Consider the following 114,880-nt stretch of genomic DNA (forward strand, 5'->3'; position numbering starts at 1 on the left):
CAGGTAAAAAGGGTGCTATGCGTGATAATGGGATTGACAGAAGACCTATTTTCCGAGTTCTTTGGCGCGCCTTGTACATTGCCGCATCCCGTCAATGACCGCCTGCTCGAATCCATGCGCATAAAGCGCATCAAGTGCCGCAATGGTGGTGCCGCCTTTGGAAGAAACCATCCGGATCAGTTCATCCGGTTCTATGCCGGAATCCGTCAGCATTTTCGCGGAACCAATCAGCGTCTGGGCAATCAGCGCTTTTGCCACCGCGACGTCTATCCCTTGTTCCACGGCTCCAGCGATCACAGCTTTTGCAAATAGATAGACATATGCAGGGCTGCTGCCGCTGACCGATATAACGGCCGCCATCTGCTCCTCCGGCAGATCCTGTACCACACCGCCCGCCGCGAAAACGGCCTTGACCTTCGCGTATTCCACATCTGTAAGCGGCGAACATTGGCACAGCGCCGTAGCGCCTTCTCCCAGAAGCAGAGGCGTGTTCGGCATGGCCAGCGCGATTTTGGCTGCGTCACCCAGGCGTTCCTTGATGTAGGCCGAGGAAATACCGGCCGCAATGCTCACGATGATTTTGCCCTCCGCGAAGGGACAGATGTTTTGGAGCACTTCGTCATAATTTTGCGGTTTTACAGATAAAAAAATGATATCTGCAAATTTCACGAGTTGCCGGACCGTTTCCACGCCGCACACCCCACGCTCTTCAAACCGTGCATAATGTGTGCTGTGGTGATCGTATACCGCCAAATGGTCGGCTGGACAGACCCCTTGCCGCAGTAGACCGTTGATGATGGCACCGGCCATATTGCCGGCTCCAATGAAGCCTATTTTTTCTGTCATGCCGTTTCCTCTTATTCTTCTATTACTTGATCTAAAAAATAGCAAAATGAATCCATGGTTGATGTACCGACAATCATATACCATTTTTTACATAAATGCAAGACGCTGGATACCTATTGACATAATTTTCACTTTCTGCACAAAGCAGACACTTGCATTTCCACAAACCTGCGGGGTGGGGCCGTTTTACCAGTGCAGAGTGCCGGAAGCAGAAAAAAGCCGACAGGATATTTCCTGGCGGCTTTTTTCTCCTGGCCGGGATCGGGATAAACGTTTGCCTCCAGCATCATTCGGCAAGCGCGGCTTTGATCATCAGCGCACACTCCACACGCTTGCGTTCCAGCGCGCACGAAATGTCTAGCGGTGTCAGGATATTGCCCGCATAGGCACTGTTGTTCGCATTGCAGCCACCACTGCAATAAAATTTTGCCCAACAATCCGCGCAGTCTTTTTTGGTAAAAATGTTGGCTTTGGAAAATGTGTTTTTCATCGCCTGGTCAAATTGTCCGTTGCAAACATTTCCCATACGGAACGCCCTGTCCCCCACAAACTGGTGACAGGGATAAATATCCCCTTCCGGCGTAACAGCGACGTATTCATTGCCGCAACCGCAGCCGCGCAGCAGCTTGATGGCGCACGGACCGTGTTCCATGTCGATCATAAAATGGAAAAAGTTAAAACCGTTGCCCGCTTTGGCACGCCGAATCATTTCAAGAGCAAGCCGGTCGTATTCCGCAAAAATATGGGGCAGATCGTCTTTGCGCAGCGCCAACGGATGGCCTTCCGGCAGGATGACCGGTTCCACCGATATTTCCTTGAACCCTTCGTCCGCCAGAGCCAGCACATCCTCTGCAAAATCCAGATTTTCATGGGTGAAGGTGCCGCGCACATAGTAGTTGCGATGTTCGCGGCGCTCTACCAATCGCTTGATGTTTGCCAAAATAGTTTGATAGCTGCCGCTACCGTCGATCCGCCTGCGCATCCGGTCATGGACGGATTGCCGCCCGTCGATCGAGAGCACGACATTGTACATTTCCCGGTTGATGAAATCGATCTTTTCATCATCCAGCACAAGGGCGTTGGTGGTTGTGGTGAAACGGATGTGCTTGCCGGCTTTCTGTTCGGCTTCCCGCCCATAAGCGACAACCTCTTTGACCACATCGAAGTTCATCATCGGCTCGCCGCCGAAAAAATCCAACTCCAGATTGCGCCGGTTGCCGGCGTGCTCCAGCAGAAAATCAACGGCCTGTTTGCCAACCGAAAACGGCATGAGCTTGCGCCCGCCTCCAAAATCACCGGTGGAGGCAAAACAATAAGAACAACGCAGATTGCAGTCATGTGCGACATTCAGGCACATGGATTTGACCGGAGCCATGTCACCCGCATTGCGGTAAGCGGCATAAACGTCCGGCGAAAAAAGCCTGCCGTCTTCTTTCAAAGCAAAAAGTTCCTCCCATGCCTCCCGCAATGCATTCACCCCATAACGGGCTGCAAGCCGCTCTCCGGCTTTCTGCGGAAGTACACGGGTCATATCTTCACCGGCAAACTCCAGAAGCGCGTAGCTGATTTCATCCAGCTCGCTGATTGAACCGCTGTTGACATCCACCACCAAACGGTGGCCATTTGATGCGAATGTATGTATCATGTAGACCTCTCTGCGCCGAATAACCGGCTATCTGGCATCGCTATAAAAAACGACAAAAATTCAGGGACGTAAAACGCCCCTGAACCATCACTGACTTCCAAAGCGAAATTATTTCTGTTCGCAGGACTGGTTGGCAACCGTGCAGGAAGTTTTGCAAGCCGACTGGCAGGATGCCTGGCACTCCCCGCAGCCGCCCTTTGCCGCAGTTTCCTGCAATTTACGATCGTTCAACGTTTTGATATGTTTCATGGTTTTCCTCCGTGATTTTAAAAAATAAGACTGAGGGCCTTGCCTGTATACGGTAAAGCATACCACACCATGCAATTTTTTTCAACACAAACTTCCAGGCCGGTCTGTTCTCAGGCATGCAGGCGCCGCTGCCGGGTGTTGACACCTACGATACCGCCCACGGCGCCCGTGAGCACCGAGACCACCATCTTGAGTAGGACCGCTCCGCCCAAAGCCGCCTGCCCCAGCAACGCGCCGCTGAGAAGAAGCAGCAACAGGTAAAAAAAGCCCGCCGCCCCCCCGAGCGCCAGTCCTTTGTGACCGAACAAACGGCCAGCAAACAATCCACCGCCGAATCCGCCGCCCGCGATAGCCGTAAAGGCGAACGGCTGCACCGCTCCGGCCGGCATATCCTGCAGCACCATCAAAATGGAAAACAGGATCAGCAGCAGAATGCTGAATAATACGCCGCACAATATGCCGATCAATACGGAAAGCACCGCGTCCCGCCACCCGGACTGCACCTGCGCAACACTTTTCATGGAAATCCCCTCAGCCTTTCAGATTCCGCACATCTGTCCGGCTTTGCCCGCGGCTTTATTGAGAAAACGGCACTTGAATGCCCTCGTTATGACCGCGATGCATAAAAAACCGGCGCGGAAAGGTATTTACCAAAAAATATGCGCCTGCTACCCGTTTTATGCTGCGAAAGGCTGTGAACCATTATTCCTTGTCGTCATGCATCGTTTCAACGCTCTGGATCGCCCATTTTCTGATGCGGATCTTCTCGCGGTCGGCGCCGGTCTCGATCACGATGGTATCATCCTTGATGCTCACGACACGCCCGACAATGCCGCCGATGGTGGTGATCTCGTCGCCCACCACCAGATTTTCCCGCATCGCTTTGGCTTCCTTTTCCTTTTTTCGCTGCGGCCGGATCATGAAAAAGTACATGACCACGAACATCAAGATGATGACCACAAAAATGGATATGCTGGAAAATGCATCCCCGGTCGAGGATGTTGCTGCCAAAAGCTGCATAAAAACACCTCCGAAATTTTTGGAACGACCGTTCCCGGATGTCTGCGGCGTCCGATGGTTTCTGCCGCAAACCATACGATTTGATTATACCTGCAACCCGCATAGTTGGCAAGCAATATTTCCTGCAAAGGCGCAGAAAGTTGAAAAATCCTTGAAAAATGTGCGTATAGACGCCCGCTTTTTAAATACGGCGGTCGATTGTCCGACTCAGCTCACGCTTGAATGCGGCAAAACGCCCTTCCTCAATCGCGGCGCGGATATCTTCCATCAGACGATTATAGAAATACAGATTGTGCATCACGCTCAGCCGCATGGCCAATAGTTCTTCCGCTTTGAACAGGTGGTGCAGGTAGGCGCGCGAGTGCTTTTTGCAAACCGGGCAGTCACAGGTCTCGTCGATGGGTGCGGAATCGCGCGTGTATTTGGCGTTCATCAGATTGCGCTTGCCCGCGCGGGTGAAGACATGCGCATGCCGGGCGTTCCGGCTGGGCATCACGCAGTCAAACAGATCGATGCCGCGCTCTACCGCTTCCAGGAGATTCAGCGGCGTTCCCACCCCCATCAGGTAACGTGGCTTACCCACCGGCATATGCGGTTCGACACAGGAGATGATCCGGTACATATCCTCGGCAGGCTCGCCCACCGCCAGTCCGCCGATGGCATAGCCGTCCAGATCCATTTCCGCGATCTGCCGCATATGCGCCACACGCAGGTCATCAAACGTCGCGCCCTGGTTGATGCCAAACAGCATTTGGTGTGGATTGATGGTGCCGGGCGCGGCGTTCAGACACGCCATCTCCTTCTTGCAGCGCTCCAGCCAGCGCGTGGTACGCGCACAGGACTGCACGGCATACTCGTATTCAGCCGGATTGGCAACGCATTCGTCAAAGGCCATGGCGATGGTGGAGCCGAGATTGGACTGGATACGCATGCTTTCCTCCGGTCCCATAAAAATGTGGCTGCCATCTATATGAGAAGAGAAATAGACGCCGTCCTCGGTGATACGCCGCAGCGGAGCCAGTGAAAAGACCTGAAACCCGCCGCTATCGGTCAGAACCGGTCCCTGCCATCCCATGAACGCCCGCAGACCGCCCATATCGCTCACCACATCATCGCCCGGGCGCAGGTGCAGATGGTAGGTGTTGCAAAGCTCGACCTGACAGTGCAGATCGACCAGATCATAAGAGGAGATGCCGCCTTTAATGGCGGCGCTGGTCGCCACGTTCATAAACGCCGGCGTTTCCACCTTGCCGTGCACGGTGGTAAATCGGCCGCGGCGCGCTTTTCCTTCGGTCTGGAGCAGTTCAAACATGATATCCCTCAATCGCTTTGATTTTTGAAAATTGCGGCAACAAACGTTCGCTGGCCCGCATATGAATGCGGTTTCATTAATGTAAAGCTTATAAACTTTACATTAATGAAACGCGGCTTAATACAGAAGCATCGCGTCCCCGAAGCTGTAAAAGCGGTATTGTTCGGCAATGGCTTCCTGATATGCGTGCAGCACATGCTCCCTGCCCGCAAATGCCGATACCAGCATGATGAGCGTCGATTCCGGCAGATGGAAATTGGTGATGAGCGCATCCAGCACTTGAAACTGGAAACCCGGATAAATGAAAATATCCGTCCATCCTTCCGCCGCACGGATTTCTCCGTACCGCTGCGCCACGCTTTCCAGTGTACGGCAACTGGTAGTGCCCACGCCCACCACGCGCCCACCGGACGCTTTGGTTTCCCGGATAAGGGCGGCCGTTTCCTCCGGCAGTTCGTAATGCTCGCTGTGCATCACATGTTTCTCAATGGTGTCTGCCTTCACCGGACGGAACGTACCAAGCCCCACATGCAGCGTGACATAGCCGATGCGCACACCTTTCTGCCGCAGGTGCTCCAGCAGCTCCGGCGTAAAATGCAGCCCCGCCGTAGGTGCCGCCGCCGAACCGGACTCTTTGGCATAAACGGTCTGGTAACGTTCCTTGTCTTTCAATCTGTGCGTGATATAATGCGGAAGCGGCATCTCTCCGATTTGCTCGATCAGCCGATAGAAATCCCCCTCGTGCTCAAAGCGTACGATGCGATTGCCGTCTTCAATGATCTCCAGCACTTCCGCCTTGAGCAGCCCGCCGCCGAACACATACCGTGCACCCACGCGGGCGGTGCGTCCCGGACGGAGGATCACTTCCCATTCATCGCGTTTCTTTTCATTGAGAAGCACAAATTCCACCCGGCCGCCTGTTTTTTCGCGGTTGCCGTACAGCCTGGCGGGCAGCACGCGGGAGTTGTTCAGAATCAGGCAGTCGCCCGGCAGCAGCAAGTCAGGCAAATCATAAAAATGTCGGTGTCCCACCGCGCCGGTGGCGCGGTCGAGCGTCATCAGGCGCGACTGATCCCGCTGCGCCAGCGGTTCTTGTGCAATCCGTTCCGGGGGAAGATCATAGTAAAAATCCGATTTTTTCATACGATAAGGTCATACCCGATTTCCATTTGATTTTTTCCATAAAAACGATGTCTGGTTTGTCCGGCAAAGCGATTGACATCCGATATGGAAAATGGTAAGATAGCGTTAATTGAATATACTGTGATAGAGGCGCGTTTTTGATGAGTAGCCCGCCGGAGGTTGTTCGGAACCGAAGATGGCCGGCAAAAGGCAAAAACGCCGAAGGGAGCAGCGCCGGGCGGCTGCTCGCCTGGTTGCTTTGCAAACAGCGCAGCGACTGTCATCATGCGATTGATGGAGAGCTATCCACTTTGTTTCGGGCACAGAGCCCGTCCGCAAAGCGTCAGTGCTTCTATTATATTGCATGGACAGCCGGTTTTCAACCGGTTTTTTTCTTGCGCGGATTTTGAATGCAGGCAGTCTGCTACGCAGCACGCCGACGTCTGTGCGGCAAAAACGCGGGAGGTGCACAATGAAACAGTACAAAGTCGGGATCATCGGCGCCACGGGCATGGTGGGGCAGCGTTTCATCACGCTGCTGGAGGGCCATCCGTGGTTTACGGTAGAGGTGCTGGCCGCAAGCGCCAGATCCAAAGGCAAAGCATACGAGGAGGCGGTGGCGGGGCGCTGGTTCATGAAGAAGCCGATCCCCGAAACACTGAAAGCCAAAACGCTCTACGACGCGGAAGCGGATCTGGACACCATCGTTTCGCAGGTGGATTTTGTTTTTTGCGCCGTTAATATGAAAAAAGAGGAAATTCGCGCACTGGAAGAAAAATACGCCAAAGTCGAGTGCCCGGTCATCTCCAACAACAGCGCCAACCGGTTCACACCGGACATTCCCATGATCGTACCGGAAATCAACGCCGATCATGCCGCCGTCATCCCGTTTCAGCGCAAACGGTTGGGTACAAAACGCGGCTTCATCGCCGTTAAATCCAACTGCTCGCTGCAAAGCTATGTTCCCGCGCTGCATCCGCTGCGTGCATTTGGCATGACCCGTGTGCTTGCCTGCACCTATCAGGCCATTTCGGGCGCGGGCAAGACATTCGAGAGCTGGCCGGAGATTTTGGACAATGTGGTGCCCTACATCGGCGGCGAAGAAGAAAAATCGGAACAGGAACCGCTGAAGATCTGGGGCAAACTGCAAAATGGCGCGATCGTACCGGAAAGTGATGGTCCGTCCATCACCACACAGTGCCTGCGCGTGCCGGTATCCGACGGGCATATGGCCGCCGTGTTCGCCAGTTTTGCACAAAAACCCGAGCTTAAGCAGATCCTGCAAATCTGGAAGGATTTCAAGGGCAGAGCACAGGAATTGCAGTTGCCGAGCGCACCGAAACAATTCCTGCATTATTTCACCGAAAACGACCGCCCGCAGACAAGGCTGGACCGCGAGATCGAAAACGGAATGGCCGTGTCCATCGGTCGCCTGCGCCCGGACAGCCAGTATGATATCAAATTTGTCTGTCTTTCTCACAACACCATCCGCGGCGCGGCGGGCGGCGGCATTCTGATGGCCGAACTGCTTTGCGCCGAAGGATATCTGGATTGACCGGAGGGATACTCTTGAAGAATACGATTTTTACCGGTGCCGCTGTCGCAATCGTCACCCCCATGCATGCCGACGGCACCGTTGATCTGGATAAGCTGGGCCGCTTCATTGATTTTCAGATTCAGGGTGGCACGGATGCCATCGTCATCTGTGCAACGACCGGGGAATCGTCCACCCTTACACATGAAGAACATATTGAAGCCATCCGTTATGCCGTGCAAAAAACGGCCGGGCGCGTACCCGTGATTGCGGGCACCGGCAGCAACGACACGGCTTACGCAGTCAAATTATCTTTGGAAGCACAGAAAGCGGGCGTGGACGCGTTGCTCTGCGTGACACCGTATTACAATAAGACCTCGCAGGCAGGTCTTGTGGCACATTTCACCTACATCGCCGACCGGGTCGATCTGCCGATCATTCTGTATAATGTGCCCAGCCGTACCGGTGTGAACATCAAACCGGAAACGTATCTGACACTTTCCAAGCATCCGAACATCGTCGCCACGAAAGAGGCGAATGGTGATATCACTTCGGTGGCCCGCACGGCCGCGCTCTGCGGGGACGATTTGGCTATCTATTCCGGGAACGACGACCAGATCGTCCCCTTGCTCTCCCTGGGTGCAAAAGGCGTAATCTCGGTGCTTTCCAACGTCATGCCGCAGAAAGCGCACGACATCTGCGCGCGGTATTTTGCAGGAGATGTCGAGGGTTCCCGCCGTCTCCAGTTGGAGCTGATTTCGCTCATCGACGCGTTGTTTATCACGGTCAATCCCATCCCGGTCAAGGCAGCGCTGAATCTCATGGGATTTGACATGGGGCCCTGCCGCCTGCCGCTGACCGACCTTTCCGAACAGGAAGAATCCATCTTGAAGGCGGAACTGGAAAAGCACCACCTCTTACAAAAAGTTTTCTCCTGACATGACGGTCCGGAATCAGAACGCCTGCACAGATACAAAAGAAACAGGAGTACAAAAAGCATGAAGCGCATCATACTGAGTGGTTGCAACGGAAAAATGGGGCGCGTGGTTTCGCAGGCTGCGGCGGAACGCGAGGACTGTACGATCGTGGCCGGTTTTGACATCAACGCAGACCGGAACGAGTCCTACCCGGTTTACGCCGAGCCGGAATCGTTTGACGGAGAAGCCGACGCAATCATCGATTTCTCCCACCCGGCCTATTTTCCCAAAGTGCTGGAGTTTGCAGCCGCAAGACGCCTGCCGGTCGTGGTGGCGACCACCGGTCTTTCCGCCGAGCAGCGGGAGCAACTGCAGCAGCTTGCCCAAACCGTGCCGGTCTTTTTCTCAGCCAATATGTCGCTGGGTGTCAATCTGATTCTGGACCTGTGTAAAAAAGCAGCAGCCGTACTTTCCGATTCATTTGATATCGAAATCGTGGAGATGCACCACAATCAGAAAATCGATGCACCGAGTGGAACAGCCCTCATGCTTGCAGACGGGATCTCATCCGTACTGCCGAAGACGCCTCAATATGTCTACGATCGGCATTCCCGCCGCCAGAAACGCGAGAAAAACGAGATCGGCATCCACTCCGTGCGCGGTGGCACGATCGTGGGCGAGCATGAGGTGCTGTTTGCCGGCACCGACGAAGTCATCACCATCCGCCACTCCGCGTCGTCCAAACGCATTTTTGCCACAGGTGCCATCAACGCCGCCTTGTTCCTCACCCTGCAAAATCCGGGATTGTACGATATGAGCCATCTGGTATCCGCGATTGGAGGCTGAACAGGAATGGAAGATATCACAACAATCACTGTTACAGAAGATGTCGCACTGGTCACGTTACGCAGTTCCCCGGCCGATATCCGTTTCATTTCCCATGTGTTCTTGGAAATCGCCAAAAAAGGTGTCAATGTGGACATGATCTCCCAGACCACGCCGGTCGGCAGCATCACCAGCCTGTCGTTCACGGTTTCTGATGAGCAGATCGGTGAGATTCTGGAAGTCTGCGCACTGCTGCGCCGGGAAACGCCTCAAATCAAAACGGATATCCATTCCGGCAACTGCAAGATTTCTTTCAGCGGCGAAGTCATGCGCACCAAGCCCGGCGTGGCCGCCCATGTGTTCGACGCACTCGCCGAAATCGGGACGGATATCCGCATGATTACCACATCGGAAGTGGATATTTCCATCTTGATCCCGCAGACGGAATATCCAGATGTACGCGAACGGTTGGAAAAGCTGTTCGCCGCCAAGCCGCAGGTTACCAAAACCATTTGACACAAGCTACATCCTTTTATCAATTTCCTGCCCGCCGGTTCTATTGGCCGGCGGGCTTTTTGCGCCCTTCCCACGATGCCTTTTCTCCACGCGACCGCACGATTTGTAATTTCCTGGGAAATGTTCGAATACGCATATATGGATACGGGCTTTTTTGCGGGGAGGCGGCAGCGTGGCAAAAGAAAAAAGCAACAGCATTGTAAAAGGCACGTTGGTGCTGATTGCCGGCAACCTGGTCGTCAAAATCATAGGAGCGCTGTTCAAGCTGCCGCTGGCCAATATCATCGGTGCAGACGGCATGGGGTTATACAACGCCTCTTTTATCGTATACGACATTTTTTTGGTGCTTTCCACCGCAGGTTTTCCGCTTGCCGTTTCCAAAATGGTGTCGGCAAGCTGCGCGCACGGCAACGACGAGGATGCCCTAAAAATCTTCCGTGTGTCCCGCGCCTGCTTTTTGGTCATCGGGCTGATTTTCACCGCTCTGATGTTTTTCGGCGCGGAGATGTATTCCGGATGGATCGGCAACAACCGCGCCTATCTGGCCATCCTCACTCTTTCCCCCGCTATTTTGTTTGTATCGCTGATGTCGGCCTATCGCGGCTATTATCAGGGCATCAACGATATGATCCCCACCACAATCTCGCAGATCACCGAAGCGGTCTGCCGGCTGGTGGTGGGGCTTTCCCTGTCCTGGTATCTAAACGCGGCCGGATACGACCCGCAGGTGGTAGCTGCGGGCGCGATTCTGGGCATCACCGCAGGCGAATTTGTTTCCACCTTTTCTCTCGCCATGATCCATTGCCGCAAAATGCGACAGCGCACACACAGACCAAAACGGCGAACACAGCCGTCCCTATCTGTGGCGAATATCATCGGAACGATGTTTGCCACATCCGTTCCCATCGGAATCGGTACGATCATCATCAGCGCCATTAACGCGCTGGACAATGTGGTGGTCATGCGGCGTCTGGAATCCATCGGATACAGCGAACAGCAGGCCAACACGCTGTATGGTACATATAATATGGCGTTTACGGTCTTTTCCCTGCCCATTACCATCGCCTCGGCGTTGATCGTGAGTGTCTTCCCTGTCCTCTCTTATGCACACGCGTGCCGGAATTTCGCGCGCGTCAACCGCACGGCCTCCGCGTCCTTGCGCATCACCGTCATCGTGGGCATGGCTTCCGCCGCACTGTTCCTGTCCCTGTCTTATCCCATCGTCATGCTGCTCTTTTTCCGCCAGCCGCAGGCGGCACGGGTGGCGGCCATGATCTTGACGATTCTGGCACCCACGGCTGTCCCCATCACAATGTTTATGCTGACCTCTGCCATTCTGCAGGCGGTCGATAAACTGTTTGCCCCCACCGGTTCTTCCATCGTGGGCGGGATCATCTGCCTGCTGTGCAACTGGGTGCTGATCGGCCAGAAATCCATCGGCATCTTTGGCGCGCCGGTCGGGTTGTTTACCTGCTTCACGGTGGCTTCCATCCTCAATATGGCCGCCATCGGCAGATGCAAAAACATTCGCCTGAAAGTCCGTCATCTGTTCAGCAAAGCATTAACACCGGCAGCCGTCATGGGCGTGACGGGATTTGCCGCATTCCGCTTGACCCTGTCCCCACTGGGTCTGTTCAAATCCGCCGCGTTCAGCATCCTGATCGCACTGGTCAATTACCTGCTGGTCCTGTTCCTGAACCACACACTGGAACGGGAAGATATTCTGCTGCTGCCCAAAGGGCATGTGATCGTGCGTATTCTGGAGCGCCTGCACCTGCTGGATTCCCGTTTTGCACCGGCGGACAGAATCTGACCTCCGCCCCCAAACGCGGCAAGGCCGCCCGGATGTTCCGGGCGGCCTTGCCGCATGAAGCCTGCCGCTCAGCTGTTGAACTGCGGCAGATAGAATGTAACGTTCTTGTCGGTAAAAATATCGGAATACTGTGCCATGATTTTGGCGATGCTGAACGCCCAGTCTTCGTCTGTGGCATATTCGCTCGATCCGCGCGCATTGTGCAGGGCAGTCCCTTCGGGGTCCCATTTCATCTCATATAAGGTGGGCTGGTCATAATATCCACTGAAAGAGACTGTGTTCAGCTGTGAATTGTTGATATAGTTTCGGGAAATCCACTGTGCACCGCCCGCAATGGCCGCCGCCACCGTGTTCCAATTCTGGCTGGCCGCATACTCCGAACCATCGGTCACCGGGCTGGCGTCATCCGCATGAATACCCAACAAATTGTAATAGGTGCCGCTTGCCGCCACGGTTACGGTTCTACCGTAAGAATCCGTATAGGTTCCAGCCGTGACCTGCACGCCCTTTGCCAGCGTGGATGTCCCGTTTCCGGTTTCCACACGCATGTGTGCGGCCAGATAGACCGGGTTGATGTTGTAGCGCGCCGCCGCATCCACAACCGCCTGCCCCTGCCCCGTCAGCACGCCGCAGTTGGTCAACATTTCATTGATATCGTCAGCCGTCACGCCCTGCATTCCATACAGCGACATAAACTCGTATTTGCTCACAGCATCAGCAAACAGCAGGTTCGGATCGATTGAGGAAGGTGTCACGCCGTTATAACCGGCAAGCAGATTCAGCGTGGTATCAAACGGTTTTTCGACCACCGTAACAAGACCTGGAACGGTAACCGTAACAGAAACACTCATGGTAGTCCCATTGTCCGAGGTGAACTGGACTTTCACCTGATGGGTGCCGCCGGCTACGTTCTGCAGCACGTAGGAAAAACCGGAATAGGCCGCATAGGTGTAAGTCGGAAAAACATTGCCAACGTCGGCACGCGGGTTGTTTGCCGTCACGGTTGCCATTTTATTGCCGTCCAGATAGATGTCTACATTAGGCTGTCCTGCATAAGAAAGTGCCCAGCCGCTTACCTGCACCGTATTACTTGTCAGGTTTGCACCGTTCGCAGGCGCATCCAGCGTAAGGTAGGGCGACGGTTTAATAAACGTCACCGTGCTCTGTGCGCCTGCACTACCGTTGTTCAGCGTGGTGCTGACGGTTAGCTTATGTTCACCGAACGACAGGCTGGAAATGTCCACCGCTGCGGCATAGCCCGACGTCGCGCCACCCGTATATCCGGGAAACGCGTTGTTCACATCGGGACGCGCGCCGTTCACCGGGATATTAGTCTGCACGACGGCGCCATCGATGGAAAAAGTTACCGATTGGACGCCTCCGTCCCCCAGCGCCCAGCCGCTTACCTGCATCTGACTACTGTTCGCGCATGCATTGGCTCCGGGCGCGTCAATCGTCACCAAAGACGGCTTCGCGGAAACATTGACGGTTGCGGAGCGAGTCTCCGTCTGTCCATCCGAGGTGACCTGCACGGAAACCGTATGGGAACCCGCCGAAGTGATGTCCAACGTATAATCGAACCCCGATGCCGATGCCGAAGGATAACTGGGAAACGCATTCCCTACATCCGCACGCGGTCTGTTCGCCGTTACGCTTCCCACTTTCTTGTTATCCAAGTAAATACTCACCGTAGGCTGACCCGTATAGGTCAGTGCCCAACCGCTCACCTGCACGCTGCCCGTCTGCATGCTTGCGCCGCTGGCCGGCCAATCCAGCGTAAGGAGCGGAGATTGTTTGACAAACGTCACCGTGCTCTGTGCGCCCGCACTGCCGTTGTTCAGCGTGGCGCTGACGGTCAGCTTATGCGAGCCAAACGAAAGACCGGAAATATCCACCGCTGCGGCATAACCCGACGCCGCGCCGCCCGTATATCCGGGAAACGCGTTGTTCACATCGGGACGCGCGCCGTTCACCGGGATATTGGTCTGCACGACGGCGCCATCGACGGAAATGGTCACCGATTGGACGCCGCCGTCCCCCAGTGTCCAACCGCTCACCTGCATCTGACTGCTGTTCACACACGCATTGGCTCCGGGCGCGTCAATCGTCATCAAAGATGGCCTTGCGGAAACATTGATGGTGGCGGAGCGGGTCTCTGTCTGCCCATCCGAGGTGATCCGCACGGCAACCGTATGAGAACCAGCCGCAGCGATATTCAACGTATAGCCGAATCCAGACGCCGATGCCGAAGGATATCCGGGATACGCATTGCCGACGTCTGGCCGCGAACCGTTCGCCGTTACGGTTGCTACGTGATTGTTATCAAGATAGATGTCCACATTGGGCTGACCCGCATAGGTCAACGCCCAACCGCTCACCTGCACACTGCCGGTCTGCAGGTTTGTGCCGCTGACCGGCCAATCCAGCGTAAGGAGCGGGGATTGTTTGACAAACGTCACCGTACTCTGTGCGCCTGCACTACCGCTGTTCAGCGTGGCGCTGACGGTCAGTTTATGCTCACCAAACGACAGACCTGAAATGTCCACCGCCGTAGCATAGCCCGACGTCGCACCATCCGTATATCCGGGAAACGCGTTGTTCACATCGGGACGCGCGCCGTCTACGGGGATATTGTCGGCGGCAACGGTTCCATCAATCGAGACGGTCACTTTGCTGACCCCCCCGCTCCCAAGTGCCCACCCGCTTATCTGCAGTTTGCCGCCGGCGGTATTTGCCGAATCAGGGGTGGGCGTATCAATGGTAAGGCGCGGGATCGTACCGACTGCTGTGTCCTGATGCAGAGATGGACTGCTCGCCGTCGCTGATACGCCGGACGACGAAATGGAGGATGATACGCTGCCGGACGCGGTGCTCCCGGTTGAACCGACAGACGATGCGCCCGACGTGCTCGTCACTGCAGATGTGGTGGAACAGGACGTCGGAGGTTCCGCCGCACATACGGCATATGTAACAGTAAAGGCACAGAGAATCGTCACAGCACACACCACGCGCCGGAACGGATTTGCGTTTCTTCTTTTCATGCAGATCCTCCTTATGAGACCTTATGTACGTCAGGATTCTGTTTGTAATACGTTTTCAACAACTTGCACAATCTCGTCCACATCGGCCATCGCGCCTTTCCCGGTGTCCCCACAGGCCAGGCGCGATTCTTTCGGCTCGATGATCTGATAACCCACGCGGCGCAGTCTCTGAATGTTTTTCTGCACGATCGGGTTCTCATACATTTTCGTATTCATGGCCGGGGCAAAAAAGACCGGCACACCGCTGACGGCGCACAGCACAGTGGAAAGCATATCATCGGCAATGCCGCCGGCAGCCTTGCCGATGATGTCGGCCGAAGCGGGCGCAACCAGCACCAGATTGGTCTTCTGTGCCAGAGAAATATGCTGGATCTCGTGCGGATATTTTTCTTCAAATACATCTGTATAAACGCGGTTTTTGGTCAAAGATTGCAGAGTGAGCGGTGTGATAAATGCGCATCCGCCTTTTGTCATGATCGTTTCGACCGCATATCCGTCTTTGGTAAGCCGATTGGCGATTTCTGCGGCTTTATAGGCGGCGATACTTCCGGTAATTCCAAGCAAAATTGTTTTCATATGGGATTTTCTCCTTCTTTTCAAAAAAAGGACAGCAACCGGTCGGCTATCAGAGATGCAATGGCCGTTTTACCATCCGCCCGGGCAACGGTACGGCCGGGCCCCACCAGATAACCCGTATGGCAGCCCGCACGGATACTCTGCAGATCATTCGCCAAGACAAAATCACATCTGTTTTTCAAAAGCAGTGTATAGGCCGTATCGATCAATTGTTCGTACGCAACACCGTCCAGCAATTTAAACCCGACCAGTCGTGTCGTCGGCGCGGTCTTTTTGATCATCCCAATGATTTTGGGCGTTTTGCGCAACAACAGCACCATATGTTCCACATCGGATGAAAGCTTTCCACCACCGGACAGACAGGATGGCCCGATAAGACTTTCGCACAGCAACGCGCGCAGTTTCCGGCCGGTTGGCAGCGAACCGTTCCGCAAATGAGTTTCCAGTACAGTTGCCAGCTTCTCTATGTCCGCCGCTGCGGAAAACGTGTAGTCGCTGACGGCCATCGAATGGACGACTCCCGCAATGGGTCTGGATGTCAACAGTTGCCGCAGAGTGTCCGCAGTCTCCTCCGCACCGTGCACCAGTCGAACCTCCACGCAAGGCAGTTCCGGCTTTTGGGCGGATGTTTCACAGACGTAGTAAATTTTCGAAACCTTATCACCGCCCTGCTTTGCCAGATGCTCCGCCACCCTGCACCCAAGCGCCCCGGTCGCGTGGTTGGTGATGGACCGCACCGTATCGATATTTTCCGAAGTGGCTCCCGCCGTGATAATCCATTCCATGAAACACCTGTTGTCCGTATCCTCCGCAGGCCTATGACAGTCCGCATATGGAAGGAAGCAAATTGGTAAATATTTTAATTTCAGTATACAGGCATTACAAAGAAAGGTCAATTCTTACGGCGAAGTTTTATAAAATAGCGGTATATCCCGCCAAAACGGCGCTTGATTTTTAAAATGCAGAGGGCTATACTATATATGCAAATGCATTCTATTCGCATTTATTTTGCAACAATTTAGGGGAGATCCATGTTGAAAAAACGTATTTGGCGCATTGTCGCTTCCGCTTTTGCCGTTGCACTTTTATCATCATGCAGCGGAACGAAACAGGCAACCGGTTCGGCTGACGGGAAACTGCCGGTTTCCGTCACATTCAATGCCATGGCGGAATTTGTCCATGCAGTCGGGAAAGACAAAGTTTCCATTTCCACCATCATTCCCAACGGCACGGAGCCTCACGATTTTGAGCCGAAAGTAAAAGACCTGGCGACATTGAGCGCGGCAAAAGTTTTTGTGTATAACGGGCTGGATATGGAGAACTGGGCGGAAAAAGCCGTGCAGTCCGCCGGAAACAAGTCCCTGGTCGTTGTGGAAGCGGCTTCTGGCGTAACACCCATCAAAAGCGGAGAAACCGGAGAAAACGGGCAGTATGACCCGCATGCATGGATGAGCCTGAAATGCGCGCAGACAGAGATTTCCAATATCGAGCACGGGCTTATTAAGGCCGATCCCAAAAACACAGCATATTATACGGCCAACTCCGCGGCATTTCAGACGAAGCTTCAGCAGCTCTATGACACCTACGCGGCCAAGTTCCAATCTGCACCCCGCAAGGATTTTGTGACGGGTCACGCGGCGTTCGCCTATCTCTGCCGCGATTTCGGGCTGGAACAGAACAGCGTGGAAGATGTGTTTGCCAGCGGCGAGCCCAGTGCCGCCAAATTGGCCGAATTGGTCAATTTCTGCCGCACAAAGCAGATCAAAACGGTTTTCTCCGAAGAAATGGTCAGCCCGGCCGTTTCTCAGACACTGGCCAAGGAAGCAGGCGCAAAAGTGGAAACAATCTATACCATAGAAAGTGCGGAGGATAACAAAGACTATCTGACACGCATAAAAGATAATCTGGACAAAATTTACGCCAGCTTGACCGAAACCTGAGCGCGCTGTCTGCAAAAAAGCGGAGGATCATAACGATCCTCCGCTTTTTTGCAGGTGCATTCTATGCTGTATTTCCGCCAAACCGGCCGTCAGGAATTGTGATCCACCTGATGGAACTGCTTGAGATTGCCGGTCTTTTCCGCGCGTGCATCCAGCACTTTTTGCAGATCGGCAGGCTGAATGCCCTGTTCCGCCATCAACACCAGCAGATGATAGATCAGATCGCTGATTTCCCCCACGGTTTCCTCGTTTTGCCCATTTTTGGCCGCGATAATAACCTCGGAGGCTTCTTCTCCCACCTTTTTCAGAATCTTGTCCAGGCCTTTTTCAAACAGGTAGCATGTATAGGAATTCTCTACATGTTGGCCTTTGCGGCTTTCGATCACATCATACAGGTTCTGAATGGTATCATTCATGCCTTTTCCCTCCAAATCTCATTGAAGAAACAGGTTTTGCTGCCGGTGTGGCAGGCCGGACCGGTTTGCTCCACGCGCACGAGAAGCGTGTCGTCGTCACAGTCTCCGGTGATAGACAGTACGCGCTGTACATGACCGGAAGTTTCCCCTTTATGCCACAGCTTTTGCCGCGAACGGCTGTAAAACCAAGTATAGCCGGTTTCCAACGTTTTTTGCAGCGATTCGGCGCTCATATAGGCCATCATCAGCACCTCACCGGTCGATGCCTCCTGTACAATAGCCGGGATCAGCGGGTTCTTCTGAAAAAACTTCTGAATATCCATTGGATCGTTTCCTTTCAAGGTATGCGCTCACAGACGCACTGGAATGCGGTGCTCCCTCAGATGTGCTTTGACTTCCCCAATCGTCAGTTCCCGGTAATGGAACAGGGAAGCCGCAAGCGCCGCGTCCGCTCCGGTTTTTTCAAACACTTCCGAAAAATGTTCCAGTTTGCCGCAGCCGCCGGACGCGATGACCGGAATGTTGACCTTTTGGCAAACGGCTTCGGTCAGCTCCAGGTCGAAGCCGTTTTTGGTGCCGTCAGTGTCCATGGAAGTGAGCAGGATTTCTCCGCAGCCCAGGCGCTCGACTTCAGCGGCCCATTCCACCGCGTCAAGCCCGGTTGCGACCCGCCCGCCGTTGATGACGACCTCAAATCCGCCGTCTTCCCTACGTCGCGCGTCGATAGCCACCACGACACACTGGTTGCCGAAACGATCTGCGGCCCGCGCGATGATCTCCTTGTCCCGCACGGCGGCGGAATTGACGGAGACTTTGTCAGCCCCCGCGCGCAGTATCTCCTTGAAATCATCCAGCGTGCGGATGCCGCCTCCCACCGTCAACGGCACAAACATCTTCCGCGCGGTACGGCGCACCACATCGGCCATCGTTTCGCGCCCGTCGCTCGTGGCGGTGATATCCAGAAAAACAATTTCGTCCGCGCCCTGTTTGTCGTAGAGTGCGGCGCACTCCACCGGATCGCCCACGTCCTGAATATCCACGAAATTGATGCCCTTGACCACCCGGCCGCCATCCACGTCCAGACATGGGATGATTCGTTTAGCCAGCATCCTGAACACCTCCCAGTTCAACAGCCTGTGCAAGATCCAGCGTCCCGCTGTAAATCGATTTGCCGCAGATGGCGCCAAACAGCCCCATTTCTTTCAGCTTTTGGATATGTGTGATATCCCGGATGCCCCCGCTGGCCGTGATGCGGCAGGAAACAGCTTTTTGCAGGTCTGCCAGTTGCTCTAAATTCGGGCCACCCAGCATCCCGTCGCAGTCTATATCTGTAAAGATAATATACTTTACACCGATATCTTCCATCGCTTTTGCAAAAGTCAGGTAGGAAACATCCGACGTTTCCAGCCAGCCCTGTGTAGCCACCAGACCATTCTTTGCATCGATACCCACGGCGATGTGGTCATCATAGACCCGCACCGCTTCTTTTACAAATGCGGGGTCTTTGAGCGCCGCCGATCCGAGGATGACCCGGTCGATGCCGTGCTCAAGATAATCCTCCACACAGGCCATGTCCCGAATGCCGCCGCCCAGTTCTGTCTTCAACCCGCTTTTGTGCATGGTCTGCAAAATGAGATCGCGGTTGGGGCGCTCTCCGGTCTTGGCACCGTCCAGATCGACCATATGCATATACCGGGCGCCCGCCGCGCGAAAACGTGCCGCGGTTTCAAAAGGACTCTCCGCCACTTTTTCCGCCGTTCCGAAATCCCCCTTGCGCAGGCGCACGCAGGTGCCGTTTCTGATGTCGATGGCAGGAAACAGAATCATTTGGACAGCCTCCCAAAATTGCGCAGAATCGTCAGCCCGACTTCGCCGCTTTTTTCTGGATGGAACTGCATGCCGTAGACACTTCCGTTTGCCACCACGGCCGGGATTTTGGCGCCATATTCGGCATAGGCGGCAATGTACTTGTCGTCTGTAAACGCCATATAGGAGTGCACGAAATACACAAAACTGCCGTCTTCCACACCGTCCAGCAGCGGGCACGGGTTCAGAAACCGCAAGCTGTTCCATCCCATATGCGGGATCTTCAGGTCTCCGGCCGGGATTTTATCCACTTCGCCCTCAATCAGGCCCAGCCCTTTGCATTCCTCGAATTCGAAGCCGGTTTCAAACAGGATCTGCATACCCAGGCAGATGCCAAGCAGCGGCTTTTTCTGCGCCTGTGCCCGGATTGTCCCCACCAATCCCGTTTTCTCCAGTTCCCGCATGGCATCCGGAAAAGCACCCACGCCGGGAAGAATCAGTGCGTCCGCCTTTTCCATCACGGCGGCATCCGACGTGATTTCGGATTCTTCGCCGATAAAATCCAGCGCATTTTTGACGCTAAACAGGTTGCCGACATTGTAGTCAATCACCGCAATCATGTATCAAAGCTCCATTCAGCCGTTTCACGCCGGCACAGTCTTTTTGTGTCTATATGCGGGAGTCACAGGCTCCCTTTGGTGGAAAGCACGCCTTTGCCCGTTTCCTCGCAGGCCAGCCGCAAAGCATGGCCCAGCGCTTTGAACAGCCCTTCCGTCATATGGTGGGTGTTTTTCCCGTAAAGAATACGCAGGTGCAGCGTGATGCCCGCGTGGAACGCGAACGCCCGCATGAATTCCTCGGTCAGGCAGGCGTCGTATGCGCCGATCTGCCCGGCCTGCAGCGGCGCGTCGAACACCAGAAAAGGCCGACCGCTGATATCCAGCACGCAAAAAGCCAACGCTTCATCCATCGGTACATAAAAACTGCCATACCGTGCAATGCCCTCTTTGGTGCCAATGGCTTTTGCAAAGGTATCCCCCAACACGATACCGGTATCCTCAACGGTGTGATGCCCGTCCACATCCAGATCGCCCTGCACATGCACCTGCAAGTCAAAGCCCGCATGTGTGGCAAAGCTGTTGAGCATATGATCGAAAAAGCCGATGCCCGTCCGGATATCGTTGTGTGCGTTCCCATCGAGATTCAGAGAAAGCTCGATCTTGGTTTCCTTTGTCTGACGGGTACTTTTTCCTATCCGCATGCAAGTGCCCCCTCTTTCACACAGGCAGCGAATGCCTGGATAAACAGTTGATTTTCTTCCGGCGCGCCCGCGGTGATACGCAACAGCTCGCCGCCGACACACCGCACCGAAACCCCGCGCGATTGCAGTGCCTGATGCAGAGCGGGAGCGTCCGGCGTACGGAGTGTAACAAAATTGGCCCGCGCGGAGAAAACATGTAAACCGTTCTGCGCAAACGACAGCAAAGCGGTATACAGCGCGTCCCGCGAAGCGCATATTTGGGCGACGGCGCTTTGCAGGGTGCTTTTTTCCGCCAGCACCGCTTCCCCCGCGATCTGCGTGAGCGCATTGACATTATACGGGGATTTTGCCGCGCGCAGATAGGCGCTCAAACGGTCGTTTGCCACTGCAAACCCCAGCCGGATACCCGCCAGCCCGATTTTGGAAAGGGTTTTCAGCACAATGCAGTTTTCCCGCATTGGCGCTTCGCGTATAATGGACTCATCCCAAAAATCCATATAGGCTTCGTCCACCACCACCAGGCAGTTCAACGAATCAACGATCTTCAGCACATCGGCGGCGGGAATGCCCTGTGATGTCGGGTTGCAGGGGTTGGAAAAAAGGACCATGCGCACCTGTTCCGCACGCGCCAGCGCGATCAGTTCATCCGCGTCAAACCGCAGCGCGTGATCTTTCTGCAAAAAGACCGGCTCGATCTCCGCCAGCGCGCCATAATGCGGATACATCGAAAAATCCGGCGTGACAAGCAGTGCACGATCACCCTTTTCCAGCAGCACGTTGAACAGCAGCGTAATCAGCTCATCCGAACCGTTTCCCGGCGTGACAAAACGCGCATCCACGCCGTAATACGCGCCGAAAGCCTCGCTGACGGCCGCGCCAAGCGGGTCAGGATAGCGGTTGAATGCCAGCGCGGACACGCGCCGGCCGATCACCTCACGCAGGCTGTCCGGCAGAGGCACAAAGCTCTCGTTCGCGTCCAGATGGATGCCGTCCGCGGAAGTACCGGGGTCATATGGCCGCAGGCACGCCAGCTTTTCGCTCACAAAGTTCATTGGCCGAACCTCACCTTGATGGAGTTGGCGTGCGCGGTCAGCCCCTCCGCTTCCGCAAGCGTGACGATATCGTCTTTGCCCTTGTCCAGTGCTTCGCGGGAGTAATAAATGAAACTGGACTTTTTCACGAACGTGTCAACCGACAGCGGGGAGAAAAACCGTGCGGTGCCGCTGGTGGGCAACACATGGTTAGGCCCGGCGTAATAGTCCCCCAGCGGTTCGGGCGAATATTGGCCCAAAAAAACCGAACCGGCGTTTTCCACCATGCCCAGCCAGTGCATCGGCTGGTTCACCATCAGTTCCAGATGCTCCGGTGCGATGCGGTTGGCCAGGCACAGACAGTCCGCCAAGTTCTTACAGACGATGATGGCACCGAAATCGCGCAGCGACTGTTCGATGATCTCGCGGCGGGAAAGCGCAGCTTTCTGCCGGTCGATCTCTGCCAGTGTTTGTTCTGCCAGCTTTCTGGAAACGGTGAGCAGTACCGCCGAGGCCAACGGGTCGTGCTCCGCCTGCGACATCAGGTCGGCGGCCAGATAGGCGGGGTCGGCCGTTTCGTCGGCCACCACCAGAATCTCGCTGGGTCCCGCGATCATGTCGATATCGACCGCGCCGAACACCAACCGCTTAGCTGTCGCAACATAAATGTTGCCCGGCCCGACGATCTTGTCCACTTTCGGGACAGATGCGGTACCGTACGCCAATGCCGCAACCGCCTGCGCGCCGCCGATGGCGAACACCCGATCCACGCCTGCGACCTTTGCCGCCGCAAGGATGTACGGATTGACGGTTCCTTCTTTTCCGGGAGGAGCCACCATCACCAGTTCACCCACCCCGGCCACTTTGGCGGGGATAGCGTTCATCAGCACCGACGACGGATATGCCGCCTTGCCACCGGGCACATATAGGCCCACACGCGCCAGCCCACGCACACGCTGCCCCATTACGACGCCGTTGGGCTGGGTCGTGATGAAGCCCTCGCGCTTCTGCCGCTCATGAAATGCACGGATGTTTTCGGCAGCCCGGGTGAGCGATTCGATGAACCGTGCGGGCACCTGAGCGTAGGCATTCTCCAGCGCGTCCGGAGACAGCTCCAGCGCCCCCGGCCGCTTGCCGTCGAACTTCTCGGTATAATCGCGTACCGCGTCATCGCCGCGCGTACACACATCCGCAAGGATGCCGCTCACGGTCTCGCTTACCTGCCGGTCGATCTCCGTGCTGCGGTTGTGCATGGTCTCCAGCAACTCCAGTTCGCTTGTGCCGTCGGCAGTCAGAATCTTCAATTCACTCCGCTCCTTTCACAGTTTCGATTTTATGGGTCAGGGTTTCGATCTGTTCTTTTTTCAGCTTCATGCTGGGGATGTTCACGATCATCCGGGCGGAAACCGGGCAGATATCCTCGATCATTTCCAGCCCGTTCTCGCGCAGGGTGGCGCCGGTTTCCACGATATCCACAATGGCGTCGGAAAGGCCGAGCAGCGGCGCAAGTTCGACCGAACCCTCGATCTTGATGATCTCCACATCCATGCCCTTGCCTTCAAAAAAGCCGCGTGCGATCTTCGGATATTTGGTGGCGATGCGCTTCTGGCGATAGCCGGTGTAAAACGGCTTGCCCTTCGGCCCCGCCACGGCAAACTTGCAGCGCCCGAAACCAAGATCAAGCACTTCATAAAAGCTGTGCCCGTTTTCCAAAATGGTGTCTTTGCCTACGATCCCCACATCGCACACGCCGTGCTCCACATACGTAATAACATCCGCCGCTTTTGCCAGCACGATCTCCATATTTCCATCCGGGATGGCAAGAATCAGTTTCCGGCCCTTTTCGAGCAGTGGGGTGCAGTCGTAACCGATCTTCTGGAACAGCCCGACGGTGTCCCGTTCCAGGCGCCCTTTGGTTAATGCAATGCGAATCGGTTTCATTTTTCCGCCTCCAGTATCCGGGTCGTCACAGTTTTCGCCACTACGTCAATGCGGCGAATTCCCTTTTTGCGGGCGTAATCGACCGCGTCCTCCAGTGCCTCAAACACACTGCGTTCGCAGGTCAGGCCAGACGCGATCAGATCGTCCGCATGGGCAAACGCCGCCTTAACATATCCCTTTTCATAAAAAACCAGCACGTCCGCCCGGTCGGATTTGTTCTCATCCAGTCCCTCGCGGGCAACGGCATCCACATTCAGCGCGAAACCTGTGGCCGGCATGGGCAGGCCGAATTTTCCATACAGCTCGTCGTACCGCCCGCCGAGCAGCACAGGCTCGCCCGGTCCGTGCATATATCCTTTAAATACCACGCCGGTATAATAATCAATACTCTGCACCAGACCGAGGTCGATCATGATATGTTCTTTCCAACCCATTTCGCAAAGTGTTTCATAAACAGACTGAAGATACCGGATGATACCGGCGGCCTGTTCGTTCGGCGCGATCTCCAATGCGCGTTTGAGTACTTCGTCGCCGCCAAAAAGATGGGGTAATTCCGCAAGGGCGCGGCAGGCCGCGTTTTCATGGCCATAGGGGGCAAGCAACGCGCCAATGGACGCATAACTTTTTGAATCAATAAAACTGCGGATGCGCTCTTTTATTTCCAGTTCCACCGGCAAATCGTCGATCAACGCCTTGAAAAAGCCGACATGCCCGATCTCCAGACGGAAATCCGGTGTTACACTGCGCAGCGCGGCGATGGCCAGGGAAATCGCCTCGATATCCGCACGCTCGCCGCCTATGCCGATGAGTTCCACACCGCACTGGGCGATTTCGTCCCGTCGGCCGGACATGGACGGGTTGATACGGAACACATTCTGGTTATAAAACAGACGAAGCGGCGGTGCAAACCCTTTCAGTTTGGTGGAAACGACCCGCGCAATGGGGGTGGTATTATCCGGTCGAAGCGCTAAAATACGACCGCGCGCATCAATCAGTTTATACATGGTCTCATCGTCCATGGTGGAGTCGCGAAAAACATCATAAAACTCCATCGACGGCGTGACCACTTCGCTGAACCCATAGCTTTTGAACAGGTTCACCAGTTTGGTTTCCACTGCACGGCGCACTTCGCATTCTTTAAACAGCAGGTCGCACCCGCCGTCCGGCGTCACGTTTCTGTATTTTGCCATTCCCCGTATCCTCCAGATTTCCACGGCCTGCCGCCGTACGGCGGCTACATTGCATAAAACAGATATATCTTGTCTATTATAGCATGGTTGCGGCTATCGCAACAGAGGTTTCGGCCGTATCGGATATTTTTATTACAGTATTAGTTTATCATGGTAAATCAAAAAAGTCAACCACCCCACAAGGGCATTGGGAAGAGCAGCGCATAGCCTGTGCATAGAATCCATCCGGCAGGGTAAAAGCATTTCCCTGTATACACCCCCTTTTGTTCACACAAATTCCTTATTTATGTAAAAGAATCCCGTTGGATTTTACATTTTCCCTTGATTTTTGCTGTTCACAGCGTATAATAATGAGTGTGAGAATGGTTCGTGGCCTTAGTGGCCCGGACTGTACAGATCTGCCGGAAAGACCTGATTAGCTTTTTAGCTGACGGGTCTTTTAGACTTAGAGGAGTATTTTTATGCAACGTGTAATGGTCTTCATCGACCAGTTGAACTTCGAGATCGCCCTGTTAAATTACTACCGCGATAACGGCTCCCAAGCCCCCCGCCTGGATTACAACGCCATCCCTGTTGAACTGACCAAACTGCTTCCGGGAGAAAACCATCTTGTCAAGACATTTCTGTTTGTCCCCAAGCCCGATGAGTTCCTGATGAATCTTCCCCGCTGGCAGCATTACAGCAACTGGATCAACGGCATGAAAAACCAGCATTATTTTACCGTGATTGAAGGGTCGTATGTAGCGCGCCAGATTGATGAATCCATCCCCATGGATGCGAACGATCCCCGCTCATATTACAAAGAAGAAAAAGGTACAGATATCAACATCGCCGTGCATGTTCTGACTAAAGGCTTCATGAACGCATACGATACAGCGCTCATTCTGAGTGGAGACAGCGATTATGTGACGGTGCTGGATATCCTAAACATGATCGGCAAAACGACTGTGATCGCCGGCGTCAAGGGCCAGAACATCTCCAAACTCCGCAAAAGCTGTGACGACAGTTATATCATAGATGATACATTCTTTCAGAAATGCCTGCGGGACGATAGCAAACGCATCTGATATTCCATCATTTTTTCCCAACAAACTGTTCTTTGAAAGCGAAATAGATGAAAATCCAAGAAATCTCCTCGGATGTTGGAATTGGCTTCCAAAAGTTGGACGATATTTCAATTCAGTGACCGGAAGGGCTTGTTGCCTGTGCAGAGCAGGTGGCAAGCCCTTCCGGTTTGTCTTGATGCGATACCCATTTCTGGTTTGGCACAGGCGCAGAAAAAGCCCCGCTCCAAAAGGTTCGGTGCGATCTTGCCACTGCACCTGTATATGATCGGTATTTCTTCATCATCACCGTTGTACTGCCTTATGGGTGATGATATACCCCGACGCTTTTTCCAAACTTTGATTCGCGTCGTTTTGGCGCAACCGTGCGGAAAGGCGGCGGCAATATACCGAACCTCACCCGTGGGTTTTCCAATGCCGAAAACGGCCATATGCGCGGCATACCATTCCTGTTTTTGGCCCAGGCGGGACACGATGCGCAGCGCCCCCAACCGGAGGGGAGTCAACGCACCTCGTGCAAATAGGCAGCATACCCCTCCCGCACCATTTCCGCGCAGGGAACGAACCGCAACGCGGCGCTGTTGATACAGTATCGCAGCCCGCCCGTTTCCGCCGGGCCGTCGGTGAACACGTGGCCCAAATGCGCATCCCCGGATGCGCTGCGCACCTCCGTACGCAGCATACCGTGGCTGGCGTCCGGTTTTTCTATGATTTTCGCACTGCGGATGGGATGAGTGAAACTCGGCCAGCCGCACCCGGATTCAAACTGATCGGTTGTCACGAACAGCGGTTCCCCTGTCACGATATCGACATAGATGCCCGGTTCATCATTGTCCCAATACGCGTTCTGGAACGGCGGCTCAGTGCCGTTTTCCTGCGTGACGGCATAAGAGGAGGCGGGCAGCGTCTGTTTCAGCGTATCTCTGTCCGGTGTTTGGCCGGTGCCGGGCTTCCATTCGCCATGTACCGGCGCCATCAGACCCATGTCGATGTGGCAATACCCCCCCGGATTTTTCTCCAGATAGCGTTGATGGTAGTCCTCTGCGGGGCAAAACCCACGCAGCGGCTCCACCTCGGTGACGATGCGGCGCTTGTACTTCTTTTGCTCCCGAATCAGCGCCTTTTGGATCACGGGCATATCCTCTTCGTCCCGGTAATAGATGCCGGTGCGGTACTGCGTGCCCACGTCTCCCCCCTGCCGGTGATAGGCCGTGGGGTCGATGACGCGGAAAAAAAAGCAGAGCAGCGCCGTCAGCGAAATCTGCGCCGGGTCGTACCGCACCTCCACCGTTTCGGCATGCCCTGTTTCGGAAAGTTCCTCGTATCGAGGATGCTCCGTGCGGCCGTTCGCATAGCCCGTGGTGACATCCAGCACACCCGGAATGCGCCGGAACAACGCCTCCATCCCCCAAAAACAGCCGCCGGCCAGCCGGATTTCACGCGCTGCGCCGTCGTTTGTTTGCTTTGTCATAATGTATGACCTCCTGTTCATCCGACCGTTTGCAGCCGCCGTCCGCAAGGTAACCTTTCAGCGGGCCGTTGCCGTGAAAAAGAATCGCGGAAAACGGAAAATAACTTCTCCGTTCTTCTGCTTTGGATATCTTGCCACGATCTGCGCGAAAATTTCCTGTTCAAACGCCGGTATGCATTCTTTCGGCAGCGTCGAAAGGTACGGACGCAGCCCTGTGCCCCGATACCATTCCAAAATAGCCGCATGGTTGGGCAGGATGTGGAAATAAGTCGTCTGCCACACCGTAAAAGCGGCGGACAGTTCCGTGAGAAGGTCCACATAAGCGTTCTGTTCCAGATTGTAGAATACGCGCGGCTGCGGGAACGCGTCTTTCCAATCCGCACGCATAACAGTCTCCGTGATGATCTGATGGATTGGTTCTTCGTAATTCATCGGCGTCTGCACGGCGAGCACCCCACCCGGACGCAGCAAACCCAGCATCTCGCGCAGCAGGCGCGGATGATCGGGTATCCACTGGATGCAGGCGTTGGAGAACACCACGTCGAAACCGGGCGTAAGGTCGCCCAGCTGGCTGCCGGCATCCAGCACCCCGAACCGCAGATCGGGATGCATTTTCCGGGCGGCTTCCACCATCTCAGCGGAACGGTCGATACCCAGAATATCCGCTTGCGGGAAGCGGTCTTTAAGCACGCGGGTGCTGTTACCCGGCCCACAGCCGATATCCAGCACACGACGCACGTCTTGTAAACGAATATGCTCCGTCAGGTCGATGGACGGCTGTGTGCGCTCCCGTTCAAATTTCAAATACTGGTTCGAATCCCATCGCATCACGGTCCGCTCCTCCTGTATGTTCCATTATATCACCGGCCGTACCCGCATTTATAGTAAAACACGGCAAGCTGCGTGCGGCCGCGCAGGTGCAGTTTTTCCAGAATGGCACTGATGCTGTTGCGCACCGTACCCTCGCTGAGGAACACGCGGGACGCGATTTCCTTATTGCTTAGCCCCTCCGCGATGAGCGCGAGCAATCCGCTTTCCTTTTCCGTGAGACCATAGGCGGAAAAATCCGGCGGCACATGGCCGAAATAGGACGGTATTTTCGCCACGATATCCTCGCCGAACACCGTCTGCCCGGCGTAGACCGCTTTCAGCGCGGGCACGATGGACTCGAAATTCTGCTTGAGCAGATAGCCTTTGGCTCCGATACGCAATGCTTCAATGATATAATCATCATCGGCAAAGGTGGTGAGGAACAGCACGCGGGCGTCGTGATGGCGGGAGATGACTTCCCTGCCCGCGTCCAGCCCGGTCTGTTTCCCCATGCGGATATCCATGAGCAGGATATCCGGGACAAGCTGTTCATAAAGCCGGGCGGCATCCGCGGCACTCCCGCCCGTACCACAGACGCTGATCTCTTCATCCGCCTCCACGATGGTTTTGAGGGATGTGCTAACCAGCGGGTCATCGTCCACGATCAATACGGTCATATACCGGCTCCTTTCGGAATAGTCACAAATACCAGGAACCCGTTATCCCCGCTGAACCGCACACGCCCGTTCAGGCTTTCCACCCGCTCGGTGATGTTCTGCAGGCCCAGACCCTGGTGCTGCACGACGGCGGGCGCGTGCCCATTGTCCTGCACGATAAGCTGATAAAAACCCGGATGTTCCCGCAGCAGCACGTGCACAAACGTTGCGTCGGAATGCTTCATAATGTTGGAAAGCGCCTCTTTGAGCACAAACAGCAGTACATACTGCACGTTGTTCGACGGGTTATTCTCCACGTCATACTCCAGCCGGGCCGGACAGAAACGGAATGCATCCGTCAGCCGGACGGCTTCCAACCGCAGGTCAAGCGACTGGTCATGCAGATTGTGGATATCGGCGCGGATGCTGTCCATCCCGCGGGAAAGGGTGCTTTTGAGCGTTTGCAGGCTTTGCCGCATCGGTTCCTCTTTGGTAACGGCAAGCAGCGCACCGATCTGCAAAATGGAACTTGAGAGCAGATGCCCCACCGTATCGTGGATATCGCGCGCGATGCGGTTGCGCTCGGTCAGCGTGGCCAGGCGAATTTCATACTCCTGCTTTTCCAGCAGTTCATGGTTTTTGGCCACCAGACGCAGTTCGGTTTCTTTCGCATCGTCCCGTACGGTCAGCGCCCGCCTGGATAGTTTTTCAAACGCATCGGTGCGCCTGCGCATGAAATAGGCCACCGCGCCTGCCAGCGCCCCCCATCCAAGCAGCTTTGCGCCGCCGGACGGCAGCGCGGCGCAAAGCGGAATGATCCCCAACAAAAACAGCCAGCGCATTTCCCCAAAAAACACATCGTAGCAGATAAGCGGCAAAAAATAGACCGCGGAGGGCACAAGCAGGCAAAACAACAGATAACCGCCGAACAGGCCCCGCCGCAGATTTTCCCTCTCAAAAAGGCTCATTCCCGCGCCGATGATTACGGCGGTCAGCAGCGGTACCACCGCATAAACATCCCGGATATTTTGCAGATACCACACGGCGCACAGCAGGAACAGCGCGCTCTTATCCAGTAAACGGTTCACCGCCGTTCCTCCTTCCGTTTTCTGTCCAAATAGTAGCATATCCGCGTGAAATGCACAAGGCGAGCGCCGCCCGCATTTCGGTTCAGGCAAGGTTTCCGGTTATCCGTCGCTCAGCCTGAAACAAGCCGCACTCCAAATGCCATCCCGTTTTTCAGGCTGTGTACATATTGCCGGACTTATCGCTTCCCTAAACAGGAATACGGGCCGTAACCGCCCCGCCATGACATTTGTCATGCCCAACTTGGAAGGATGACACTGTGCGCGCCCCGTCCGCCCTGTTATACTGGTACTTGTAAGAAAAAGGGAACCGACCCTGAACGGAGGAGAAGAACTATGGTAGTGGAAGTGAAGAACCTGGTCAAGCGCTACGGAGACCTGCTGGCGCTCGACCATCTCAACCTGGAGGTGGAGGAGGGCGAGGTGTTCGGTCTGCTCGGCCCGAACGGTTCGGGCAAATCGACCTCGATCAACTGCATTCTGTCCCTGCTGCGGTACAGCAAGGGCGATATCCGCATCTTCGGCAAGCCCATGCGGCCGGACGCATATGACATCAAGCGCAACATTGGTGTGATTTTCCAGAACGTGGCCGTGTTCAATGAGCTGACCGTCTATGACAACATCCAGTATTTCTGCGGGCTGTACATCAAAGATAAAAAGGAATGCAACCGGCTGGTGGACGAGGCCATCTCGTTCGTCGGGCTGGAAGATTTCAAAAAGTTCTATCCCAAGAAACTCAGCGGCGGCCTGCTGCGCCGCCTGAACATCGCCTGCGGTATCGCGCACAAACCCAAGCTCATCATCCTCGACGAGCCGACGGTAGCCGTAGACCCACAAAGCCGCAACAAGATCCTCGAAGGCATCCAGGAGCTTAACCGGCAGGGCGCCACCATCATCTACACCTCGCATTATATGGAAGAAGTCGAGCAGATCTGCACCCGCATCGCCATCATGGACAAAGGCAAGATCATCGCCACCGGCACCACCGATTCGCTCCGCCGGCTCATCAAGACCGGTGAAAAGATTGTGGCCGAGATCATTGGCGCACCTGTTCTGGATGAGGACGGCCTGCGCGCGTTACCGCGCGTGACCGATGTGTCTTATGAAAACGGGGCGCTCACGGTGAAATCCGCGCAGGGGCGCAGCAACCTCACCGAGGTGCTCGAGTATCTCAAGGCGCACGACATCGCTTACGGCCGCATCTACTGCGAATTGCCCACGCTCAACGACGTGTTCCTTGAGATTACCGGCAAGCAGCTGCGCGACTGAGGGGGTGACGAGCATGTTTACACATATCTATACCCATCGGCTGAAATGCCACCTGCGCGACCGGATGACCCTGTTCTGGTCGATCGTCTTCCCGCTGGTGCTGGCCACCTTTTTCTCGATGGCGTTTTCCAACATCGGCAAGGACGATCTTTTTAATGAGATTCCCATCGCGGTGGTCAACAACAGCGCGTATCAGCAGGACACCGCGTTCCAGCAGGCAATCCAGAGCGTGCAGAGCACACAGGCCGACGGAACCAAGGCCCTGTTCAAGGTACAGCTTTTGTCGCAGAAACAAGCCGACGACGCGCTGAAAAACAGTAAAATCGTCGGTTACATCCTGCCCGGCAGTGCAGCAGACGATCTGCAGGTCATCGTCAAGCAGGCCGACCCCAGCAACGCGTCCGGCGTCTACCAGACCGTCCTCAAATCGTTTGTGGACGAATACCTGCAATATACCGCGGCATATAAAGACATCGCCGCGCAGGACCCGGCCGCCCTGCGCACGGCCATGCAGGTCAAAACCCAGGACTTTATCCGCTCGGTCCCGCTGTCGAAAACATCACCGAACCCCACCCTCACCTATTTCTATGCGCTGATCGCCATGGCCTGTATGTACGGCTCTTTCTGGGGCATCCGGGAGATCAACGCCGTGCAGGCCAACCAGACGATGCAGGGTGCGCGTATCAACATGGCGCCGGTGCACAAGACCCGTGTGTTTTTCGCCTCGCTCTGCTCTGCGCTCACCGTCCAGACGGCAGGCGTCTTCCTGCTGGTCGCCTACATGCGGTATGCACTGAACGTGCAGTTCGGCTCACAGACCGGATATGTTCTGCTGGCGTGTTTCGCAGGTTCCTGCGCGGGCGTGCTGTTTGGTGCCATGATCGGTGCCGTCCTGAAAGCGGCGGAAGGCGTGAAAATTGCCATTCTGCTCGCGCTGTCCATGTTCCTGTCGTTCCTTTCCGGCCTGATGTACAACAAGATGATCTATATCGTGGAGACCAGCGCGCCGATCGTAAACCGCATCAATCCCGCCGCTCTGACCGCCAATGCGTTCTATTCCCTCTATTATTACGACACGCCCGGCCAATATCTGCTGAACGTCGGCCTGTTGTTCCTGATTTCCGGCATCTTCTTTGCCGTCACCTACTTTGCACTGAGGAGGCAGAAATATGAGAGTCTATAAAACCTGTCTTCGGGTGATACAAAAACGTAGGGTCGCGTTTCTGATCTATCTGGTCATCTTCCTCTCTGTGGCTCTGATGCTCAGCAAGCTCAACCTGGACAGCGGGATAATGAATTTCACCGCGACCAAAAGCAATGTCGTCATCTTCAATGAAGACGGCAGCTCCGCCATCTCCGACGGACTGAAACAGTATCTTTCCCAAAACGCCGTGCTGGTTTCCGTGCAGGACAACAGGCGCGCGCTGCAGGACGCCCTGTTCTTCTACCAGGCAGACAGCATCCTGCGCATTCCGGTCGGTTTTTCCAAAGACCTGACGAGCGGCACGGCGACAATCAGCCGTTCGTCCCGGGCGGACAGCACCAGCAGTATCTATACGGATTATCTCGTCAACCGTTATCTCAACCTTGCAAACCTGTACGCAAAAAGCCTGCCGGGCCTCCCGGAATCGCAGATCACCGCGCGGGTGAGCGCCGCGCTCAAGAACCAGTCAACCGTCAGCATGCGTACCTTCGGGCAAAAGAGCCAGACCAGCACCGCCTCCTACTATTTCAGATATCTGATCTACGTAATCATCGCCATACTGATTCTTTCCACCTCCTCCGTCCTGTTTACGTTCCAGCAGTTGGATCTGCGGCGGCGCAACCTATGCGCCCCGATTCCGGCCGTCTCCAGCAGTCTGCAGCAAATGCTGGCTATCCTGACATTCGGTGTGGTACTCTGGGCGGTGCTGTGCAGTCTCGGGCTGGTGGAGGGCCAGCAATCCCTCAACCCGAGCACGGCTATCCTCTACCTGACCAACGCGTTCGCGGGCATGCTGGTGGGCCTGGGCATCGGGTTCCTGGTCAGCACCGTGGTCAAAAACGACCAGGCCGCCAGTGCGGCTTCCAACGTCATCTCGCTGGGCATGAGTTTCCTGTGCGGTGTGTTCGTTCCACAAGAGCTGCTGAGCAGCAGCGTGGTAAACCTTTCGCGTTTCCTGCCCGCCTATTGGTATGTGCACGCTATCAATACCATCAACAGCCTCTCCTCCTACACGATTTCTTCCATTACGCCGATTCTGCAGGACATTGGCATCGAGCTTGGATTTGCGGCGGCATTGCTGCTTATCTCGCTCCTGCTGTACCGCCAGAAACAAATGAGCAGCAGCAACTGACCCTCTTTTTCACACCGGCACGGGCCGGGGCATTCGGCAACATCATGCCGGACGCCCCGGCCTTGCCATATCCCCATATTCCGATCATACACGAACAAAACGGAATCTTCTTCTGCATTTTTGCAGAAAAACGTGCACAAAACACCCGATTCGAGGTACAATAGAAACAGCGGAACAAGCGGAAGTTTTACCGCAACCAACTGGGCCTTGTCGGTTGATGTGCAAACAAGGCCGAATATCCGGGAAGTGAGCAATATGAATCCAAACGGAAAAGTCATCATCCTCACGGGCGCGTCCTCCGGCATCGGGCGGGAACTGTTGGAACGGCTCCAGCGATACGACGCGGACATCATCGCGGTAAGCCGCCGCATCGGCTCTATCCCCAACCAGGGGGCGCGGGTCATCCCTTACGCCTGCGATGTTTCCAAACAGGAGGAGGTGGACGGCCTTTTTGATTTCGCAGTCAAAAAATTCGGGCGGGTGGACCTGTTCATCGCCAATGCGGGCTTTGCCTATTGCGAGGAACTCAACCACGCCGACTGGGACCACATCGAATCCATCTTCCGAACCAATGTGTTTTCGCCCATTTATTCCTTTGAAAAGATGAAGGAACTCAACCGCGGACGCCGCTACAACGTCATCATGACCTGCTCGGCGATCAGCCGCATCCCGCTGCCGGGCTATGCGCTGTACTGCTCCACCAAAGCCGCTATTGAGCACTTTGCGCACACCTATTATTTTGAAAAAAACGACAAGGGCACGCTCACTCTTATCTTCCCCGTGGCGACCGCTACCAAATTCTTTAAAAAAGCGGGCGACCGGGCGCCAGTGCCGTTCCCGGTGCAGTCGCCGTCCTGGGTGGCCGCATGCATCATGGCCGGCCTGCACACCGACAGCCCGGTGGTCTTCCCCTCCCTTATCCACATGGTCAGCTATTTTACCATCAACCGCGTGTTCCCGTTCATCTACGGCATTTACGACCTGGTGAACGCAGCCCGCTTTCGCAGTTGGGCGAAAAAACAACGGCAGGAAAAAGAGGCCGACACGTCGGCCCGATAAACCGTGCGGCCCGGGATATTCTCCCGGGCCGCCGGCCTGTTTATGCAAGATTGTATTCGCGGATGAGTTCCTCCGTACAGCCGCCGTCCTCGCAGATCCTCGCGTAGAACCGGCCGCTTTTTTTGATGATCCTGCGCTGGGTCTCATAATCCACATACACCAGCCCGAACCGCGCCGATTCCCCTTCCAGCCACTCGAAATTGTCCATGAGCGACCAGTGGTAATAGCGTTCGACCGGGACTCCCTTGTCGATGGCTTTTTTCACTGCGCGCAGATGCTCGGCAATAAACCGCACACGCAGTACGTCATTGTTGTCGCAGACGCCGTTCTCCGTGATCCAGATGGGCAGATGATAGCGCTCATAGAACGTTTCACACAGGATGCGCAGGCCGTCCGGATAAATTTCCCACCCCAGGTCGTTCACGGGGCGATCGGGCTGCACGAAAGTCTTGAGATCCACCGCGTTGACGATGTTGCGGGAATAATAGTTGATGCCGATAAAATCAGCATAATGCCCCTCGTGCCCCTGCGGGACGAACAGGCGCGCAGGGAACGGCAGCGTACCCGTCGTCATATAATCCGCGAACGCGTCCTGAAAGAAAAACTGTTCTTTCTCCGCGATAAAACTGTCCGGTGTGCGCCCTTTGCGCAGGGGATCGAACACCCGCAGGTGGTTGGCGACGCCCACCATCGTTTTACCGGGAAACCCGCGCTGCCGCCGGATCTTATGGATGAGTTCATACGCCGCAAAATGGCAGAGCGACATATTCACAAAGATCTGATATGCCAAAGGAATATCCTTTTTGCCGGGCGGCCACATGCCGGCCACATAGCTGTTGAGCAGAAACACATTGGGCTCGTTGATGGTGATATATTCGCTGACGAGATCGCCCAGACGCTCCACCACAAAGGCCGTATACCGTTTGAAATGGGAAACGATCTGTTTGGACGCGAACCCACCCTCTTTATCGAGCCAGATCGGATACGTAAAATGGTGCAGTGTCACCAGTGGACATATGTGATTCTGGATGAGCCGGGAAAGCACATCCCGGTAGTGGGCGACCGCCTGCTCGTCAAACCGGCCCTTTTCCGGCTCGATGCGGCTCCACTCGATGCCCATGCGGTAAACCTTATGGTGCATCTGGGACAGAAGCGCGATATCCTCCCTGTAGCGGTTCCAATGGTCGCCCGCGCGCAGGATGTCGCTGCCATCCTTGATGTGCCCCTGCTGTGCCCAGACATACCAGTTGTTGTTCCGGTCGCCGCCTTCTACCTGCACGCCGGCCGTCGCGCTGCCAAACAAAAAGTCTTTTGGAAATTGAAATGGTCTCATATTCCCTCTCAGCGGCATAGCCGCCCCGTTTTTTTGATAAGCCGCGGAACCTTACCGCAGTGTAAACCGCGAGAGCTGATTGCGCAGTTCCTCGGCCTGCCCGGAAAGTTCTTCACTGGCCGCCGCGCTTTCTTCCGACGTAGCCGAGTTGGTCTGCACCACCATGGACACCTGCTCCACCCCCGTATCCACCTGTGCGATGCCGGATGCCTGCTCGTTGGAAGAGGTGGCGATTTCTTGCATGAGCGTGGCCATTTTCTCCACGCCGTCTGAAATCACCGTGAATTCCTTCGCCGTTTCATGGGCGGTTCCGGTGCCCACCGCTACTTTTTCGACGGTGTTTTCAATCAGCGAGGTGGTCTCTTTGGCGGCATTGGCGCTCCGGGCCGCGAGGTTACGCACTTCTTCGGCCACCACGGCGAATCCTTTGCCGTACTGGCCCGCACGCGCGGCCTCCACCGCCGCGTTTAGGGCAAGGATATTGGTCTGGAACGCAATGTCGTCGATCACCTTGATGATCTTGGAGATGTTCCGGGAGGATTCGCTGATCTCATCCATGGAGCGGAGCATGTTATCCATCTGCTTGCCGCCCTTTCCTGCGCTGGTTTTGACGGCACCCACCAGGTCGTTGGTTTTGTTGGCGTTTTCCGCGTTGCTTCTGGTCTGCCCGGCAATCTCCGCGATGGTGGCGGTCAGTTCCTCCACCGCGCCGGCCTGCTCCGTCGCTCCCTGCGACAAGCTCTGGCTGCCCTGCGAAACTTCCGCCGCGCCGGCCGCCACCTGTTCGGCTGTCGCCAGGATACCGCCGAACAACTGGTTGAGAGACTCCAGGATCGTATTCAGAGAAGCGGAAATGTGCGAAAATCCCCCGCGGAATTCCGGCAAAGCGGGCTCGCTGAAATCGCCCTGCGCCATCCTGTCCAGACTGTCGGAAACCCGGCGGACGATCCCGCCAAGCTCCGCCGCAGTCTGATTCACCGCATCCACCTGCACTTTGAACACGCCGCTGAATTCGCCCTCCACATGTGTGTCAAACTCGCAGGCGGCGATGTGCGCCATCGCCTCGGTGACCGCCTGGGTCGGGCGCTCCATCGCCTCAAGCAGCTGATTGAGGCCGTCCACGATTTCCGCATATTTTCCCTGGAACCCGGACACATCCCCGCGGACGCTCAGGTCGCCCAGCACCGCCGCATGCGTGATGGACGACAATTCGCCGATGAGCGTATGGAGCGTTTCCATCATGGTAATGAACGCCGGGGTCAGCCGGTCGTTTTCGCTGCGCTGCCCCTGTTCTTTCAGCACCGCGAGTTCACGCACATCGCCGGATGCCACCTGCTCCACGATGTCCTGGATATACAGGCCCTGCCGCTGCACACTGGCGATGCCGTCCTCCAGTTCGGCAAAATCTCCCCGGAAACTCCGCGACAACGCAGCGGTATAGTCGTTGGACTTGATGGCCGTCAGCACATTTATGGCCTCCAAAACCGGTGCGGAAATCGCATCCAGCGTGCCGTTGATCCCGTCGATGATCTCCCGGTAGCCGCCCCGGAACCGACTCGCGTCACCGCGCACATGCAGGATGTTGCCCTTCACGCTTTCCTCAGTGAGCCGTACCACTTCCGCCACCAGCGCATTCACCGTGCCCATCATGGCCGCCAGCGCGGGCATCAGCCGGTCGTTCTCCGATCGGGCGCGGATGTTGGCGCTCATGGAAAGCTTCTGCACGTCGCCGTTTGCGATCTTTTCCATCAAGTTCTGGATGCCGATCAGACGCATGCGCAGGATATTGATCGCCCCGGACATATTCTTGAAAACGCCCGGATAATCTCCCTCCATTTTCAGAGAGAAATCATCCACCGACATGTTCTGCAGGACCTTGTTGATCTCCGAGACCGGGGCGGCAACGGTTTCCATCAGCTGGTTGAATTCCGCCGCATATTTCCGCCATTCCCCACGATATTTCCCCTCGTCGATCCGCTGTGTCAGATCGCCCGCGTTCACTGCCTCCAGCAGCCGCTCGGTATCCTTTAAAATGCTGCTCACCACGGCCTGCAGGCGCGACACCGCCTGCCCCAGCGGATGAGAATCGCCTGCCTGCGCATGCAGATTCCCCGCCGCAAGCCCGGCCAACGGGTCGAGCACCTGCGTCTGCAGCGCGTCGGCCAGCGCATCCGCCTGCGCGGACAAAAGACCGACCGCGTCGCCGGAACGGCTGCGGAGCCGCCCGTCCAGCCGGCCGCGCAGGATATCGGCAAGCTGGTTCGTAACTTTTTTCACCCGGGCAACCACCGTGAACTGCTGGACCAATATCACAGCGGCCGCGGAAAGAACCGCCAGCACGGCCCCTGTGGCGAACAAAGCGTTTCCTCCTGCTTTATGATAAAAAACAAGAACGGTAAAAACAGCAAACGCGATAACCTGAACAGCCAGCAGCACCGCGCCTGTTTTAAATGCGGAGAGTTTTGTCTTCATTTCAACCACTTCTTTTTTATAATTTCTGCACCCAATACCTAAATCAGTCCTCATATGTCTATCATACTACCACATTTTTGAAGCAATGAAAAGAAAGATTCTGCCAGCCCCGCTTGATTACTCCCGCCGTCCTCGCTTCACCGTACGGCGCACGGACGCCGCACCATCGGAGATGTCCGCCCCGGACGCATACACGAAAAGACGGCGGTTCTTATGCTACATTCCGTCCCGCGCGAGCAGCTCCAGCAGCAGGCGCGCGTACGGTCGAAACGCGCTGGGCAGCGCATAGCGCTCCGCCAGGTCGGCGGCGTTCGCCCAGACGCCGTCCTCCACCGGCGGGCAGGCGTGCGGAAGCGCCAGCAAGCCCTTCATCCGCCATTCAATATGTGAAAAAATATGCTTTCCGTCGCCTAGCGCACGGGTCTCCGCTTCGGGCATGCCCCAGCCTGCCAGCACCGCGCCGGTTTCTTCCGCGCTCAGCCAGCCGGCCAGATTGGGCAGTTCCCACATGCCCGCCAGCAGCCCCTTGCCCGCGCGGCGGCGCAGCAGCACGGTGTGCTCCGCCACCACCACAAAAACCGTGCGTTCTTCCACGACGCGCGGTTTTTTCGGTGATTTATACGGGTAATCCGGCGCGTTGCCCGCCCGCGCGGCGGCACAGAACGCCCGCACCGGGCAATCCGCGCAGCGCGGCGCGGCGTTGGGCAGGCAGACGGTGGCCCCCAGTTCCATCATGGCCTGGTTGAAATCCCCCGGACACTCCCGAAGCAACAGCGCGGCGGCCGCCTGCTCGAACGCACGCTTCACCTGCGGCAGAGCGATGTCCTCCCTACAGGCCAGCAAACGCGCCAGCACACGCAGTACATTGCCGTCCACCGCCGGTACCGGGATACCAAACGCGATGGACGCGACCGCCCCCGCCGTATACGGTCCAATGCCGGGCAGCGCGCGCAGCGCTTCATAGGAGCCGGGCAGATTTGTGCCGCCCGCCAGTACCACGGCCTGCGCGGCCTTCTGCATATTGCGCACGCGCGAATAGTACCCAAGCCCTTCCCAAAGCTTCAGCAGGCGGTCTTCCGGCGCGCGGGCCAGAGCGGGCAGATCGGGCAGCGCCGCGAGGAACCGCTCATAATATGGGACGACCGCTTCCACCCGCGTCTGCTGGAGCATGATCTCGGATACCCATACGCGGTACGGTGTGGGCAAAACCCTCCACGGCAGCCTACGGGCGTTGGCGCCGTACCATGCGAGCAGCGGCGCGGAAAACGGACGAAGCGCGTCAATCTTCTCGGGAACAAACAGAGATTTTCTGCGGTCGTTCAATAGAATATTCCTTTCCTGTGTTGTATGCTGTATCTCACAGTTCGACCAGCGCGCCCTGCGCAAAGCCGTAAAGATAGCAAGCGGCCACCGGTGTGCGGAAGATCTGCCCCACCGCGCGCGCATAGAGTGCAAGTTGCCCGGCATAACGCGCGCGCAGCTCGTCCGCGCCCGCATGGTCGGTCTTGTAATCAAGGATAAAATACCGTCCGTCCTCGACCCAGACCACGTCCGCCATACCCTGTAGCACGATCTGCGCGCGTACATCCAGCGCCGTGTTCGTGGGAGCGGGCACGTCCATTCCCATTCCGGAAAGCTCATCCGGGGAAACCGTCAGGTTGAAGCGCAGCTCTTTCCATATGCGTTCCGCCCGCCGCAGCCGTGCGAACAGCGGCGTCTCCAGAAACGCCAGAACCTGCGCGGCATCCACCGCTTTGCCCTCCTCCGGCAGCAGGTGCGCACTCTTCACCAGCCGCCGCGCCTCTGCCGCAACATCCTCTGTCGAGTGGAGGTTTGCCAGATCGGCCAACTGCATGAACGTGTGCAGGGCGGTGCCTTTCTGCGCGGCCGACAGCCCCGCCTGCACAAACGACGGACGGCGCACGCCAAAATCACGGTGCAGACGTTCTTCCGCGATCTCGGACACCGCCAGCTTGGACGGCAGGCGGGTCAGCGGCTCATGCGGGTAAACAAACGCGATGCGCCGCCGGATCTCCGCCAGCAGTTCTTCATCCACGGGCTGCGGCGTCTCCTGCTCCACGTCCGGTGCTGTTTTGCAAGCCCCCTCCGCCTGAGCGATGACCGGCTCCATGCTGTGTGCCGTGGAGAGAATTGACAGTTCCTCCAGCCCGGCAAGCGCCCGCAAACAGCCGCAGGAAGGATGGCGCAGCACGCAGGCCAGCAGCCACGCCATGAAATTCGGCGCCTGCATGGCGGCAAACGGCACGATGCCCGCGCCGTCCGGGCGAAGCAGCGCGGCGGCGGATGCGACGGCCTTTTCCGCCGTGGGCACCGCGGCCACGCAGATCAGCTTTTCCTTTGCCCGCGTCATAGCGACATAGAGCACGCGCATCTCCTCCGCCATCGAGCCGCGTTCGGTCTCAATGCGCACCACCTCACGCGGCAGCGTGGTGACATGGCAGGAAAGCGCGGGGTCGCGCAGATAACTGCCAAACCCATATTCGGGGTGGAACAGCGTGCCGCGCCGACTGTCTTCCCGGTTAAAGCGCCGCCCTAAACCCGCCACGATGCAGACCGGAAACTCCAGTCCTTTGGATTTGTGGATGCTCATCACCCGCACCACGTCCGCGTCCTCGGACACGGTGGAAGCGGGCGGCAGGTCGGCGTCTTCCGCCACCCGGTCCACGAAACGCACAAATCCCGCCAGCCCGCGGAACCCAGCCGCCTCATAACTGCGCGCATAATCGAGCAGCAGGCGCAGGTTGGCCCGTCTGCCCGCCCCACCCGGCATGGCGGTGCAGATATCGAGAAACGCCGTGCTCTCATAGACGCGCAGAATCAGTCGGTCGGACGGCAGCACCGCCGCCAAACGGCGCAAATCATCCAGCATCTCGACAAAAGCCGCAAAATGCCCCCCCTCCGCCTTCGCCCGCGCAAGCACCGCGAGATACAGATGCCCTTTCGGATGTTCCAGACGCAAACCGGCCAGATCGTCCGGCGAAAAGCCGAACACCGGCGAGAGCATCACCGACAGCAGCGGGATGTCCTGCAAAGGGTTGTCCAGCACACGCAGCAGTGCGAGCATCACCGCCACCTCATACGAGCCGAGATAGCCGCCCGCGATGTCCGCGTAAGCGGGCAAGCCTTCTTCTTTGAGCGCGTCCACGTAAGTCTGCGCCAGCCGGTTCGCGCCGCGCAGCAGGATACAGAAATCCTTGCAGACAACCGAACGAGGGCCGCCCGCGCCCTGCACGGTATAGCCCTCCCGCAGCATCCGCGCGACCGTCCGCGCCACATAGCGCGCTTCCAGCATGGCGTTGTCGTCGTTCTCGTCATATGCGGCCGTTTCAACCAGGTGCAGCGCGAAATCCGCCTCGTTCCCCGGCCGGTCGAAGTAGACGGCGGCGGGGGTCATCCGTTCCTCCTCACCATAGTCGATGCCGCCCAGTTCCCGGGACATCAACTGCCCGAACACGAAATTCACCGCTTCCGCCACACCCGCACGACTGCGGAAATTGCGCCCGAGCACAATGCGCGCGGGGTATGTATGCCCGTCATACGGGGAAAAGGTCTCTTTTTTTTCAATAAACAGCTCGGGCGTGGCCTTGCGGAAGCGATAGATGCTCTGCTTGACATCGCCCACCATGAACAGGTTCTGTTCTTCGCGGGACACCGCGCGGAAGATGGCATCCTGCGCGGGGTTGACATCCTGATACTCGTCCACCAGCACTTCCTCGAACTGCGCAGCCACCGCGTACGCGGCGGGCGTGGGCGAGCCGTCTTTCCCGCGCAGCAGGCGCAATGCCAGCCGTTCCAGATCGCCGAAATCGAGAATGCCTTTTTCCGCCTTTTTGGCATAGAACCGGCTATCCAGTTCCTTGACGACCCCGAATAGGCTCTCCGCCAGCGGGCGCAGCCGCTCCACGTCCACGCGGTATTCGGCCTCGGTGCAGCAGAGCACGCCCGCGCAGAGCTTGTCCATCTGCTCTTTCACCGTATCGCGCACGCCTTTCAAGCGGTCTCGCAGCGCCGGGTCGTCCATCTTGCGCGCCGCGCCCAGCCGGTCGTAGACCATCCCCTGCACGGCCACAGTCACGCCGTCCCAGTCTTTTGCGTTTGCAAGGGAGCATGCCCGCTCCACCTGAGCAAGCAGCGAGGCAAACGCGCCGCCGTACGCTTTCTCCAGCGTGTCGACGCCCCGCATGGTTTCCAGCGCGGCGCGCAGAGCCCCGGCGGCATTTCCCAGCGCGGCGGAAGCAAAGCGCAGCGCCGCCTGCCCCCAAAGCGTATCCCCCAGCGGGATATCGGTGCGGTAGAGAGCGAGTTTTTCGTCCAGCCAGGCATCCGGGTCGGGCAAAGAGCGGAGAAAATCGAACAGGCGCAGGATGGTATCCGTCAGGCTCGTATCGTCCCGCCCCGCACCGAGCATTTCACTCAGGTGCAAAAACGCGCCGCCCGCCGCGCCGCCCGCATACGACTCTTCCAACAGTTCGTCCAGCGTGTCGCCCAGCAGCACGCGCGCCTCGTTTTCGTCCGCGATACGGAAATCAGGCGGAATGTCCAGTTTTTCAAAATGTGCACGCAGCAGTTCGAGACAGAACGCGTGGATGGTGCTGATGTGCGCGTGCTGGAGCAAAATCTGCTGGCGGCGCAGGTTGGCGTCCTCCGGGTGCTCCACGGCCAGCGTGTGCAGCCTTGCGGCCAGCCGCGCCCGCATCTCCGCCGCCGCCGCGTTGGTAAATGTAACCACCAGCAGACGGTCGGCATCGCAGGGATGGTTCGGGTCGGTCATGCGTCCGACCACTCGCTCCACCAGCACCGCCGTCTTGCCGCTGCCCGCAGCCGCCGAGACCAGCAGCGTGCCGCCTCTGGCCTCAATCGCCTGTTTCTGCTCCGCCGTCCATTGCCGGTCCGCCATCGTTCTCCCCCTCCCCGATTGCCTGCCAGATTTCCGCTTTGCCCATCCGGTTCAGCCAGTGCTGCGGGTCACCTTTTTCAAAGCCGCAGACACCCGCGTAATCGCAGTAGCTACACGGCTGATACCCCAGCCCCGCCACCGGCACGGCGGCAATGTCCCCCGCGCGCAGAGTGGCGGCCATTTGACGCAGCAGCCTGTCCACATGCCGCTTGAGCGCCCCGAACTGCGCCAGCGACGCAACTGTGGAGCGCGCATCCGGCTCGCCGCCGCCTTTGAGCTGCGCGGGAATGAACAGGCCCTTTGCCTCGCGCTCCATACTGCGGATGATATTCGGGTCATCCGCCACCATGCCGCTCATTTTCAGTTTGCCGTCGGCCGCTTTGACAACTTCCTCGGGCGCGGCCCCATGCGGGGTTTCCACGTCCGGCTGCCTGGCGGGGAAATACAGCACCCCGGCGGGCAGCAGTTCCCGCACGCCGTAGCGCTCCGCCGCCTGATCGCACAGCGTGAACAGATAGATGAACATCTGCAGGTTCAGGCCGTACAGCACGTCCGCGAACTGAAAGCTTTTCGAGCCTGTCTTGTAATCCACCACACGCAGATAGGCCCTGTCGCCGTTTTTCAAGATATCCACACGGTCCACCTTGCCCTCCACCGCGATGGCGCCGCCGTCCTGAAGCGGCAGAACCGTGGGCGGCACTTCCCCGTCTATGCCGATGGGCAATTCGAAATCCACCGGCACAAAACGGCTCTGCGAAAATTCGGCGGCCAAACGGTCAATCAGCCGGAGCACTGTTTCCCGCAGGCGCAAGAACAGGTGCTTGAAGCGCTCAGGTTTATTTTCCAACCCACCGAGATAGCCGTCCGCAAAATCCGTGAGCAGGAGGCCGGTTTCCTCCTCCAACTGCGCGCGTGAGAGCTCCGCCAGTTGCCCGCCCGGGTGCGCCTGCAGCAGATGCTCCAAAACAAAATGCACGAGCGTGCCCACTTCCGGAGCGGCCAGTTCCGCCCGCCGACGCGGCAGGGCCTTCATCCCATACCGGCAGAAATACAAAAACCGGCATTGCCCATAGGCCTCCAGCCGGCTGGGGCTGATGTGCATCCGCTCCCCGAAAAGCGCCCGGGCGGCGGCATGGTCGGTCAGGCGGGCAGGACGTTTTTCCGCAGCACGCTCCAGCGCGCGCAGGCGGATCGCGTCCTCCGGGCGGCTCTCAAAGCAGGCGCGCAGTGCGGCGGAAAAGCCGTCCCGCTCCCGAAAACGGGATGCCAGCTGCTCAAAGGCCGACTGCCCGCTCCATATAGCGTCCAGCGGGCCGCAGGACGCGTCGCACCGCATCGCATGTGGAAACAACGCCTGCACCTGCGCCAGATACGGCGAGGATTGGATGACTTTCCCTTTGGTGTCGCTGCGCGGACAGCAGAGATAGAGCGCGCGGGAGGCGCAGGCAAACGCCTGGTAGGCAATGAAGCGTTCCTCCACCAGCCGTTCCTCGGCAGGCGGGGAAAGTTCCAATCCCAGCCGGATGAGTTGTTCGCGTTCGCTGTCGGTGAGGATGCCGCCGCTACCCGTTTTGGGAAACACACCGTCCGCCAGGCCGATGACGAACACATAGGCGGCGTCCCCGGCGCGGATACGCTCCGCGTCGCCCGCCGTGACCTGGTCGAGCGTGGGTGGGATATGCGCCAGTTCGGTAGCCCCGATGGCCAGCCGCAACATGCGCAAAAGCTCCGGCACCGTGACAGCCCGTTCGCCAAGCACGGCGGCCATCTGTTCCAGCATGCCAATCAGCTTGTCCCACACCTGCCGGTATTCATCTTCCAGTTCCTGCTCGCCGTTTTGGGCAAAGCGCGCGCAGGCTTCCGCCATCTGCCGCTCAACCTGCATCCCGGTCAAAAACGCATACAGCGCCTGCGCCTGCCCGGCGCCGTCCGCCTGTTCCAGTGCTGCCGCCAGCGTTTCCACCGGCTCCATCACCCGCAGACGCAGTGCGTTCAGCGTTCTCAGACGTGCGTCGTCCGGTTGCGCGGTGCTGCCGAATCCATCCGGATGGTCTGTCCATTCGGTCTGCCAGGCCGTACGCCCCTGCAGGTTCCATGTATAGAGATAATTTTCCAACTGCGCGATTTCGACCGTGGAAAGGCCTGCCAACCCGGTCTTGAGATAGCGAAGTACCGCTTCCTGCCGGAAATTGCCCGCGAGAAGCTCCAGCGCGCCGGAAACGAACGCCATCAGCGGATGGGCGGATACATCGCGCCTAGCATCAAGAAACAGGGGAATGCCGTATTTGTTACACACGGGGTCCAGAATGCCGTTGTAAAGCGGCAGCCCGCGCGAGATGACCACCATCTCATCGTAGCGCGCCTCCCCAGTCTGCACCAGCCGGGCGATCTCCCTCGCCACAAACTGCACTTCCTCATACAGGTTTCCCGCCGAAACAATCCGCAAAGCGGATGCTTCTCCGTTAAACGGTGCTGCCTCCGGCCGGAAAACGCGCTCTTCCAGCGCGGCAATCTCCGGCGCGGCAAAGCGGCGCGGGGGGCCAAGCAGCACCGGCTTGGCGACCGCCACCTCCAGCTTCCGTGCCAAATGAAGCAGTTCTCCCGCTGTTTTCTGCACGGGCGAAAACAGCCCCAGGCCCTGCTCCGCGTCCTCCAGCCGGTCGGCGCAGAGGGTGACATATACGTCGTCGCTTTGCCGGAGAATATGCCCGAGCACCCGTTTCTGGGGAGCGGTGAACCCTTTGAACGCGTCGATGACGACCGTTTTACCCTCAAAAAACAGGCAATCCTCCAGTTTTTCGGCCAAGCGGGCGATACCGTCCAGATCGTCCGAAAACAGGCGGGAACACAGCGCGTCATAGGTTTGCAGGAGCAGCGAAAGATCCGCCAACTTGCCCGCCAGCGCGTCGTCATCCATCTGACCGCCGGCCGCGGCAAGCATATCAGGGGCCACACCGCAGTACTTGAGTTCGGCCACCGCTTCCACCATCGCTTTTGCAAACGCGGGGCTGTCTGCCTGCCGGTGATAGACCTGCAGCAGGTCGGCGACCTGTTTGGCGGCCATGCTCATCACCAGCACGCGCCCGCAGCCGTCAATCGCACGCCCCGCGGCGCCGCCGCACAACCCGAACACGCGCTGTGCCATGCGGGAAAAACTAAGCACTTCCACATGCAGGCAGGCGGCAGGGCCGACCGTCTGGAGCAGCGCGCGTTCCATCTCGAACGTGAACTGCTCCGGCACCACCAGCACTGCATCCTGTCCTTCCGCCACGGCCTGCGCCGCCTTTTCCAGTGCGAACCATGTCTTGCCGCTGCCCGCGCGCCCCAGAACCAAGCGTAGCATGCTGTCACCCCCGCAATTTTGTAGTCTGCCGGTTATCCTCCGGCAAACCATATAAAAATACGCACACCGGAAACCGGTATGCGTACCAAAAGTCAGATTGTGCAAACGGAATCCGCCGTGTTATTCCAGGCGTTCCGCACAGGCATGCAAATCACTCGTTCTCGTCGAAATCTTCCGCCGCATCCTCGCTGTCGGTGCCTTCTTCGGCCACCGCTTCCCGAATGGAGAGGCTGATGCGTTTGCGGTCTTCTTCGATCTCGATGATCTTGACGCGGACTTCCTGGCCCAGTTCCAGTTCATCCTGCGGCTTGGCCACATGATGATCGGCAATCTGGGAAATATGAATCAGGCCGTCCACACCCGGGATAATCTGCGCGAATGCGCCGAACGTCATAAAATTGACGATCTTGGCATCCACGATATCGCCCACCTGATATTCACGAATGAACACGTCCCACGGGTTCTCGCCCTTATCCACATAGGAAAGCGAAACCTTTTTGGTTTCCGGGTTGAGGTCTTTGATGGTCACATTGACGGTGTCGCCCACATTGACCACTTCGGACGGATGCCGGATGCGCGACCAGGACAGTTCGGACACATGGATCATGCCGTCCACACCGCCCAGATCGACAAACGCGCCGTAGGACGTAAGGGACTTCACCTTGCCGGTATACTGCTTGCCGATCTCGGCTTCTTCCCAGAATTTTTCCGCCAGCTCCTTGCGCTCGTCCTTGAGGACGGCGCGGATGGAACCCACCGCGCGTTTGCGGCCCGTGTTGATCTCAATGATCTTCATGCGCACAGGCTGGTGGAGCAGCGTGCTCAAATCACCGCTGCGGGGAATGCCGGACTGCGAAGCCGGGATGAACACCTTCACGCCGTTGACGGTGGCAAGCAGGCCGCCCTTGATGACCTCAATGACGGTGCCTTCCACGATTTTGTCCTCTTCCGAGGCGGCCACGATCTCATCCCAGCTCTTGAGAGCGTCGATGCGCCGTTTCGAGAGCATCACCGTGCCGTCCTGATCGTTCACGCGCAACACCACGAGTTCTATTTCATCGCCGACCTTCACGATGTCCTCGGGCTTGACGGTGGAATCATCCGTCAGCTCCGACAGCGGAACATAACCGGCGTGCTTGGTTCCAAGATCCACCTGCACTTCGTTCGGCGAAAGACCCACGACCACGCCGCGCACCCTTTCGTCAACATTCAGTGTCTTGAAAGATTGTTCAAGAGCTGCAGCGAAATCAATATCCTCCGGCTCCGCATTGCTCTCATTTTCGTTGCTGTCAATATTGTCTGTATTCTCGAGTCCTGTCATAGCGTTTAGAACCTCCTTTATTATGCAGGCCGGAGTCGAAGCTCCTGCCGTAACACCAACGCAGCCGGCATGGGCCAAAGCCTCACGCGGCAACTCTGTGGCGCCCTCTATCAGAAAAGACGGACAGTGCGCCGCGCAAAGTGCGTGTAATTTTGCAGTGTTGGAACTTTTGCGCCCACCGACGATGACCATGGCATCCGCCTGTGAAGCAAGTTTTTCCGCCTCTCGCCGCCTTATTGATGTTGCACTACATATTGTATCAAAAATAATCGGATTTGTATATACCCTTTTCATAAATTCGCGGCAGTTTAACCATTCTTTGGCATGAAACGTGGTCTGTGCCACCGCCACGACGGGTGTATCCCGCAGATACGGATTCTTTTCGGTGATATTTTCAAGTTCCTGTAAGTCCTGGAAAACAAACGCTTTGCCGCAATGCCCGCGGATGCCGATGACTTCGGGATGCTCGGGGTCGCCCGCAATAAGCGCCACGGCGCCTTTTTCAGAGGCTTCCTCCACCAGCCGGTGGATCTTGGCCACATACGGGCAGGTGGCGTCCACCACCTCCAGCCCCAGCGCCGCCGCTTCGGTATAAACCGAACGCGGTACGCCGTGGCTGCGGATGACCAGCACCGATCCGGGCGGTACTTCCGCGGGCGACTGCACCACCCGTGCGCCGCGCGCCTCCAGCGACTGCACAAACCACGGGTTATGGATGAGCGGCCCCAGCGTGCAGACCGTGCGGCCCTCATCCAGCAGCTGCTCCACCATCTCCACCGCGCGGCGCACCCCGAAGCAGAAGCCCGCCGATTTTGCCAAAACGACCTTCATGTCTGTTTTTCCTCCAGCATGCGCAGGATCTCATTCTGCAGGTTATCCGCGGCAGCGCGGGCGCTGTCCGGACGGTCCTTCGCCCATCCGAGCACTTCCACCGGCACGGATCTCCCGAACACCACCCGTATCTTCTGGAACGGCCAGAAACCCTTGCCGCGCACAATGGCCACCGGCAGAACAAGAGCGCCGGTCTGGGCGGCAAACCGCAACGCGCCGGAATGGAAATGCATCAATCCTTTTTTTGCCCGGTTGCGGTGCCCTTCCGGGAACATGCCGAGCACATCGCCCCGCTTCAAAACGCGCAGCGACAGTTTGACCGCTTCCCTGTCCCCTTCCCCGCGTTTGACGGGAAACGCACCCAGCGCGGCAATCAGCGGCCCAAGCAGCGGCACGCGGAACAGCTCCGCTTTTGCCATGTAATGGAGCGGACGGGGACAGGCGGACCCTAGGATAACCGGGTCGACATTTGAGCGGTGGTTGGCGCAGAGAACCAGCGGACCGTTCTTCGGCACATTCTCCGCACCCTCCACACGCGCATGAAAGAGAAACAGGAAAAACGGGCCTGCATACCGCATGCCAAACTCATATAATGTCATGTCAGACGCTCCTTTGCGATCTGATACAGCCGTTCCAGCGAATCTTCGAGTTCATATCCGGTAGTGTCCACAATGAGTGCGTCCTCCGCAGGGCGAAGCGGCGCAATGGCACGCCCGGAATCCTGCGCGTCACGCTCCTTCACCTCATCCAGCACCTGTTCATAGGCAATTTTCGTGCCCTTTTCGCGCAGCTCCGCATGGCGGCGGCGCGCACGGTCCTCCGGCGTGGCGGTCAGGAAAATCTTCAGCTGTGCGTGGGGCAGCACCACGGTGCCGATATCTCGCCCATCCATAACGATGTCGCGCTTTTGCGCCATTTTCTGCTGCAAACCAAGCAAAAACGCCCGCACTGCCGGAATGGCGGACACCTGCGACGCGGCTTTCGATATCTCCGGCGCGCGGATGGCGGCAGACACATCTTTCCCGCAGAGCAGCACGCACTGCCCTTCCGGCGAGAGCGCCAGTTCCAGCCGGATGGACGGCAGCAACTGCTCCACCGCCGCCGCATCCTGCGGGGAAACGCCGCTCTGCACGGCGAACAGCCCCACCGCGCGGTAAAGCGCGCCGGTATCCGCATAAACAAAGCCCAGCCTGTCGGCCAGCATGCGCGAAAGGGTGCTCTTGCCCGCACCTGCGGGCCCGTCGATCGCAATATTGTACATCGGGTGACCTCCTGAGGCAAAACAGCATGCGCGTTCTGCCGGATTTCATGTAAAACCTATCCGCAAACCGAAAAGGAGCAAGGATGCGGGAAAATTAGACACCGCTCTTCCCTTGCGTCTATGCAGGCTTTTGATCTGTATGCTGAAAACAACGAAGAAAAGGAGAAAAAGCGCACGGGCAGAGCAAGTGTTTCCCAGGAAATTCCATATTTCACACGGTCAGCCCGGCCGCGCGGCCGGTGGCGAACGCGATCTGCAAATTATATCCGCCGGTGTGTGCGTCCACATCCAGCAGTTCGCCTGCAATATACAGCCCCCGCTTGCGTTTGGAAGCCATAGTCTTCGGGTCCACCTCGCGCACATTCACCCCGCCGGATGTGATGATGGCCTCCTCAATGGGGCGAAACGCCTTCACGGTGAGCGGCAGCGCCTTGACCACCGCGCCCAGCGCCAGGCGCTCGGCGCGCGTGACCTGGGCGGTCTTCTTGGCGCCGTCCAAATGTGCGAGCAGGAGGCAGATGGAAATCAGCCGTGCGGGCAGCAGCGCGTGCAGGGTATTGGAGAGGTTCTGCGCGGAAAATGCCTCAAAATCCCGCTGCAGGCGCGCATCCAGCTTCTCGGGTGAAAGACCCGGCTTGAGGTCGATGGACAGCCGTCCGCCCTGCGGTTTGCGCAGATGGGAACTGGCCGCCAGCACCAACGGGCCGGACACGCCGAAATGTGTGAACAGCATCTCGCCCAGTTCGCTGAACACGGTCTTGCCGTCCCGCGAACAAACCGTAAGGGTGACGTTGCGCAGCGAAAGGCCCATCACACGCGCGGGCCACTCCTCCTCGGTCACCATCGGCACCAGAGAGGCGTGCGGCGGCACGATGGTGTGCCCCGCCTGTTCGGCGAGATGGTAGCCATCCCCCGTGGAGCCGGTCGCCGGATAGGACGCGCCGCCCGTGCAGAGGATCACTGCGTCCGCCCCGATCTCCCGCCCGTCCTCCAGACGCACACCGGCCACCGCATCGCCCCGCAGCAGCAAGTCCTGCACGCGGCCGGTTTGTTTTTTTGCGGGTGCGGCAAAGCGCGCCAACGCATCCACGATCTCCACGGCTTTGTCCGAAACAGGAAACACACGCCTGCCGCGCTCGGTCTTCAGCGGCACGCCCAACTTCTCAAAAAAAGCGATGGCGTCCGCCGGCCCAAACTGCGACAGCGCGCTGTATAAAAAACGCGGGTTGACCGGCACATTGGCGAGAAACTCGTCCAGCCCGCAGTTGTTGGTCACATTGCAACGGCCCTTGCCGGTAATCATCAGCTTGCGCCCGGGCCTCGCGTTGCGCTCCACCAGCACGACCTCATGCCGTTCTGCCGCAAAGCCCGCCGCCATCAGGCCAGCCGCACCGGCACCCACCACCGCGATCCGTGCCATTATTTTTCCGCCCCCGGTTTCTCATACACGCCGTATTCATCCCAGATGCGCTCCAACTCGGCGAACGTACGGTATACCTCGTCCTGCCGCTTCATACCCACCGCGACAATCAGCGCGTTGATAAGTGAGAGCGGCGCGACCAGTGAATCGACAAATGACGCCATATCACTCTTGGCCAGCAGGTTATAATTGGAGTAGCGGTAAAGAGGGGAAAGGCTGCTGTCGGTAATGGAGATCACGGTCGCCCCGCGCGCGGACGCATATTTCATGGCCTTGACCGTCCGCGTGGAATACCGTGGGAAACTCACGCCGATCACCACGTCCTTCGGGTCCAGCCGCAGGATCTGCTCGAATAATTCACTATCGCTTGCGGTATGTATCAAAGAGACATTGTCGAGGATAAGATTGAAGTAAAACCCGATGAAACTCGCCAGGGCCGCCGAACTGCGCACGCCGAAGATATAGACCTTGCGCGCACCCACGATGGAGTTGACCGCGTTATTGAAATCTTCACGCGAAACCTCCGCCAACGTCTTGCGGATCTTCTCGATGTCGGAATTGAGCACTTTTTCAAGGATGTCACCGTCGCCCAGCACATCGGTGGAAACTTCAATACGCTGCACCGAAGTCAGCTTGCTGCGAATCATTTCCTGCAGCGCTTTCTGCAGCTGCGGGTACCCGTCGTAGCCCAATTCGGATGCAAAACGCACCACGGTCGATTCGCTCACGCCCACGATATTGCCCAGTTTGGACGCCGTCATGAATGCGGCTTTGTCGTAATGTTCGATGATATAACGTGCGATATATTTCTGCCCCTTGGAAAAGGTGGGGAACATCGTCTGTATCTGGTTCAGCAAATCACGGCTCATTGGTTTTACCCTCCTTGTTCTATCTTATCCGCAGGACTTCAAAAAATCAAGTGAATTATGCGCCGATTTTGCAAATTACAATCATTTTTTCAAAACGCATTCAAAACGTCGGAAAATGTCCTTTCTGCGCGCACAATCCGCTTTCGGTTTCACATCTGCTTTTCCCAATCTTTTCTATATGGTCATCAACGATAATTTCAGCAAAAGCTGCATATGCTAGAGCCATGTGCAGCACCGTTTCAGCGTTTCGCCCGCATTGCCGTTTCGAAACGTGTCCTCCACAAAAAAACAGCCTGCATCGTATGATGCAGGTTATGCAAATCCAGTTTCATTTGGATGGCGGGCATGCAGGGAAAGCACCGGCTTCTCCTACACGTGCAGCGCGGGCCTTTATGGTATGTTTCTTTGCCGAGATCCCACAAAAAAGCGCGGTCTGTGACGGATACACTTTACTTTTTATGGAAAATATTGTATAAATGTATAAATAAGAAGGCCGGTTGCAAGCCACATTCACCATTGTTCAAGGAGGTGCAATATGACAGTCGTTCAAAAAAACTGCGCCCTGCTAGGCGACCCCTTTTTCCTGCTGCTGTTTGATTCGGACCGCGGAGAGCGGGCACGCACACTGCGTGATGTAATGTTTCATGAAACGGAAAAAACGGTGCAGTTGGGATACCGCCGTTTTCTCTGCGGTTTCACCGCGGGCGTGGATCTCATCTTTGCCGAAACCGTTTTGGAGCTGCGCCGAAAATACCCGGAGATCACACTGGAAAGCGTGCTCGCGTATGAAAACGAAGCCGCGTCCTGGGAAGAATGCACGCGCGAGCGGTATTACCGCCTGCTGGGGTATTGCGACAGGGAACACCTGCTGCAGACACGATTCACCACCGGCTGCCTGGCAAGGCGAAACCGGTATCTTATCGACCATGCAAACATGCTGCTGGCGGTCAGCGACGGATTGCTGGGCAATCCGCTGCAGGCCATCCATTATGCGGCTGTTTCGGGAAAATCCACCCTTTGCATCAGCCCTTCCACACTGCTCACACAAAAAATCGGATGACCCGGTGTACCTTGTCACTCCGTAAACCGGATTTGTTTATACATAGTTCCGTTTAAATCTTTGACCGTGAACAGATCGCCCTCCAACACACCGTAGGAATGCGGTGTGTTTTCCTTTGGCAGTGCAATGGAGCCGGGGTTGAGAATATAGATATCACCATGTTTCTCCGCTCTGGGCACATGGGTGTGGCCATAGCAGAACACATCGCCCGGAGCCAGCGGCGGCAGACTGTTTTCGCTGTAAATATGCCCGTGGGTCAGGAAAAAACGACGCCCCTCATGCATCAGGATCGAATAGGTGGCCATCAGCGGATACTGCAGCACCATTTCGTCCACTTCGCTGTCGCAGTTGCCGCGCACCGCGAGGATGTGGTCAGCGTGCGCGTTGAGCAGGTCGGTCACTTCTTTGGGGCCGTATTCCGCCGTGAGCGGGTTGCGCGCGCCGTGATAGAGTTCATCCCCTAAAATGACGATGGTGGAAGCGCCTTCGCGTTCGTAAGCCGCAAGCGCCTGTTTGAGGTAAAACGCGGAGCCATGGATATCGGACATAAAAAACAGTTTCATCCTATCAAAACCTTTCCCATTGCATTCTGATTATAATTCAATCACAACCCGGGCCGGGGATGCCGGGCTGCGTCCGCATGCGTAAGCAGCAAAAAACCGTCCTGCTGCGCACGGACATGCAAACCGCCTGCCGTCGCCTCCTGTGCGGAGCAGCGCTTCGCATTCACGATGGCCACGCCGGAGGAATCTTTTGCAAACGCCGTGAGCCCGCCGTCCATACAGCGCAGATCCGCATAGGCTTCCCCCACATAGATTTCATCCTGCTGCCAGTCGCCGCCGTTCGTATCCGCCAGATAAGCCGTGCGGCCACGTGCATCCGCGGCCACCGGCCCGCGCAGGAACTGCTGGATGGGTGAGACCGAACCGCTCATCACAACGGAAACGGTGCAGTATGCATTGCCGGCCACCGCATATACGGCAACGCCCGACAAAGCCACTGCGATGATCCGGAAAGCGGTTGTCCGCGCCTGCGACCATGCATATCCGCAGGCCACCCCGCCCACGATGGACAGCGGGATAACGGTAGGAAGGATATACCAGGAATATTTTGTCTCGGCCAAAGAAAAGAACACGAACGGAATCACGATCCACAGAAAGAACAGCAGCGCGTCCGTCCGCGTGGACGCAGACACACGTCCATGCCGGAAAGCCAGCCACAAGAGCAGACAAACCAGCGCCACCAGCATGAGCAGGCCCAGTGAATTCTGAAAAAGCGTCTCGTTCACATAATACAGGATGCCGCCGCCATGCCCTTCCAGCGGGCGGGACGATCGCGCCAACAGGTCCCTGTCGATCATGCCCCGAAAAAACGCAGTGCCGTCCGCCGCGTAGCGTAACCCCGCCCAAATGGCAACAGGGCCGAACGCGCAGGCCAGCGTACCCGCCCAGATGCGCCCGCCCAAATGAAAAAGCCGCCCGCTGAGCAACAGAAACAATCCCGCCACCGCCAGCAGGATGCAGGCGTGCCAGCTTTTATCCAGAAAAGCAAGTGAAAACGAAAAGCCGGACAGAAAAAGCCATCGCCTGTCTTTCTGCGACCAGAACAGGGACAGGACGCAAAGCGTGCACAAAAAGCCGAACAACGCGTCGGCATCGCCGCTGCGACCGTAGTGGAAACGGTAGAGAATGCTTTCGGTGGCGAGCACCGCGCTCGCGGCCAGACAGGCCACGCGGCCATACCGCTTGTAAACAAAGCGGGCAACCAGCAGGACGGTCGCAAACATCGAAAGCGCCGCATAAAACCGCAGTGCCAGCACGGTGGTACCAAACAGGCGGAACCCCAGCATGATGGCCCAAAAGCTGAGCGGCGGCTTCAGATTCCAGTAATCCGGCTTGTAACGATAGAGATTGACGATCCAGTTGCCGGTTTTCATCATCTCATACGCATTCACGCCGTGGCGCGCTTCATCCCAACTGTTGACGCCAGCGGCGTCCAGGCGGAAAAAGGCCGCAAACGCGGCAAACGCGAGGATGAAAACGAGCCCTGCGCAAAAAGCGGCTTGTTTGTTGCGAGCCGTGAATACCCGGCGGTGAACCATGCGTATTCCTTCCCTGTCTTCCGCGTTTTGCTATGCGCGGCGTTTTAAACTGTGAATTGCGGAAGCCACAACGCGGCTTCGCGGCGCACGGCTTCTTTCGTATCCGACGCGTGGATGAGATTGCGCACCAACCGTTTTTCCGGTGTGGAACGCTCATAGCAGTCGCCCAAACCAAGGTCGCCGCGGATAGTCCCTTCGGCGGCTTTGACCGGTTGCGTTGCGCCCACAATCGTGCGCACATCTTCCACCACATTTTCACCGCCCGCCAGAATCGCGGGCAGCACCTGCCTGCCCGCGAACATATCCAGCGTCATCTGCTGGAAATCCGCCCCATATTTCCGGATATGCTCGGCATAATGCGCGCAGATGGTCTCCGGCGCCACGGTCTGGAGATCCATCGCGCGCACCTGAATGCCGGCGCGGAAAAAATACTCCATCACGGTGTAGACCAGTCCGCGCTCCAACGCGTCCGGCTTCAAAAACACAAAGGTCAGTTCCATGATCTCACACCTCGTCCTTTCCTCATCGCAGCGAGTCCCGGGCCGTCACGAACTGCTGCTCAGATCGCCCGGCGCCTTCGCGGTTCCGGCTTTGGCCGCCTTCTTTACGTTCTTGACATGGTCGGCAAATGTAGCGGCAAAATAATATTTTCCGTTTGCATCGCTGACAAAATAGAGATAATTAGTGGTGCTGGGGTTGAGCGCGGCGTTGATGGCGTCCAGCCCCGGATTGCAGATGGGTCCCGGCGGCAGCCCCTCATACCGATAGGTGTTGTAGTGCGAATCGAGCGCCGCGTCCGTCGAGTGAAGCACGGCCGTCAGGTCACGCTTGGCATAGAGCACCGTCGCGTCCGACTGGAGCAGCTTTTTCCCGTTCACACCCACGCGCAGGCGGTTGTAAAACGTAGAGGAAACATCCGCCATCACGGCCTGGCTGGCCGCCTCTTTCTGGATGATGGAGGCAAGCGTGACGATCTGATCCACATTCATTCCCTGCTGTTTGGCCAGTGATATCACACTTGCCTTGGATGCTTTGGCGTTAAAATTGGCAATCATTTTCTGCACAGCCGTTTTGCCGGATGAATTTTTCAAAAACGTATAGGTATCGGGGAAAAGATAGCCCTCATACCGATAATATCGGCTGGGATCATTCGGGAGCGCCATGTCGATCGACAAATCGTATCCCCCCGCGTCCAGCGCGTTGAGAAAATCCTGCTGGCTGCACACGCCTTTCTGGTTCAGGACGTCCGCAATCTGCTGGATGGTCAAACCCTCGGGGATGGTAACCGTCACATTGTTTTTGTTCTGATCCGAATCGCGCAGAACGGCGATGATCTCCTCATACCCCTGCGACGGATTCACGGTATAGGTGCCCGCCTGGAAACCGCCGATCTTGTTCTGGCGTACGAAAATACGGAAAGCGAGCGTATTGTTGATTACGCCGTCTTTCTTCAGAATGTCCGCGATGTTCGCGGCGGTGGCGCCCTTGGGAATGGTCACATCCACCTTCTGATCCGGCTTGCCGATACCGTACCGGTCGGCAAAGACGGAAATGATAAACAGCGCGATCACGATGGATACAACAAACAAAACGGTCACATACAGCAGGCGATGCAGCCAGCGCCCCTTTTTCGGAGCGGGCTCCTCCCCGCCGGAGGGGTTGTTCCCGTCGGGCGGGCCGCCGGTGCCGTCCGCTCCCGCAGCCGCCTGTACATCCGTCGGGCAGGGCGCGCCGGCGTCATACAATTCCTCAATGGATCGCGTAAAATGAAACGGTTTTTTGCCGCCGATCTCGGACGACTCGTCCCCACCCTGTTCCGGCTGCGCCGCGCTCCCCGCGCTGTCGGGAGCCGGAACCGTGTCCGCCGCGCCGTCAGGTTCCTGTCGACCGGTCTGCTCCGCCTCCTTCGGCGGGACGCTCTGCTCGTCTTTTTCCTTCGACACTGTTCATCTTCCTTAATTTTCATCCGGTTTTGAGGCATACGGCTTTTCCCCGCGCACACACCCTACAGTGCCTGTACATATACTGAAACAAATATACAGGGAGGTGAAGCGTATGAACCTGTTTGGCGGAGGGCGGAATTCCGAATGGATCATCATTCTGATTCTGCTGTTTATCGTTTTTTACGGCGGTTCGGGCTGCCATAAGCCCGAACCGTGCGGCTGCTGAGATACATTGCGCGCGGCCGCCCCGGCATCCGACTCCGTGGCGCTGCGCATCACCGGTCATGCTTCCGCACACACCCCACACCGCACGGTTCTCCCGAAAGCAGCAAGAAAAGCCCCTCCGGGGGCTTTTGCCGGTCCGGGAGAAAATGGCGCGCAGACCCGGCGTTTGATTTGATTATACACTGTCACCTTGCGGGTTGACAAGCATTTTGGGCAGTTTTACCGTACAGCGCCGCATGCAAGAAGTTCCCGATCGGTCACCACCATCGCCACGCGGCAGTCGTGCGGCTCCATCGGCAAAGGTGCATCCGCAAGCAGCGGCGCGTAGCACAGCCCCACGGACAAACCCGGAAACGCGGGCAGGAACCGGTCGTAGAATCCCCCGCCATAGCCGATGCGCGCCCCGCCGCAGTCAAACGCAAGGCCAGGCACCAGGCAGAGAGACCGCGCGTCGGGCAAAACGGGCTCTCCGCCGGGCGGCGGCTCCGGCAAGCCGAACCCGCCATACAGAAGCGCGTCGAGCGAGTCGATCACGTAAAACACCATCCGTTTGCCCTCGCAGCGCGGAACGGCCACGCGTTTGCCGTCCCGCAGCGCCGCGCGGATGAGCGCGCGTGTGTCCACTTCCTGCCGCACCGACACATAAGAAAACAGGGTCCCGCAGGCCGTATAGGCCGGCAGCTCCAGCACGCGCTCCGCGATGGCACGATCCATATCCCCGCGCAGGGTTTGTGTGAGCGTCGCGCGGCGCTTCAGGAACTGCGCCCGCAGAACCTTTTTATCTGCGGGCAATCCGCCGTTCATCGAATCTGCATCCCGCTTTTCACCTGCTCCGCCTTTTCCCTGCCCGCAAGGGCGGCGGCCAGTTCCAGGCCAAACGCGAACGAGGCCCCCGGCCCGTTGCCGGTGATGATGCGCCCGTCGATGCTCACTGATGTGCTGCCGACCTGCGCGCCCTTCAGCTCCGGCTCATAGCCCGGATAGCAAACCGCTTTTTTCCCCGCCAGCAGCCCCTTGTGCCCGAGGATGGACGGCGCGGCGCAGATGGCCCCCAGCCACAGATCGTTCTGCACGGCGTAATCAATGAAGCGCTGCACCGTCTCGCTCGCCTCCAGGTTAGGCGTACCCGGGCCGCCCGGCAGCACCACCATCTCCACACCGTCGGTGTCGATCTCTCCGGCGGTCACATCCGCCGTCACCGTGACGCCGTGGGCGCCTTTCACCTCGCGGCCCGGCACACCCACGGTCTGCACCGTCAGGCCGGCGCGCCGCAGGATATCCAGCGTGGCCAGCGCTTCGATCTCTTCGAACCCTTCTGCCAGAAACAGTACGATCATGATAAAACCTCCCAACGGTATGTCTTACATTTCATATATCCGCGATTCCCCCAGACCGGGGAGACGAACGCGGCGCTCAATCAAGCATCAGGTTAAAATAGGGCCGCGCGGCTTCGAACGCGGCAGGGTCTAGGGCATCATCCGCCGGGCGGAGCATGCCGCCGTCCGGGGTGGGCGCGCCGTTCCACGGCAGACGAAACTCGGTCTCCGGCAGGCCATACCGCTCGCAAAGCGCCGCGGCCACGGCGGAAAGCGTCCAGCCGCCCGGCACGATCTCCTTGCACAGCACCCGCTGACCGTCCTTGCACGCCATGCAATAGCCGCCGGGAAACGCCAGGCTTTCGCCCCCCGCCATTTTCCACTCCCGGAGGACGAAATCAAACAGTTCCCGCCCCCACAGCAGCCCCACCGGAAATGTCTGCGCGCGCTGTGCGAACACCGTGTCGGCATCCGCTTTAGACAAGTGGAACTGCGCGTCCAAAGCGGATGCCGGCAGAATGCGGTGCGTAACATGGAACGCCGTGTGGTAACCGAGCTTTCCGTAATACCGGTAGAGCGCTTCGCTGGCGGGTTTGAGGCAGGTAAAAAGCATACCCTGCGCCACGGCCGTCTCATGCGCGTACGCCAGCAGGCCCTCCATCAGCCCCCGGCGGCGGAACTCAGGCAGCGTCGCCGCCGCGTACACATACTGCACGGCGCGCCCTTCGCCGCCGTAAAAACAGCGGGACGGCAGCAGGAACAGCATGGCAACGGCGCGGCCGCCTTCCTTGCTGACCAGGCAGCGCCCGGCGGGCAGGTGGGTCTTGATGAAAAACCGGATATATGCGTCCGCGTCACCAAAGCAGGTCTTCCAGATTTTCTGCACATCGCGCCGGTCTTCTTCCGCGGCCACACCGATCACAGCGTTTCCCCCTCTGCCAGCGTAGCGGTGTATTTATCCAGCAGCAACACGGGATGGTAGGAAAGTTTGGCTTTGCGCAGCCCTTCGTCCCCCACGTCTTCTTCGCGGTTGACATAAGCGTATCCCGTGCAGGACATCGCCAAAAACTCCCGGTTGATGGCGGGATAAGCGCCTTCCACATCCGAAAACGCTTTTTCCACATGGATACCGAACGTGTCCCGGCAGATGGGTTCGCCAAACGTATACGCCACCGGCCGCCCATCCTGCCGGAGCAGACCGCCCGAGAAGCCCAACTGTTCAAAATGGGAAAACGCCTCCTTGACGGCCTTGTGTTCTTCCACCAGTGACGGCGTTTCCTCATAGTGGTTCATGGCGCACCATTCCTCGTTGAGCCTGTCACAGACATCCAGATTTGCGGGCGTGATCGGCTCGATCCGCCAGTCTGTCCGTTTGAAACGTGTGATATGGTTGCGTTTGCCGTGGTATTTCCGCCCCGCGAGATTGACGAGGTCTTCCACGCTGTAAATATAATCGGAAAAATCGCGGTTGAGTTCAAATGTGAATTTTCCGGGGAAAAGTTCCTGCAGCCGCTTTTTCATTTCTTCGGTCACACCCGCCAACGTGAACGGGCGGCAGGCATCCGGCTCTCTGGAAAGCGCGCGGATCGCGCCCTGCACGTCGCCGCTCCCCATTGGAAAGAGATAGCGGACCCGGCCCTGCAGGTCTTTTTCAAACGAGATAAGCGTCATACCGTCCCAGAAAGCGATACGTGTTTTGTAATAGAAACGCCAGATAAACAGATTGCCGAAACAATAATCGTCCGACCGGCAATCCCCCGCCAGCATAGCCGCGTCCACGCGGGATTTGTCGGCAAGTTCCGGAGCGTGAAATTCGATCATACATGTCCTCCAAGAATGCGCTGCGCCCTGTTCGCCGGACCGCGCCCAAAAGTCCGCTATCTGCTTTTCAGCCGCGCGGAATCTCCGCAAAACCGGCCTGCCGGATGATACCGGCGATCTGTGCCAGGCAGTCCCGCAGCCGCCGGTTGGAAATGCTTGCCGTAACCCCCTGCTGCCGAAGCACCTCGCGTGCAAAATCCTGTTCGTCGGCCAGAAAGCGGCGGCAGACCTCCGGATAATCCGGCGCCTCCCGCCTGCTCTCCCGCCGGATCATCCGCCGCAGACGCAGGCCGTCCTCCACTTCCAGATACAGCGGGACGACCGCCGCTGGCCCGAAGCGGGCGCGCAGGCCGCCGAGCGCCTCCGGCGTGGCGATGGTAAGATAACTGCCGGCGGAAAAATCGATGCTCCCGTCGTCCACCGTGGCATAGCGCCAGACGCCGTGCATCGTGCGGTAGCTGCGTTCCTCAATGATCTTCCCCGCCTCACGCAGCGCCGCAAACTCCGCCTCGCTGCGGAAATGATATTCCACGCCCTCGGTTTCGAATTCCCGATGCGGACGGGTGGTGTACCCAACCACAGGGCGCAAGCCCAATGCCCGCTCCTGCACCAGCGCGCGGAAGACCGTATCCTTTCCGGACCCGCTTTTGCCCAGCACGCAGAACAGCCTGCCCATGGTTTCGTGCGGCGTTTCCCCGCTCTTCAAAACGCAGCTCATCCGTTCGGCTGCCCGCGCCGGAGCGCCTGCGCCCGCGCGCGCACCTCGTCGGGGCGCCCGCAGGTCATCTTCCCCTCGGAGCATGCGCCGCGCACACAGCCCGGTCCGGCGGTGGCAAACAGATGCGGCGCCGCCTGCAGGCAAAGCCCCAGCATCTCCCACGCCACCGCGCGGATCTCCCACTGGGCGCGTTCACAGCAGCGCAGGCTGAAAAAGTTGCGCAGGCTGCGCGCGTTCATGGTGAAAATCATCTTCGTCTCGCAAGCGTTTGGCAGGACGAAACGCGCGTCCTCGATGGCGGATTTCTCCGCTTTGGCCGCCGCCTGTTTTTCGCTCAGGCCCGCCTGCCGGTGCGCCTGGGCATGCCGCTCCTTGAGGATGGCGGAGAGCTTGGTGTAATGCGCCTGCGTCTCCTCCATAGCCTGCACGAATTCCGCTTTTGCCTCCGGTATGCGTTCGATCTCCGGAGGAATTACATAGGCAAACGCACCCTCGCGCACATAGCGCTGGCTCTGCACGCTGAACGACGCGATGCGGTGCCTGGTGATCTGCGCCAGCAGCGCGCGTGACACGCCCTGCAGACCAAACGTGAAATTGGCGTGCTCAATCACGCTCTCATGGCCCAGGCTCGCAATCATCTCGACGTAAGAAGCCGTTTTTTCTTCATCAAGGCCGTCCAGAATATGTTCGATGGTGCTGGGTGAATAACAGAGCTTGGCTGCCGCCGCCGTCAGTTTTTCGGGCATGGGCGTATAGGCCAATAATTCGACCTTCATGTTGTTTGTTTCTCCTCTGGTTTTGGGCAGAGCCCTTGATTGGACCTGGTTCAGCAAATATATAAAAACCTTGTCTGTTCCGGCTGAAATGTCACCCCGCGCTTGTCTTGTCCCAGGCTCACATTACCATGAAAACCTTCCGGTTTTCTGTCTTCAGGCAGAACTTAGGCCTTCTTTTCAAAAAACCGGGCGCCGATAGCACGAAAAATGTATTTGGGCAGCTTAAGCATCCGCATGAACCGCCACGGCTGGCAAAGCAGCCGATAGAACCATTCCATGTTCATGCGGATAAACAGATCCGGCGCGCGTTTGGTGATGCCGGCGAACACATCCAATCCGCCGCCCAGGCCCAACAGTATGTGCGCCTGCAGGGCCTCGCGGTTGTCTTGCATGAAAATTTCCTGTCTGGGAAACCCGAGCGCAACAAACACAACGTCCGCACCCGCGGCATTGACCGCCGCCACCGCCTGGGCGTCGTCCCGAAAATATCCGTCATGCGTGCCGGTGATGCACAGCGCGGGAAAACGCGCATGTATGTTTTCCGCCGCTTTTTCCGCTACGCCGGGCTTCGCGCCCAGCAAAAACAGACGCAGACCGCGCCGTTCCAGTTCCGGCAGCAGGGCCGTCGCAAGATCAAACCCGCCCACCCGCTCTTTGAGCGGCGTACCGCCGATCTTTGCCGCCATGATCACGCCGATGCCGTCCGGCAGCACATAGTCCGCCCCGGCCACCGCCCGGGCCAGGCGTTCATTCTCCACGCATGCCTCGGAAATTTCCGGGTTGGGCGTCACCACATATGCGGTGCCGTCCGCCTGCGCGAGCGCAAGCACATCGCGCACCGCTTCCGCAAGCGTCACATTCTCATAGGCGATTCCGAGTACTCTGGTTTTGGGCATGCCACCCCTCCTGCCGCCGCGTTACAGCGCGGCTGTTCTGCGGCGTCTGCTCCGTGTGCAAACCGGAACGGCCACAATTTCTTCCATTATACCGTCCACAGTCTTATATTTCAAGACTACACGCTCTTGCGCAGGGCCGCGGCGGTGGTGCGCTGCAGGCGCAGGCCGGAGAGGTAGGCCAACGCGCCGAGCGGCAACAGCGCGGCATACTGCACCAGATGCAGAAACAGGGCCACCGACACGGACGACGGCTCGGGCACGCCAAAAAAACTGAGCGAAAACACCACGGCATATTCAAACACACCCAGCCCGCCCGGGCTGGATGGAATAAACAGAATGATATTGGATGTGGCGAAAACGGCAAACGCCATCCGCACCGCCTGCACCGGATCGAACTGGAACGCCAGCATACCCGCCCAGTTGGAAACCAGCAGCAGCACCCAGGAGCAGAAAACCCACCCCACCATCCGTGCAAACCCCGATGTGATATACAGATGGGTCATGCGGCGCAGCCGTGGGATCAGCATGCCCGCCAGCATAAAAGCGATGGCCAGCACCGCCAGCACAATCCCCGCCGCTTTCAACGTTTGCACCGTGCTGGGGTGCATATTTCCCGCGGCCAGCGGAATGGCCAGGATGGACAAAAGCAGGATCGCCACCACGTCCGCGCCGCCCGGCGTCATCACCAGCCGGGTACGCCGGACGGCGCTGTATTCGGGAGGAAAAAACGCAAACCGCAGGCCCTCGCCCGCGCGCAGCGGCAAAAGCATATTCGCCATATTGCCGACCATCACCACCCGGCAGGACGCGCCCAGCGTCATCCTGCAGTCGATGCCGTAAGGATACACGAATGCGCGCACGAATTGGCCCATGCCAAACAAGACCGCAGCGGCCAGAAACAGCCACCAGTTGACATTGCTGCGAAACAGCACCCACGGGTCGAGTCCGCCGAGCGCGCGTGCCGCCATATATACCATGATGACCGTGACGATGATACCCGCCACGATCTTGATTTTCAGTTTTTTCTTCATCCAATCGCTTCCCGGTTCTATTTTACAACAAAATTTTCCTTTTGGAAAGGGCACCGCATTAGCACTATGCCGCATGTAGACAGCGGCCCGGCCGGCACATGCCGTGCCCCATACTATTGTAAGTGCGATACGTTTTCCTATTCCTTTTTTTCAAAGAAAAAGCCCACAACATTACATTAAATTTTTCCAGCATCTATAAAACCGCCGCTTCAAACACACAAAAAAAGAAAAGCGCGCGCCCTGCGCGGGCGCGCGCCGCCGCTTGCGGACATTCTGTCCGCAAGCGGCAAAAAAGGGAACTTCGTGCCGCTGCGCGGCAGCTGCTTCCCTCTTGGATACCGCTATATCCGTGTTTGCCTTCTCTCTGCCGCCGTGCATGCGAATACCGGACAGGCACCCGCCGCAAAGCAGGCATGCGGATGGCGTCAATAACGCAGGGATGCGGGCGTGACTTGACGCATCACGTCCAAATAGATCCCGGCCTCGCGTTGTGCGCCGACCAGGTCGTGATTGAGGTAGTTGCCGCACTCGCTGCGCGCCGAGCCGGGGATGGTCCCCTCAAAATCCAGAACAAACTGCAGCGCCTTTCGGGTCAGGTCAATAGCGGTTTCGTGCGGCAGGCCGCGTGTGATAAAATAAAAACCGGTGCGGCACCCCATCGGCCCGAAATAAATGATCTTATCCGAAAACGCCGTATTGCGGACATAGGTGGCAAACAAATGCTCGAAAGTGTGGATGGCGGCGTTGTCGAGGTAATCGCCTGCGTTGGGCACCTTAAAGCGCAGATCATAGGTAATAATGTCCCCGTCTATACGCGAAATGTACATGCCTTTTTTCAAGGTGTCATGGTCAACCTGAAAACTTGCGATCTTTTCCATACAAATAAAACTCCTTTACCGGTTCGTTCAGAACAGATACAGCGTCGTGATCCCGGGATTGAGCGCGAGTTCCTTACTGCGGATGCGGCGATGCTTGAGATTTTTGCGCACCATATCCCGCAGAACCGTCCCTGAAGAATATCCGTGGATGACCACCACTTCCTTGATGCTACCGTCGACTCCGCTCAGGAAGCGCTCAAGATATTGTTTGGCTTCCTCCCGGCGCATGTGGTGAATGTCGATCTCCACCCTGCGGTTGCTCAAAAAATGAACCACTGTGCATCGCTCCCCGTCACGGCGCTTTCCGGTTCACAGTCGGGCAAATCATAGAGCGCTGCGTTTTGTTCCATTTTAGCACGGTGCCGGTCTTTTTGCCATAGAAACAGCGGCACTTCCGGCATTTGCCCGCTTGTTTTTACCGAAAATACACAGGACGGCAAAAAATTGTCGTCAGAATTATGTACTATTTCCATAGTTTTCCCGCATACATTGCGGTATACTATATATATGTGTCGCATAGAAACAGAACGATATATCCGTCCACTGAGACGGGATATCAGATTTGCAGTCCGCAGGAGGAGATTTTATGCTGCCCAAAATTCATATTCCGGCCGGGGACCAGACTTCGTCTACGCTGAAAACCATTGTTGTGATCACATCCATCTTTCTTTCCCTGGCTGTGATCGTCGCCCTTTTCTATACATTTTTTCAAAAATGTGACCGTCTGAAATTCACGTACCTGAAAAAAGACCATCGCCACGCGTCCCCGGCCGAGTCGGAAGAAACCGATCCGGAAGTCGATTCCACCGAAGACCCCGCGTATTGAAACGGCAAAATACCGCCGCCGGCTTACGGAAAAGCCGGCGGCGGTATTTTTATGTCCGAATGGCCCGCTCCCGCGCCTCCCGGCTTGGAAACGGCCGTTTTTCAGATATCCAGCTTGAAATGAATGGCGTCGGACGCGATGCGGGTGGCCAGATCCAGCCCCAGGGAAGATGTGTTGATGCTCAGGTCATACAGCCGCGTGTCCAGGCCGTCCGATTTCGTGAACGCACGGTTGAATGCCGCGCGCTCCTTGTCATTAGTCTGTATCTTATCTTTCGCTTCTTCTTCGGTGATCTGGAACAGAGTGGCCACACGCTTGATCCGCTCGGGCAAATCGGCCGTGATGAAAATGCTCGCATGCCGCGGATGATCCCGCAGAACATACCGTCCGCCGCGCCCCAGGATGACGGCCGAACTCTCGTTCACGATGCGCGTGATATACTCGGATTCGAGATAGAACAGTTCCTTGTCGCTGGGATAATATTGCAACTCTCCCCCGGCCAGCGGCTCGGTGTACAGCTGCAGGCGGGTAAATTCCTCCCAGAAAGAAGACAGGCGCTCGTCGCGGTGCTCCAGATCTTCCTCCGCGATATTGAGTTTGCTCGCAATCTGCTTGAGGATGTCGCGGTCCACAAACGGGATGTGGAATTCTTCGGATAATTTTTTCCCGATATAGGACCCTCCGCAACCCAACTGATGGCTGATGGTGATGACATACGGCTGTTCTTTCATGGTAATTCGCCCCTCTTACTTGTATGATAGTGAATCCTATGCATTTTGCAAAAAAGCACCATATTAAAGCGTGGGATATTGTCTGTTTTTTATAGTATAACTCCAATATGCCAGGATGTCCATGTGCAACATCAACAATACACCCCCTGCATTTTTGGGAACTGCCTGCAAAATGGGAACTCCATAAAAAATACTTTTCATCTTTTGCAAAGTAGGGTATACTTTAGAAAGTAAAAATACGCCTTTTCCCATAGAAGCCGCATACCGCACGGCATGCGATTCCCGGTTCATTTGGAGGAAAATTTCATGGAATACAAGGTTCTCGCACTGGATATCGACGGCACGCTCACCAATTCCGAAAAACAGATCACGCCCAAAACGCTCGAAGCTATTTTGGAGGCGCAGGAACGCGGGGCCACGGTGGCGCTGACTTCCGGGCGTCCGGCGCGCGGCATCGAGCCCTATATGCACAAGCTGCAGTTGGACCGTTACGAGGGCTACGTCCTGGCATTCAACGGCGGCCGCATCATCGACTGCAAAACACAGGAGACCATCTTTGAGCAGGTCATCGAGCCGGGCTGGGTCTCCAAGCTCTATGACGTGGCAAAGGAAAACGACGTACATATCCTTTCCTACACCGAGGATGGCAACACCGTCGTCACCGAGCATCCCGACGACGTCTATATACAGATGGAATACCGTCTCAACGGGCTCCCCTACCGACAGGTGGACTCTTTCAAGGATTTTGTGCGCTATCCGGTCAATAAATGCATCATGACGGGCGAGGGCGAGCATTTGGCCAAGGTCGAACCGCGCGTAAAGGCATTTGTAAACGGGGAACTTAACGTCTTCCGTTCGGAGCCGTTTTTTCTGGAAGTAATGCCCAACAAAGTGGATAAGGCGTTCGCCCTGCAAAAGCTGCTGGAGGTCCTCGGTTATACACGTGAAAACCTGATCGCGTTCGGAGACGGCTACAACGACGTCTCCATGCTGGGTTTCGCCGGGCTGGGCGTGGCGATGTCCAACGCACAGGACGCCGCCAAGCAGGCGTCCGATTTTGTCACCTGCTCCAACAACGAGGACGGCGTGGCATACGCACTCGATCGGTTTGTGCTGGAAACTGTGCGGTAACGCAAATCGAACTCCATTATTTTTATTCCCGGATTGGAAAGTGCCATGGCATGGCACTTTCCATTTTTTGAATACACATTGATAGCCGGTGCGTAAGGCAATCTGTGGGGGCTGCAAAATGAAAAAAACCAAGATAAAAGAGGTCGTTTTAACTTGCCTGAATCAGGGAAAACTTTGCAGAATAGATTTCCGCTATGATCTCAACTATAGGTATTATATTCCACTTATCGCAAGCGATAAATTGTTTTTGGGAATGGAAGATGACGATTTCATATTAGATGGGTATGCAATCAGGCGATTTAAGGACGTTACAAAAGCCCAGATAAAAGAGGGAATATACGAGAAAATCTTACATGCAGAGGGCGTTTTTAATGGCATTGTTACGCCTAACGTCGATTTAACGGATTGGAAAACGATTTTTACTTCGCTTCAAAAGAAAAGTCAAAACATCATTGTCGAAAAAGAAAGCCTTGATGAAAACGAATGGGAATTCGTAATCGGAAGAATTGAGAAGATATATAAAAAGCATGTTTATATCCGGCATTTTGATGCCGAAGGGATATGGCAGTCGGAGCCTTATAAAATCCCCTATGCTGAAATTACGACTGTTACATTTGCTTCAAGATATGTCGATGTTTTCTCAAAATATTTAAGCAAACTTCCCGACAACTTTGGCAAATAAATCCCCGCTTTTCTTCATAAAAAAAAACCACGGAGGGAATTCTCCGTGGTTTTTTTTTATGAAGCTCGGATATAAAACGGGAGCAGCCCGTATATTACAGAAGCCCGTATTTTTCCGCAAACGCCGTGACAATCACGCGAACTTCCTGCGGTGTTTTGCAGTCGGCCACGCTTGCCGCCAGCGCCTGGCAGGTGGCAAGATCCACCTTGCTGAGGATATATTTGGTCTGGGGAATGGCGCCGGCCGCCATGCTCAGTTCGTCCAGGCCCAGGCCGACCAGCAGGGGCACCGCGAGCGGATCGCCCGCCATGCCACCACACATACCCACCAGCACATTCCTCGGCTTGGCGGCCTTGGCGACCTGTCTGATCAACCGGATGACCGCCGGGTTGAAGTAATCGTAGAGGTAAGCGATCTTCCGGTTGCCGCGGTCCACCGCCAGCGAATACTGCACGAGGTCGTTGGTGCCGATGCTGAAGAAATCCACTTTCTCGGCCAGCACGTCCGCCATCAACGCGGCGGACGGGACCTCGATCATGACACCCACTTTGATGTCCCTGTCATACACCACCTGCTCGACATCCAGTTGTGCCTTTGCTTCTGCGAGGACCGCCTTGGCGTCCAGCACTTCCTGATAACCGGAAATCATGGGGAACATGATCTTCAGCTTGCCGAACGCGCTGGCGCGCAGAAGCGCCCGCAGCTGGGTGAGGAACAGGTCCTTGCGGTCCAGACAGAGCCGGATGGCGCGGTAACCCAAAAACGGGTTTTCCTCTTTGGGGATATCGAGGTATTGAACCTCTTTATCGCCGCCGATGTCCAGCGTGCGGATGATGACGTCGCCGGGCTCGGAGCCCGCGAACGTCTCGGCGATCTTCTTGTATTCCGCGAACTGTTCTTCCTCGGTCGGCGCGGCGTCTCCCGAGAGGAAAAGCAGCTCGGTGCGCATCAGGCCAACCGCTTCGGCGCCCTGCGCCGCACCGATCTCCGCGTCCTTGGCGTTGCCGATATTCACCGCGGTGATGATGCGCGTACCGTCGGACATGACGGCCTGCTTCTTCGAAAACGTCTCGAAGATTGCCTGCTGCTCCTGCTCTTTTTTGTACTTGGCTTTATACGTTTTGACGGTCTCCGCGTCGGGATCAAGGATGCAGATGCCCTGCGCACCGTCGAGGATGATGGTGTCCCCGTCCCTGGCTTCACCAAGCAGTTCCGGCACACCGACCACCGCCGGCAGCCCCATCGATTTGGCAAAGATCGAGGTGTGCGCCGTTTTGCCGCCGCGTTCGGTGGCAAAGCCCAGCACGAATTTCTGGTTGAGCTGAATGGTATCGGATGGCGAAAGATCGTCCGAGATGAGGATGACCTCCCTGTCGATCTCAGACAGGCTACCGCTCTTCACGCCCGCCAGGATGCCCAGCAGCCGGGTGCCCGCGTCGCGCACATCCGCCGCGCGTTCCTTCATATATGCGTTGGACATACCCGCGAAAATGGCCGCGAACTGGTCAGTGATCTGCTTGACTGCTTTTTCGGCGGACGCGTTTTTCTTGCGGATCAGCTTTTCGATTTCGGGGACGTAGGCTGGGTCGGCAAGGATCGCCTTCTGCCCCTTCAATACGCCCACTTTGTCTTTGCCGAGCACTTCGGCGGAACGGGCGATCAGGCCGTCCACCTCATCGAGCGCCGCTTTCACGGCTGCCTGAAAACGTGCGGCCTCCGCATCCGCTTCAGACGGCGCGATGTCTTTTTCCGTATCGATTACGGGGTGCAAATAGACATACGCCTTTGCGATCCGGACGCCCTCGGACACCCCGATCCCCGTATAGGTTTTCTGTGCCATCTATTTTCCTCCATATACCGTGCACGGCACGGTACCGGCCAGGCCGTTTATTCGCCGAAGTTGGACAGGAACAGTTTTTCCACCGCCGCCAGAGCGTCGGCTTCGTCGTCGCCTTCCACCACGACGGTGACGGGCTGGTTGTAATCCAGACCCAGGCTCATCAGGCCGAGGATGCTCTTGGCATCGGCTTCATTGTCGGAATTGTCTTTCTTGACGACGATGCTGGACGAAAAGCCCGTAGCCGCTTCCATCAGAGCCTGCGCGGGACGCAGATGAAAACCTTGTTTGCAGCCGATTGTAAATTTCTTCTCCAACATAATAATACACACTCTTTCCGCCTGTTTTGGCATTTTAGCATTTTAGCAAAAGACGCGCCATGCGGCGGCGCTCTTTTCAGTCATTCTTCGATTTTGGTAACGGTGACGAAATGCAGCGAGTCGAGCACCTCGGGTTTGGTGCAGATCTGCGTACCGGGCTTGGATGCGGTGATGGTGCCGGCCGCCGTAGTAATCTTGGCGATATCGTAAAGCGAATCGCCGTGCACGATGGAATAGGCCAGCGAACCGACCATGGAGTCGCCCGCGCCGGTGGCGCTTTTGACTTCGATATCCCAGGAATCGACTTTATAGGCTTCGTCCGCGTCCGCGACCAGCGCGCCGTCCGGCCCCATGGAAACGATCACGATGGCGATGCCTTTGGCGATAAATTCCCGCGCGGCCGTCAGCACATCCTTCGGGGTCTTGAGCTCGCGTCCCAGCAGGGCTTCCAGCTCATGGATGTTCGGCTTGACCGCATACGGGATGCTTTTGAGACCCTCGGCCAGCGCTTCCCCGTCCGCGTCCAGAATCGTCTTGACGTTCTCGACCTTTGCCGCGGTGATGCACTGCGCATAGAAATCCTTCGGCACACCCGGCGGCAGGCTGCCGCTCACGACGGCCACATCGGCGTTTTTGCAGAGGTTGCGGAATTTTTCCTGAAATTTTTCCAGATTTTCCGGCGAGACCTCGGCGCCGCTCTCATTGATCTCGGTGGTCTTACCCGCTTTCCGGTCGAAGACCTTGAGGTTGGTGCGCGTTTCACCCGGGATCTCCAGGCAGTCGGCCGGCAACTGCGCTTCGCTCAGGAAGTCAAGCAGCTGCTTGCCGGTGTTGCCCGCCACAAAACCCGTTACGACGACGTCGGTCTCAAAGCTGTGCAGCACGCGTGCCACATTGATGCCCTTTCCGCCTGGGTCGAGCCTGGATTCCATCACGCGGTTGAGCCCGTAGGGCACCAGTTCCTTGATTGCGATGGTCTTGTCTATGGAAGGATTCACCGTGACCGCGATCACTTTCCCCGCCATATTATACACCCCCTATGTTGTTCTGCATATGGTTTTTACGGCAATTTCTTCGGGCTTTCCACCAAAAACAGCCGCACGCCGCGGCTGACGAATTCCTGCCGCTGCTCTTCGGTCACAAGATCACTTGTGATACAGCCGTCGATGTCCGAAAGGGAGCCAAACCGCGCAAACGACACGCGGCCGATTTTGGAATGATCCGCAAGAACAAACACCTGTTCAGCCACCTGCATCATTTTTTCCTTCACAGACGCTTCCGAAATATTCGGTGTGGTCAGGCCCATGCTTTTTTCTATGCCGTTGGTGGCCATAAACGCTTTATCCACCCGGATGCGGCTCAGAAACTGCTCCGCCACCGGCCCCACCAGCGCCATGGTATTCGGACGAAGCGTGCCGCCGGTGGCCATGAGCGTGATGCCCGGATAAATGGAAAGTTGCTGAAGCAGATGGATGGAATTGGTCACTACCGTCAGTTGCTTAAACCTGGCAAGGTGCGGCGCGAGGTACAGCGTGGTCGTGCCGGAATCAATGAGGAGGGAGTCCCCATCCTCGATGAGGGCCGCGGCACGCTCCGCGATGCTCTGCTTTTCCTCGCGGTATTGATCTTCTTTTTCGCTGTAGGTCGGCTCAAAACCCACCGATTCCAGACAGACGGCGCCTCCGTGCGTACGCTTGATCATCCGTCTTTTTTCCAGTTCGTTCAGGTCCCGCCGGACGGTCGATTCGGAAACGCCGAACAATTCGCACAGTTTGTGTACGGATGCCCGCGTATTGCTTTGCACATATCCGGTGATCTTCTGCAGGCGTTCTTCTTCAAACATATGAATCGTTCACTTTCGGTATATTTGATTGTTTTTGGCTGTATTTTTGATCGTTTAAGACCGATTATCAGTCTATCACCGCCCCTTCGCCTTGTCAATGGTTTCCGGAATGATTCTCACTTATTCTACATATTTGTGCATTGTGTCAACGGTTCGTCATGTTTCTCGTGTTTCCGTCATCTGCCGCCCGGCGGCATGACCGTTTGCAGAGAAACAGCCACCGTTCCCACGCATGTTCCCGGCGCGCGCGCAAATGGCGTGCTTTTATTGACACCTATTGGAATCCATCTTATAATAAAATGCAGAATCGCAAGGGGGCAAACTATGGACAAACTGCTTGATAAAGCATACGAACCGTCCGCTGTGGAAGACCGCATCTACCGCTTTTGGCTGAACGGCGGTTATTTTCATGCGGACATTCATCCGGATAAAACGCCGTTCACGATCGTCATGCCGCCGCCCAACATCACCGGCAAGCTGCATATGGGACACGCGTTCGAGGATACCCAGCAGGACATTCTCATCCGCTTCAAGCGCATGCAGGGATTCGAGGCGTTGTGGCTGCCCGGCACCGACCACGCCTCCATCGCCACCGAAGCGAAGATCGTGGCGGCCATGGCAAAAGAGGGCCTGAGCAAGCAGGATACCGGCCGCGACGGTTTTCTCGAACGCGCCTGGAAATGGAAAGAAGAGTACGGTGGGAACATTGTCGCCCAGCTCAAAAAGCTGGGCGCGTCCTGTGACTGGGCACGCGAACGCTTCACGATGGACGAGGGCTGTTCCACCGCCGTGCGCGAGGTTTTTGTCCGGCTGTATGAGCAGGGACTGATCTATCGCGGCGAGCGCATCGTCAACTGGTGCCCGCACTGCAAAACCACCATCTCCGACGAAGAGGTGGAATATGAGGAGCAGCAGGGTTCTTTCTGGCACCTGCGCTACCCGCTCACCGACGGCTCCGGCTGGGTGGAGATCGCCACCACCCGCCCGGAGACCCTGCTGGGCGACACCGCCGTGGCCGTGCACCCGGACGATGAACGCTACCAGGCGCTCATCGGGAAAACGGTCACGCTGCCGCTGGTGGGGCGCGAGATTCCCGTGGTGGCCGACACGTATGTGGACCGCGAATTCGGCACCGGCGTGGTGAAGATCACCCCCGCGCACGACCCCAACGACTTCGCGGTGGGGCAGCGCCACGGCCTGCCCATCCTCAACGTGATGACCGACGACGCGCACATGAACGAAAACGCGGGCAAATACGCCGGTCTGGAGCGGTATGAAGCGCGCAAGGCCGTGCTGGACGATCTGGAAGCGGGCGGCTATCTGGTGCGCGTCGAGCCGCACACACATAACGTAGGCACCTGCTACCGCTGCCATACCACCATCGAGCCATGGATCTCCAAGCAGTGGTTCGTGCGCATGAAAGAGCTGGCTGCGCCGGCCATCGAAGCGGTGCGGAAGGGCGAGACCCGCTTTGTGCCCGAGCGGTTTGAAAAGATTTATTTCCATTGGATGGAAAACATCCGCGACTGGTGCGTTTCCCGCCAGCTTTGGTGGGGGCACCGCATCCCCGCGTGGTACTGCGCCGACTGCGGCGAGACCGTCGTCTCCAGAGAAACGCCCACGGTCTGCCCCAAATGCGGCGGCACCCACCTTTCGCAGGACGAGGACACGTTCGACACCTGGTTTTCCTCCGCGCTCTGGCCGTTCTCCACGCTGGGCTGGCCGGAAAAAACGCCGGAGCTCGCCTATTTCTACCCCACCAGCGTGCTGGTTACCGGCTACGACATCATCTTCTTCTGGGTGGCGCGCATGATCTTCTCCGGCATCGCGCAGACCGGGCAGACCCCGTTCCACACGGTGCTCATCCACGGTCTGGTGCGGGACGCGAAGGGACGCAAGATGTCGAAATCGTTGGGCAACGGGGTGGACCCGCTCGAGGTCATCAAGTCTTCCGGCGCAGACGCGCTGCGTTTCACGCTCGCAACCGGAAACAGCCCGGGAAACGATACGCGCTTTTTGCCCGAGCGGGTGGAATCCAGCCGCAATTTCGCCAACAAGATATGGAACGCGGCGCGTTTCATCCTCATGAACATCTCGGGCAGCGAAACGGGTCTGCCCACCGAACTGGAAATCGAAGACAAATGGATTCTGAGCAAACTCAATACTCTCATCCGGGACGTGACCGAAAACCTTGAGCGCTTCGAACTCGGCGTGGCGGTGCAGAAACTCTACGATTTCCTCTGGGATTCGTTCTGCGACTGGTATATCGAGTTGTCCAAATCGCGCCTGCAGGCGGGTGGGGAAAACGCAGCCGCGGCCTGCCGGGTGCTGGTCTGGGTGATGGAGCACACGCTGCGCCTGCTGCACCCGGTCATGCCGTTCATCACCGAGGAGATCTGGCAGACCCTGCCGCATGAGGGCGAGACCATCATGCGCAGCGCCTGGCCGGTCTATGATCCCGCGCTTGCTTTCCCGGATGAAGAGGCGGCAATGGAGCGCGTGATGGCCGCCATCCGTGCCATTCGCAACCGGCGCGCCGAGATGCGCGTGCCCCCTTCCAAAAAGGCCAACCTGTATATTGAAACGGAATTTACGGAGATTTTCTCCGCCGCCGCCCCCTTCTTTGAGCGGTTGGCCTCGGTTTCCGCGGTGCAGACCGGCGGTTCGTTCGATATCGACGGCGCGGTGCGCATCGTGACCGACGGCGCCGTGCTCTATATTCCCATGGGCGAGCTGGTCGACCGCGAGAAAGAGACCGCACGCCTGCAAAAAGAAAAAGAAGGCTGCGAAAAGCAGCTGGCGTCCATCCACGCCAAGCTGCAAAACTCCGGCTTTATCAATAAGGCGCCCGCCCGCGTCGTGGAATCCGAAAAAGCGCGTGCGGAAAAACTTGCCGAAAAGATCGCACTGCTCGACCAGAGCCTTACCGATCTGCAAAAATAAACCCGGCGGATGCCAAACGCATCCCATCAGGCCCGACTATCGGAACGGGCAGAAACGAGGAACCTGTTTATGGAATGGAAAGACGAGCTGTCCGTCGGCGTCGAACTGATCGACAATGAGCACAAGGAACTTATCCGCGCGGTCAACGAGCTGTTTGACGCCTGCATGCACGGTAAAGGGCGCGCAAAAATCGCGGAGACCCTGAAATTCGTAGAAAACTACACCGTCAAGCATTTCGGAGACGAGGAAGCGCTCCAGAAAAAGTACAACTATCCGGGATTTCCTGCGCATCAAAAACTTCACAAAGCGTTTGTGAGCGATCTCCAAAACTACAAACGGCAGTTGGAGACCGAAGGCCCGACCGTGAACCTCGTGGCCACGTTCAACACGTTCGTTTCGTCCTGGCTCATCAAGCACATCAGCATCGAAGACAAAAAAATCGGCATACATATCCGCTCCCTGAATCAGTGAGCGGACGCGCGCTTTCCCCATTTTCTCCATCCGAGGTAATGCCCGTTGACTTATGAAGAAGCACTGGCCTATATCCACTCCACGCTGCGTTTCGGCATCCAGCCGGGCCTTTCCCGCATTGCGCGGCTGCTCGGGCGCATCGGCAATCCGCAGGAGCACCTGCGCTTCGTCCATGTGGCGGGCACCAACGGCAAAGGCTCCACCAGCGCGGCCATCGCCGCCGCTCTGCGCAAAGCCGGCCTGCGCACCGGGCTGTATATCTCCCCCTATATTGAGGACTTCCGTGAGCGTATCCAGATCAACGGCCGATATATCGCCCCCGGCGAGCTGGCAGCAGAACTTGCGCGCCTTCTCCCCTTCCTGAACGAAAGTGAGGGCGAACATCCCACCGAGTTTGAGCTCATCACCGCGCTGGCCTTTGCGTATTTCGCGCGGCAGGCCTGCGACGTGGCGGTACTGGAGGTGGGACTCGGCGGCCGGTTCGACGCCACCAACGTCATCCCCACGCCGCTCATTTCGGTCATCACCGCCATTTCACTCGACCACACCGCCGTTCTGGGCGACACGCTGGGGCAAATCGCCTTTGAAAAATGCGGCATCATCAAGCCGGGCGGTGTGACCGTCACCAGCCCCGGGCAGGCTCCGGAAGCGCTGGAAACCATCACCCGCATCTGCGCGGAGCGCGGCAATCCGCTGCATATTCCACAAATAGAAAAGGTGCAGATTCAGCAAGAAGGCATCGACGGGACAAGCCTGCTATACGGCGGGCAGCCGCTCTCCGTCCCGCTCTGTGGCCGGCATCAGATCGCCAATTTTCTGACGGCCTACGAGGCCCTGCGCCTTCTGCCCTCCCGTGGACTGGACATTTCCCTGCAAAATGCGGCTGCCGGTATGGCAGACGTACGGTTTCCGGCAAGACTGGAACGCCTGCATGATAAACCGCTCGTCCTGCTTGACGGCGCGCACAACGCCGCCGGCACCGCCGCCTTGGCAGACGCCGTCCGGCGGTATCTTCCCGGCCGTCCGGTCACGACCGTCATGGGCATGCTTGCGGACAAGGACTATGCCGCGGGTGTCGGCAACATCGCGCCGCTGTCCGCCCGGTTCATTGCCGTGCGCCCCGACAGCCCGCGCGCGCTTGACCCCCGGGAAACTGCCCGCACGGCATCCGCTTTCTGTGCAAATACGGTCTTTTTTGACGATTTGGGAGATGCGTTTGCGGATGCGCTCGCCCATACCGGTGCCGAAGGCGTGCTGCTCATCTGCGGCTCGCTGTATCTGGCGGGGCCAATGCGCCGGCTGGTGCGCGGGCATTTCAGTAAATGTGTGTAACAAAATACTGTTCGACAAAATTCCCTTTGCATAATTTCCCAAATCCTTTATCCTATGGATAAGGGATTTTTTGTGTCTGCATCCGCGTCCGGTTCTGCGGAGGCGACTTTTATACGAAACGTTGACAACCACCGGGCGTCTGTTCCTGAAGTTTCGCTGTTCCCAAACGGCGCGGGCGGTTTTCAACCGCCCGAACTTGCAGTGCAAACCCTAATCTTGCAAAAACGCCCCTGCGTTTTCGCTTCCCGCCAAAGGCGGGAAGCGTACGATCACCGGTGTCTTTGTGCACAGCAGAATCCGCTGGAGGTGAAAACATGGCATTGCGAATGGAAAACGACGCGCATGTGCTGACGGTCTATCTGGATGGAGAGATCGACCACCATGCGGCCCAAAACCTCCGGGAGGAGATCGACACCTCCATTGAGCGGGCACGCCCCTCTGCGCTGGCGCTCGATTTCCGCGGCGTGACGTTTATGGACAGTTCCGGCATCGGGCTGGTGATGGGCCGGTACCGTGCCATGCAGCCGTTTGGCGGAATCGTCACCGTCAAGAACGCTTCGATGCATATCCGCAAGGTGATGCGGCTGGCCGGGCTGGACAAGCTGGCCCACATCGAATAGCCTTACATATAACTGCGCATGGCAGCGCATGGAGGTGTCAAATCGGATGAAACCGCTCAATGAAATGAAAGTGCAGTTTTCCAGCCGCTCGGTCAACGAAAGTTTCGCCCGGGTGGCTGTGGCGGCATTCATCGCGCAACTCGACCCCACGCTCGACGAGCTGGCCGACGTGAAAACAGCTGTTTCCGAAGCGGTCACAAACAGTATCGTGCACGGCTACAAAAACGATATCGGTGTGATCTATATCGATGTCAAGATCTACGAAAACGGCCGCATCACCGTGGCAATCCGCGACAGGGGGTGCGGCATCGAGGATGTGCGCAAGGCCATGGAGCCGATGTTCACCACCAGCCCCGGCGGCGAGCGTGCAGGGCTCGGCTTTACCGTGATGCAGAGCTTTATGGACAAGCTTCGGGTGCGCTCCCGCTCCGGGTACGGCACCACGGTCATTATGGAAAAAACACTGAGCCAACGACAGGACTCCTGAGCTTTTGACGGAAAAAGACGCGAACAGCACCGCGTTTGGAGGAAAGATCATGTCCGTTCCAAAAAATGACCGCGCTTTGTTCATCCGCGCGGGAAAAGGGGACGCGGCAGCACAGACCCAGCTTGTGGAAGAGAACCTAGGCCTTGTACATGCCGCCGCGCGACATTTCAACGGCAAGGGCATTGAATACGACGATCTGTACCAGGCAGGCTGTATGGGGCTTGTTAAAGCGGTCACCGGGTTTGACATCACGCGCGGCGTGCAATTTTCCACCTACGCCGTTCCGGTCATCATGGGAGAAATGCGCCGCCTGTTCCGAGACGACGGCCCCGTCAAAGTCAGCCGCTCGCTCAAGGAACTGTCGCTCAAAGCCATGCGCGCCCGCGAAAAGCTCAGTGCCCGTCTCTGCCGCGAGCCTACCCTGAGCGAGCTGGCTGCCGAGCTGGAAACAGACCCGGCGGAAGCCGCGCAGGCGCTGGAAGCCGCCGCCGCGCCGCTCTCCCTTACAAGCAGCCGGGAGGACGAGGAAAACGGGCAGACCGACATCCCCGTGGACAGTGAAGAGGACGCGCTCGTCGACCATCTGGCGCTCAAAGACGCGCTGGGGTCCCTGCCGGCGGATGACCGCCTGCTCATCCTGCTGCGCTATTTTCAGGGCAAGACGCAAACCGAAACGGCATCCGTCCTGCATATGACCCAGGTGCAGGTCTCGCGCAGAGAGAAAAAGATTCTCGCACTGCTGCGCAACCGGCTGCTGGAATAGGTCGGCGTTTTTGGGCGCCATATGCGCATCCCCAGCGGACAGGCCTTGCCTGTCCGTTTTTTACGTCAAAATCCACGTTGCCCTCGGCCCCAAAACAGCGGTATAATACAGATTGTACCGCAATCCACCACCGACAGACGGGCTAAGCAAATGAGATTTTTACATACGGCGGACCTGCACCTCGGCAAACGCGTGGGCGAGTTCAGCCTCATCGAGGATCAAACCTATCTTTTAAACCAGATCTTGGAGATCGCAGACCATGAACAGCCGGACGGCGTCCTGCTCGCCGGGGATATTTACGACAAAAGCGTGCCGTCCGGCGAGGCGGTGGAAGTATTCGACGCGTTCCTCACCGCGCTGGCGGAACGCGGGCTGCCGGTGTTCCTCATCAGCGGCAACCATGATTCCCCCGAACGGCTGGGGTTCGGCAGCCGCATCTTCCGGGAAAAGCAGGTGCACATCGCCGGTGTGTTCGGCGGTGCGCCGCAGAAGATCACCCTCACCGACGCATATGGCCCGGTGCATGTGTTCCTGCTCCCCTTCCTGAAGCCGGCCTCCGCCGCGCCCTTCTTCCCGGACGACCCGCCCGAGAGCTATACCGACGCCGTGCGCGCCGCGCTGGCGGCCTGCGCGCCCGACCCATCGGCGCGCAACGTGCTGGTGGCGCACCAGTTCGTCACTGCGGGCAGCACCGAACCCGCGCGCTGCGATTCCGAAACCATCTCAGTCGGCGGGCTGGACAATGTGGACGCTTCGGTGTTCGACGCATTCGACTATGTCGCACTCGGCCATCTGCACGGCCCGCAGCGTATCGGGCGGGACAGCGTGCGCTACGCGGGGTCCCCTCTTAAATATTCCTTTTCCGAAGCCAGGCAGCACAAATCGGTCACGCTGGTCGAGCTTGCGGAGAAAGGGAACGTTTCGTTCCGCCTGCTCCCCCTCTCCCCCCTGCGGGACATGCGGGAGATCTGCGGTCCACTGGCGGAGCTTCTGCGTGCCGGCGCTCCCACACAGGATTATATCCACGCCACCCTCACCGACCGGGAGGATGTGTATGACGCGGCCGCGCGGCTGCGTCAGGTCTACCCCAACCTGATGCGGCTGGATTTCGAGCATGACGCCCTGCCGAACACACCGTCGAAAACTGCGGCATCGGATGTGGCGCGGAAAAGCCCGTTTACGCTGTTTGCGGAATTTTTCGAAAGCCAGAACGGCGCGCCGCTTTCGGAAGCTGAGCGCGCCCTGCTGGGCGATGTCCTGCGTGAAACGGAGGGAACCTGATGAAACCGCTGCACCTGACCATGAGCGCCTTCGGCCCCTATGCGGGCGCCGAAGAGGTTGCGTTCGATGCCTTCGGGGACAACGGCCTGTTTCTCATCACAGGCGATACCGGAGCGGGCAAAACCACGCTGTTCGACGCCATTGCGTTCGCGCTGTACGGCGAGGCCAGCGGCACCACCCGCACGCCGGACACCCTGCGCAGCGATTTTGCCCGCCCCGACTGCAAAACGTTCGTCACGCTCACCTTCCTGCACCGCGGCGCGATCTACACCGTCACGCGCAACCCGCGTTACGAGCGCCCCAAAAAGAACGGGCAGGGCACCACGGCGGAAAACGCGGACGCGGCGCTCACCCTGCCCGACGGCGCGGCTGTCACCGGCAGCCGGGAGGTGACGGCGCGCGTGGAAGAACTGCTCGGCGTCACGGTAGGGCAGTTCCGGCAGATCGCCATGATTGCACAGGGTGAATTCCTGCGCCTTCTGCTGGCCGAAAACCGCGAGCGCGCCGCCATTTTCCGCCGCATCTTCCAGACCGGCGCCTATCTGTCCATTCAGGACGCCCTCAAGGCACGCGAAAAAGAGACGCGCACGCACTGCGACACCAACGCGCAGGCCATTCGGCAGTGCCTGGACGGCATCCTCCTCCCCACCGGGGAAAATACCGCCCCCCTGCTGGAATTGCTGGAAAATCCAGACGCATTGTATGCCGCGCCGGAGATCCTCGCCGCGCTTCTGGTACAAAACAAGCACGATGCGGCATCACTTGAGGCCGCTGAGGCGCAGGTGCGCACGCTCGAAGCCGCCATTTCCGGGCAGATCGAAGCGCGGGCGAAAGCAGAAACCGTCAACCGCCTGTTTGCCGAACAGGACGCGGCCGCGCGACGGCAAAACGAACTGGCGGCACAGGCGGAAGACATGCGGGAGCAGGAAAACACCATGCGCGCGGCGGAACAGGCGCTGCACGGCGTCAAACCCGCCTGCGACGCGTTCATACGTGAGGAGCAGGCGCATCGGCAACTGGCAGACAGTGTGCGCACCCAGACGGAAGCCCTTTCCGCCTGTACGGCGCAGGCCGAGCAGGCGCGGTCGGTTTATGAATCCCTGCGCGCACAGACGCCTGAGGACGAGCGGCGCGCCGCCGCCATCGACCGCCTGACCGTAGTTCTGCCGCAATACGAGCAGCTCGAAACGCTCACCCGCAGGCAAGCCGAATCGGCCGCGGCGCTCACCGCCTGCACCCTGGCCATCCAAACTCTGGAGCAGCGGCGCGCGGCGCTGGACGCCGAACTGGGCGGCCTGCAAAAAGTGTTGGAGGAATCGGCAGACTGCGCACTGCGCCTGCATGACTGCACTGCGGAACTGGAAAAGCTGCACGCCCGCGAACAGACGCTGAACGGCCTGCTTAAGGAGATCGACGCCATCCGCCGCACCCATCAGGCACTGAAAACCCGGCAGACGGCATGCGACACCGCCGCGCAGGCATACGAGCAGGCCGCCGCGCTGCACACGCGGATGGAAAGCGCCTTTTTCCGCGCACAAGCCGGCCTGCTCGCGGCAGACCTGCAAGACGGGCAGCCCTGCCCTGTCTGCGGCTCGCGCGAGCATCCGCAAAAGGCCGCTCTGCCAAAAGACGCGCCAAGCGAAGCCGCCCTGCAAACCGTCAAAGCGGCACTGGAAAACAAGAGGCAGGCGCTTGAAACGGCCGGCCGCGCGGCAAACCAGACGGAGACCGAGCTGCGCGCCGCCACCGCCCACCTGCGCCAGAGCGCCACGACGGCACTCGCAGAGCAAGCCCTGCCAGATAAAGTCGGCGCGCTGCAAGCCCTGCTGGAACGGGAGCAACAGGCCGTCGCCGCATCCACAAAAAAGCGGGAAACAGACCGCGCGGTGCTGGACAAGCAGTTGCAGACCCGTGTCATGCAGGAGGAACGGCTGCACGAGCAGGCGCAGGCACGCGCCGCGCTGGAAACACATCTGCAAGAGCAGAACCGGCAGCGGCTGGAGCACACCGCGGCGGACAGCGCCTGCAAGAGCCGCATGGAAACCCTGCGCAGCACGCTGGAATATCCCTCGCGCACCGAAGCGGAAAAGCAGCTCACCGCATGGCGGGCGGAGCGGGACGTCTACAAAACGGCACGCGACACCGCCGAACAGGCCGAACGGGAAAGCAGGACCCGCCTGGAAAACACCCGCGCCGTGCTGGAAAGCGACACCAGACGGCTGGGGCAGGCACAGGCGGCGCGGGATGCCTCCCGGGCGGCGTTTGAGCAGGCGTGCGCCCAAAACGGATTTATCGATATGGATACGTTCCGCGCCGCGCTGCGCGCCCAGCCGGAGATCGACACACTGCGGCAAACGCTTGAAGCGTACCGGGACACCGTCAAGCAGGCGGCGGCGGACATTGCCAGGCTAAAGGAACAGACCGCCGGGCTCGTGCCGCGAGACATCGCAAAAATACAGCAGGCACAGGCAGAACTGGAAGCGCAGAAAGCCGTTGCCTCCCATCAGGCGCAAACCGTTCGCACCCGCTTGGACGGAAACGAGCGCACCACCCAGGCGTTGCGTGCTCTCCTGCGCGAACAGGAGCAGGCACAGGCGGCGTTCGGCGTGGCCAGCCGTCTTTCTCGCACCGCCAACGGCGAACTGACCGGCAAGCAAAAGCTGATGTTCGAGCAGTATGTGCAGGCCGCCTATTTTTCGCAGATCCTCTCCGAAGCAAACAAGCGCCTGCGGCTGATGGCCGGTGGACGGTATGAACTGCTGCGCCGCGAAAATGCGCTGGACAACCGCTCCCAGTCCGGTTTGGAAATTGATGTGCTCGACCATTACACCGGCAAGGTACGCACCGTCAAGTCACTTTCGGGCGGCGAATCGTTCAAGGCGTCGCTTTCGCTGGCGCTTGGCCTTTCAGACGTCATCCAGAGCTACGCGGGAGGCGTGGAGATGGACACGCTCTTTATCGACGAGGGCTTTGGTTCGCTGGACGCGCAGTCGCTTGAGCAGGCCGTCCGCACCCTGCAAAGCCTCACCGAAAACCACCGGCTGGTGGGCATCATCTCCCACGTGGCGGAACTGCAGGAACGCATCGACCGGAAAATCGTCGTGCAGAAAGGGCTCACCGGCAGTCACGTCACGGTGGCCGGCCTGCCGCCCCGTCCGAATAAAAATTGACAAAAACGCGCAACAGGTCTATACTGGATATTGCAAAAGGAATATTGCGAAAGGGCCTGTCTATCAATAAAAAGCGCAGACGATCCTGCGGTTTTTAGGATAGCCAGGGCTCGGAGGCTCGGGGTGCCGTCGTCGGCTGAGAGGGAGCATTCGCTTCCAACCCGTTGAACCTGATGTGGTCAAACCCACCGTAGGAAAGCTTTGCTGTTGCTGCACGTTTGCGGGCTGTCCGAAAGGGCGGCCCTTTTTATTTGGCGGCGCGCCGTACGGCGCGCGAAAACAGGAGGATTTACGCATATGCAGAACGATCCGTTTGTCATCGGCGGCAAAGTGCTGAACAGCCGCCTTTTTGTAGGCACGGGCAAATATCCCGACAACCGCATGATCAGGCAGGTAGTAGACGCCTCCGGAGCGGAAGTGGTCACCGTGGCGCTGCGCCGGGTGAACCTTTCCTCGGCGGAGGAAAACCTGCTCCGTTTCGTCCCGGAACACTGCACCCTGCTGCCCAACACGTCCGGCGCGCGCACAGCGGAGGAAGCCGTGCGCATCGCCCGTCTGGCGCGGGCGGCAGGCTGCGGCGACTGGATCAAGATCGAGGTCATCGCCGACCAGAAATACCTGCTGCCCGACAATGAGGAAACGCTCAAGGCCACCCGCATGTTGGTGGACGAGGGCTTTCAGGTTTTCCCATACATCTGCCCGGAGCTGATGTGCGCCAAACGCCTGCAGGAGGCGGGCGCGACCGCCGTCATGCCGCTCGGCGCGCCCATCGGCAGCAACCGCGGCCTCCAGACGCGCGCGCTCATCCAGATCCTCATCGACGAACTCGACGTTCCCGTCATCGTGGATGCGGGCATCGGCGCGCCGTCTCACGCCACCGAAGCAATGGAGATGGGCGCGGGCGCCGTGCTGCTTAACACCGGCATCTCGTCCGCCGCCGACCCGGTTGGCATGGCGGAAGCGTTCGGTCTGGCCGTGCGCGCGGGTCGGCTTGCCCACCGCAGCGGGCTTGGCGCCACCTCTTCCGTGGCCAATGCGTCCTCGCCGCTCACCGGCTTTCTGGACGAAACGGCACGCGCGTAAGGAGGCTGTCTCATGGATTTTTACGACTATCTGCAAACCTACAACAACTTTGATTTTCACGGGTTTCTTCAAAAGACCACCGGCGGGGACGTGCGCCGGGTGCTGGGCAAAACCACGCTGGAACCGCTGGACTTCCTCACGCTGCTCTCCCCCGCCGCCGTGCCGTTCCTCGAGCAGATGGCGCAGCGCGCCCATGCAGAAACCATTCGGCAGTTCGGCCGGGTCATCTTCATGTTCGCGCCTCTTTATCTGGCCAACTACTGTGTCAACCGCTGCGCTTACTGCGGCTTCAATGTCGGCAACCATATCCGCCGGGCAGCGCTCACGCTTGAGCAGGTGGAGAAAGAAGCAGCCGCCATCGCTTCCACCGGCATGCGGGATATTCTGTTCCTCACCGGCGAGTCGCGCAAGATCAGCCCGCCGGCCTACATGAAAGACTGCGTGGGCGTGCTGCGCAACTATTTCACCAACATCTGCCTGGAAGTCTACCCGCTTGAAACGGAAGAATACGCCATGCTGGTCGAAGCGGGCGTGGATGGTTTCACCATGTTCCAGGAATGCTACAACGAAAAGCGCTATGGCGAGGTGCATCTCGGCGGGCCGAAAACCAATTTCCGCTACCGGCTGGACGCTCCGGAGCGCGCCTGCAAAGCCGGCATGCGCAGTGTGGGACTGGGTGCGCTGCTCGGGCTGTACGAGCTTTCGTCCGAAGCGTTCTTCACCGGCCTGCACGCCTATTATCTCCAGCGCAAATACGACGCCTGCGATTTCGCGGTGTCGCTGCCCCGGCTCTGCGCGCACATCGGCGCGTTCCAGCCCTACACCTCCGTCTCCGACCGGGACATTGTGCAGATCATGACCGCCCTGCGCATCTTCCTGCCGCGCGTGGGCATCACGGTCTCCACAAGAGAAGCCCCGGCGTTCCGCTCCAACCTCATCGGGCTGGGGGTCACCAAGATGTCCGCCGCGTCCTCCACCGAGGTGGGCGGCTATGCCGAACACACCACCGACGACCAGTTTGACGTGACCGACAAACGCAGTGTGGAGGAAGTGACCGCATCTATCCGCGCCAAGGGCTGGCTGCCCGTCTTCAAGGACTGGCAGACGCTCGGCCGGGAGGCCGCCGTATGAGCGCACAGGCAAAGCGGGCGGAAAAAGTCGCCGCATACCTCAACGGGCTCTACTGCATCACGGCGGAGCCTCTCTCCTGCGGGCGGGAGAATCTCGACGTGGTGCGCGCCATGCTGGTGGGCGGGGCCAAAGTCGTGCAGTACCGTGAAAAGGACATGCCCATGCAGCGCCAGTACGAGCAATGCCTGAAACTGCGGGAAATGACACGCGAAGCAAACGCGCTGCTCATCGTGGACGACCATGTGCACCTGGCCATGGCCGTGGGCGCAGACGGCGTGCACATCGGCCAAACCGACCTGCCCATCGAGGCGGTGCGGGCGCTGGTTGGTGCGGAGATGCTCATCGGCCTTTCCACCCACGACATCGGACAGGCGCGGGACGCGGTGGCGCGCGGTGCGGATTACATCGGCGTGGGCCCGATCTTCGAAACACACACCAAATCCGATGTGGTCGCACCGGTGGGGTTTGCCTATCTGGACGCTGTCGTGCGTGAGATCCGTCTGCCGTTCGTTGCCATCGGCGGCATCAAACAGCACAACCTGCCCGACGTGCTGACGCACGGCGCGGCCTGCGCGGCGCTGGTCACCGAAATCGTGCAGGCGCCGGACATTTCCGGTATGGTCAAAGAGCTCCGTCAAATCTTTTCCGCCCAAACCACGTGAAAGGAACGAACCTGATGAAACTGCAAGTCAACGGTGAACCCGAAGAACTCGAAAACGGCATCACTCTTTCCGCTTTTCTGCTGTCCAAGGGCATTGATCCTCAAACGGTGGTGGTGGAGCGCAACGCGGACATCCCCGACCGCAGCACCTGGGACACCCTCACCCTCACCGACGGCGACGTGCTGGAGATCGTTCGCTTCATGGGCGGCGGACAGGCATAACCTGCGTTTCTGTTCAAAAAAGTATGACAAGCCCATGCCTGCATAGCTTGAATACCGGGCATCGCCCGCGTTTCCGTATCAAAAATATCCGAAATTTGCAAAACGCCGTCCGGCAATCCGGCGGCGTTTTTCTGCAGCTTTTTTGTAGAGATGCCCGAACAGCAGCGGTATACTGTGAAAGAACCGCAATGCATGTGCCTGCAAAACGCAAGAATATAAAATTCAAAGTATGCTCCATAACATAAAGTGAATTTATAAAGAATCCTTCGAAGTTCTCCTGAAACACTTCTTGCTGTCTTTCGTCCAAAAAGCGAGCACATTTTCCTCCGCTGCAAGAATGCGTTCCCATGATGTGTTCGTACTTGGAGCCGCATCAGAAAACTCGTGGTTCCAAGGTTATGAAAAACATTGGAGAATTTTCAAGGGCGCTATGCATGGTTTGTCACTCCTTGCACCGACAGTTTTACGGAAAGCGGTGTACGGTAGGATTTTCCGAGACTGGCAGGTCACGGTGCGGAAGGAGCGCGCCGGTCAAAACGTTGAACTGCTTTTTCGTATCCGGCTTCACAACGGTCTGCCTTGCCGGGGATGACCGGTAAGTCTTTGGGCGCTCATTTGGAATAGTCCGGAGTGTAGGTATCTGGCGCGGCCAGCTCCACCAGATGGCCGCGGCGCCAAAATACAAAATAACCATTCCCGGAAAAGAAGCCGTTTCCTCTTGTCTCTGCATCCACCACCTTCGCCAGAATAGACGCGGCCCCCGGCTTTTCTGTTATAATAGGAATCAAACAGAGTTTCTCCTTTATTCCGTGGCAATGGGAAAACAACAAGCAGGAGGCACGCCATGAAAATACGCGAACGCTACACCTGCCCATTGGAAATCGTACATGACATTATCAAAGGAAAATGGAAAACCATCATTCTGTTTCAGCTTCAATATGGGGCTGCATCGCTGTCTCAGCTTGAGCAGCATATCGAGGGGATCAATCAGAAGATGTTGTTGCAGCATCTCAACGAGCTTCGGGAATTTGGGCTGGTCCAGAAACGATCCTTTGAAGGTTATCCGCTTCATGTGGAATACTCCCTGACATCGGAGCGGGGACAGAAAATGCTGCGAGCCATTGGTATTATGCAGGAAATTGGTATTGACTATATGGTGGAGCATGGCATGACGAACGTACTTGACCAAAAGGGAATCTGCTATCAGCACCACTGATGATACCCACAAAAAAGTGGGTAATGTACAATCCCGTCTACATGCGGTATTCTGAACCTGTAAAAAAGCAGGAGGTAATACCGTATGAAACAGGCTTTGATCATTGTGGATGTGCAGCGAGAGTATTTCCCCGGTGGGAAGTTGGAGCTCTACAAGCCGGAGAAAGCCTTGGAGCAGATACAAAAAGCGTTGCGGTTGTTCCGTGAGAAGGAATGGCCCATATACTTTATTCGCCACATCAGTTCACAGAAAAGCGCCTCTATTTTTCAGCCTGACACGGTGGGCGTGGAGTTGCATCCCGCGCTCATGCCCCGCCCGGGGGAAACCGTGTTGGATAAGCATTTTCCCAATTCCTTCTTGGGAACCGGGTTGCGTGAACATCTGGTCGCCCAGAACGTGCAGCGCCTTGTTGCCTGCGGGATGATGACGCATATGTGCATGGACACAACCGTCCGCGCCGCGCAGAATGACGGTTTCCCGGTGACACTGCTGGAAGATGCCTGTACGGGGATAGCGTTGGATTGGGACGGAAAAACCGTTCCTTACCCCACCGTTCATGCCGTTATGATGGCGTCGATCAACGGCACGTTTGCCACCGTGGAGAAGACAGAATGTTTTTTACAGGACCATCAACAGAACCTGCATAATTGAATTGGGAAGGTATGCATTGCCTTGAACCCCGAAAAAGTGTTGTTGGTAATTGACATACAGGAGATTATGTGGACGGGAATCGGATGCGATTCAGCCCGCCTGTGCACAACAAGCAAAAGCTGTACGCACGCTCAAACCCAAAAGAGCAAACAGGCCATCGGACGGCAGCTTGCCCAATCAGGGGATTATAACAAAAAGCACCCCCATTTTTAACCAGGGAAAAATGGAGGTGTCTTTTTAACAAATATATTATCGGAAAAATACTGGTTTTCCGACTTTTAAAAAACGCCCGGAATCCGCTTACAGGTGCGCGAATTTTTCCAGTGTGCGGATCATCTGAGATGTGAACCCGTGCTCATTATCGTACCATGCGACCGTTTTGACGAGTTGAAAATCCCTATAAGTGCTGACTTCGGTCTGCGTCGCGTCAAAAACGGAACCGAAATTGGTTCCGATAATGTCGGACGACACGATCTCTTCATCAGTATACCCGAGAGATTCGTTGCCTTTGGCGGCTTTTTTAACGGCTGCGTTCACCTCCTCGACGGTGACATGTTTTTCAAGAATGCTGACAAGCTCTGTGACGGAGCCGTCAATAACGGGCACGCGCTGTGCATGCCCCTGTAGCCGGCCGTTCAGTTCCGGAATAACGAGCCCAATTGCCTTGGCGGCTCCGGTCGTGTGAGGAATGGTGTTTGCGGCGGCAGCCCTCGCGGCGCGCAGGTTGTTGCCGCGTGGTCCATCCACCAGCATTTGTGTGCCGGTGTAGGCGTGGATGGTCGTCATCGTTCCAAGCTGGATGCCAAACGCGTCGTTGATAGCCTTTGCCATAGGCGCCAGGCAATTCGTCGTACAGGATGCCACCGAAATGATTTTGTCATCCGCCGTGAGCGTGCTGTCGTTGACACTATAGACGATTGTCTTCATTTTGCCGGCCGGTGCGGAAATCAGAACTCTTTTGGCTCCGGCTTTTAAATGCGCGGCGGATTTTTCCTCGGATGTATAAAAGCCGGTGGATTCGATGACAATATCCACTTGTTCAGCGCCCCACGGAATATTCTCGGCATTGCGCTGCGCATAAACGCGGATTGGTGTTCCATCAACAACGATGGAATCCTCCGTGGATTTCACGTCGCCGGGAAAACGGCCGAACGTCGTGTCATACTGCAACAGATGCGCCAGCACCTTTGGGCTCGTCAAATCATTGACCGCCACAACCTCCAGATCTTTGCCGACTTCACGAATACGCCGATATGCCAGTCGCCCGATCCGTCCAAACCCATTGATACCAATTCTGATTGCCATATTGCCCTACCTTTCTGAACCGTTCAAAGTCCAATGCATTTCGCCAAAAATGTGTTTTGATTCATATAAAACTTCATGTTCCATTGAGCTGAAAAGGGGGGCGCCTTTAAATTCTCCAACACAAGGGATTCCATGTATCCAAACAGATCCGTCACTTTAAGCAACCTGCTGTCACGCGGCTTTACAAGGTTGGAATCAGGAAACTATTTTAGAAACTCCAATCCCTGCAGCAGCTCTTTTGTGCTGTTCCGGATAACCGTCAGGTCGTTTTCATCCGGCCTGTTTGAAATATCGCCGAGTTTCCCTAACCGGCTGCCTTCCTCCCAGCCTTGAAATTTTCCCGGCGTATACCACTCGTCTAGGACAAAGAAACCGATATGCTCGAAGAATTGAGCCATGTATTTGCCCGCGACATATCCTTCTTTTACCCCGGTGTGTATTCCACCAAAGGTGCAAAATACAACGCCGAATTTGCCGCTTTTCTTAGGTGCCCCGATGGGCCGCACGCCTCCCCGGTAACGATTCATCGTATTTTTAATGAATTTTTGAACCGGCACGGGCGGAATCCATTGATAAGAAGGGGCTCCGAAAAAGACCAACTCATAATCATACAGTTCGATGACCAGGTCTTCCGTGATTTTCACCATATCAACCCGCACACCCTTTTCCGTCAGCACGGATTTTATGGAATCTGCCACTTTTTGGGTGTTGCCTCCGGAACTCCAATACAGAATCAAACTTTTCATGTTAATACCTCCGCATAATTTTGATTATATTGATTACCGTTCTGTCACGGTATATACTAAGTATAGGCTGATTTATTATCATCCGCATGAAATATACTCCGCTGTGGAAGCACAATTTTGACATGTTTGGAGAATATGATGGATCATACGCTTATGAAGCTTACAGATATTTCATTTCCTGTTTCCATTATAGAACATTTAAAAACCCGGCCAGGCCCGCTGTTTGATGCCCATCTGCACGAACACTATTTGCAGATTTTTTATTTCACATATGGAAAAGCGAATATGTATTATAATCAGACCGCCTGCAACATTCAATCACCGGATGTCCTACTGATCAACAGACACGAATTGCATTATGGTGAAAATGCTTCCTCCGAACTGCGCTACTTTGTCTTCCGGATCGATTTAAGGCTACTCTCGTCTTATCACATCGCTCCATGCAGCCAAAAATATTTGGAGCCTCTGGAGAATGGACTGGTTTTTCTTCAGAATCACATCGAAAACCAGAATATTTCAGCGATGCTCAAACGAATGATTGAAGAGTGCAAAAAACGGCAGGACGGCTATGAATTTGAAATTTTAGCCTGTGTTTTTGAACTGCTCGGAGAATTGTTTCGAAACCACAAGGAAAAATCGTACACACCGAAATATTCAGAAATGCTTATGAAGAAAACCAAGCGGTTCGCCGACGTATTCGATTATATTGAAAAAAACTATACCCGCGACATTTCCCTTGCCGAAGCTTCTACGGTTGCCCATATGTCGGAAGGGTATTTCTGCCGCATGTTTCGGCAAAGCACCGGCAGAACGCTGACCGACTATGTCAACCGCCTACGGATAGAAAAATCGGTCCTGCTTCTGAATCAGGGAGTTTGTAACGTAACGGAAGCGGCGATGTCTGTCGGATTCGACGACATCAATTATTTTTCGCGTGTATTCAAGAAATATATGAAACAATCGCCCGCGAACTATCTACAAAATGACAGAAAATATTTTTTGTGAGAATAATGTCGCAGATAATCATCCCGATAGACGTTTATGCGTTTGTTTCAACATCTTTACTCTGAAAAATACGCTTTATTACCGGATATCCGAAGTTTGTTATGAGCAGGCCCATGATAATGATCACACCTCCCAGCCATTGCATGTTGGAAAGCTGCTCCTTGAGAACAATCAAAGCGGTAATTAAACCGACTACAGGAACAAGGAGCGATAACGGTGCCACCTTTCCAGCTGGATATTTTGCAATCATCGAACTCCAAATCCCGTAACCAATCAATGTGGCAAAAAATGCAAGGTAAAGTATTGAGAAAATAGACAGGGCATTTAAATGGGATACCGCATGTAACAATGTTGAAGGCTTATCCAGAAGCAGCGCGATTGCCAGCATAGGGATTGGGGGAACAAGACTTGACCATACAACCAGGCTAAACATGTTGAGTGTTTCCCCTCTTGAAGCAACCTGTTTAGAGGCATGCCTTGCAATGATATTGGAAACGCCCCAAAATACCGCAGCAAGCAACGTCAGGAAAAATGCGCCTGTCGGAATTGCAGAAGCTTTGCCGGAACCAATATTTCCATTGACAAAGAAAAGCCCCGCTGCTGAAACAACAAGCCCTATCACCTGACTGGCCTTGAGTGATTCTTTGAAAAATACCGCATCAAGCAGAATGGTAAAGAATGCCTGTGATTGCAGAACGACGGAGGAAACTCCAGCAGGCATTCCAATATGTATAGCGTAAAACAAGCAGGCAAATTGTCCGACACCCACCGTCAACCCATAGGCAAGAACATATTTCCAGCTTATTTTCGGGGGCTTTACAAATGCTATGAGGGGCAACGAAGCGGCAATATATCTTAATGACACCAATAGCATAGGTGGAATCTCACCAACTCCCAATTTGATAACTGTAAAATTGACTCCCCAGACAATCACTGCTATCAGTGCAAATATTAAATCACGTATCTTCATCTGCATCAGCTCCTTTTGGATTTATTGGCTGTTTTGAGTATAACATATCAGGATATATTAGTAAAATTGATAGTTTAAATAAAATCTATTATGAATTATAATATTAAGAAACGGGAGGATTATCAATGGAAATCAAGCAACTGAAAACTTTTTCGGCAGTAGCAAAGGCGGGGAGCTTTAGCTGTGCGGCTGAACTGCTTGGTTATGCACAGCCCACCGTTACAATGCATGTCAAATTATTGGAGGATGAACTTAAAGTAAAACTCTTTGAGAGGCTTGGGCATCATATCACTCTTACCAAAGAAGGCAGTCATTTGCTTTATTATGCTGAAAGCATATTAAAGTTATCTTCTGAAGCCTTATCTTCCTTTTGTGAGAAAACCACTGAAACAGGAAAAATCACGATAGGTGCGAATGAATCTTTCAGTGTTGTCCGGCTACCGCTTATATTAAAGCAGTTTATACAAAAGTTTCCAAACGCAGATGTGAGTTTAAAATTTGGATCCGTAGAAGAAATACATGAGGCACTTCAACAAAATGAAATTGATGTTGCTTTTTTCCTGACCCGTGAGGTACACTACGCAGACCTTATTATAGAGGTATTAACTGAAGAAGTAATTGCTGCAGTTGTTCCGCTTGAACACCCGCTTACATTAAAGCCATCAGTCAACATTCTTGATTTTGAAAATCAGGATTTGATTATTACGCAGGAAAATTGTACGTATCGAGCGTTGATTCAAGAACTTTTAAAGAAAATGGATGTTCATCCTCGGTCAATAATAGGAATAAATAATATTCATGCCATTAAACAACTTGTAATGAGCGGAATAGGTGTTGCGATTCTGCCCCAAATCTCAGTTGAGCATGAAATATCCAACAATATGCTGGTTAAAATTCCATGGAGTGAAACACCGCCCCCCGTCTTTACTCAAATCGCTTATCATAAGGACAAATGGATTTCTCCAACCCTATTGAATTTCTTAGAACAAGCCCGGAAAATCAGTAAGGCAAGCAGCGATATATAACGATCATTGTTATCGCAAAATGAAGTTTTATTGCTATACGAGCGCAACTTCTTCAGTTGGAATGTGCCGCTTATTCAAAATACAGATGCTTTACAGTAATCCAATTTTAATCAAAACGGTTTCGTTTCAGAATAACTTCCATTCAGGCGGTTGACAAGAACACGACCAGGTGATATGAGTGTTTTACGTTAACGTCAAGTACATGAGGCGAGCCGCATGAGTTATAAAATCAGTGAAATCGCGAAGTTGACCAATCTAACGACCCGGACGGTTCGATATTACGAGGGGCTTGGACTGCTGGGCAAAAGGGAAAACCGCCCCAACGGACAGATCCGCTCTTTTGACAACATGGACTTAGCGCGGCTGAAAAAAATTCAAACATTGAAAGATTTGGGACTTTCTCTGGAGGAAATCGGCCAGATTATAGAGCTGTATTTTACCGACGGCCAGGTTCTGGAAGGGAAACGCCAGGTCATTCAAATTCTGAAAGGGCATATCCAAGCCGCCGAGGGAAAAATTGAGGAACTGACCGAGTTTAAAAGAGAGTGCGAAAGGAACATCTTAAAGCTGGAGGCAATCATCGCTAAGTCCCATTCCGAAAAGGAGTGATACGTACCATACGCATCTTTTTTGCGCAATAATTTACGTTTACGTAAAGAGTATATTTGGAGGGCTGCCCTATGGAGCAAGTCAAAAGAGAGCGTTCACAAAAGCTGCAGCTGAACCGGTTTCTAATTCTTTTAATGTCGATAGTCAGCGCGGTTTCCGTAGCAAACTTATATTATTGCCAACCCCTGTTGCCCAATCTTTCCCGCTATTTTCATGTTTCGTCGGCCATTATCGGAATTGCGGCAATGCTCGTTCAAATCGGCTATGCCATCGGCTTGATTTTTCTGGTCCCATTGGGTGATATAGTAAAGCATCGCGTACTGATTATCACCATGTTGGCCTGCTCGATGGCGGCATTGCTGGAGCTCTCGTTCGCCTCAAACATCCTGTGGTTCACCGTTGGTTCCTTGTTTGTCGGCATCACCTCAATTACTCAAATGCTGCTGGTGACATTGGCGGCACATCTGGAAAAACCCGCCTCCAGAGGCCGCGTCATCGGAACCGTCATGACCGGACTACTGACCGGGATGCTGTTGTCGCGTACTTTCAGCGGCATCATCGGGACGCATTGGGGATGGCGGGCAGTCTATCAGCTTGCCGCAGTGATGATGGGAATCCTGATTCTCCTATTCTTCTTTTGCCTACCCCAATCCTCTCCCGATGGGGCGATGAGCTATGGCAAATTGCTTGCCTCTTTAGGTGGTTTACTGCGAAATCAGCGGATATAGAGAAACGCTTCCTTTATCGGCGCGATGATGTTCACCACGTTTAGCGCTTTCTGGACGACACTTTCCTTTCTGCTGAAAACTCCTGTATATCACTTGGGAGCGCAGGCAGCCGGAATGTTTGGGTTGCTCGGTGTGGTCGGGGCTTTGGCCACCTCCGTAGCCGGGCGGGTAGCCGACAAAAAGGGGCCCTCATTCACATTGGCCATCGGGATCAGTCTTTCTGCGGCGGGCTTTATCTGCTTTTGGATTTTCGGATACCAGATGTGGGGACTCATTTGTGGAATCATCCTGCTGGATTTAGGCGTCCAAACCGCGCAGATCTCCAATCAGGCGAAAATCAACACACTGGACGCCGCCTCACGCAGCCGGAACAATGCCGTTTATATGGCTTCCTATTTTATAGGCGGTGCGTTTGGTTCCTTCCTGGGGTCATATGTTTGGAGACTGTTCGGATGGACAGGCGTTTGCGCTCTTGGCGTTGTTTTTCAAATTCTCGCAGCCATGATACACCTTGCCGGATTCAAGCGGAATTTGATTCCGCACACGTAAACCGTCAAAATTCGATGAAAATAAAACCGCTGCCCTGTAAGTAAGGGGCAGCGGTTTTCACATTTTGGCCTGTTGGCACGTCACATTAAGGTTTGAGTTATCCAGCAGTTGTTCCACATTTATGACTGCGGGCCGCTAATAGCCAACCCGCGTTCCATAAAGACTTTTTTCGCTACAAAGATTGCATTCAGCACTTTGGGAAAGCCGGTGTATGGAATACACTGGATAAAGGTTTCCACGATTTTGCTCGCGGAAATACCAACATTCAGTGCCCCGTTGATGTGCACTTCCAGTTGTGCCTCACACCCGCCCGCCGTAAGCAGACTGGTAATGGTGATCATCTCTCTTTCCCGTAAGTTTAGACCATCCCGCCGGTAAATGTCGCCAAAGGCGAATTCAACAATGTACCGACCCAAATCCGGCGCGATGTCCTGCAGAGAGGCAATGACGTTTTCGCCTCCATTCCCGTCGATCTCCGCCAGTTTTCGTTTTCCCTGTTCATAACGTTCCGTATCCATTACAAATCGCTCCTCTATCGTAGTATAATCAAAGCATACGACATGGAGTGCCCTCCATGTCAAGAGCATCTGTGGAGGATTTTATATGGATTATTCAATCGGTTCCTTTTCAAAAATTACCGGGCTCAGTATAGATACCCTGCGATATTACGAAAAAGAGCGCTTGATTCAAGTAAGCCGGGATGTATCCGGCAGGCGGAAATACACCGACACGGACACGCGATGGATTGCATTTATCAAGCGCCTGAAAGAAACGGGAATGCCAATCCGGGAAATCCGAAAGTATGCGGATCTACGCTATCAGGGTGACGCGACCATGCAGGAACGCTTGCAGATGCTGCAGGCACACCGCGCGTATATATTGTCTGAAAAAGAAAAGTGGGATGCAAATTTGGCTCATTTGGATGCAAAAATCCAAACGTATCAAGAACAGATCGCACAACTGTATCCACCGGCTACTGATAATACCGAAAAAAAGTGACTATGCAACGACATTGCAAAAGTGCAGCCCTCTTTGCCGGGCATACTGCACCGCCCGCCATGTGCCGTTGTAATCGTGTAGCGGAACGTAAATACATCAATCCGAATGATTGACCATATAGCTGGTTGCGGCGCTCCATGCAGCCGTGCCAGTGGGTATTGGATAAGCCATAGATTCCATCCGCCCCGGCCAACAGGTTGTGGCACCGTTTTTTTCACACCCCGACAGATGTTTATGAAGTTGAAGGAAACGCACATCCAGATAAACCCAAACCCAGCGAATACGTCTACATATCATCTGAAAATCAAAATGCCGCCCATACCTGCGACCATGAGAAAAAGCACCGGCTGCAAGACTTTTTCAAGTTTTTTCTTGTTAATTCTTTTCAATAAAAGTGGGCCTACGAACGCTCCGCACACCGTACCGGATGCCAAAAGTCCTACCAATCCCCAGTCAATATTGCCCATGCTCAGGTGTGCTGCAAACCCCGTAACCGCGATCCCCAACAGAACCAGCACCGAAGTTCCCACCGTTTCAAGCGCCTGGCAACCCAGGAGCATCAATCCCGCGACAATGGGGCCACCGCCGCTCAAGCCGACCATCCCGGACATAACGCCGCCGAGCAGGCCGAATCCTATCGCCTTAACCATATTAGAGGTATTTCTTTGCCGCTCCTTTTCAACCTCGGCTTTTTTATGCCTTTTCCGTAGAAAGGCAATCAGCATCTGTACGGCTAACAGTACCAAAATAATACCTGTCAGTCTATTATACAGATTTTGCGGCAGCAGACTGGAACAAAGGGAACCTGCAATAGCGCCGATCACACCGCCGGCCAGCATGGTAAGACCAAAACGAAAACGGACATTTCCGGCCTTCCAATGGCTGAATGTTCCAACCGCCGTCGTGGGAATCGTCGTTGCGAGCGAGGTGGATGCCGCAATGGCTGGCGGAATGTGAAAGAAAACGGTCAAAATCCCAACGTAAATTGACCCACCGCCGCCCCCAAGCGAAACAATCAGCAGACCGACCAAAAATCCCACAAACGGCAAGGCAATATAATGTATCACGCTAATCTTCCTCTCTGATGTTTAATGTTGAAAGCATCGCTGCTACAAGGCGCTCAAAACTTCGATCCACATCGGCCTCAGTGTTTTGAAAAAATCCCGCCCCTTCCAGTGATACAAACCCATGAAGGGCACTGCGAAAGCCCCGGACAAAATAGAGCGTTCTCTCTTTGTCGTAATGGTAAGGTTCCATCACTTGATAAAGGACGCGGACAACGGCATGGCCGGCTTCCTGAATCTCACTATCTTGGTAAGTTGGAAATCGCAGGATCGTCTTGTACAGTTCCGGATTTTCCATGGCAAATCGGCGGTATGCAAAAGCCATTGCCATCAACGCAGTTTCTTTTGAACGCCCGACAGCGGCATTTCGAATCGCACACTCCAGCCTGTCGAGAGCCATTTTCGCCATGGCCGTGGAAAGCTCTTTCAAGCCACTCAAATGGTTATAGAGCGAAGGGGATTTAATTCCCAACTTTTCGGCTATTTGCAGCAAGGAGACGTTTTCCAAGCCTTTTTCCTCCGCAAGCTCTGCGGCTGCATCTAAGATTTCCTGCATTGCCAGACCTTTTCTCATGTCCATCCCCGTCCTTATCCACACTACATTGTATCCATTATAAACTAATTTAATTAGTTTGTCAACGTATTTCCTCCACTCCATACACTCCATAAAATTTGGCCTGCCCAATAAGGCAGGCTTTTCTGTTATCCGGGGCCATATCTGCCCTTTCACATAAAAAGCGTCACAATTTCAACCCCCTACACAGGAGGTATTTATGGATTATTTCGGCCATCGTACATTGAACGTTCTGGTTATCGCGCTGGCGCTAGGCCTCGCGGCATGGGCATCGTCAACCTCAAGGGAGCAACAATTCAACTATTAAACCCACAAATCAGATAAACTGCTGACAGATAGAGCTAACAAAAACGGATGCCGTTTTGGGCATCCGTTTTTATGCTGGGAATCAACCGCTTCGCTGCCCATTATGATTCCAAACAGAACAGCCCGGATGTTTGGGTCGGCATGGACACTCTGCCTGGTTTAGATATGATGGCGGCATTGATGATTTTTTGTAACTTCCTTAGTGATACATAATATAAAATTGACTTGATTTGCCTAAGTCTGTTCAAGTAATCCATTATTTAAATAATTTTTGAAAAATACTCTTTTTCATTCGTTTGCACCTTGGAAGTTCGTTTCTGATTTTATGTCTCTCGATACATTCCGCACATTTACCATGTAAATGACATTTTGATTTTGGGCAAGTACAGTTTTCCAATCCATTTTCAAGCAAGCACTTCATCTCCCATACGATCAACAATCAACCGCTCAGCCGGAAAAGCAAGCATATCGACGTCCGCCATCTACAGAAAAGCCGTTCGGATAAACGAACGATTTCCATCAACGTTTTATTTCATTGTTTATGAAAGGAGATACCGGCCTCACCCGCAATATTTTTTACTGCACCGTGATGTTGTTGTTGCGGAATTTCACCGTCACCACCGTACCGGGCGCCACTTTGGAACCGGCGGGTTTGTCCTGCTCATAGGCCGCCTCTCCTGTGTCGGACAGGCTGGCGCCCGTCAGATTGGCGTTAAGCCCTGCGGCGGTGAGCGCCTGGCTCACCTGTGCGGGCGTCATTCCCGAAAGTGAGGGCACCGTCGCCGTCTGCTGCACGGCCGCGCCGTCGGTATAAAGCACCATTGTGCCATTGCGAGGGATTGCCTCGCCGGGCGCGGGCGACTGGGATGTGACCGTGCCGCCGCCGCCCTGAACATTCACGCTCAGGCCCTGCGATTTCAGCAGGCTGGTGGCGTCTGCCGCCGTCCGCCCGATGAGATTGGGCGCCTTGATTGCCATCTTGGCGAGCTCATCCGGCGTATACTGCGGCTCCACTCCGAGATATGGCAGAATCTCCGAAAAAATGTTACCCACCACCGGCGATGCGATGACGCCGCCGTAATTGCTGACGGGGTTGTGTGGCTCGTCCATCATGAACAGAACGGCATACTGCGGGTCGTCGGAAGGGGCCACGCCGGCAAATTCCGCCACACGCGCGGTGGGGTCCTTACTGTCGAGCTTCTGTGCCGTGCCGGTTTTGCCACCGATGCGGTAGCCCGCAACATACGCGTTCTTCCCACTGCCCTCGCTCACTTCAAGCTCCAGAATCCGGTTCATCTCTTTGGATGTTTCCGCGGAAATAACCTGCCGCTTGATGCTGGTGCCGGCAGTTTTGACCACGTTTCCGTCGGCATCGGTGATCTCGCGCACCACATGCGGCTGCACCAGATAGCCACCGTTGGCCGCCGCGGCCACCGCCGTGAGCAGTTGGACGGCAGTGAATTTATTGCTCTGCCCAAATGCAGAAGACGCCAGCTCCACCGGCCCGTACTTGTTTTCGGGAATGGTGATGCTGTCCGCCTCTCCGGGCAGATCAATGCCGGTCTTATCCGTCAAACCGAAATTGGATACATATTGATAGAATTTGGTGATGCCAAGCCGCTGCCCCACTTCGATGAATACCACATTGACCGACTCTTCGAACCCTTTGAGGAATGTGACCTGCCCATAGCCGTTGTTCCAGTCATGGAAGGTCGTACCGGACACCGTGACGGAACCGGGGTCATTAAACAGATCGTTTTCACGCACCAGGCCTTCCTCCAGCGCGCCGGACGCCGTGATGATCTTGAAGGTGGAACCGGGCTCATACGGTTCGCTGATGGCCTTGTTGCGCCACTGGGTCTGCAGCGCTTGCGAGGTTGCCGTTTTCAGCGCGTCCCCGCTCAGGCCGGCCAGTTGCTTCTGCACGTTCGTGTCGGTAATGGTATAGGGGTTGTTTGGGTCATATCCCGGCGCAGTGGCCATACCCAAGATCTCGCCGTTTTTCACGTTCATGACGATCCCTGTCACCCGGTTGGTCACATTGTTGTCGGCCAGGGCCTTCTGCAGGTTGCTTTCAAGTGCCTGCTGCACCGTTTCGTCAATGGTGAGCACCAGATTATTACCGTTCTGCGGCGCCACATATTCACCGGTGTTGTAAGGCATGTCCTCCCCCGTTGCGGTCCGCTCCGCGATGTCTTTTCCCGGGATGCCCTTTAGCACGCTGTCATACTGTGCTTCCACACCGGCAAGACCCTGTCCGTCCGACCCGGTAAAGCCAATGAGTTGGGAGGCAAAGTTTCCAAATGGATAATAGCGCTTGCTGTCCTGTGTCAGGCCGATGCAGCCGATATTCTTCTTTGTCATGAACTGCGTGATGGCATCCGCCTGGGGCTTGGTCACTTTTTTTGCAATCATGACATACTTGGATTTATTGTTAATCTGTTCGTAAATCGTACTGCGGTCTATGCCCAGAATGGACGCAAGATTGTCGGCAATGGCACCCCGCTCCGCCTCGTTTTTGATATAATAGGGCGACACCGCCACATCCCATGCCGCCGCGCTCTCCGCTAGCGGTGTCATGTTCCGGTCATAGATCGCGCCCCGCTGCGCCGGGATGGTCTGTTCGCTGAACTGCTGCTGTACCGCGCGCGCCGCATAAAAATCCGCGTTCACCACCTGCAAATCGACCAGCCTGCCGAACAGGACGACGAAACTCACCACAAACACGAGCACAAAGGCGATGACGATCTTCACGATCATGACGTTTTTCTGGTTTTTTCTTTTCTTCTTTGTTCGTGTCTTCATATATGTAACAAACCTCATCTGTTCGCATCGGCCGCACTGTGTGCGAAAAAACTTCCTTACCATCTTACCACATTTTTGATTCGGGCACCAGCGCGCCCTTCCCGAGATTTTCCGCTCCGCTCTTGACATCGGGAGAAAACCGTGTATGATGAATATGGCCGTTTACGCCGCGACAGGAAGGAAAACATATGATAGACCGGTCTTTCGTCACCACCTCGTTCGATTTTGCCGGCTACTCCATCAAAGCCTACCACGGCGTGGTGCGCGGTATCACCGTGCGCTCCCGCAGCTTTGTGGGCAATATCGGTGCCAGTTTTCAGAGCCTTGTGGGGGGCAATATCACCATCTACACCAACCTGTGCGAACAGGCGCGCGAAGAAGCGTTCGTGCGTATGCTGGAGCACGCGTCCCAAACGCCCGCCAACGCCCTTATCGGCGTCCGGTATGACGCCAACGATGTGGCGCCTGGTATCACGGAAGTAATCTGTTACGGCACCGCCGTGCAGATTGAAAAAAACGAAGCGTGAGTTTCTCAGCCCCATGCCGCGCAGGAGGCGGCAAACGAACATGGAAAAATTCATTCCCAGAGAAAAAATGAGTAAAAAAGCCAAACGTGCGCTCGACCGTTCCCGGCGCGGGACATGGGGGCCGCAAAGCCCGGTCACCCGCACAGTGGAGAGCAAGAAACGTTATGACCGCAAGAAAAATCGGTGGGATGAGCATCCCGCCGATTTTTTTATCCGTTTATCGGCGGCGCTGCTGAGTAAACCAACGGCCACCTCGTTACGCACACGCCACTTTGTCAAACCACCGTGGAAAAATGTACCCTGTCGCATATTGTAAAATACATGCAGATATATATAGACTCCCGCGCAATATTTTGATACAATCGGATATAATTTAAAAATAGAATGTTTCATGGGACAAACGGCGGCGCGCCGTCCGTTTCCCGTGCAGCATCGTCAGATGAAAACGCGTCCGGCCGGCGCGGGAAAGGGAGCTGCCATGGAAATCCGAGCATATCGTCCCGCCGACTGCATCCCCATCATGCAATTGTTTTTTGAGACTGTCCGCACGGTCGATGTCGGACAATATCCGCTTGCACAGTTGGAGCAATGGGCCAAAGCAGATACGGATACGCATGCCTGGGACAAATCCCTTGCAGGGCACTACACCGTCGTCGCGGAAGAAAACGGCAGACTTGCCGGTTTTGGAGACATCGCTTCCACCGGATATTTCAACCGCCTGTTTGTCCATCCGGATTTTCAGCGGTGGGGCATTGCCTCGCGCATGGCAGACGAACTGGAAAAAGCGGCTGAACAAAACGCCATCGGCGTGGTGTTCACCCAACTGACGGGCCTGGCCCGGCCGTTTTTCGCAAAGCGCGGGTATCATGTCATGAAAACCGACACATTGCAAAAACGCGGCCAGCGTTTTGATCTGTTCATCATGCGTAAGATCATGGCGGGCTAACGCGTGCATCTTCTGAAAACCGCGCCAACCCGGCCCGATGGGGTGCCCCCACAGATGAGAAATTTCAGCGCTTCACCAAAAGCGCGCAACATTCCACATGCGCGGTCCGCGGAAACAAATCATACGGGCGCAGACGCGTGCAAACATACCCCTCTTCCGCAAACAGCGTAAGATCACGTGCCAGCGTTTCCGGGTTGCAGGAGATATACACCACCCGCGACGGTGCCATCTGTACGACCGCTGTGACGGCCGCCGCGTCCAGCCCTTTACGCGGCGGGTCCACCACCACTACATCGGGCGCCAGGCCCTGTTGCTGCAGGCGCACCGTAGCCTCGCCCGCATCCGCGCAGAAAAAGTCGGCGTTTTCGATGCCGTTTCCCGCCGCATTGCGTTTGGCGTCGGCTACCGCATCCGGCACCACTTCCACGCCGATCAGCCGCCCGACCGCTCCGGCCATCGACAGGCCGATGGTACCCACACCGCAGTACAAGTCCAGCAACACATCGGTCTTCCGCAGATCCGCAAACTCTGCCGCCGCGTGATAGAGCCGCTCCGCCTGCCGGCTGTTGACCTGATAGAACGAAAGCGGGGACAGAGAAAAACGCAGCCCACAGAGTACATCGGTGATACGGTCCGCGCCCCAGAGGGTTTCACAGGTGTCACCGAGGATTACATTGGTGTGCGCCGTGTTACGGTTGAGCACGATGCTTTTGGTTTGCGGCGCGGCATCCAGACAATAGCGAATGAGTTGTTCTCTGTTCGGTAACCTGCCCGCGCCGCCGTTGACCACCGCGCAGATCATCAATTCGCCGGTAGATGGGGCCTGCCGCAGGAACACATGCCGCAGAACGCCTTTGCCCGTCTGCTCGTCATACGTCGATACATCGTTTTCCAGCATCCAGCGCTCGAACGCGCCCAGCACGTTTTTAAAGACGGATGGCTGGAGCAGGCACTCCTCTGCAGAAACGATGCGGTGGCTGCGCGGTGCATAAAACCCGAACACCGGCCTGCCGTCCCGCCAGCCGACCGGATACTGAGCCTTGTTGCGGTAGGCCAGTGTCTGTTCGCAGCCAACAATCGGTTCCGGCTCAATCTCCAGCTTAGCGATGCGATGCAGGGCGTCCCTCACCCGCTCTTCCTTCAGACGCAGTTCCTCCTCATAACAAATATGCCGAAACACGCATCCGCCGCAGCGCGAAAACACCGGGCAGTCCACCGGGATGCGCTCGGGCGACGGTTGCTCCACCGCAAGCAACCTACCGAAGGCATAACGCGCACGCACCGCCACGATCTGCACGCGCACCGTATCCCCGCGCGCGCAGCCCGGCGTAAACACCACCATATCGTCCACACGGCCGACCCCCTGGCCATCCTGTGTGACGCCGGTGATCGGCAGCGTCCATTCCGTATTTTTCTTCAGTGCCATTCCGTTCTCCCGCCCATATTCACAGACCTAAGAGCGCCGCAAAACAAACGTTTGCGGCGCTCTTTTCACAATGCTCATCAAGCATATCAATCCAGAAATCCACGTCTGCGGACACGCCAGCACACCAGCGCGACCACGGTGCAGATCAGGAGGCCCAGACAGGTTACGGCCAGCATCTCTGTAGGAACACTCCATCGTGCCCCGGAGGAAGACTGCATCTTGGCCGCCTGGCGGGACGGATTGGCCGCAACCGCGGCGGTTGCCTCCGCCTTCACCTGCGGCGTTTCCAACTTGTCGGCAGTCGGGTCGGCCGGCTGTGCGAACGCATAATCCAGCAGGTGGCGCGTATCCCCATAGATGGCCTCGGAGTTCGCGCCGTCCAGCACCACGGCGATCAGCGTACGCCCGTTTTTTTGGGCCACCGTCACCAGTGTGTTGCCGGACATCGTTTCCCATCCGGTCTTGCCGGCCTCCACATCCGCATCATAATAGGCCGTCTTCTTCATCATTTTGTGCAGCGTGGTGAACGATTGCGCCCCTTTCCGCAGTGCGGAAACCGGCAGCGTAAAAGAGCGCGCGCTGAAATACCGCATCAGCGTGGGGTTTTGTGCGGCCGCCCGCGTGATAAGCGCCATGTCGTAAGCGGAAGTGTAATTGTTGGGGTCGGGCAAGCCGTTCGGAGTAGAAAAATGGCTGTCCTTCGCGCCAAGCGCCGTTGCCTTCTGGTTCATCATATCCACAAAGCCGCTCACCGAGCCGCCGATATGATCCGCGATGGCAATGGCGGAATCATTGGCGGAAGCCAGGAACATGGTATATTCCAACTGTTCCATTGTGATGGTATCCCCCGGAACCAGCGCAATATTCGCCACGCTAGAGCCCTGCGCCTGTGTGACATCCTGCGGCACCGTAATCACATCGGACGGGTCGCCGTTTTCCACCGAAACCAGCGCGGTGAGAATCTTGGTGATGCTGGCCGGATACATCCGATTATGCATGTCTTTCTGATAATAAATCTGCCCGGTATCCGCATCCGCCACCAAACCGGTCGCGCACGCCAGAGCCGGAGCGCCACTCGTATCGGCGGCTCCCGCAGACGCACTCTGCTGCTTGGTTGACGTCGATTTTGCCTGCACAGGCAGGGCCATGCACGCTAAAAGCCCCACAGACAAAAGCGCACAGGTTATTTTCTCTATTTTCATAAAACCAGTCCAGATCGCAATCAAAGTTTGTCAAATCTACAAAGAAAATGGAAATACCATCGCATTTTATTACGTTTTTGTTACAACACTGTTACTTATTGTAACGCAGTCTTCGGCACAGTGCAAGTATTTTTCCATTTTCCCAGTATTTTTCGACAACCTCGGGCGCGCGCTTTATTGGTTATGCGTCTGATGTTCACAAACCGGCGGCTCCTGTGCATCATCTTCGCACCGCTCGTACACATCCACATGAAAATCCAGTGGTGTGGACAATGTGGGCAGATGCGCCAGCCGGGCGGAAGCATCCGCAGGTGTTTTCCAGTAATATGGTGTCATCGCGAACAAATCGTTCATCTGGCCGCCCCGTACCAGGATCTCCCTCTTTTCAGAAAACTGCCGCATCTGCCGGAATCCCGGCAGATAATAGGTGTTGGGCGGGTTTTCATACGGGTCGTCGTATAAGATTTCCTTAAGCCCGAACAGGTGCCTGGAACCGGGCGAAACGATGAAAAGCAACCCTCCCGGTTTGAGCACCCGCGCGCACTCCGCGCCGCAGACCGGCGCGAATACGCTGAGCACGATGTCCACACTTGCGGGGCACAGCGGCAGCTTGAACAGGCTGGCCACTGCAAGTGATACCTCTTCCCCGCGCTTTGCACCCGCGCGCACGGCCGCTTTGGAGATATCCACCCCCGCCACCGTGGCCGGAATATTCTGCCGACGCAGATATGCGGCGATGCCGGCGGTGTAATAACCCTCGCCGCAGCCCGCATCCACGATAAGCGGGTCCTTCTCTCCCCGCCCGCGCAGAAACGCGGCCGTTTCGGAGCAAAGCCGGTTCAAAAGAAAGCCATAGGCCCCGCTGTCCAGAAAACGGCGCCTGGCGGTCACCATTCCCTTGCTGTCGCCCGCGTGGGTGCGGTTGGTCACCCACAGGTTGACATATCCGCCCGACGCGATATCAAAACTGTGCCCTGCGGAGCAGCGCAGGGTCTGGCTTTCCCGGATCAGCGCCTGTCCGCAGACAGGGCAGCAAAAACATTCAAACATATCGGTTCCTTTGTCTGCCGCGCGGGTGGTTTTGCCGTCCGCGCGGGCTTCTCATTGATGCATATGCACGCCGCCGCCCGATTATGCCGGGCTCACGCATCCGCCCGATTCGGCGCATGCGCGGAGGCCGATACGGGCTGCGGCAAATACTTTTTCAGATATTGCCCGGTATAAGATGCCTCACAAGCGGCCACTTCCTCCGGCGTGCCGGCGACGACCAGCGTGCCGCCGCCGTCCCCGCCCTCGGGGCCGAGGTCGATGAGGTGGTCCGCCGTTTTGATGACATCGAGGTTGTGTTCGATGACCAATACGGTGTTGCCGCCGTCCACCAGCGTCTGAAGCACATCGATCAGGCGGTGCACGTCGGCAACATGCAGGCCGGTGGTAGGCTCGTCGAGAATATAGATGGTCTTGCCGGTGGAGCGGCGCGCCAGTTCGGTCGCCAGCTTGACGCGCTGCGCCTCGCCACCCGAGAGCGTGGTGGCCGGCTGCCCGATCTTGACATATCCCAGGCCCACGTCAAACAGTGTTTGGAGCTTGCGCTGCACGCGCGGCACGTTTTCAAAAAAGGAGAGCCCCTCTTCCACCGTCATTTCCAGCACATCATAGATGCTCTTGCCCTTGTATTTCACTTCCAGCGTTTCGCGGTTATAGCGGTGGCCCTTGCACACGTCGCAGGGCACGTACACGTCCGGCAGGAAGTGCATCTCAATCTTGATGATGCCGTCGCCCTGGCAAGCCTCGCACCGCCCGCCCTTGACATTGAAGGAGAACCGGCTGGCCGTATAGCCGCGCATCTTGGCATCCTGCGTGGCGGCAAAGAGCGAACGGATGTCGGTGAACACACCGGTGTAGGTGGCGGGATTGGAGCGCGGCGTGCGCCCGATGGGCGACTGGTCGATGTCGATGACCTTGTCGAGGTATTCGATACCGGTCATCTCACTATGTGCGCCGGGGTGCGTCCTGGCACCGTTCAGCTCGGCCGCCAGCCGCTTGTGGATGATCTCGTTGACCAGCGAGCTTTTGCCCGAACCGGACACGCCGGTCACGCAGGTGAACGTGCCCAGCGGCACTTTCACGGTGATACCCTTGAGATTGTTTTCCCGCGCGCCCTTCACCACCAGCTTGTGCCCGTTGCCTTTGCGGCGGCTCTCCGGCACCTCGATCCGTTTCACACCCGAAAGGTACTGCCCGGTGACGGACTCCGGACATGCTTTGATATCCTCCACCGTGCCCGCGCAGATGATTTGGCCGCCGTGCACGCCCGCACCGGGACCCACGTCCACGATCCAGTCGGCGGCGTACATCGTATCCTCGTCATGTTCGACCACGATGAGGGTATTACCGATGTCACGCAGGTGGCGCAAGGTGGCCAGCAGCCGGTCGTTATCCCGCTGGTGCAGACCGATGCTCGGCTCGTCCAGAATGTAAAGCACCCCCACCAGCGACGAGCCGATCTGCGTGGCCAGGCGGATGCGCTGGCTCTCGCCACCCGAAAGAGTGGCCGCCGCGCGCGAAAGCGTGAGATATTCCAGCCCGACGTTTTTCAAAAAACCCAGCCGCTCGCGCACTTCCTTGAGAATGCGCCCGGCGATGAGCTGTTCTCTGGGCGTGAGTTCCAATCCATCGAGAAATGCCAGCGCCTTGGTGATGGACAGGCGGCAGAACGCGTCGATATTCAGCCCGCCCACCGTGACAGCCAGCACCTCTTTTTTCAGACGCGCGCCGTGGCAGGTGGGACAGGGCTCCTTGCTCATACAGCTTTCGATCTCGGCGCGCATCCAGTCGCTCTGCGTTTCTTTATACCGCCGCTCCAGATTGTTTACCACGCCCTCAAACGGCGCGTGGAAGGTACCGGAGCCGAACGCGCCCTCCCGCCGGAGGGTGATTTTCTCATCGCCGGTGCCAAAAAGAATGACGTCCAACGCCTTTTTCGGCAGGTCTTTCACCGGGACAGAGAGCGAAAAACCGTAATGCTCCGCCAGCCCGGTGTAATACATATGCGAGATGGAACCGCCGTCCAACGCATTCCAGCCGCTGGCCTGCACCGCGCCGCCCTCGATGCTGCGGGTCTTGTCCGGGATGATGCGTTCGGGGTCGATGCGCATGCGGAAACCCAGACCGCCGCAGGTCTCGCACGCGCCATAGGGGTTGTTGAACGAGAACATGCGGGGCGAAAGCTCCTCCATGCTCACGCCGTGCTCCGGGCAGGCGTAGTTCTGCGAAAAGAGGATTTCCTCACCGCCCACCACATCGGCGATGGCCAGCCCGCCCGAAAGCGCGGTGGCGGTCTCGAGCGAATCAGCCAGACGGCCGCGCACTTCCGGCTTGACCACCAGACGGTCCACCACGATCTCGATGTTGTGCTTCTGGTTCTTGGTGGGCTTAATTTCCTCGGTCAGATCATAGAGATTGCCGTCCACCCGCACGCGGGCAAAACCGCCGCGCCGTGCGGCCTCAAATTCCTTCTGGTGCTCACCCTTGCGCGCACGCACCACCGGCGCCAGGATCTGAAGTTTGGTTCCCTCGGGCAGCGCCAGCACCTGATCGACGATCTGGTCGATGGTCTGCTGCCTGATCTCCCGCCCGCAGACCGGGCAATGCGGGATTCCTATGCGCGCATAAAGCAGGCGCAGATAGTCGTAGATCTCGGTTACGGTGCCCACGGTGGAACGCGGGTTATTGGAGGTGGTCTTCTGGTCGATGGAAATGGCGGGCGAAAGGCCGTCGATATAGTCCACATCCGGCTTGTCCATCTGCCCTAAGAACTGGCGGGCATAGGAGGACAGCGATTCCACATACCGTCTTTGCCCCTCGGCATAGATCGTATCGAACGCCAGCGAGGATTTGCCGCTGCCGGAAAGCCCTGTGAAGACGATGAGCTTGTCGCGCGGCAGTTCCAGATCGACGTTTTTCAGGTTGTGCGCGCGCGCGCCCTTGATGAAAATGGTGTTTTTCGGCATTGGTTTTCCCCCTCCGATGTATTACGGAAATAAGCACCCTGCGGCGCGGTTTTCAGGAAACGACAACGGCACCGGTGATACTCCCCACTTTGGTATCGGACGAAACGGTGAGGCCCGAGTGAAACACGGTAGTCTCCGCGCCGCCGGTCACCTGTTTATGCGTGGTGCTCGACTGCACCAGACCGTCCGCAGCCTGCAAATGGATATCCCCCGTACCGGCATAGATGCTCAGATTGCCCGTGCCCGGCTGTGCACCGGTGAACGCACAGGTGACGTTGCCCACATCCGCCTTCAGCAGGCTTTCACCGGAAAACGTGGGATTTTCCGCATCCACATCGCCCACGTCCGCCTGCGCGGTCACCACCCCATGCGGCGCGTTCAGGCGGATGTCGCCCACCTTTGTGTATAGGACGAACGAATCCATGCTTTGCGGCACGGTGATGTCGAGATCCGCCGAATAATCCGTATCCGGGCGGTTTTGCTTAATCCACTGCCACATATCCGTACGGGTCTTGCTGCTGCGCACGGCCACACGGAGAATTTTGCCGTCCTGTGTGAGCGCGACCTCCGTCAGGCCGAGCAGTTCCTCCGCGCCGGACGCCGTCTTGCCGTGGTTGGCCTTGACGGACGCCTGCACGGACACATCCTGCCCATCTCCATACGACACCGTCACGTCGCCGACGGAAATGTCCGTATTCAGCGAGACCGCGCCGGACGGTATCGCTTCCTGTGCCGTGCAGGTTTTAGTACGCGCGTTCTGCGGACTCAACGTATCGTCGTGAAACATACAGCCGGTGAACAGGAACAGGCAGGCGGCGGCAGCCGCGGCACAGCGAATCGTTTTCACAATCGGTCACTCCCATGCGGTCGGTAGATAGTCAGCCGTTCAGGTCATGCGGCCCTAGCGCCTCCGCGGCCTGGCGGGCTTCTTCGGTTTCTCCTCCACGCCGGTGCCCTCGCCGCGCAGTTCCTTGATCTTATCGCGGAGAAACGCGGCCTGCTCGAACTCCAACATGCGGGCGGCCTCTTTCATTTCAACGCTCAGCTTGCGGATGATTTTGTCCCGCTCGGGTTTAGGCAGCTTCTTAAAGGATTTGCGGTCCTGCGTGTCGTCCTTGGACGAAATCTCAATGATGTCGCGCACGTCTTTGACGATGGTCTTGGGCGTGATGCCGTGCGCTTCGTTATACTGCGTCTGAATGGCGCGGCGGCGCTCGGTCTCGCTGATGGCGCGCTCCATGGAGGGCGTGACGGTGTCGGCATACAGGATGACCAAACCGTTCGCGTTGCGCGCCGCCCGCCCGATGGTCTGCACCAGAGAGGTCTCGCTGCGCAGGAAGCCTTCCTTGTCGGCGTCGAGGATGGCCACCAGCGACACTTCCGGGATATCCAGCCCCTCGCGCAGCAGGTTAATACCCACCAGCACGTCGAACCCGCCCAGCCGCAGGTCACGGATGATCTGCATCCGCTCGATAGCCTCGATGTCGTGGTGCATGTACCGCACCTTCACGCCCATACCGTCGAAATAGCGTGTGAGGTCCTCGGCCATCTTCTTGGTCAGGGTGGTCACCAGTACGCGCTCATGCCGCTCCACCCGCAGGTTGATCTCGGAAAGCAGGTCGTCGATCTGCCCGTCGGTGGGGCGCACCTGCACCTCGGGATCGACCAGCCCGGTGGGGCGGATGACCTGCTCGACGATCTGTGCGCTTTCCTCTCGCTCAAAATCGCCCGGCGTGGCACTGACAAACACCGCCTGGTTGACATGCCTTAAGAACTCCTCAAAATTGAGCGGGCGGTTATCCAGCGCAGAGGGCAAACGGAAACCGTAGTCCACCAGCGTCTGCTTGCGGGCGCGGTCGCCGGCCGACATGCCGCGCACCTGCGGCAGCGTGACATGCGACTCGTCCACAAACAGCAGATAATCGTCGGGAAAATAGTCGAGCAGCGTGAACGGCGTGGCTCCCGGCGGACGGCGCAGCAGCACGCGCGAATAGTTCTCGATGCCGCTGCAGAAGCCGATCTCCCGCAGCATCTCGATGTCGTATTTGGTGCGCTGCTCGATGCGCTGGGCTTCCAGAAGTTTATCGTGCGCGCGGAACCATTTGACACGCTCCACCATTTCCTGCTCAAGATCGTCCAGCGCGGGCAGCATCTTTTCCTCCGGCACGATGTAGTGCGAAGCCGGATAAATGGCGACATGCCCCAGCATGCCTTTGACCTCGCCGGTAACGGTGCTGATCTCGGTGATGCGCTCCACCTCATCGCCGAAAAACTCGATGCGGACGGCGTTCTCACCCGAGTAGGCGGGAAAGACCTCCACCACGTCGCCCCGCACGCGGAACTTATTGCGCACAAAGTTGACGTCATTGCGCTCATACTGGAGGGAAACCAGCTTTTTGAGCACCTCGTCGCGGTCGCGCTGCATGCCCGGGCGCAAAGAGATAACCATGTTGCGGTAGTCGATCGGGTCGCCTAGGTTGTAGATGCAGGACACGGACGCGACGATGACGACATCCCGCCGCTCGGACAGCGCCGACGTGGCGGAGTGGCGGAGCTTGTCGATCTCGTCATTGATGGCGCTGTCCTTTTCGATATAGGTATCGGTCGAGGGCACGTAGGCCTCCGGCTGATAATAGTCGTAATAGCTCACGAAATATTCCACGGCGTTGTCCGGGAAAAACTCCTTGAACTCACTGCAGAGCTGGGCGGCCAGCGTCTTGTTATGGGCCAGCACCAGCGTGGGGCGGTTCACTTTGGCAATGATGTTCGCCATCGTGAACGTCTTACCCGAACCGGTGACGCCGAGCAGCGTCTGCGCGCGGTCGCCGCGCAGCACGCCGTCGGCCAACTGCTTGATGGCCGCGGGCTGGTCGCCCGTCGGCTGATAAGGGGAAACAAGATGAAAGGTATCCATGGAAAAGCCCTCCGGGCACGGAAACACGTGCGGGAACCGCGGCGCGCGTCATCGCGCGGCAACGGCCGCATCAAGTGGGACGAAACATCCCTACTGAAACAGTATACCACAAAAAGCAGGCGAAAACGCGGGCATTCCGCAGGAAAAGGACACACCGCTTACAGAACCATTGATGGAGTCCGGATACGCGTCCGGGCGGAAAACCCGTCTTGCCCAGTGCAAACTCCATCCGGTCTGATCTCTCAGAAAACCGCAAATCCGTCGCGCACGGCGAACAGATGCCCGGTGGTGGGGGTGGCCGCGAGGGAAACCCAGTCCTTCCCCGCAATGATGAGGTGGTCGAGCAGGCGGATATCCACCGTGCGCAGAGCGTCCGCCACCTGCGCGGTAACGTGCACGTCTTCCTCAGAGGGGATGGCTAACCCCCCCGGATGGTTGTGCGCGAGGATGACGTCGGTGGCGGCGTAGCGCACCACGATCTCCACGATGCGCCGCACACTGACCGACGCGGCGTTTACGCTGCCCTCGAACACCTGCCCGCAGAAGAGCACCTTGCCCTTGCCGTCGATGCACATGAGCGCGACGATCTCGGCCGTGCGCCCCATGAAAAACGGTAAGAGGTATTTTGCAGCATCTTCGGAATCCCGGACGATGCGCCCCGCGTCGCTGAGATCCATCAGGTAGCGGCGGCAGACCTCGGGAAACAGCTTGAGGAGAATGGCGGTGTTCTGCCCGATGCCCGGTACCTTTTGCAACTCCTCGAGCGGGGCGTCGAACACGCTGGAGAGGGAACCGCCGAACGCATCGAGCAGGCGATGGGAAAGCTCGTTGGTATCCCGCCGAGGCAGCGAGTAAAACAGGATCATTTCCAGAATGACATGCGGCTCAAAATGGTCCAGCCCTTCCGCGGCAAAGCGGGCTTTCAGCCGCTCGCGGTGCCCTTCGTGCGCGTTTCCCTCTTTCTGCTTCACGGTGTCGTCCCCTTACGGCCATCCGGCCTGCGTATGTTTATATCATACCAAAAAAGAGCATGTTTGAAAAGTACCGCACGCGGGCGGGATGTGGTATACTGTAGATATCCGTATCACAGGCGGTCTTTACCGCCAAATCAACCGAAACGGGGATTTTTGAAGTGAAAGCATTCACCGTCGGGCCAAACGACGCCGGGCTGCGGGTGGACAAGTTCGTCGCTAAAGTCGCGCCACGCCTGCCGCAGGCCCTGCTTTACAAATATATCCGGCTCAAGCGCATCAAAGTGGGCGGCGGACGCGCCGCGATCTCCCAGCGCCTCGCCGTGGGCGACCGTGTGGAGCTGTATCTCAACGATGAGTTTTTCGAGGAAAAAGCGGCCACGTTTTTCGATGCGCCCACCGAAGTGGATATTTTATATGAGGACGAAAACATTCTGATAGCCGACAAAAAACCGGGACTGGTCGTGCATGAGGATGAATCCGGTTCGGCGGACACGCTCATCGGCCGCATCCAGCACCTGCTGTACGACCGCGGCGAATACGACCCGGAGCGGGAAAACGCGTTTGCCCCCGCGCTCTGCAACCGTATTGACCGCAACACCGGCGGCATCGTGCTGGCGGCCAAAAATGCGCCCGCTCTGCGCGTGCTCAACGAAAAAATCAAGGCGCGCGAGCTCCGCAAGCAATACCTCTGTGTGGTACACGGGCGCATGGAGCGCAGAAACGACACGATCACGACCTGGCAGGTAAAGGACGAGACGGAAAAGAAAGTGCGTGTCTATGACCGGCCCGTGCCGGGCGGCCTGACGGCTGTGACCCGCTACCGCGTGCTGGACGAGCAGGACACGCTCTCCCTTCTGGAAGTGGATCTCGTAACCGGACGCACCCACCAGATTCGCGCGACGTTCGCGCATATCGGCCACCCGCTGCTGGGCGACGGCAAATATGGCGACAACGCGCGTAACCGCCCTTACGGCGTGCGGTATCAGGCGCTGTACGCCTACCGCGTCACGTTTGCTTTTGCCGCGGATGCCGGCCCGCTGGACTATCTGAAAGGCAGGACCGTCGAGACCGGGGATATCTGGTTTGCGCAGCGCACCCGTGGGGCGCAGCCCTCCTTCCGTCTCTGGATGGACGCGCTGAAGCCCGGCCGCGCCAAGCTCTGAAACCAGCACGAAGCATACCTCAGTCGCGCCCGTTTCCACCCTCTTGAGCCATTGGTTTGGGCTGCAGATTTTTGCGCAGAAACGGCACCTTGCGCAGCAGCCGCAGCAGGCGCCCGCCCATCGGCAGCTTGGCGATGTCCTCGGCGGAGACGCCCCCGATCTTGATCATGACGGAAAAATAGATGAAAATGCCCGCCGCCACCGTGATGAGCAAAGATACGTCGCTGGCGGCGATGTTCATTTCGCCCGCACGGCGCGGGGCAAACGGCGTGTAAAGCGCATGGTAGATGAGCCAGCACGCGCCCCCCATGACCGCCGCGCCGAACACGGGCGCGCGCAGGCTGC

Annotated in this window: 110 protein-coding genes and 2 riboswitches (1 of these 112 only partly in view); of the genes, 40 read left to right on the forward strand and 70 right to left on the reverse strand. The window is 56.9% G+C overall.

Annotated elements, in window-relative coordinates; translation table 11 throughout:
- Positions 1-45: 45 nt before the first annotated feature.
- The 7 genes from proC to queA form a co-directional block, all read right to left on the reverse strand.
- Entirely contained in the window at positions 46-846 is an 801-nt protein-coding gene (gene proC, locus ETHHA_RS07155; RefSeq protein ID WP_013485308.1) for a pyrroline-5-carboxylate reductase, read from the reverse strand.
- Positions 847-1,132: 286 nt separating this feature from the next.
- Positions 1,133-2,491, reverse strand: coding sequence for a thioether cross-link-forming SCIFF peptide maturase (gene scfB / locus ETHHA_RS07160; RefSeq protein WP_013485310.1), 1,359 nt, complete (start codon positions 2,489-2,491; stop codon positions 1,133-1,135).
- 108 nt (positions 2,492-2,599) lie between these two features.
- Entirely contained in the window at positions 2,600-2,740 is a 141-nt protein-coding gene (scfA, locus tag ETHHA_RS15105) for a six-cysteine ranthipeptide SCIFF (RefSeq protein ID WP_013485311.1), read from the reverse strand.
- 110 nt (positions 2,741-2,850) lie between these two features.
- Entirely contained in the window at positions 2,851-3,261 is a 411-nt protein-coding gene (locus tag ETHHA_RS14565) for a TIGR04086 family membrane protein (RefSeq protein WP_013485312.1), read from the reverse strand.
- A gap of 181 nt (positions 3,262-3,442) precedes the next feature.
- Positions 3,443-3,760 carry a preprotein translocase subunit YajC gene (gene yajC / locus ETHHA_RS07170; protein WP_013485313.1) on the reverse strand — a complete coding sequence of 106 codons (318 nt, stop codon included), beginning with the start codon at positions 3,758-3,760 and terminating at the stop codon, positions 3,443-3,445.
- A gap of 181 nt (positions 3,761-3,941) precedes the next feature.
- A complete protein-coding gene (gene tgt, locus ETHHA_RS07175; protein ID WP_013485314.1) occupies positions 3,942-5,072 on the reverse strand; it encodes a tRNA guanosine(34) transglycosylase Tgt in 1,131 nt (376 codons plus the stop codon).
- Positions 5,073-5,189: 117 nt separating this feature from the next.
- Positions 5,190-6,215, reverse strand: coding sequence for a tRNA preQ1(34) S-adenosylmethionine ribosyltransferase-isomerase QueA (queA, locus tag ETHHA_RS07180; RefSeq protein WP_013485315.1), 1,026 nt, complete (start codon positions 6,213-6,215; stop codon positions 5,190-5,192).
- A 116-nt stretch (positions 6,216-6,331) separates the two neighbouring features.
- Positions 6,332-6,507, forward strand: a riboswitch (Lysine riboswitch).
- A 159-nt stretch (positions 6,508-6,666) separates the two neighbouring features.
- Between queA and asd the strand changes: the two genes are divergently transcribed.
- From asd to ETHHA_RS07205, 5 genes are all read left to right on the forward strand, one after another.
- The gene (gene asd / locus ETHHA_RS07185; RefSeq protein WP_013485316.1) at positions 6,667-7,749 is read left to right on the forward strand and encodes an aspartate-semialdehyde dehydrogenase; all 1,083 of its coding nucleotides are present in this window, start codon (positions 6,667-6,669) and stop codon (positions 7,747-7,749) included.
- A gap of 14 nt (positions 7,750-7,763) precedes the next feature.
- The gene (dapA, locus tag ETHHA_RS07190; RefSeq protein ID WP_013485317.1) at positions 7,764-8,666 is read left to right on the forward strand and encodes a 4-hydroxy-tetrahydrodipicolinate synthase; all 903 of its coding nucleotides are present in this window, start codon (positions 7,764-7,766) and stop codon (positions 8,664-8,666) included.
- Between the two features lie 60 nt (positions 8,667-8,726).
- Positions 8,727-9,491 (forward strand): 4-hydroxy-tetrahydrodipicolinate reductase, encoded by a 765-nt coding sequence (dapB, locus tag ETHHA_RS07195; protein WP_013485318.1) that lies wholly within the window; start codon positions 8,727-8,729, stop codon positions 9,489-9,491.
- 6 nt (positions 9,492-9,497) lie between these two features.
- The gene (locus tag ETHHA_RS07200; protein WP_013485319.1) at positions 9,498-9,986 is read left to right on the forward strand and encodes an ACT domain-containing protein; all 489 of its coding nucleotides are present in this window, start codon (positions 9,498-9,500) and stop codon (positions 9,984-9,986) included.
- 172 nt (positions 9,987-10,158) lie between these two features.
- Positions 10,159-11,799 carry a putative polysaccharide biosynthesis protein gene (locus ETHHA_RS07205; RefSeq protein WP_013485320.1) on the forward strand — a complete coding sequence of 547 codons (1,641 nt, stop codon included), beginning with the start codon at positions 10,159-10,161 and terminating at the stop codon, positions 11,797-11,799.
- 68 nt (positions 11,800-11,867) lie between these two features.
- On the opposite strand, the gene ETHHA_RS07210 is transcribed toward ETHHA_RS07205, so the two are convergent.
- Genes ETHHA_RS07210 through ETHHA_RS07220 form a run of 3 tightly spaced genes read right to left on the reverse strand, consistent with a single transcriptional unit; the run spans position 11,868 to position 16,201 of the window.
- Complete coding sequence (locus ETHHA_RS07210) at positions 11,868-14,840, reverse strand: Ig-like domain-containing protein (protein WP_013485321.1); 2,973 nt, start codon at positions 14,838-14,840, stop codon at positions 11,868-11,870.
- Between the two features lie 30 nt (positions 14,841-14,870).
- The gene (locus ETHHA_RS07215; RefSeq protein WP_013485322.1) at positions 14,871-15,416 is read right to left on the reverse strand and encodes a flavoprotein; all 546 of its coding nucleotides are present in this window, start codon (positions 15,414-15,416) and stop codon (positions 14,871-14,873) included.
- Positions 15,417-15,436: 20 nt separating this feature from the next.
- Positions 15,437-16,201 (reverse strand): phosphopantothenoylcysteine decarboxylase domain-containing protein, encoded by a 765-nt coding sequence (locus ETHHA_RS07220; protein WP_013485323.1) that lies wholly within the window; start codon positions 16,199-16,201, stop codon positions 15,437-15,439.
- A gap of 246 nt (positions 16,202-16,447) precedes the next feature.
- On the opposite strand from ETHHA_RS07220, the gene ETHHA_RS07225 reads away from it, so the two are divergent.
- Positions 16,448-17,356: a metal ABC transporter substrate-binding protein gene (locus ETHHA_RS07225; protein WP_013485324.1), complete on the forward strand. Its 909-nt coding sequence runs from the start codon at positions 16,448-16,450 to the stop codon at positions 17,354-17,356.
- An 89-nt stretch (positions 17,357-17,445) separates the two neighbouring features.
- On the opposite strand, the gene hisE is transcribed toward ETHHA_RS07225, so the two are convergent.
- The 10 genes from hisE to hisZ form a co-directional block, all read right to left on the reverse strand.
- Positions 17,446-17,772, reverse strand: a complete 327-nt coding sequence (hisE, locus tag ETHHA_RS07230; RefSeq protein ID WP_013485325.1) for a phosphoribosyl-ATP diphosphatase — start codon at positions 17,770-17,772, stop codon at positions 17,446-17,448.
- Complete coding sequence (gene hisI, locus ETHHA_RS07235; RefSeq protein WP_013485326.1) at positions 17,769-18,095, reverse strand: phosphoribosyl-AMP cyclohydrolase; 327 nt, start codon at positions 18,093-18,095, stop codon at positions 17,769-17,771. The genes hisE and hisI overlap by 4 nt, the downstream gene beginning before the upstream one ends.
- A 27-nt stretch (positions 18,096-18,122) precedes the next feature.
- On the reverse strand, positions 18,123-18,881 hold the full coding sequence (gene hisF, locus ETHHA_RS07240; protein WP_013485327.1) for an imidazole glycerol phosphate synthase subunit HisF: 759 nt from the start codon (positions 18,879-18,881) through the stop codon (positions 18,123-18,125).
- The gene (gene hisA / locus ETHHA_RS07245) at positions 18,871-19,599 is read right to left on the reverse strand and encodes a 1-(5-phosphoribosyl)-5-[(5-phosphoribosylamino)methylideneamino]imidazole-4-carboxamide isomerase (protein ID WP_013485328.1); all 729 of its coding nucleotides are present in this window, start codon (positions 19,597-19,599) and stop codon (positions 18,871-18,873) included. Before hisA ends, hisF begins: the two co-directional genes overlap by 11 nt.
- Positions 19,596-20,198, reverse strand: a complete 603-nt coding sequence (gene hisH / locus ETHHA_RS07250; RefSeq protein ID WP_013485329.1) for an imidazole glycerol phosphate synthase subunit HisH — start codon at positions 20,196-20,198, stop codon at positions 19,596-19,598. The genes hisA and hisH overlap by 4 nt, the downstream gene beginning before the upstream one ends.
- A 62-nt stretch (positions 20,199-20,260) precedes the next feature.
- Entirely contained in the window at positions 20,261-20,839 is a 579-nt protein-coding gene (hisB, locus tag ETHHA_RS07255) for an imidazoleglycerol-phosphate dehydratase HisB (RefSeq protein WP_013485330.1), read from the reverse strand.
- On the reverse strand, positions 20,830-21,891 hold the full coding sequence (locus ETHHA_RS07260) for a pyridoxal phosphate-dependent aminotransferase (protein ID WP_013485331.1): 1,062 nt from the start codon (positions 21,889-21,891) through the stop codon (positions 20,830-20,832). Before ETHHA_RS07260 ends, hisB begins: the two co-directional genes overlap by 10 nt.
- Positions 21,888-23,174, reverse strand: coding sequence for a histidinol dehydrogenase (hisD, locus tag ETHHA_RS07265; protein ID WP_013485332.1), 1,287 nt, complete (start codon positions 23,172-23,174; stop codon positions 21,888-21,890). Before hisD ends, ETHHA_RS07260 begins: the two co-directional genes overlap by 4 nt.
- Before the next feature lies 1 nt (position 23,175).
- Positions 23,176-23,811 (reverse strand): ATP phosphoribosyltransferase, encoded by a 636-nt coding sequence (gene hisG / locus ETHHA_RS07270; protein WP_013485333.1) that lies wholly within the window; start codon positions 23,809-23,811, stop codon positions 23,176-23,178.
- The gene (hisZ, locus tag ETHHA_RS07275) at positions 23,808-25,001 is read right to left on the reverse strand and encodes an ATP phosphoribosyltransferase regulatory subunit (RefSeq protein WP_013485334.1); all 1,194 of its coding nucleotides are present in this window, start codon (positions 24,999-25,001) and stop codon (positions 23,808-23,810) included. Before hisZ ends, hisG begins: the two co-directional genes overlap by 4 nt.
- A gap of 461 nt (positions 25,002-25,462) precedes the next feature.
- On the opposite strand from hisZ, the gene ETHHA_RS07280 reads away from it, so the two are divergent.
- The gene (locus ETHHA_RS07280; RefSeq protein ID WP_013485335.1) at positions 25,463-26,068 is read left to right on the forward strand and encodes an NYN domain-containing protein; all 606 of its coding nucleotides are present in this window, start codon (positions 25,463-25,465) and stop codon (positions 26,066-26,068) included.
- A 107-nt stretch (positions 26,069-26,175) separates the two neighbouring features.
- Here the strand turns inward: ETHHA_RS07280 and ETHHA_RS16220 are convergent, their stop codons facing one another.
- Genes ETHHA_RS16220 through ETHHA_RS15110 form a run of 5 tightly spaced genes read right to left on the reverse strand, consistent with a single transcriptional unit; the run spans position 26,176 to position 30,090 of the window.
- Positions 26,176-26,538, reverse strand: coding sequence for a phosphoenolpyruvate carboxykinase domain-containing protein (locus tag ETHHA_RS16220; RefSeq protein ID WP_278244168.1), 363 nt, complete (start codon positions 26,536-26,538; stop codon positions 26,176-26,178).
- 29 nt (positions 26,539-26,567) lie between these two features.
- Entirely contained in the window at positions 26,568-27,536 is a 969-nt protein-coding gene (gene msrB, locus ETHHA_RS07290) for a peptide-methionine (R)-S-oxide reductase MsrB (protein WP_013485337.1), read from the reverse strand.
- Positions 27,537-27,593: 57 nt separating this feature from the next.
- Positions 27,594-28,364 (reverse strand): methyltransferase domain-containing protein, encoded by a 771-nt coding sequence (locus tag ETHHA_RS07295; protein ID WP_013485338.1) that lies wholly within the window; start codon positions 28,362-28,364, stop codon positions 27,594-27,596.
- 32 nt (positions 28,365-28,396) lie between these two features.
- Positions 28,397-29,023 (reverse strand): response regulator, encoded by a 627-nt coding sequence (locus tag ETHHA_RS07300; RefSeq protein WP_013485339.1) that lies wholly within the window; start codon positions 29,021-29,023, stop codon positions 28,397-28,399.
- The gene (locus ETHHA_RS15110) at positions 29,020-30,090 is read right to left on the reverse strand and encodes a sensor histidine kinase (RefSeq protein WP_013485340.1); all 1,071 of its coding nucleotides are present in this window, start codon (positions 30,088-30,090) and stop codon (positions 29,020-29,022) included. Before ETHHA_RS15110 ends, ETHHA_RS07300 begins: the two co-directional genes overlap by 4 nt.
- Before the next feature lie 333 nt (positions 30,091-30,423).
- On the opposite strand from ETHHA_RS15110, the gene ETHHA_RS07310 reads away from it, so the two are divergent.
- From ETHHA_RS07310 to ETHHA_RS07325, 4 genes are all read left to right on the forward strand, one after another.
- Positions 30,424-31,356, forward strand: coding sequence for an ABC transporter ATP-binding protein (locus tag ETHHA_RS07310; RefSeq protein WP_013485341.1), 933 nt, complete (start codon positions 30,424-30,426; stop codon positions 31,354-31,356).
- 13 nt (positions 31,357-31,369) lie between these two features.
- A complete protein-coding gene (locus ETHHA_RS07315; RefSeq protein WP_013485342.1) occupies positions 31,370-32,539 on the forward strand; it encodes an ABC transporter permease in 1,170 nt (389 codons plus the stop codon).
- Positions 32,526-33,692: an ABC transporter permease gene (locus ETHHA_RS07320; RefSeq protein WP_013485343.1), complete on the forward strand. Its 1,167-nt coding sequence runs from the start codon at positions 32,526-32,528 to the stop codon at positions 33,690-33,692. The genes ETHHA_RS07315 and ETHHA_RS07320 overlap by 14 nt, the downstream gene beginning before the upstream one ends.
- A gap of 255 nt (positions 33,693-33,947) precedes the next feature.
- The gene (locus ETHHA_RS07325) at positions 33,948-34,751 is read left to right on the forward strand and encodes an SDR family NAD(P)-dependent oxidoreductase (RefSeq protein WP_013485344.1); all 804 of its coding nucleotides are present in this window, start codon (positions 33,948-33,950) and stop codon (positions 34,749-34,751) included.
- A 40-nt stretch (positions 34,752-34,791) separates the two neighbouring features.
- Here ETHHA_RS07325 and ETHHA_RS07330 read toward each other — a convergent pair whose 3' ends face one another.
- The 10 genes from ETHHA_RS07330 to ETHHA_RS07375 all read right to left on the reverse strand — a co-directional run bounded on the left by ETHHA_RS07330 (position 34,792) and on the right by ETHHA_RS07375 (position 52,519).
- Positions 34,792-36,084, reverse strand: a complete 1,293-nt coding sequence (locus ETHHA_RS07330) for a glycoside hydrolase family 1 protein (protein WP_013485345.1) — start codon at positions 36,082-36,084, stop codon at positions 34,792-34,794.
- A 51-nt stretch (positions 36,085-36,135) separates the two neighbouring features.
- Positions 36,136-38,556, reverse strand: coding sequence for a methyl-accepting chemotaxis protein (locus ETHHA_RS07335; protein ID WP_049776580.1), 2,421 nt, complete (start codon positions 38,554-38,556; stop codon positions 36,136-36,138).
- 216 nt (positions 38,557-38,772) lie between these two features.
- Entirely contained in the window at positions 38,773-39,879 is a 1,107-nt protein-coding gene (gene mutY / locus ETHHA_RS07340) for an A/G-specific adenine glycosylase (protein ID WP_013485347.1), read from the reverse strand.
- Positions 39,880-39,913: 34 nt separating this feature from the next.
- Complete coding sequence (gene addA, locus ETHHA_RS07345; protein WP_013485348.1) at positions 39,914-43,474, reverse strand: helicase-exonuclease AddAB subunit AddA; 3,561 nt, start codon at positions 43,472-43,474, stop codon at positions 39,914-39,916.
- Positions 43,431-46,817 carry a PD-(D/E)XK nuclease family protein gene (locus tag ETHHA_RS07350; RefSeq protein WP_013485349.1) on the reverse strand — a complete coding sequence of 1,129 codons (3,387 nt, stop codon included), beginning with the start codon at positions 46,815-46,817 and terminating at the stop codon, positions 43,431-43,433. The genes addA and ETHHA_RS07350 overlap by 44 nt, the downstream gene beginning before the upstream one ends.
- Positions 46,818-46,968: 151 nt before the next feature.
- Complete coding sequence (locus tag ETHHA_RS07355) at positions 46,969-48,969, reverse strand: bifunctional 4-hydroxy-3-methylbut-2-enyl diphosphate reductase/30S ribosomal protein S1 (RefSeq protein WP_013485350.1); 2,001 nt, start codon at positions 48,967-48,969, stop codon at positions 46,969-46,971.
- Entirely contained in the window at positions 48,966-49,568 is a 603-nt protein-coding gene (locus ETHHA_RS07360; protein ID WP_013485351.1) for a lysophospholipid acyltransferase family protein, read from the reverse strand. The genes ETHHA_RS07355 and ETHHA_RS07360 overlap by 4 nt, the downstream gene beginning before the upstream one ends.
- On the reverse strand, positions 49,565-50,230 hold the full coding sequence (gene cmk, locus ETHHA_RS07365; RefSeq protein WP_013485352.1) for a (d)CMP kinase: 666 nt from the start codon (positions 50,228-50,230) through the stop codon (positions 49,565-49,567). The genes ETHHA_RS07360 and cmk overlap by 4 nt, the downstream gene beginning before the upstream one ends.
- Before the next feature lie 211 nt (positions 50,231-50,441).
- Complete coding sequence (locus ETHHA_RS07370) at positions 50,442-51,650, reverse strand: BaiN/RdsA family NAD(P)/FAD-dependent oxidoreductase (RefSeq protein ID WP_013485353.1); 1,209 nt, start codon at positions 51,648-51,650, stop codon at positions 50,442-50,444.
- A complete protein-coding gene (locus ETHHA_RS07375; RefSeq protein WP_013485354.1) occupies positions 51,650-52,519 on the reverse strand; it encodes a MurR/RpiR family transcriptional regulator in 870 nt (289 codons plus the stop codon). The genes ETHHA_RS07370 and ETHHA_RS07375 overlap by 1 nt, the downstream gene beginning before the upstream one ends.
- A gap of 14 nt (positions 52,520-52,533) precedes the next feature.
- Here ETHHA_RS07375 and ETHHA_RS15550 point away from each other — a divergent pair, with 14 nt between their 5' ends.
- Together ETHHA_RS15550 and ETHHA_RS07380 are read left to right on the forward strand one after the other, a co-directional pair.
- Positions 52,534-52,995, forward strand: coding sequence for a hypothetical protein (locus ETHHA_RS15550; protein ID WP_137143874.1), 462 nt, complete (start codon positions 52,534-52,536; stop codon positions 52,993-52,995).
- A 59-nt stretch (positions 52,996-53,054) separates the two neighbouring features.
- Positions 53,055-53,579, forward strand: a complete 525-nt coding sequence (locus tag ETHHA_RS07380; protein ID WP_013485355.1) for an SLOG family protein — start codon at positions 53,055-53,057, stop codon at positions 53,577-53,579.
- 14 nt (positions 53,580-53,593) lie between these two features.
- On the opposite strand, the gene yfcE is transcribed toward ETHHA_RS07380, so the two are convergent.
- From yfcE to ETHHA_RS07455, 14 genes are all read right to left on the reverse strand, one after another.
- Complete coding sequence (gene yfcE, locus ETHHA_RS07385; protein ID WP_013485356.1) at positions 53,594-54,142, reverse strand: phosphodiesterase; 549 nt, start codon at positions 54,140-54,142, stop codon at positions 53,594-53,596.
- Between the two features lie 41 nt (positions 54,143-54,183).
- Positions 54,184-55,680 (reverse strand): ArnT family glycosyltransferase, encoded by a 1,497-nt coding sequence (locus tag ETHHA_RS14575; protein WP_013485357.1) that lies wholly within the window; start codon positions 55,678-55,680, stop codon positions 54,184-54,186.
- 44 nt (positions 55,681-55,724) lie between these two features.
- Positions 55,725-56,180: a nucleoside-diphosphate kinase gene (locus ETHHA_RS07395; protein ID WP_013485358.1), complete on the reverse strand. Its 456-nt coding sequence runs from the start codon at positions 56,178-56,180 to the stop codon at positions 55,725-55,727.
- A 45-nt stretch (positions 56,181-56,225) separates the two neighbouring features.
- Positions 56,226-57,623 carry an endolytic transglycosylase MltG gene (mltG, locus tag ETHHA_RS07400; RefSeq protein ID WP_013485359.1) on the reverse strand — a complete coding sequence of 466 codons (1,398 nt, stop codon included), beginning with the start codon at positions 57,621-57,623 and terminating at the stop codon, positions 56,226-56,228.
- 444 nt (positions 57,624-58,067) lie between these two features.
- A complete protein-coding gene (locus ETHHA_RS07405) occupies positions 58,068-58,652 on the reverse strand; it encodes a 5-formyltetrahydrofolate cyclo-ligase (protein WP_013485361.1) in 585 nt (194 codons plus the stop codon).
- Positions 58,649-59,185 carry a DJ-1 family glyoxalase III gene (locus ETHHA_RS07410; protein ID WP_013485362.1) on the reverse strand — a complete coding sequence of 179 codons (537 nt, stop codon included), beginning with the start codon at positions 59,183-59,185 and terminating at the stop codon, positions 58,649-58,651. The genes ETHHA_RS07405 and ETHHA_RS07410 overlap by 4 nt, the downstream gene beginning before the upstream one ends.
- Positions 59,186-59,261: 76 nt before the next feature.
- Complete coding sequence (locus ETHHA_RS07415; protein ID WP_013485363.1) at positions 59,262-60,086, reverse strand: GNAT family N-acetyltransferase; 825 nt, start codon at positions 60,084-60,086, stop codon at positions 59,262-59,264.
- On the reverse strand, positions 60,083-60,985 hold the full coding sequence (locus ETHHA_RS07420; RefSeq protein WP_013485364.1) for a DUF2156 domain-containing protein: 903 nt from the start codon (positions 60,983-60,985) through the stop codon (positions 60,083-60,085). The genes ETHHA_RS07415 and ETHHA_RS07420 overlap by 4 nt, the downstream gene beginning before the upstream one ends.
- Before the next feature lie 67 nt (positions 60,986-61,052).
- Positions 61,053-61,703: a nucleoside/nucleotide kinase family protein gene (locus ETHHA_RS07425; RefSeq protein WP_013485365.1), complete on the reverse strand. Its 651-nt coding sequence runs from the start codon at positions 61,701-61,703 to the stop codon at positions 61,053-61,055.
- Positions 61,700-62,479 (reverse strand): FAD-dependent thymidylate synthase, encoded by a 780-nt coding sequence (gene thyX / locus ETHHA_RS07430; protein ID WP_013485366.1) that lies wholly within the window; start codon positions 62,477-62,479, stop codon positions 61,700-61,702. The genes ETHHA_RS07425 and thyX overlap by 4 nt, the downstream gene beginning before the upstream one ends.
- Before the next feature lie 164 nt (positions 62,480-62,643).
- On the reverse strand, positions 62,644-63,375 hold the full coding sequence (locus ETHHA_RS07435) for a WecB/TagA/CpsF family glycosyltransferase (RefSeq protein WP_013485367.1): 732 nt from the start codon (positions 63,373-63,375) through the stop codon (positions 62,644-62,646).
- 116 nt (positions 63,376-63,491) lie between these two features.
- Positions 63,492-64,406: a lysylphosphatidylglycerol synthase transmembrane domain-containing protein gene (locus ETHHA_RS07440; protein ID WP_013485368.1), complete on the reverse strand. Its 915-nt coding sequence runs from the start codon at positions 64,404-64,406 to the stop codon at positions 63,492-63,494.
- Between the two features lie 425 nt (positions 64,407-64,831).
- Positions 64,832-65,284: an S-ribosylhomocysteine lyase gene (locus tag ETHHA_RS07450; protein WP_013485369.1), complete on the reverse strand. Its 453-nt coding sequence runs from the start codon at positions 65,282-65,284 to the stop codon at positions 64,832-64,834.
- A gap of 27 nt (positions 65,285-65,311) precedes the next feature.
- Positions 65,312-65,560: a Smr/MutS family protein gene (locus tag ETHHA_RS07455; RefSeq protein ID WP_013485370.1), complete on the reverse strand. Its 249-nt coding sequence runs from the start codon at positions 65,558-65,560 to the stop codon at positions 65,312-65,314.
- A gap of 310 nt (positions 65,561-65,870) precedes the next feature.
- Here ETHHA_RS07455 and ETHHA_RS07465 point away from each other — a divergent pair, with 310 nt between their 5' ends.
- A complete protein-coding gene (locus ETHHA_RS07465; RefSeq protein ID WP_013485372.1) occupies positions 65,871-66,110 on the forward strand; it encodes a hypothetical protein in 240 nt (79 codons plus the stop codon).
- A 101-nt stretch (positions 66,111-66,211) separates the two neighbouring features.
- Here ETHHA_RS07465 and ETHHA_RS07470 read toward each other — a convergent pair whose 3' ends face one another.
- Positions 66,212-66,841, reverse strand: a complete 630-nt coding sequence (locus ETHHA_RS07470) for a cytidylate kinase-like family protein (RefSeq protein WP_013485373.1) — start codon at positions 66,839-66,841, stop codon at positions 66,212-66,214.
- A 306-nt stretch (positions 66,842-67,147) separates the two neighbouring features.
- Here ETHHA_RS07470 and ETHHA_RS07475 point away from each other — a divergent pair, with 306 nt between their 5' ends.
- Entirely contained in the window at positions 67,148-67,972 is an 825-nt protein-coding gene (locus ETHHA_RS07475; RefSeq protein ID WP_013485374.1) for a Cof-type HAD-IIB family hydrolase, read from the forward strand.
- A gap of 118 nt (positions 67,973-68,090) precedes the next feature.
- A complete protein-coding gene (locus tag ETHHA_RS07480; RefSeq protein ID WP_013485375.1) occupies positions 68,091-68,654 on the forward strand; it encodes a hypothetical protein in 564 nt (187 codons plus the stop codon).
- A gap of 94 nt (positions 68,655-68,748) precedes the next feature.
- Here ETHHA_RS07480 and ptsP read toward each other — a convergent pair whose 3' ends face one another.
- The 4 genes from ptsP to ETHHA_RS07500 all read right to left on the reverse strand — a co-directional run bounded on the left by ptsP (position 68,749) and on the right by ETHHA_RS07500 (position 72,654).
- Entirely contained in the window at positions 68,749-70,494 is a 1,746-nt protein-coding gene (gene ptsP, locus ETHHA_RS07485; protein ID WP_013485376.1) for a phosphoenolpyruvate--protein phosphotransferase, read from the reverse strand.
- Positions 70,495-70,541: 47 nt separating this feature from the next.
- A complete protein-coding gene (locus tag ETHHA_RS07490) occupies positions 70,542-70,811 on the reverse strand; it encodes an HPr family phosphocarrier protein (protein WP_041686765.1) in 270 nt (89 codons plus the stop codon).
- A gap of 80 nt (positions 70,812-70,891) precedes the next feature.
- Positions 70,892-71,836 carry a 1-phosphofructokinase gene (gene pfkB, locus ETHHA_RS07495; RefSeq protein ID WP_013485378.1) on the reverse strand — a complete coding sequence of 315 codons (945 nt, stop codon included), beginning with the start codon at positions 71,834-71,836 and terminating at the stop codon, positions 70,892-70,894.
- A 35-nt stretch (positions 71,837-71,871) separates the two neighbouring features.
- Positions 71,872-72,654, reverse strand: coding sequence for a DeoR/GlpR family DNA-binding transcription regulator (locus tag ETHHA_RS07500; RefSeq protein ID WP_013485379.1), 783 nt, complete (start codon positions 72,652-72,654; stop codon positions 71,872-71,874).
- A gap of 324 nt (positions 72,655-72,978) precedes the next feature.
- On the opposite strand from ETHHA_RS07500, the gene ETHHA_RS07505 reads away from it, so the two are divergent.
- The 12 genes from ETHHA_RS07505 (at position 72,979) to thiS (ending at position 86,818) form a co-directional block, all read left to right on the forward strand.
- Positions 72,979-75,597: a valine--tRNA ligase gene (locus ETHHA_RS07505; RefSeq protein WP_013485380.1), complete on the forward strand. Its 2,619-nt coding sequence runs from the start codon at positions 72,979-72,981 to the stop codon at positions 75,595-75,597.
- A gap of 69 nt (positions 75,598-75,666) precedes the next feature.
- On the forward strand, positions 75,667-76,068 hold the full coding sequence (locus ETHHA_RS07510; RefSeq protein ID WP_013485381.1) for a bacteriohemerythrin: 402 nt from the start codon (positions 75,667-75,669) through the stop codon (positions 76,066-76,068).
- Positions 76,069-76,113: 45 nt separating this feature from the next.
- Positions 76,114-77,400, forward strand: coding sequence for a bifunctional folylpolyglutamate synthase/dihydrofolate synthase (locus ETHHA_RS07515; protein ID WP_013485382.1), 1,287 nt, complete (start codon positions 76,114-76,116; stop codon positions 77,398-77,400).
- Positions 77,401-77,714: 314 nt separating this feature from the next.
- Positions 77,715-78,020 (forward strand): STAS domain-containing protein, encoded by a 306-nt coding sequence (locus ETHHA_RS07520; protein WP_013485383.1) that lies wholly within the window; start codon positions 77,715-77,717, stop codon positions 78,018-78,020.
- A gap of 46 nt (positions 78,021-78,066) precedes the next feature.
- Complete coding sequence (gene spoIIAB / locus ETHHA_RS07525; RefSeq protein WP_013485384.1) at positions 78,067-78,507, forward strand: anti-sigma F factor; 441 nt, start codon at positions 78,067-78,069, stop codon at positions 78,505-78,507.
- Between the two features lie 49 nt (positions 78,508-78,556).
- On the forward strand, positions 78,557-79,270 hold the full coding sequence (locus ETHHA_RS07530; protein ID WP_013485385.1) for a sigma-70 family RNA polymerase sigma factor: 714 nt from the start codon (positions 78,557-78,559) through the stop codon (positions 79,268-79,270).
- A 150-nt stretch (positions 79,271-79,420) separates the two neighbouring features.
- Positions 79,421-80,551, forward strand: coding sequence for an exonuclease SbcCD subunit D (locus tag ETHHA_RS07535; RefSeq protein ID WP_013485386.1), 1,131 nt, complete (start codon positions 79,421-79,423; stop codon positions 80,549-80,551).
- Complete coding sequence (locus tag ETHHA_RS07540; protein ID WP_013485387.1) at positions 80,551-83,721, forward strand: AAA family ATPase; 3,171 nt, start codon at positions 80,551-80,553, stop codon at positions 83,719-83,721. The genes ETHHA_RS07535 and ETHHA_RS07540 overlap by 1 nt, the downstream gene beginning before the upstream one ends.
- 109 nt (positions 83,722-83,830) lie before the next feature.
- A riboswitch (TPP riboswitch) is annotated at positions 83,831-83,935 on the forward strand.
- Between the two features lie 83 nt (positions 83,936-84,018).
- Positions 84,019-84,804 carry a thiazole synthase gene (locus tag ETHHA_RS07545; RefSeq protein ID WP_013485388.1) on the forward strand — a complete coding sequence of 262 codons (786 nt, stop codon included), beginning with the start codon at positions 84,019-84,021 and terminating at the stop codon, positions 84,802-84,804.
- Positions 84,805-84,816: 12 nt separating this feature from the next.
- A complete protein-coding gene (thiH, locus tag ETHHA_RS07550; RefSeq protein ID WP_013485389.1) occupies positions 84,817-85,935 on the forward strand; it encodes a 2-iminoacetate synthase ThiH in 1,119 nt (372 codons plus the stop codon).
- Positions 85,932-86,597 (forward strand): thiamine phosphate synthase, encoded by a 666-nt coding sequence (gene thiE / locus ETHHA_RS07555; RefSeq protein WP_013485390.1) that lies wholly within the window; start codon positions 85,932-85,934, stop codon positions 86,595-86,597. The genes thiH and thiE overlap by 4 nt, the downstream gene beginning before the upstream one ends.
- A gap of 14 nt (positions 86,598-86,611) precedes the next feature.
- Positions 86,612-86,818 carry a sulfur carrier protein ThiS gene (gene thiS, locus ETHHA_RS07560; protein WP_013485391.1) on the forward strand — a complete coding sequence of 69 codons (207 nt, stop codon included), beginning with the start codon at positions 86,612-86,614 and terminating at the stop codon, positions 86,816-86,818.
- Between the two features lie 611 nt (positions 86,819-87,429).
- Here the strand turns inward: thiS and ETHHA_RS15555 are convergent.
- Entirely contained in the window at positions 87,430-87,606 is a 177-nt protein-coding gene (locus tag ETHHA_RS15555) for a DNA topoisomerase III (RefSeq protein ID WP_013485392.1), read from the reverse strand.
- A gap of 56 nt (positions 87,607-87,662) precedes the next feature.
- Between ETHHA_RS15555 and ETHHA_RS07565 the strand changes: the two genes are divergently transcribed.
- Together ETHHA_RS07565 and ETHHA_RS07570 are read left to right on the forward strand one after the other, a co-directional pair.
- Positions 87,663-88,034 carry a winged helix-turn-helix transcriptional regulator gene (locus ETHHA_RS07565; RefSeq protein WP_013485393.1) on the forward strand — a complete coding sequence of 124 codons (372 nt, stop codon included), beginning with the start codon at positions 87,663-87,665 and terminating at the stop codon, positions 88,032-88,034.
- An 84-nt stretch (positions 88,035-88,118) separates the two neighbouring features.
- Positions 88,119-88,685, forward strand: coding sequence for a cysteine hydrolase family protein (locus tag ETHHA_RS07570; protein ID WP_013485394.1), 567 nt, complete (start codon positions 88,119-88,121; stop codon positions 88,683-88,685).
- Positions 88,686-88,985: 300 nt separating this feature from the next.
- On the opposite strand, the gene gap is transcribed toward ETHHA_RS07570, so the two are convergent.
- Entirely contained in the window at positions 88,986-89,990 is a 1,005-nt protein-coding gene (gap, locus tag ETHHA_RS07580; protein WP_013485395.1) for a type I glyceraldehyde-3-phosphate dehydrogenase, read from the reverse strand.
- A 203-nt stretch (positions 89,991-90,193) separates the two neighbouring features.
- Positions 90,194-90,736: a flavodoxin family protein gene (locus tag ETHHA_RS07585; RefSeq protein ID WP_013485396.1), complete on the reverse strand. Its 543-nt coding sequence runs from the start codon at positions 90,734-90,736 to the stop codon at positions 90,194-90,196.
- Positions 90,737-90,871: 135 nt separating this feature from the next.
- Here ETHHA_RS07585 and ETHHA_RS07590 point away from each other — a divergent pair, with 135 nt between their 5' ends.
- On the forward strand, positions 90,872-91,741 hold the full coding sequence (locus ETHHA_RS07590) for an AraC family transcriptional regulator (protein ID WP_242822055.1): 870 nt from the start codon (positions 90,872-90,874) through the stop codon (positions 91,739-91,741).
- Positions 91,742-91,775: 34 nt separating this feature from the next.
- On the opposite strand, the gene ETHHA_RS07595 is transcribed toward ETHHA_RS07590, so the two are convergent.
- Positions 91,776-92,711: an O-acetylserine/cysteine exporter gene (locus tag ETHHA_RS07595; protein ID WP_013485398.1), complete on the reverse strand. Its 936-nt coding sequence runs from the start codon at positions 92,709-92,711 to the stop codon at positions 91,776-91,778.
- A 125-nt stretch (positions 92,712-92,836) separates the two neighbouring features.
- Between ETHHA_RS07595 and ETHHA_RS07600 the strand changes: the two genes are divergently transcribed.
- The 4 genes from ETHHA_RS07600 to ETHHA_RS16245 all read left to right on the forward strand — a co-directional run bounded on the left by ETHHA_RS07600 (position 92,837) and on the right by ETHHA_RS16245 (position 95,622).
- Entirely contained in the window at positions 92,837-93,736 is a 900-nt protein-coding gene (locus ETHHA_RS07600) for a LysR family transcriptional regulator (RefSeq protein ID WP_013485399.1), read from the forward strand.
- Positions 93,737-93,952: 216 nt separating this feature from the next.
- Positions 93,953-94,345 (forward strand): MerR family transcriptional regulator, encoded by a 393-nt coding sequence (locus tag ETHHA_RS07605; RefSeq protein ID WP_013485400.1) that lies wholly within the window; start codon positions 93,953-93,955, stop codon positions 94,343-94,345.
- Positions 94,346-94,416: 71 nt separating this feature from the next.
- On the forward strand, positions 94,417-95,073 hold the full coding sequence (locus ETHHA_RS16240; RefSeq protein WP_341349182.1) for an MFS transporter: 657 nt from the start codon (positions 94,417-94,419) through the stop codon (positions 95,071-95,073).
- A 24-nt stretch (positions 95,074-95,097) separates the two neighbouring features.
- A complete protein-coding gene (locus ETHHA_RS16245; protein WP_341349183.1) occupies positions 95,098-95,622 on the forward strand; it encodes an MFS transporter in 525 nt (174 codons plus the stop codon).
- Between the two features lie 119 nt (positions 95,623-95,741).
- Here ETHHA_RS16245 and ETHHA_RS07615 read toward each other — a convergent pair whose 3' ends face one another.
- Positions 95,742-96,140, reverse strand: coding sequence for a carboxymuconolactone decarboxylase family protein (locus ETHHA_RS07615; RefSeq protein WP_013485401.1), 399 nt, complete (start codon positions 96,138-96,140; stop codon positions 95,742-95,744).
- An 85-nt stretch (positions 96,141-96,225) separates the two neighbouring features.
- On the opposite strand from ETHHA_RS07615, the gene ETHHA_RS07620 reads away from it, so the two are divergent.
- Positions 96,226-96,621: a MerR family transcriptional regulator gene (locus ETHHA_RS07620; protein WP_013485402.1), complete on the forward strand. Its 396-nt coding sequence runs from the start codon at positions 96,226-96,228 to the stop codon at positions 96,619-96,621.
- A gap of 293 nt (positions 96,622-96,914) precedes the next feature.
- On the opposite strand, the gene ETHHA_RS07625 is transcribed toward ETHHA_RS07620, so the two are convergent.
- From ETHHA_RS07625 to ETHHA_RS07635, 3 genes are all read right to left on the reverse strand, one after another.
- A complete protein-coding gene (locus ETHHA_RS07625; RefSeq protein ID WP_013485403.1) occupies positions 96,915-97,688 on the reverse strand; it encodes a sulfite exporter TauE/SafE family protein in 774 nt (257 codons plus the stop codon).
- 1 nt (position 97,689) lies between these two features.
- Positions 97,690-98,259: a TetR/AcrR family transcriptional regulator gene (locus ETHHA_RS07630; RefSeq protein ID WP_041687369.1), complete on the reverse strand. Its 570-nt coding sequence runs from the start codon at positions 98,257-98,259 to the stop codon at positions 97,690-97,692.
- A gap of 882 nt (positions 98,260-99,141) precedes the next feature.
- A complete protein-coding gene (locus tag ETHHA_RS07635) occupies positions 99,142-101,370 on the reverse strand; it encodes a penicillin-binding transpeptidase domain-containing protein (RefSeq protein WP_013485407.1) in 2,229 nt (742 codons plus the stop codon).
- Between the two features lie 188 nt (positions 101,371-101,558).
- Here ETHHA_RS07635 and ETHHA_RS07640 point away from each other — a divergent pair, with 188 nt between their 5' ends.
- The 3 genes from ETHHA_RS07640 to ETHHA_RS07650 all read left to right on the forward strand — a co-directional run bounded on the left by ETHHA_RS07640 (position 101,559) and on the right by ETHHA_RS07650 (position 102,843).
- Positions 101,559-101,897: a YbjQ family protein gene (locus ETHHA_RS07640; protein WP_013485408.1), complete on the forward strand. Its 339-nt coding sequence runs from the start codon at positions 101,559-101,561 to the stop codon at positions 101,895-101,897.
- Positions 101,898-101,937: 40 nt separating this feature from the next.
- Entirely contained in the window at positions 101,938-102,213 is a 276-nt protein-coding gene (locus ETHHA_RS07645) for a hypothetical protein (protein ID WP_013485409.1), read from the forward strand.
- 162 nt (positions 102,214-102,375) lie between these two features.
- On the forward strand, positions 102,376-102,843 hold the full coding sequence (locus ETHHA_RS07650) for a GNAT family N-acetyltransferase (RefSeq protein ID WP_013485410.1): 468 nt from the start codon (positions 102,376-102,378) through the stop codon (positions 102,841-102,843).
- 64 nt (positions 102,844-102,907) lie between these two features.
- On the opposite strand, the gene rlmD is transcribed toward ETHHA_RS07650, so the two are convergent.
- The 7 genes from rlmD to ETHHA_RS07690 form a co-directional block, all read right to left on the reverse strand.
- The gene (rlmD, locus tag ETHHA_RS07655) at positions 102,908-104,269 is read right to left on the reverse strand and encodes a 23S rRNA (uracil(1939)-C(5))-methyltransferase RlmD (RefSeq protein WP_013485411.1); all 1,362 of its coding nucleotides are present in this window, start codon (positions 104,267-104,269) and stop codon (positions 102,908-102,910) included.
- Positions 104,270-104,355: 86 nt separating this feature from the next.
- Positions 104,356-105,417, reverse strand: a complete 1,062-nt coding sequence (locus ETHHA_RS07660) for a D-alanyl-D-alanine carboxypeptidase family protein (RefSeq protein WP_049776582.1) — start codon at positions 105,415-105,417, stop codon at positions 104,356-104,358.
- Between the two features lie 228 nt (positions 105,418-105,645).
- The gene (locus tag ETHHA_RS07670; RefSeq protein ID WP_013485413.1) at positions 105,646-106,521 is read right to left on the reverse strand and encodes a putative RNA methyltransferase; all 876 of its coding nucleotides are present in this window, start codon (positions 106,519-106,521) and stop codon (positions 105,646-105,648) included.
- Between the two features lie 92 nt (positions 106,522-106,613).
- Positions 106,614-109,484, reverse strand: a complete 2,871-nt coding sequence (gene uvrA, locus ETHHA_RS07675) for an excinuclease ABC subunit UvrA (protein ID WP_013485414.1) — start codon at positions 109,482-109,484, stop codon at positions 106,614-106,616.
- 52 nt (positions 109,485-109,536) lie between these two features.
- Positions 109,537-110,331, reverse strand: a complete 795-nt coding sequence (locus ETHHA_RS07680; protein WP_013485415.1) for a hypothetical protein — start codon at positions 110,329-110,331, stop codon at positions 109,537-109,539.
- A gap of 54 nt (positions 110,332-110,385) precedes the next feature.
- On the reverse strand, positions 110,386-112,398 hold the full coding sequence (gene uvrB, locus ETHHA_RS07685; protein WP_013485416.1) for an excinuclease ABC subunit UvrB: 2,013 nt from the start codon (positions 112,396-112,398) through the stop codon (positions 110,386-110,388).
- Positions 112,399-112,640: 242 nt separating this feature from the next.
- Positions 112,641-113,369 carry a JAB domain-containing protein gene (locus ETHHA_RS07690; protein ID WP_013485417.1) on the reverse strand — a complete coding sequence of 243 codons (729 nt, stop codon included), beginning with the start codon at positions 113,367-113,369 and terminating at the stop codon, positions 112,641-112,643.
- 161 nt (positions 113,370-113,530) lie between these two features.
- On the opposite strand from ETHHA_RS07690, the gene ETHHA_RS07695 reads away from it, so the two are divergent.
- Positions 113,531-114,535, forward strand: a complete 1,005-nt coding sequence (locus ETHHA_RS07695; protein ID WP_013485418.1) for an RluA family pseudouridine synthase — start codon at positions 113,531-113,533, stop codon at positions 114,533-114,535.
- 19 nt (positions 114,536-114,554) lie between these two features.
- On the opposite strand, the gene ETHHA_RS07700 is transcribed toward ETHHA_RS07695, so the two are convergent.
- Positions 114,555-114,880: the 3' portion of a putative polysaccharide biosynthesis protein gene (locus ETHHA_RS07700; RefSeq protein ID WP_013485419.1), read on the reverse strand. The gene runs 1,390 nt beyond the window's last position; only the last 326 of its 1,716 coding nucleotides appear in the window; its start codon lies off the right edge, out of view; the stop codon is at positions 114,555-114,557.

It is taken from the genome of Ethanoligenens harbinense YUAN-3 (genome assembly GCF_000178115.2).
GTDB classification, from domain to species: domain Bacteria; phylum Bacillota; class Clostridia; order Oscillospirales; family Ethanoligenentaceae; genus Ethanoligenens; species Ethanoligenens harbinense.

What these genes read in the sequence shown, in the direction of transcription:
- proC (WP_013485308.1), bottom strand. Translation starts at nt 846, where the DNA reads ATGACAGAAAAAATAGGCTTCATTGGAGCCGGCAATATGGCCGGTGCC.
- scfB (WP_013485310.1), bottom strand. Translation starts at nt 2,491, where the DNA reads ATGATACATACATTCGCATCAAATGGCCACCGTTTGGTGGTGGATGTC.
- scfA (WP_013485311.1), bottom strand. Translation starts at nt 2,740, where the DNA reads ATGAAACATATCAAAACGTTGAACGATCGTAAATTGCAGGAAACTGCG.
- ETHHA_RS14565 (WP_013485312.1), bottom strand. Translation starts at nt 3,261, where the DNA reads ATGAAAAGTGTTGCGCAGGTGCAGTCCGGGTGGCGGGACGCGGTGCTT.
- yajC (WP_013485313.1), bottom strand. Translation starts at nt 3,760, where the DNA reads ATGCAGCTTTTGGCAGCAACATCCTCGACCGGGGATGCATTTTCCAGC.
- tgt (WP_013485314.1), bottom strand. Translation starts at nt 5,072, where the DNA reads ATGTTTGAACTGCTCCAGACCGAAGGAAAAGCGCGCCGCGGCCGATTT.
- queA (WP_013485315.1), bottom strand. Translation starts at nt 6,215, where the DNA reads ATGAAAAAATCGGATTTTTACTATGATCTTCCCCCGGAACGGATTGCA.
- asd (WP_013485316.1), top strand. Translation starts at nt 6,667, where the DNA reads ATGAAACAGTACAAAGTCGGGATCATCGGCGCCACGGGCATGGTGGGG.
- dapB (WP_013485318.1), top strand. Translation starts at nt 8,727, where the DNA reads ATGAAGCGCATCATACTGAGTGGTTGCAACGGAAAAATGGGGCGCGTG.
- ETHHA_RS07200 (WP_013485319.1), top strand. Translation starts at nt 9,498, where the DNA reads ATGGAAGATATCACAACAATCACTGTTACAGAAGATGTCGCACTGGTC.
- ETHHA_RS07210 (WP_013485321.1), bottom strand. Translation starts at nt 14,840, where the DNA reads ATGAAAAGAAGAAACGCAAATCCGTTCCGGCGCGTGGTGTGTGCTGTG.
- ETHHA_RS07215 (WP_013485322.1), bottom strand. Translation starts at nt 15,416, where the DNA reads ATGAAAACAATTTTGCTTGGAATTACCGGAAGTATCGCCGCCTATAAA.
- ETHHA_RS07220 (WP_013485323.1), bottom strand. Translation starts at nt 16,201, where the DNA reads ATGGAATGGATTATCACGGCGGGAGCCACTTCGGAAAATATCGATACG.
- ETHHA_RS07225 (WP_013485324.1), top strand. Translation starts at nt 16,448, where the DNA reads ATGTTGAAAAAACGTATTTGGCGCATTGTCGCTTCCGCTTTTGCCGTT.
- hisE (WP_013485325.1), bottom strand. Translation starts at nt 17,772, where the DNA reads ATGAATGATACCATTCAGAACCTGTATGATGTGATCGAAAGCCGCAAA.
- hisI (WP_013485326.1), bottom strand. Translation starts at nt 18,095, where the DNA reads ATGGATATTCAGAAGTTTTTTCAGAAGAACCCGCTGATCCCGGCTATT.
- hisF (WP_013485327.1), bottom strand. Translation starts at nt 18,881, where the DNA reads ATGCTGGCTAAACGAATCATCCCATGTCTGGACGTGGATGGCGGCCGG.
- hisA (WP_013485328.1), bottom strand. Translation starts at nt 19,599, where the DNA reads ATGATTCTGTTTCCTGCCATCGACATCAGAAACGGCACCTGCGTGCGC.
- hisH (WP_013485329.1), bottom strand. Translation starts at nt 20,198, where the DNA reads ATGATTGCGGTGATTGACTACAATGTCGGCAACCTGTTTAGCGTCAAA.
- hisB (WP_013485330.1), bottom strand. Translation starts at nt 20,839, where the DNA reads ATGCGGATAGGAAAAAGTACCCGTCAGACAAAGGAAACCAAGATCGAG.
- ETHHA_RS07260 (WP_013485331.1), bottom strand. Translation starts at nt 21,891, where the DNA reads ATGAACTTTGTGAGCGAAAAGCTGGCGTGCCTGCGGCCATATGACCCC.
- hisG (WP_013485333.1), bottom strand. Translation starts at nt 23,811, where the DNA reads ATGAAACCGATTCGCATTGCATTAACCAAAGGGCGCCTGGAACGGGAC.
- hisZ (WP_013485334.1), bottom strand. Translation starts at nt 25,001, where the DNA reads ATGGCAAAATACAGAAACGTGACGCCGGACGGCGGGTGCGACCTGCTG.
- ETHHA_RS07280 (WP_013485335.1), top strand. Translation starts at nt 25,463, where the DNA reads ATGCAACGTGTAATGGTCTTCATCGACCAGTTGAACTTCGAGATCGCC.
- msrB (WP_013485337.1), bottom strand. Translation starts at nt 27,536, where the DNA reads ATGACAAAGCAAACAAACGACGGCGCAGCGCGTGAAATCCGGCTGGCC.
- ETHHA_RS07295 (WP_013485338.1), bottom strand. Translation starts at nt 28,364, where the DNA reads ATGCGATGGGATTCGAACCAGTATTTGAAATTTGAACGGGAGCGCACA.
- ETHHA_RS07300 (WP_013485339.1), bottom strand. Translation starts at nt 29,023, where the DNA reads ATGACCGTATTGATCGTGGACGATGACCCGCTGGTTAGCACATCCCTC.
- ETHHA_RS07310 (WP_013485341.1), top strand. Translation starts at nt 30,424, where the DNA reads ATGGTAGTGGAAGTGAAGAACCTGGTCAAGCGCTACGGAGACCTGCTG.
- ETHHA_RS07315 (WP_013485342.1), top strand. Translation starts at nt 31,370, where the DNA reads ATGTTTACACATATCTATACCCATCGGCTGAAATGCCACCTGCGCGAC.
- ETHHA_RS07320 (WP_013485343.1), top strand. Translation starts at nt 32,526, where the DNA reads ATGAGAGTCTATAAAACCTGTCTTCGGGTGATACAAAAACGTAGGGTC.
- ETHHA_RS07325 (WP_013485344.1), top strand. Translation starts at nt 33,948, where the DNA reads ATGAATCCAAACGGAAAAGTCATCATCCTCACGGGCGCGTCCTCCGGC.
- ETHHA_RS07330 (WP_013485345.1), bottom strand. Translation starts at nt 36,084, where the DNA reads ATGAGACCATTTCAATTTCCAAAAGACTTTTTGTTTGGCAGCGCGACG.
- ETHHA_RS07335 (WP_049776580.1), bottom strand. Translation starts at nt 38,556, where the DNA reads ATGAAGACAAAACTCTCCGCATTTAAAACAGGCGCGGTGCTGCTGGCT.
- addA (WP_013485348.1), bottom strand. Translation starts at nt 43,474, where the DNA reads ATGGCGGACCGGCAATGGACGGCGGAGCAGAAACAGGCGATTGAGGCC.
- ETHHA_RS07350 (WP_013485349.1), bottom strand. Translation starts at nt 46,817, where the DNA reads ATGCTACGCTTGGTTCTGGGGCGCGCGGGCAGCGGCAAGACATGGTTC.
- ETHHA_RS07355 (WP_013485350.1), bottom strand. Translation starts at nt 48,969, where the DNA reads ATGAAGGTCGTTTTGGCAAAATCGGCGGGCTTCTGCTTCGGGGTGCGC.
- ETHHA_RS07360 (WP_013485351.1), bottom strand. Translation starts at nt 49,568, where the DNA reads ATGACATTATATGAGTTTGGCATGCGGTATGCAGGCCCGTTTTTCCTG.
- cmk (WP_013485352.1), bottom strand. Translation starts at nt 50,230, where the DNA reads ATGTACAATATTGCGATCGACGGGCCCGCAGGTGCGGGCAAGAGCACC.
- ETHHA_RS07370 (WP_013485353.1), bottom strand. Translation starts at nt 51,650, where the DNA reads ATGGCACGGATCGCGGTGGTGGGTGCCGGTGCGGCTGGCCTGATGGCG.
- ETHHA_RS07375 (WP_013485354.1), bottom strand. Translation starts at nt 52,519, where the DNA reads ATGAGCCGTGATTTGCTGAACCAGATACAGACGATGTTCCCCACCTTT.
- ETHHA_RS07380 (WP_013485355.1), top strand. Translation starts at nt 53,055, where the DNA reads ATGACAGTCGTTCAAAAAAACTGCGCCCTGCTAGGCGACCCCTTTTTC.
- yfcE (WP_013485356.1), bottom strand. Translation starts at nt 54,142, where the DNA reads ATGAAACTGTTTTTTATGTCCGATATCCATGGCTCCGCGTTTTACCTC.
- ETHHA_RS14575 (WP_013485357.1), bottom strand. Translation starts at nt 55,680, where the DNA reads ATGGTTCACCGCCGGGTATTCACGGCTCGCAACAAACAAGCCGCTTTT.
- ETHHA_RS07395 (WP_013485358.1), bottom strand. Translation starts at nt 56,180, where the DNA reads ATGGAACTGACCTTTGTGTTTTTGAAGCCGGACGCGTTGGAGCGCGGA.
- ETHHA_RS07405 (WP_013485361.1), bottom strand. Translation starts at nt 58,652, where the DNA reads ATGAACGGCGGATTGCCCGCAGATAAAAAGGTTCTGCGGGCGCAGTTC.
- ETHHA_RS07410 (WP_013485362.1), bottom strand. Translation starts at nt 59,185, where the DNA reads ATGATCGTACTGTTTCTGGCAGAAGGGTTCGAAGAGATCGAAGCGCTG.
- ETHHA_RS07420 (WP_013485364.1), bottom strand. Translation starts at nt 60,985, where the DNA reads ATGATCGAATTTCACGCTCCGGAACTTGCCGACAAATCCCGCGTGGAC.
- ETHHA_RS07425 (WP_013485365.1), bottom strand. Translation starts at nt 61,703, where the DNA reads ATGAGCTGCGTTTTGAAGAGCGGGGAAACGCCGCACGAAACCATGGGC.
- thyX (WP_013485366.1), bottom strand. Translation starts at nt 62,479, where the DNA reads ATGAAGGTCGAATTATTGGCCTATACGCCCATGCCCGAAAAACTGACG.
- ETHHA_RS07435 (WP_013485367.1), bottom strand. Translation starts at nt 63,375, where the DNA reads ATGCCCAAAACCAGAGTACTCGGAATCGCCTATGAGAATGTGACGCTT.
- ETHHA_RS07440 (WP_013485368.1), bottom strand. Translation starts at nt 64,406, where the DNA reads ATGAAGAAAAAACTGAAAATCAAGATCGTGGCGGGTATCATCGTCACG.
- ETHHA_RS07450 (WP_013485369.1), bottom strand. Translation starts at nt 65,284, where the DNA reads ATGGAAAAGATCGCAAGTTTTCAGGTTGACCATGACACCTTGAAAAAA.
- ETHHA_RS07465 (WP_013485372.1), top strand. Translation starts at nt 65,871, where the DNA reads ATGCTGCCCAAAATTCATATTCCGGCCGGGGACCAGACTTCGTCTACG.
- ETHHA_RS07470 (WP_013485373.1), bottom strand. Translation starts at nt 66,841, where the DNA reads ATGAAAGAACAGCCGTATGTCATCACCATCAGCCATCAGTTGGGTTGC.
- ETHHA_RS07475 (WP_013485374.1), top strand. Translation starts at nt 67,148, where the DNA reads ATGGAATACAAGGTTCTCGCACTGGATATCGACGGCACGCTCACCAAT.
- ETHHA_RS07480 (WP_013485375.1), top strand. Translation starts at nt 68,091, where the DNA reads ATGAAAAAAACCAAGATAAAAGAGGTCGTTTTAACTTGCCTGAATCAG.
- ptsP (WP_013485376.1), bottom strand. Translation starts at nt 70,494, where the DNA reads ATGGCACAGAAAACCTATACGGGGATCGGGGTGTCCGAGGGCGTCCGG.
- ETHHA_RS07490 (WP_041686765.1), bottom strand. Translation starts at nt 70,811, where the DNA reads ATGTTGGAGAAGAAATTTACAATCGGCTGCAAACAAGGTTTTCATCTG.
- pfkB (WP_013485378.1), bottom strand. Translation starts at nt 71,836, where the DNA reads ATGGCGGGGAAAGTGATCGCGGTCACGGTGAATCCTTCCATAGACAAG.
- ETHHA_RS07500 (WP_013485379.1), bottom strand. Translation starts at nt 72,654, where the DNA reads ATGTTTGAAGAAGAACGCCTGCAGAAGATCACCGGATATGTGCAAAGC.
- ETHHA_RS07505 (WP_013485380.1), top strand. Translation starts at nt 72,979, where the DNA reads ATGGACAAACTGCTTGATAAAGCATACGAACCGTCCGCTGTGGAAGAC.
- ETHHA_RS07510 (WP_013485381.1), top strand. Translation starts at nt 75,667, where the DNA reads ATGGAATGGAAAGACGAGCTGTCCGTCGGCGTCGAACTGATCGACAAT.
- ETHHA_RS07520 (WP_013485383.1), top strand. Translation starts at nt 77,715, where the DNA reads ATGGCATTGCGAATGGAAAACGACGCGCATGTGCTGACGGTCTATCTG.
- spoIIAB (WP_013485384.1), top strand. Translation starts at nt 78,067, where the DNA reads ATGAAACCGCTCAATGAAATGAAAGTGCAGTTTTCCAGCCGCTCGGTC.
- ETHHA_RS07530 (WP_013485385.1), top strand. Translation starts at nt 78,557, where the DNA reads ATGTCCGTTCCAAAAAATGACCGCGCTTTGTTCATCCGCGCGGGAAAA.
- ETHHA_RS07535 (WP_013485386.1), top strand. Translation starts at nt 79,421, where the DNA reads ATGAGATTTTTACATACGGCGGACCTGCACCTCGGCAAACGCGTGGGC.
- ETHHA_RS07540 (WP_013485387.1), top strand. Translation starts at nt 80,551, where the DNA reads ATGAAACCGCTGCACCTGACCATGAGCGCCTTCGGCCCCTATGCGGGC.
- ETHHA_RS07545 (WP_013485388.1), top strand. Translation starts at nt 84,019, where the DNA reads ATGCAGAACGATCCGTTTGTCATCGGCGGCAAAGTGCTGAACAGCCGC.
- thiH (WP_013485389.1), top strand. Translation starts at nt 84,817, where the DNA reads ATGGATTTTTACGACTATCTGCAAACCTACAACAACTTTGATTTTCAC.
- thiE (WP_013485390.1), top strand. Translation starts at nt 85,932, where the DNA reads ATGAGCGCACAGGCAAAGCGGGCGGAAAAAGTCGCCGCATACCTCAAC.
- thiS (WP_013485391.1), top strand. Translation starts at nt 86,612, where the DNA reads ATGAAACTGCAAGTCAACGGTGAACCCGAAGAACTCGAAAACGGCATC.
- ETHHA_RS07565 (WP_013485393.1), top strand. Translation starts at nt 87,663, where the DNA reads ATGAAAATACGCGAACGCTACACCTGCCCATTGGAAATCGTACATGAC.
- ETHHA_RS07570 (WP_013485394.1), top strand. Translation starts at nt 88,119, where the DNA reads ATGAAACAGGCTTTGATCATTGTGGATGTGCAGCGAGAGTATTTCCCC.
- gap (WP_013485395.1), bottom strand. Translation starts at nt 89,990, where the DNA reads ATGGCAATCAGAATTGGTATCAATGGGTTTGGACGGATCGGGCGACTG.
- ETHHA_RS07585 (WP_013485396.1), bottom strand. Translation starts at nt 90,736, where the DNA reads ATGAAAAGTTTGATTCTGTATTGGAGTTCCGGAGGCAACACCCAAAAA.
- ETHHA_RS07590 (WP_242822055.1), top strand. Translation starts at nt 90,872, where the DNA reads ATGATGGATCATACGCTTATGAAGCTTACAGATATTTCATTTCCTGTT.
- ETHHA_RS07595 (WP_013485398.1), bottom strand. Translation starts at nt 92,711, where the DNA reads ATGAAGATACGTGATTTAATATTTGCACTGATAGCAGTGATTGTCTGG.
- ETHHA_RS07600 (WP_013485399.1), top strand. Translation starts at nt 92,837, where the DNA reads ATGGAAATCAAGCAACTGAAAACTTTTTCGGCAGTAGCAAAGGCGGGG.
- ETHHA_RS07605 (WP_013485400.1), top strand. Translation starts at nt 93,953, where the DNA reads ATGAGTTATAAAATCAGTGAAATCGCGAAGTTGACCAATCTAACGACC.
- ETHHA_RS16240 (WP_341349182.1), top strand. Translation starts at nt 94,417, where the DNA reads ATGGAGCAAGTCAAAAGAGAGCGTTCACAAAAGCTGCAGCTGAACCGG.
- ETHHA_RS16245 (WP_341349183.1), top strand. Translation starts at nt 95,098, where the DNA reads ATGATGTTCACCACGTTTAGCGCTTTCTGGACGACACTTTCCTTTCTG.
- ETHHA_RS07615 (WP_013485401.1), bottom strand. Translation starts at nt 96,140, where the DNA reads ATGGATACGGAACGTTATGAACAGGGAAAACGAAAACTGGCGGAGATC.
- ETHHA_RS07620 (WP_013485402.1), top strand. Translation starts at nt 96,226, where the DNA reads ATGGATTATTCAATCGGTTCCTTTTCAAAAATTACCGGGCTCAGTATA.
- ETHHA_RS07630 (WP_041687369.1), bottom strand. Translation starts at nt 98,259, where the DNA reads ATGAGAAAAGGTCTGGCAATGCAGGAAATCTTAGATGCAGCCGCAGAG.
- ETHHA_RS07635 (WP_013485407.1), bottom strand. Translation starts at nt 101,370, where the DNA reads ATGAAGACACGAACAAAGAAGAAAAGAAAAAACCAGAAAAACGTCATG.
- ETHHA_RS07640 (WP_013485408.1), top strand. Translation starts at nt 101,559, where the DNA reads ATGATAGACCGGTCTTTCGTCACCACCTCGTTCGATTTTGCCGGCTAC.
- ETHHA_RS07645 (WP_013485409.1), top strand. Translation starts at nt 101,938, where the DNA reads ATGGAAAAATTCATTCCCAGAGAAAAAATGAGTAAAAAAGCCAAACGT.
- ETHHA_RS07650 (WP_013485410.1), top strand. Translation starts at nt 102,376, where the DNA reads ATGGAAATCCGAGCATATCGTCCCGCCGACTGCATCCCCATCATGCAA.
- rlmD (WP_013485411.1), bottom strand. Translation starts at nt 104,269, where the DNA reads ATGGCACTGAAGAAAAATACGGAATGGACGCTGCCGATCACCGGCGTC.
- ETHHA_RS07660 (WP_049776582.1), bottom strand. Translation starts at nt 105,417, where the DNA reads ATGGCCCTGCCTGTGCAGGCAAAATCGACGTCAACCAAGCAGCAGAGT.
- ETHHA_RS07670 (WP_013485413.1), bottom strand. Translation starts at nt 106,521, where the DNA reads ATGTTTGAATGTTTTTGCTGCCCTGTCTGCGGACAGGCGCTGATCCGG.
- uvrA (WP_013485414.1), bottom strand. Translation starts at nt 109,484, where the DNA reads ATGCCGAAAAACACCATTTTCATCAAGGGCGCGCGCGCGCACAACCTG.
- uvrB (WP_013485416.1), bottom strand. Translation starts at nt 112,398, where the DNA reads ATGGATACCTTTCATCTTGTTTCCCCTTATCAGCCGACGGGCGACCAG.